The sequence below is a fragment of the Microbacterium sp. NPDC057658 genome (assembly GCF_042799975.1).
Classification (GTDB): Bacteria; Actinomycetota; Actinomycetes; order Actinomycetales; family Microbacteriaceae; genus Microbacterium.
On record NZ_JBHVHT010000001.1, the window covers coordinates 477,579 to 590,513 of the forward strand.

Consider the following 112,935-nt stretch of genomic DNA (forward strand, 5'->3'; position numbering starts at 1 on the left):
CGAGCATCCACGGCAGCACCGAACGCGCGGCGGAGCAGCGGCTGGAAGAGCTCGTCAGCCGGCTCGACGGTCCGGGACGCCGCGGTCCGGACCAGCTCGATGACGACCTCGTGCAGCTGCTCGGGCGGGACGGAGCGGTGCGCGCGGCGAGCGAGGAGGCCGCCGATGCGCTCGGCGCCACCCCGCTGCCCGTGGACGACGATCCGCAAGTCGTCCGGATCGACGGCGAGCCGATGGTCGTGGTGTCGGAAGACGTCGAGGGCGACCAGACCCTCGTCCTCGCGGTGCCGATGGACGAGGATGCGGAGACCCTGTCGACGGTGGCGACGCTGCTCGTGATCGCCGTCCCCGCGCTGCTGCTGCTCGTGGCCGTCACGACCTGGCTCGTCACGGGGCGCGCGCTGCGCCCTGTCACCCGCATCCGTCAGGAGGTCGAGGGCATCACCGCCGAGCGCCTCGATCACCGGGTGCCCGTTCCCGACACCGCGGACGAGATCCACTCCCTCGCCGTGACGATGAACGGGATGCTCGACCGGCTCGACGCGGCGGCGACCGCGCAGCGCCGCTTCGTGTCCGATGCTTCGCACGAGCTCCGCTCCCCCCTGGCGACGATCCGTCAGCACGCGGAGCTCGCCCAGGCGCACCCGGAGGTGACCAGCATCGACGAGCTCGCGGAGGTGGTGTCCGAGGAGGGGCTGCGGTTGCAGGGCATCGTGGAGTCGCTGCTGCTCCTCGCCCGCCTCGACGAGGGTGTCACCGGGAGCACCGAACCGGTGGACCTGGACGACCTGGCCCTCGCGGAGGTGCGTCGGCTGCGGGCCACCGGGCTCGACGTCGACGGCTCCGGCATCCGTGCGGCCCGCACCGTCGGCGACCCCCGGCTGCTCGGCCAGCTGCTGCGGAACCTCGCCGACAACGCCGCGCGGCACAGCAACGGCCGGGTGGCGATCGGGGTGGAACCGCAGCCGCAGCACGTCGTGATCACGGTCGAAGACGACGGCACCGGCATCCCGCCGGAGGAGCGGGACCGCATCTTCGAGCGCTTCGTCCGGCTCGATGAGGCCCGCAGTCGCGACGCGGGAGGCAGCGGGCTCGGTCTCGCGATCGCCCACGGCATCGCCACCGCCGCCCACGGCGCGATCACGGTGGACACGTCCCGGTGGGGCGGCGCCCGCTTCACCGTCACCCTCCCCTCGGCCGGCCCTCTCTCCTGACCGACCGCCCGGGCACAGCTTCGGAGATCCCCGACGACACCCCGGTCATGGCCGCGCGCAGGCGGCGTGTCGTTCCCGAGCTCCGAAGTCGGGCCCGAGATATCGGTTCCTGAACGGGGCTTCAGGAGGCTTCAGGGTGGCTTCAGCGGCGTCGGGAGACCATCGAAACATGAACGACAAGACTCCTGCTCCCGACCAGAACCCCACGCCGGACGAGAACGACACCGCGGGTCAGAACGCGGCACCCGCGGTCCCGAGCGCGGGCCAGGACCAGCACGCCGGACAGGACTCCCCCGCCGGCCCCGGCACCACCGCCGACGCCCCGACGGTCCCGGTCGCACCGACCCCCGGCCCGAACGCCGCCCCGGAGGCACCGGCCGCCGCAACCCCCGCCACGCCCGGACGCAAGCGCGCGCTCCTGATCGGCGGCGGGATCGCGGCCGCGGTGCTGCTCGCCGGCGGAGGCGTCGCGGTGGGTGCCGCGATCGGCGACGAGTTCGGCGACGACGACGACCGCCCCGCCATGGAGGGCCCCCGACACGAGGGCGACCACGGCCCGCGCGGTGACCACCGCGGCGATGAGGATGCCCGCCCGAGCGGAGACCGGGGCGACCGCGGCCCTGTCACCGGCATCGGCACCGACGACGTCGACGAGCTCCTCGCGATCGCCGCCGCCGCCCAGGACGCCGCCGAGGGCGAGGTCACCTCGATCGACGCGAAGCGCGACGGAACGTGGGAAGTGCAGCTGACCACGTCCGCCGGGGACGAGACCGAGGTGCGCGTGGACGACGACCTCACCGCGACCGTGGTGTCGACCGACGCCGCAGACGACGACGACAAGGGACCGACTCTCACGCTGGACGAGGAGACCATCCGCACTCTCGTCGACGCCGCCCTCGCCGAGGCCGAGGGGATGATCACCGACCTCGATGTGGAATCCGACGACGTGAGCCCCTACGACGCCTCCGTCCTCACGACGGACAACCGCTCGATCGACATCTCCTTCGACGCCTCGTTCGCGGTCGTCGGCACCGACGTCGACGAGTGACCGCGGCCCTGACGGCTAGCATGCAAGGATGACGAACTCCGATCCGATCGACGAGGTCTCCATCGGCGGCGAGGTCATCCGCCTCGGCCAGTTCCTCAAGTTCGCGGGACTGCTGGACTCGGGCGGCGACGCGAAAGAGGTCATCATCGACGGCTACGTCACCGTGAACGGCGAGGTGGACCGGCGCCGCGGGCGTCAGCTCCGCGACGGCGATGTGGTGACCTTCGAGGGCCGGGCGGTCCGCGTCCGGCCCTGACCCGGCATCGCGGAGCCTCCCTCCACCTCCGCGCCCCGGTTCCGCGCCTCGCTCACGAGCACCGCGGTCACCCCGGCGCCGCACAGCACGAACCCGCCGAGCGTGATCGCCGTGAGGGGTTCGCCGAGCAGCAGCGCCCCGCCGATCGCGGTCGCCGGGGCGACGAGGAAGAGCAGCGCCTGCAGTGCGGTGATGCCGACCCGGCGCAGTAGCCACCAGTAGAGGCCATAGGCGCCGAGCGTGGGGAAGACGGCGGTCAGGACCACGGCGATCCAGAACGACGGTCGCGCCGGCGGAACGAGTGCCCCGGCGAGCGCGGCGATGACGAGGAGCAGCACGGCGGTCACGCTCACGTGGATGGTCAGGGTCAGCAGCACCCCCGTACGCACGGCCGTCCGCCGCTGCACCAGGGTGCCGATCACGAGGCAGACCATCGCCGCCGCCGGAAGCAGATACGCGACGAGCGGCGCGGAGCCCGCGCCGAACTGGGACTGCACCACGAGCAGCACCCCCACCGCCCCGATCACCAGTCCCGCCACCTGGGCGCCGCGCACACGGAGGCCCAGCACCGGCCCGACCAGCACGGCGACGAGCAGCGGCTGGACCGCGTCGATCAGCGCGACGGTGCCGGTGGCGATCCCTGCGGCGACGGCTGCGTACACCGCAGCGCAGTACCCGAATTGGGCGAGCGCTCCGATGACCGCTTGGACACCGAGCTCCCGCGCGGTCATCCCCTTCGCCGCTCCGGACACCGCGACAAGGGTCACGAGCAGGACGGCGAGGGGCGTGAACCGCCAGACCAGGAGCGTCAGCGGGTCGACGTCCGCGGTGGCGACCGCGGGGATGAGGAATCCCGAGCTCCACGTGAGGACGAAGGCCACCGCCGCACCCGCGGTCACGACCCGGGAGAGTATACCGATCTGTTTACTCATCCCGTCACTATACAGGTTGGTATACTCGCTGCATGTCGACAACCGTGCCGGAGCTGCCGCCGCTGACGCCCGGGGCGCGCCGCGTGCTCGACGCCGCCTCCGACCTCTTCTACGAGCGCGGCATACACGCCGTCGGGGTCGACACCATCGCCGCTGCGGCCGGGGTGACGAAGAAGACCCTGTACGACCGCTTCGGATCGAAGGAAGCGCTCGTCGTGTCCTACCTGCAGCACCGGGACGCCCGCTGGCGGGATCACGTCGCCGCTCACCTCGCACGGGTCCCGGAGCCGGGGCACGCCCGCGTGCTCGCGATCTTCGATGCCGCCATCTCCTGGGTGCCGGACCACAGCACCAAGGGATGCAGCGCCATCAACGCGCGCGCCGAGATCGACGGCCCCGGGGACGCCCCGCTGGTGCTCGCCGAGGCTCGTCGCGAGAAGGAGTGGCTGCTCGCGGTCTTCGCTGAGCTCTGCGGTGAGGCCGGGTTCCACGACCCGGACCGGCTCGCCGAGACGCTCATGCTCCTCTACGAAGGCGCTATCGTCACCGTCGGCATGGGGACGTTCGCGGAGCCGTTCGCGACCGCTCGGGACAGCGCGCGCCGACTGCTGGAATCCGCTGCGTCCGACGCGTCCTAAACGTCGGTCGTCGAAGAGGACGCGCGCGGCGGAAGCGCCGCACGCACCGTGACCACGAGGAACGCCACGAGCAGCACCACCATCGTCACGTCCGCGACGATGTAGGCGTAGTGCGCGCCATCCGTTCCCGGAGCCTCCTGCCCTGCGATGACGAGGTCGCTGCGCCGATTGAGGATCGGGCGGATGACGATGACCTCGACGAGGAACACCAGCCACAGCCCGCCGAGCAGCAGAGCCGAGGAGCGCCCGGCACGGGCACGGACGCTGACCGCCGTCAACACGAGGAGCACCGCTCCCGCGAGGACGTTGAGGGCGGTGAACACGAGGCGACCGATGCCGAGACCCAGCGGGATCGTGATTCCGGGAGCCAGGAACTTCAGCGGTGCCTCCAGGAACGAGATCGCGATGATCGCCCCGAGCAGGAAAGCGGGCAGCAGCAGGCGCAGCGCCGTCATCGTGCGTCCACCCGTCATGGCCTCAGGCTAACCGGGCGATCCGCACCCCCGGCGGCGGGTGACCGTGGAAATCGGCCCCTCGCTCCACGCTCAGGGGATAATGGGTAACATGCCACGTCCTACCGACGCCTACCGCGGACTCATGCAGAGCAGCCGGCTGCGGGTTCTCGCCGCCTTGATGGACACTCCGGGAATCGGCCTCGCCGAGCTCTCCCTCCGCATGGGCCTCCACGTGAACACCCTGCGCGACCACCTCCGCGTGCTCGAGGGTGAGGGTCTCGCCCGGTCCGAGGTGGAGCACACGGGCCGCCGAGGAAGACCGCGCCTGCGCTTCTCCCCCGTGCTGCCGAGTGAGCCGAATGAGATCGAGGAACGGCGGGTCCAGGAGGCGATCCGCCACGGCGACCTCATGCGCGCGGTGCTCCCGGCGACGCGATCGGGCCTGCCCGAGGCCGCGACGCATCAGCTCGACGCACTGTTCCATCACCTCGACGACGTGGGCCTGCAGCCCGACATCGACGAGAAGGCGATGACCGTCGACCTCTCCCCCTGCCGCTTCCACACCCTGCTGACCGATGACCAGACCGTGGTCTGCCGGGTGCACGAGGAGCTCATGAAGTCGGTGCTGGCGAGAGCGGGCGGACCCGTGGAGATCGAACGCGTGATCCCGTTCACGAGCGCGCACTCGTGCCACGTCCGGCTCAGCCTCCGCGAGGAGTCGGCGTCCGACGCAGGAAGCTGACGCCGGGGGTCAGTTGAAGTCGCCGCCCGGCGCCATGTCGGCGAACCGGGAGTAGTGCCCCTGGAAGGCGACGGTGATGGTCGCGGTCGGACCGTTACGGTGCTTGGCCACGATGAGGTCGGCCTCGCCGGGACGGACGTCCTTGTCGTAGACCGAGTCGCGGTGCAGCAGGATGACCATGTCGGCGTCCTGCTCGATCGATCCGGACTCTCGCAGGTCGCTGATCGCGGGCTTCTTGTCCTGGCGCTGCTCGGGACCACGGTTCAGCTGCGACAGCGCGATGACCGGCACCTGCAGCTCCTTGGCGATGAGCTTGAGGCTTCGGGAGAACTCCGAGACCTCCTGCTGACGGGACTCGACGCGCTTACCCGACGTCATGAGCTGGAGGTAGTCGATGATGACCATGCGCAGACCGGCCCGCTGCTTCAGCCGTCGGCACTTCGCCCGGATCTCGACGAGCGTCATGTTCGGGCTGTCGTCGATGTAGAGCGGGGCGTCGTTGATGCGGCCGCGGGTGGCGGCGACCGTCGTCCAGTCCCGCGGGTCGAGCGTTCCCTTGCGCATGTTCTGCAGCGGGATCGCCCCCTCGGCGCTGAGCAGACGCATCGCGATCTCGCTCTTGCCCATCTCGAGGGAGAAGAAGATCGAGGGGAAGTCGTGCCCGATCGAGGCCGCACGGGCGAAGTCGAGGGCGAGCGTGGACTTTCCCATCGCGGGTCGCGCGGCGACGACGATCATCTGCCCGCCGTGCAGGCCGTTGGTGAGCTCGTCGAGCTCGCGGAAGCCGGTGGGGATGCCTGTCATGGAACCGTCGCGGCCGTTGGCTGCCTCGATCTCCTCGACCGCGGCGTCGACCGCGACCGTGAGCGGCACGTAGTCCTCCGCCGTCTCCGAGCCGGTCACCGAATAGATCTCGGCCTGCGCGTTGTTGACGATGTCGGTCGCGTCGCCCTGGCCGTCGTAGCCGAGCTGGACGATGCGCGTCCCGGCGTCGACGAGGCGGCGGAGGATCGCGCGCTCGGAGACGATGCCGGCGTAGTAGCCGGCGTTGGCCGCGGTCGGGACGATCGACGTGAGCGTGTGCAGGTAGTCGGCGCCGCCGGCCTTGTTCAGCTCACCGGTCTTGATCAGCTCGTCGGTGACCGCGACGACGTCGGTCGGCTCGCCGTGGGAGTAGAGCGAGAGGATCGCCTCGAAGATGAGCTCGTGCTTGGGAATGTAGAAGTCGGCGCCCTTGAGCGTCTCGATCACATCGGCGACGGCGTCCTTCGACAGGAGCATGCCCCCCAGGGCGCTCTGCTCGGCGAGGAGGTCGTGCGGAGGGGTGCGCTCGGGCGGACGCTGCCCTCCCAGGCGCTCCTCGGAGATGTCGGCGATCGACACTGTGTTCCCTTCGATGCGACGGTTCTGAGGCGGGCCCCGCGCGCGCATCCGCGGATGCCGGTGCGGGGGACCGCGGCCGCGCGGCGGCCATCCCCAGACAAGCAGGTGCCCCCGACATTCGGTCGCTCGACCACGCTATGAGCGGTCTCCACACGGTGCAACACGGCCTGTGGATAACCATGTGGACAGCGTGCGGACAATCTCGGAGTGTCTGTGCAGAACAGGTGTGGATAACCCGGTGGACGGTGTGAACACCGAACTTTTTTTACTGCCCTGACCGGGGTTTCATCGTTTCCCCACCCTGTGGATGAAAACGAGTTTAAATTGCGCATTGAAGGTTTCCCCTCCGGAGGGGGCATGTGTAGAACCTGGGGAAAGTCAAGCCGGAAATCCGCCGGGCGCGTCACGATCTGACACGAGAAGAATCGGATGTAAACGCCCCTGGACAGACAGGGGGTCCGCGAGTATTCTGCCTCCCATCGACACACCCGTGGACCTTCGGAGGGGGAGGACGACGTGGACGCTCGGACCACCCGACGCGGCGTACCCCACGCCGTCCTCTGGGGTGGAATCGGCGCGCTCGCCTGGGCAGCCCTGACCGTCCTCACCGGCGGCGGCTCCGCGCACGCGGACGAGCAGCCGAAGGGTCCGCTCGACAGCCTCACCTCGGTCGTATCCGAGACCGTCACCGCCGTGACGAAGCCGGTCGTGAACGACGTCGTGGCTCCGGTGGTGAACCAGGTGGCGACTCCGGTGGTCCAGGAGGTCGTCGCGCCCGTGGTGCACGAGGTCGTGGCTCCGGTCGTGACCCACACCGTCGCTCCCGTGCAGGAGGGCGCTCCCGCCGTCGTCGAGACGGTGACCGAGACGGTGACGCAGGTCCCGGTCGTCGGAGACACCGCGGCCCCGGTGCTCGAGGCGGTCGCCGAGACCACCGAGACGGTCGTCGAGCCCCTGACCGACGTGCTCGGCTCTGCACCGGTCTCACAGATCACGGCGCCCGTGCTCGACCTCGTCGGCGGCCTTCCGCTGGTCGGCGGCATCGTCGTCGACTCCGGCGCCATCGACCTGGTCGAGAACGTCGTCGGCGTCGTCGATGGCACGACCGGCCTGATCGGCGGCGTCGTCGATGAGACCGTTCCGCCGGTCGTCGAGGTGCTCACGCCACTCGAGCCGGCCGCACCGCAGACCCCGGAGGGCTCCGTCCCCGCGGGTGTGACAACGGCGCGCGACGAGATCGGCGCGCTTCCCGAGCCTGCGCCCGCACCGTCGGCCTCCCCGAGCACGGGCCAGCGCTCTGCGCTCCGTACCGTGGCTTCCTTTGCAGGCCCGGTCTCCGCGCCCCACTCCTCGGACGCCGGCGCCGGTGACACCGCTCCGGTGCCGCTCGGTGCTCCTCCGGCCGCTCCGGCCGCCCCCGCCTCTTCCTCCGCCACCTCGGCCGGAGGTTCCGCCAGCGCCCCCGCTCGCCTCAGCGAGATCGGGGCGACCCCGCTCCGTGCTGGGGAGCGGGCAGCCGGCGCACGGGACGACGTCCTTCCGGGCGCCCCCGTCGCCGACACCGACGTCTCTCCCGACTGACGGACTGTCGCGTCATCCCACCCGGATGACAGATGCCGTGCTGCGCGCGCACTTCCTCGCGTGCATCCCATCAGACAGACCAGTCACGTCAGGAGAACCATCATGCGTACCTATGCGAAGCGCGTCCTCTGGGGCACGCTCATCGCCGGCGGGATCACCCTGCTCGGCGCGACGGCCGCCAATGCGGCCGAGACATCCGGAGACGACGGCTTGCTCTCCGGCACCCAGGCCGTAGCACCCATCACCGCCCCGATCACGGTCGTCGACAACGCGATCTCCGTGCTCGGCGACGCGGCATCCACGGCCTCTGCCCCGGCCCCTGCTCCGGCACCGGCTCCCGCTCCCGCCCCGGCTCCCGCCCCCGCTCCGCAGACGAGCGGCGCGGAGGGCACGGCATCCGGCACCCAAGCCGTGGTGACCGTGAACCTTCCCGTCACGGTGACGGACAACGCCATCAGTCTCACCGAAGACTCCACGACCAGCACCCCGGCCGCCGCTCCTCCCCAGAGCGCGGCTCCCCAGGCCCCTGACGCGGCCGGGGTGCTTTCCCTCGACACGGACGGCCTGGATGGTGTGCTCTCGGGCACCCAGGCTCTCGTGGCGGTCAACGCCCCGGTGACCGTGTCCGACAACGCCATCTCGCTGCTCGGTGACTCCGAGTCGGCCGCCGAGGGAGAGAGCGCCGCAGCACCGGTGCCTGCCCCGGCGACCGGGTCGAGCACCTCGGGCGAGGACGGCACCGCGAGCGGCACCCAGGTCGTCGCCCCGGTGACGGCCCCGGTCACGGTGGGCGGCAACGCCATCTCGGTCCTCGGCGACAGCGAGGCCTCCGGCACCTCCGGCGGCACCGCGGCCCCGACCGCACCCGCGGCCGGCGGGAGCACCACCGGCGGTGAGGACAGCATCCTCGGAGGCACGCAGGCCGTGGCACCCGTGACGGCGCCTGTCACCGTCGGCGGCAACGCCATCTCACTCCTCGGCGACAGCGAGGCCACCGGCACCACCGGCGGCACTGCGACCCCGACCGCACCCGCGACCGGGTCGAGCACCTCGGGCGAGGACGGCACCGCGAGCGGCACCCAGGTCGTCGCCCCGGTGACGGCCCCGGTCACCGTCGACGGCAACGCCATCTCACTCCTCGGCGACAGCGAGGCCTCCGGCACCACCGGCGGCACCGCGACCCCGACCGCACCCGCGACCGGGTCAAGCACCTCGGGCGAGGACGGCACCGCGAGCGGCACCCAGGTCGTCGCCCCGGTGACGGCCCCGGTCAGCGTCGGCGGCAACGCCATCTCGCTCCTCGGCGACAGCGAGGCCTCCGGCACCTCCGGCACCACGTCCCCGACCGCACCCGCGACCGGCGGCAGCACCACCGGCGGCGACGACAGCACCCTCGGCGGCACCCAGGTGGTCGCACCCGTGACCGCCCCCATCGGCGTCACCGGCAACGCCATCTCCGTCACCGACGACGCCACGGTCACCGGCACCACCGGCGGCACCACGTCCCCGACCGCACCCGCGACCGGAGGCAGCACCACCGGCGGCGACGACAGCATCCTCGGCGGGACTCAGCTGGAGCTCCCCGTGACGCTTCCCATCACGATCGGCGGGAACGCGATCTCCGTCGTCGGCGAGAGCACGGTGACCGATCCCGGCTCGAACCCCGGAACGGGCCCGGGCACGGATCCGGGCACTGATCCCGGAACGGACCCGGGCACCGACCCCGGCACCGACCCCGGCACGGACCCGGGCACCGACCCCGGCACCGACCCCGGCACGGACCCCGGCACCAACCCCGGCACCGACCCCGGAGTGAACCCGGGAACGACGCCGAGCACCGGAGCCGGCATGACCAGCATGCCCTGGGCTGCGGGTGCCGCCGCGACGGGTGAGGCCACCGGCCTCGCGATGACCGGTGGCGCCTCGGCCGCGTGGCTGTGGGCCCTCGCCGCTCTCCTGCTGCTGGGAGGTGCGGGCCTGCTGCGCCGTCGCACGGCGTAGGCGCTGAGCCCCGGCGGCGGCGATGTCCTCGGGGGAGGAGACTCGCCCCCGCCGGTGCGCGGCAGCGTCCGCACGTGCGGTGCAGCCCTCGCTGCGCTTCCTCTGCCGAGCGTGACCGCCGCGCAATCGGCGGATGCCCCGTGGTCCCCCCACCGCGGGGCATCCGTGTGCCCGTTCTGCGGACGCACGGGACGCGATGCGGGGGCTTAGCCGAGCTCCTGGAGCTCCGCCGTCATGTCGCCGCCTGCGTCTCCGGTGTTGACCGTGCCCTTCGGCTCGAAGAGGATCGCGTGCACCTCTTCCTCGGCTTTCGGGCAGTGCTCGACGCCCCGGGGCACCACGAACACGTCGTTCGGGTTCAGGACGACGTCGCGGTCGCGGAGCTGGATCGTCAGGCGTCCGCTCACCACGAAGAACAGTTCGTCGGTCTCGGGATGCGTGTGCCAGACGAACTCGCCCTGCAGCTTCACGACCTTGACGTCGTAGTCGTTGACGCTCGTCAGCCGGTGCGGCTGCCAGTGCTCGTGGATGGTGGACAGGGCCTCGTGCACATTGCGAACGTCGTCCGTCATGGCCAGCAGCCTATCCTCACGGCAGGACGATCGACCCGTCGGCGTCGACGACGACAGCACTGCCCGGGAAGTCCCGCCGGCCGCGCTCGTCCATCAGGGCGCCGGCCCGACCGGTCGGATCGGGCTCCGGGGCGCCGCCGTCGGCCGCCAAGCGGATCGAGCGGACCTGTCCGCCGAGAAACGTTCCGTCGGCACGGAGACGGACCGACAGGTAGGCGCCGAAGCGCGTCTCCTCCTCGGCCCCGAAGACGCCCCCTCCCGCGAAGTTGCCCAGACTGTAGGCGATGAGGCGGCCGCGGTAGAACTCCGCACCCCGGACGACGTGCGGGCCGTGCCCGACCACCAGATCGGCCCCGGCGTCGACGGCCGCGTGCGCGAACGCCTGCGGATCGCCCCGGTTCTCCCCGAAGCTGAGCTCGGTCCCCCCGGTGACCGCGTCGGCCTCCGGTCCCTCGGCGCCCATGTGCGCGTGGACGACGACGAGATCGGCCTGCTCCGCCGCCGCGCGCACCACCTGACCGACGTGACGGAGGTCGGTGACCCTGTTGAATCCCCCATAGGGCGCGAAACCGACCAGGGCCACGGTGCTCTCCCCCACCCTCGTCACGACGACCTCGTTCCGATCCCCGACGGCGTCCATGCCCTCCGCGCGCAGGACAGCCCTCGTCTCGTCGACGCCCTTCCGGCCGAAGTCGTGACTGTGGTTGTTCGCCTGATTGAGCACGTCGAAGCCGCGCAGCGCCGCAGCGGCATCCGGCTCGCTGCGGAACGCGAGGCAGTGGTCGCTCCCGCCGCACTTGTCGACGCCGGTGTCCGCCGCGATCACCTGCTCCAGATTGCCGGTGACGAGGTCCTCGGTGAACCAGGGGCGTACCTCGTCGAAGGTCGATCGCCCGCGATCCGCCGGGATTCCGCGCGACGCGTCGTACAGCAGGATGTCGCCCACGGCGCCGATGCTGACTTCTCCCTCGCTGGTGGCGGCGCGGTCGATGATCGCGGAAGGCCGAGCGGGGATCGCCGCTGCCGCGGTGACGGCGAGGCCGACCCCCAGCAGTGCCAGCACCGCGACCGGGGTCCGCCAGGGGACTCTGCGTGGCGCGCCGTCGACCGCGGCCCGCCGACGAGGCAGATCCCACAGCCAGGCGAGTCCGTCGCGAGCGGTGAGCCGATCGAGGCCGATGCACGCGGCGACGAGACCCACCGTGAGCACGATCGGGAGCAGGAGGGCCGCGATCAGCTGCACCGCCTGCCCCGCGTCGGACAGCACTCCCACGAGCGCGGCGTCGGCGAGCGCGAGCAGCGGCATGTGCAGGAGGTAGATCGGCAGGGTGCGGACGCCGAGCGCCTGCAGACCCCGCCCGACCAGAGGGAGGCCCGCGAGGATCGGGGCGACCGCGATTCCCATCGCCACCCCGAGGACGGACACGGTCGGCCACACCCCGGGAACGGTCTCCGTGCCCGTCACGCGCATGACGGCGTAGGCGGCGAGGTACCCGAGGATCAGGGCCCCGGCGAGTGCGGGTCGCGGTCGAGCGGTGAAGCGACGGATGCGCGGCGCGAGGTATGCACCTCCGAGGAAGAAGAAGAGGTTGTAGAGGAGCGATCCGCGGTTGCTCACCACGTCGACCAGTCCGGCGGCCACCGCCACCGAGAGCATGCCGGCACCCACCAGCAGGACGCCGCGCGGCAGTCGGTGCAGGCCCTTCGCGACGACGAAGTACAGCGCGAGCGCGTAGAGGTACCAGGTGTTCGGCGGGCTGATCGTCACCCCCTCCACGAACGCGGAGACGCTCCGCGGCACGAACGTCGGGAAGTCCGGGAATGCCCACATCGCGGCGGCGTGGATGAGGCTCCACAGCAGATACAGGTAGAGGAAGCGGACGACGCGGGGACGGAACACGACGGCCCACGGTCGGGCCAGCGCCGCGGAGGCGAAGTACCCGGACAGGAACAGGAACAACGGCATGAGGAACGGCCAGATGAGGTCGCTCGCGAGACCCCAGGCTCCGGGGAGGGGGATGCCGAGCCGCCAGTCGACCTGCAGGTAGGTCTTCAGCACGACGTGCCAGAACACCACGAGGACGATCAGCAGCCCCTTCGCGGCATCGCCCCAGGGCGCTCTGGATGTCGGGAAGGGGGGTGGTGTCACCATGGAATCGAGCCAACAGCACAGCATGTTGCGTCGGCGTATGAGAAATGTCGCCTGATCCTCACCTCGTCCCGATGCAGAACGCCCCCTGTCCCGGAGGACAGGGGGCGTTCCGTTCGACAGGCGTGCGCCCGTCGGGTGCCTTACTTGGCGGCGACGACCTGCAGCGTGATGACGGCAGTGACGTCCTCGTGCAGACGCACGGTCGCCTCGTGCTCACCAGTCGCCTTGATGGGCGAGGGGATGTGCACCTTGCGCTTGTCGATCGAGCCGAGGCCCGCAGCCGTGACGGCCTCTGCGACGTCGGCGGTCTTCACCGAGCCGAACAGACGGCCTTCCTTGCCGGCCTTCACCGCGAGACGCACCTTGGTGCCCTCGAGGGTGTTCTTCAGGGCCACAGCCTCGTCGCGGTCGTGGATCGCGCGTGCCTGACGCGCGGCCTGGATCGACGCGACCTGCTTTTCGCCACCACGGGTCCACGCCGTAGCGAAGCCCTGGGGGATGAGGTAGTTGCGGGCGTACCCGTTCTTGACCTCGACCACGTCACCGGCGCTACCCAGCCCGGCGACCTCGTTCGTGAGAATCAGCTTTGCCATCTCAGTACCCCTTACCGGCCGGCGCCAGCGTAGGGCAGGAGCGCCATCTCGCGCGCGTTCTTGATCGCGGTGGCGATCAGACGCTGCTCCTGCACCGACACACCGGTGATGCGACGGGCGCGGATCTTGCCGCGCTCCGAGACGAACTTGCGGAGGGTGGCGACATCCTTGTAATCGATGACGCCGACCCGGATGGACTTCGCGGGAGCGGCGTTCTTCGCGCCCTTCCGCGGCTTGCGGCGGTCGCCGCTCGACTTTCCAGCCATTGCTTTTCCTTAGTGATGAGCGGGGTGCGGCCCTTCGACAAGCTCAGGGACCCACCCGTGAAGAAGTGTTTTCAGAAGGGGGTGTCGTCGCCGAAGCTGCCCGGAGTGCTCCAGGCATCGGCGCTGGTCGACGAGCCGGGCGTGGACCACGGCTCCTCCGACACCTGCTGCTGCTGCGCGGGACGGGACTGTCCCCCGCCGCCACCGCCCGAGGCCGCACGGGTGACCTGCGCGGTCGCGTACCGCAGCGAGGGGCCGATCTCGTCGACCTCCAGCTCGATCGCGGTGCGCTGGTTGCCCTCACGGTCCTGGTAGGAACGCTGGCGCAGACGACCCTGCGCGATCACGCGCATGCCCTTGGTGAGCGAGCCCGCCACGTGCTCGGCGAACTCACGCCACACCGAGGCGCGGAGGAACAGCGCTTCGCCGTCCTTCCACTCGTTCGCGGCACGGTCGAAGTTGCGAGGCGTCGATGCGATGGTGAAGTTCGCCACCGGCAGCCCGTTCTGCGTGTAGCGCAGCTCGGGGTCGGCGGTGAGGTTGCCCACCACGGTGATGACGGTTTCGCCGGCCATGAGACTTAGGCCTTCGCAGCCTTGGCGGCCTTGCGGGCAGCCTTCTCTTCGGAGCGCTTGGCCTCGGAAGCGATCATCGCCTGAGCCTCTTCGGCGCGGAGCACCTTGGTGCGCATGATCTGCTCGTTCAGCTTGAGCTGACGGTCGAGCTCCTGCGTGGCGGCGCTGGTCGCGGTGAAGTTGACGACGGCGTAGATGCCCTCGGTCTTCTTCTGGATCTCGTAGGCGAGACGGCGCTTGCCCCAGATGTCGACGTTCTCGATAGAGCCACCATCGTTGGTGATGACCTTCAGGAACTTGTCGAGCGTCGGGGCGACCTGGCGCTCGTCGATCTCGGGGGTCAGAATGACCATGAGTTCGTACTGGTGCGTCACTTACCCACCTCCTTCGGACTAGAACGGCTCTCGGGACTTTCCCGGGAGCAGGAGGGTGTGTGCACATGCCCGCCCCAGGAGACCGAATGGACGCCGGAAGGCAGACAACCTCGACAGTCTAGCGGAGTTTCCTCGGAGCTGCCTCCCGCACTTCCCGCGCGGCCTTGGCATGCTGGAGGGTGTGCCTGGTGACGGTCATCGGCACGGACCTGGAGGGGGGCGCCATGCGCGTCAACAAGTGGGGGGTCGGCGTCGTGCTGGCCGCCGCCGTCATGCTCACCGGATGCTCGGCGGGAGCGTCGGAGAAGCCGGCCGAGTCGAAGCCGAGCGGGGCCGCATCGCAGGAGGCCGAAGCGCCGTCCAGCGACTGCCCCGAACTCGCCGACGGTGCCACCGTCGACGGCTCGGCCCTCGGCGCCTGCATCGCCGAGGCCATGACCGACACCGCCGGCTACGCCGCCAAGACCGTCGTGATGGGCATGGAGTCCACCACGCGCTTCAACCCGTCCGAGAAGGCGCTGGAGTCGCTCTCGCCGATGGGCTCGATCGTCGCGATCGGCGACGACGTCTGGGTGAAGTCGCCCTCGAGCGACTGGCAGGCCGCCGACCCGTCGTCGAGCGACCCCATCATCGCCGGCCTCAGCACCACGGCGAAGGACGTCACCGCGATGGACCCGGCCGAGACGGCGAAGGCCATCACGGGCGACTTCACCGTGACCGGCACGGGCGAGCGCCTCGGCCAGAAGGTCTACCTCGTCAGCGGCACCGTCGAGCAGGCGGGCACGCCGGTCGAGGTCGTGTTCGAGGTCACCGAGGACTACGTCAACCTCGCCTCGACCAGCTCCGCGACCGTCCAGGGGCAGTCGGTCGACGTCGCCCTCGAGATCACCGAGTGGGACGTGAAGCAGGACATCGTCGCGCCGCTCTGATCGGACGAGACACACGGAAGGGCCGGAGCGCACGCTCCGGCCCTTCGCCGTATCCGGCGTCAATACGCGACGGGAGGAACCTCGGCCCAGACCGCGCGGTCGTCGGCGGAGGGGGCATCGGGGATGCGGCCCGTGCCGTCCGGCTCCGGGATCGCAGCGAGCAGCGCCTGCGTGTAGGGGTGCCGCGGCGCCGCCCAGAGCTCGTCGGTCGGCCCCGATTCGAGCACCCTCCCGCCGAACATGACGAACGTGCGGTCGGCGATGCGGCGCACGACGGCGAGGTCGTGGGAGATGAAGAGCATCCCCGCGCCGGACTCGGCCACGAGATCGCGCATCAGTCCCGCGACACTCGTCTGGGTGGACGCGTCGAGGGCGGAGATGGGCTCGTCGGCCACGAGCAGCGAGGGCCGCGCGGCGAGGGCCCGGGCGATCGCGATGCGCTGCTTCTGGCCGCCGGAGAACTGATGCGGGAAGCGGGTGCGCACCTCGGCGGGCAGTCCCACCCGCTCCAGCCACTCCTCCACGGTGGAGCCGGCGGCACCGCGCGCACGGGCGGTCGCGATGCCGTCGGAGATCTGGTCGCCGATCCGCCGGCGCGGGTTCAGCGAGGTCGCCGGGTCCTGGAAGACCATCTGGATGCCGGTGAGCGCCGTGTCACGACGGCGGATCCCCAGCGGCGCGACGGGGGCGCCGCGGAACGACACCGTCCCGGCGGCGGTCTTCTCGATGCCGACGACGGCGCGGGCCAGGCTCGACTTGCCGCTGCCGGACTCGCCCACGAGGGCGACCGTCTCCCCCGCCGCGACACTCAGCGAGACGCCGTTGACCGCGATCACGGGCGGGGTGCCCGGGTACCGCACCACCACGTCGCGGGCGTCGAGGACGCTGACCTCACTCATCCGCAGCCTCCTCGGGGCTCTCGTCGATGCGCGACCCCGGCAGTGCCGCGAGCAGCATGCGGGTGTACTCGTGCTGCGGGGCGCGGAAGAGCGTCTCCCGATCGGCGAGCTCGACGATGCGGCCGTCCTTCATGACGGCGACCGTGTCCGCGATCGCACTCATCACGCCCAGGTCGTGGGTCACGAGCAGAACGGCGAGATTCCGCTCGATCGCGAGGTCGCGCAGGAGCTTCAGGATGCCTGCCTGCACCGTCACGTCGAGGGCGGTCGTCGGCTCGTCCGCGAGCAGCACCTCCGGGTCGCACGCGAGGGCGCACGCGATCGCGATGCGCTGCCGCTGTCCGCCGGAGAACTGATGGGGATACCGCTTCAGGGCCTCGGCCGGGTTCGGCACCTGCACGGTCTGGAGCAGCTCCACCGCCCGCTCGCGCGCAGCGGCCCCCTTGAGTCCGAGGTGCACGCGCATGTGGTCGGTGAGCTGGCGGCCGACCGGCAGCTGCGGATGCAGCGAGGCCGACGGGTCCTGGAAGACCATCGCGATGCGCTTCCCGCGGACGCGGTTGAGCCCCCGGCGGTTGCGACCGACCAGCTCCTCCCCCGCGAGCAGGATCGAGCCGCCGGTCTTCGCCTGTCGCGGCAGGAGGCCGAGCACCGCCAGGGAGGTGAGCGTCTTACCGGAGCCCGACTCCCCCGCGAGGCCGTGGATGCGCCCGGGTTCGAGCTCCAGGGACACGCCCTTCACGAGCGGACGGCCGATGTCGATCGTGAGGTCGCGGATGCTCAGCGTCGCCGTGCTCTGCGCGGTCATGCGGGCACCCCCGTCGCGGAGGCGGTGTGCTCCGCCTGCTTCTCGTGTGTGATCTCGGCGGTCGGGTCGAGCACGTCGCGCATCGCGTCGCCGAGGAAGTTGAACGCGAGCACCACGGTGAGGATCGCGAGTCCCGGGAAGACTCCGAGCCACCAGGCGTCGAAGTTCTGCATCGCGCCGGAGATCATCGAGCCCCACTCCGCCGTCGGCGGCTGCGCACCGAGACCGAGGAAGGAGAGCCCCGAGAGGAGCAGGATGGCCGCGCCGATGTCGAGCGTCGCGAGCACGAGGACCGGGCCGGCGATGTTCGGCAGGATGTCGACGAAGAGCGTGCGCAGCGGCGAGTGGCCGAGTAGGCGGCCGGCGATCACATAGTTCTGCCCGCGGAGACCGAGCACGATGCTGCGGGTGACGCGGGCGTACTGCGGCCACGAGACCACGATCGCGGCGATGACGGCGTTGAACAGCGAGGGGCCGAGCGAGGCCGCGACCACCATGGCGAGGATCACGGTCGGGAAGGCCATGAAGAGGTCGGTGATGCGCATGAGCGTCTCGTCGACCGCGCGACCGAAGTACCCGGCGACCGCACCGACGAGGGTGCCGATGATGAGGGCGGCGATCACGAGCATGAGCGCGAGCGGCAGGCTCACCGTCGCGCCAGTCATCAGCCGGGAGAAGATGTCGCGGCCGTTGCCGTCGGTACCGAGGATCGTGTCGATGCCCGGCGGCTGCAGGCGCGGCAGCACCTGCGCGTTCGGCGGGTAGGGCACCCACCACTGCGCGGTGAAGGCGACGATGATCCAGGCACCGGCGATGACGGTGCCGATGATGCCGAGCGGAGTGCGCCAGGCACGCGGCCAGCGGAAGCGGAAGCGTCCGGCGGGGGTCGCTGCGGCGATGCGGCTCATGCGATCCTCACTCTCGGGTCGAGCACGCCGTAGAGCAGGTCCACGATGAAGTTGATGAGGAGGTAGATGACGCCGACCACGAGACCGACGCCCATGATGCCGGGCAGGTCGAGGTTGGCGGCGGAGTTGTAGGCGTACGTTCCCAGTCCCGGCCAGGCGAACACCGACTCGACGAGCACGGTTCCGGAGAGCAGGGCCCCGAACGCGACACCCACCACGGTGAGGATCGGCAGCGAGGCGCCCCGGAGCACATAGTCGAGGATGACGCGCATCGCCGGCAGGCCCTTGGCCCGGGCCGCGCGCACGTAGTCGCTGCCGAGGACCTCGAGCACCGACGTGCGGATGAAGCGGGTGAGCAGCCCGATGGTCACGAGCGAGAGCACCATGACCGGAAGCGCGAGGTGCGCGAGGGCGTCGAAGAAGCCCACCGCGTCGCCGTTGAGCAGGTAGTCGACCGTGTAGAGCCCGGTCACGCGCGGCGGCGGGGTGATCGACGGCGAGATGCGTCCGGAACCCGGGGCGATCCGCAGCTCCAGGAAGAACACGTAGAAGCTGACCAGAGCGAGCCAGAAGGTCGGGACGCTGAGCCCGACGAGCGTGACGACGCGGATCACCTGGTCGGTGACGAGGCCGCGGCGGTAGGCGGCCAGGGTACCGAGCACGATGCTGACCGCGAGGCTGACGATGATCGCGCCGATCGCGATCTCGATCGTCGCGGGCACCGCGGTGGCGAGGTCGCTGGTGACCGGGCGTCCGGTCACCAGCGACGTGCCGAGGTCCCCGCGGAGCAGGTTCCCCATATAGATGAAGTACTGCACGAACAGTGGCTGGTCGAGTCCGTTCGCCTTGATGAACGCCTCGCGCGTCGCGGGGTTCTGCGACGCGCCCTCACCGAGCGCGGCCGAGACCGGGTCTCCCGGCACCAGGTTGGTGAGCGCGAACGTGACGATCGTCACGCCCACCAACAGGAGCAGAGAGGTCCCGGCCCGCCGCAGCAGGTATCCGACGAGAGGCGAGCGGCGCCGCTGCGCCTGCCTCTGCACGACCACTGTCGTCATGGCGATCCGCTCAGCCGGCCGGCTGGATCTCGGCGATGTCCATCTCCCACACGGAGTTGTACACGGCACCGGACACGCTGGAGGCGGAGGAGATGTTGCGACCGGGGACGATCAGCGGCACGAACGGGCCCTCGGCCTGCATGGCCTCGGCGAACTCGGTGAAGGCCTCGGTGCGCTGCTCGGCGTCGGTCGCGGCGGCCGCACCGGCGGCAATGCCCGCGATCTCCGGGTTGGCCTCGGCCGCCCAGCCGGCGCGGAGACCGACCTTCAGTCCCGGGGCGAAGGGGAGGAAGTTCGCCGAGTCGGCGTAGTCCGGACCCCAGAACCACAGGCCGAAGCCCTCGGTGCCGTTGACGTACGCGTCGAGCTCGGTCGCGAACGGTGCCGGAGCCAGGTCGACGGCGATGCCGGCGTCCTCGAGCTGCGCCTGGATGCGCTCCGCGAGCGGGGTGAACTCCACGCCGCCGACCGGGTAGTCGTTCGGGAACTGGAGCGTGAGGGTCTGACCGGTGTACCCGGCCTCCTCCAGCGCGGCCTTCGCCTTGTCGAGGTCCTGCTTCACGCCGCTGTCGAGGGCACCCTCGAACCCGGGCGGGATGACGCCGGTCGCCTGGACCGCGCCGGCACCGGCGAGCTCGAGCAGCGCGTCGTAGTCGAGCGCGTAGCGGATGGCCTCCGCGATTTTCACATTCGCGAGGTCACCGCCGGCCTCGCCCTGGTTGAGCAGCAGGAAGATGGTCTGGCCGGACGGGACCGAGTCGACGCTGATGTCATCGCCGAGACCGGCGACCTGGTCGCCGTTGAGGTCCATCGCGACCATCGAGTCGCCGCCCTTGAGGTTGGCGAGCTGGGTCGCGCTCTCCGAGACGTTGCGCACGACGACGCGGCTGTAGGCCGACTCCTCGTCGCCGTTGTACTCGTCGTTGCGCGTGAGCACGACCTGCGAGCTGAGGTCGAGCGTGTCCAGCACGAACGGGCCGGATCCGGCGGACTCGCCGTCGAGGAAGCCCTGGGCGCTGTCGGAGCCGTCGGTGCTTCCGCCGTTCTCCATCACGACGTCGGCGTTGACGATGCCGAGCGCCGGGTTCGCGAGGATCGCGGGGAGCTGCAGGAGCGGGGTCTCCGAGGTGAACCGGATGGTCTTGTCGTCGACCTCCTCGATCGTGAGGCCGCCGAGCAGGAAGTTCGGCTTGGCGTCTTCCATGCCCTGGATGCGCTGCAGCGAGAACACGACGTCCTTCGCCTCGATGGGCGAGCCGTCGGAGAACACGCGGTCGCCCTCGAGCGTGAACGTGAACTCGGTCGCCTCGTCGTTCTGCTCCCACGACGCGAGGCCCGGGACCGGAGTGGAGACGTCGGAGCCCTCGAAGTCGACGAGGGTCTCGTACAGCGCCTTCGCGATCATGTTGCCGGTCGGGTCGTACGTGTGACCCGGGTCGGCCGTCTCAATCGAGAACGCGGTGTCGATGACGAGGGAGTCGGAGCCCTGGGACGACTCGGAGGTGTTCGCCGAGTTCCCTCCCGAGCAACCTGCGAGCGCCAGGAGCGCGACGGCTCCGAGCGCGATGACCGGCGTGATACGGCGTGACGACATCAGGGCCTCCAAGGGCGAGGAGTACATTCGGGTCCGGTCGCCACCGATGTGGACGACCGGGGATCAGATTCGCATCATATGCGACGATGTGTCCAGCAAGTGCGCGTCACACAGGCACGCATTGTCGAGAACCTCGGATGTGAGGAGCAATATGTCCAGCAAGGACGCGGATCCGTCGAAGCAATCTGGACGAAGTGCCGCCCCTTTGGATGAGACGGCGTACAGAATCCTCGATGTGCTGCGCGATAACGGTCGCGTCTCGATCGCCGCGCTGGCCGAGAAGGTGGGCATCTCGCGGGCCAGCGCGTACACGCGGGTCGAGTCGCTCGTGCACGACGGCGTCATCACCGGATTCAGCGCCCGCGTGGATCAGGCGAAGGCCGGGCTGTCGATCGGAGCCCTCGTCTTCGTGACCGTGATGCCGCAGGCCTGGGCCTCGTTCCGGGAGCGGATCATCGAGATGCCGGACGTGGAGTGGTGCGCGATCACGACCGGCGAGCACGATGCGATGCTGCTCATCCGCGCGGTCGACGTGAGCGGTGTGCACGAGTTCTCGACGGGGGTCATCGCGCAGCTCCCCGAGGTGCGGACGGTGGTCAGCGTCGTCGTGCTCGACGAGGTGATCCGGCGCCCCTACCTGCTTCCCGGAGACCTGCCCGAGCGGCAGACGGAGGTGCCGCTGGGGATGACCCGGTGGACGCCGGCCTCCCCCGGTCGGGACGCGCTGCCGCCACGCTGAGTCAGGTGGCCGGGATCTCCTCGACGACGCTGAGCTGCGGGAGGCCGTGCATCTCGTAGTGCTCCACCAGGCGGATGCGGCCGTCCTCGGTCAGCTCCAGCTCGCTCTCGCCGTCGCCGGTGACCACGGTGCCGTCGGCCTTGAGCACATGGACGAACGAGACCCAGATCGTGTCGCCGGTACGCGTGCCGACGAACTTCCCGAAGGTGACCGTGTCGCCCTCGTAGCCGCCCCAGATCGCGCCGTCGCGTTCGAAGTACTCGAAGACGCTGGGGGCGTCGGGGTCGACGGCGGAGGTCGTGGACGAGACCATGCGGAAGCGTCGGCCGTCGAGGGAGGGGAGAGTGGCGGTGGCAGTCACCCCTCGATTATGGGGGATCGACGGCCGCGGCTCGCGTCGTCGGACGCGGCCGGTACCGTGGTCGCATGGAGTGGATCGCAGACCCCGGCGTCGGCGCGTGGCTGCGGGAGACCCTCGACGACAGTCTGGGGAGCATGCACGCGGTCGTCCCCCGCGGCTTCCCCGCGTACGCCCGGATCTTCCATCCCGCCACGGTGCGGGAGAGTCCCACGGCGGCGGATTCCGACGTGCGCGTCAGCTGGGCGGACACCGCCGCCGCCTTCGGCACGACGATGCACGCAGAGGCGCAGTGGCACCGGATCGTGCGCACTCCCGTCGACGCCGACTGGCGGAGCCGCATCGCTCCGGACGGCCGCGAGTTCACGGCGCCGATGGAGGGCGCGCTCGACAGCGACCTCGTGACGGTCCTGGCCGGGCACCTCGCCGCCCACACCGCGACACCGGACGACGGGGTCGTCGCGCTCTGGGAGGGGTTCGGCGGTCTGGTCGGCTTCTTCGGGGACGGGTTGTCCCGTGTCTTCCTCACGTTCAGCGAAGACCCGCACCATCAGGCGATGCTCGACCGCAGCACGCACGACCCCTTCAACAACGTCTTCCGGAAGCCCACCTGGCAGGACGGCATCCTCTCGCGCGAGATCTCCGAAGGGCCCCGGCTGCAGCTCCCCGGGCGCGACTACGTGCTGTTCTCCGGGGGTGCCAGGGCCTTCGCGGATCCGGACTGGGTGCTCGGCGTGCCGTGGCGCGACCGGGTCGGCGAGGAGCACGGCTTCCCGCCCGCCGCCCAGAGCCCGAACATCCTCTGGCCCGCCGATCGCGCCTGGGTGATGGTCTCGGAGATCGACTACGACTCCACGATCGTGGCGGGCTCGCCCGAACTCATCCGCGCGATCTGCACGGACGCGCGGCTGGAGGCGAAGGCACTTCGCGAGGGCGCCGACCTCACGTGGGATGCCGACGAGGTCAACCGATGACGTCTCCGCAGGCGTCGGCGTCCTTCGATGCGCGCCCCCTCACCGATCCGGTCGAACCGGCCGCCGTCCGCGCCTTCACGGCGGAGCTCCGGTCCCGGCGGACGACCGGCATGGCGGTGTCGTCGATCATCGCCGTCGTGGCCGTCGCGATCGCCGGGGTCGTGATGCTTCCGATCCTCGCCTCCGTGGTGGTGGCGCTGGCAGCGGGCAGCGGCTCCCCCGCCGCGGCGGCGATCCCCCTCGTGCTCCTCCTGCTGGTGGCCGCGGGGGTGGGGGTGCTCATCTGGATGGGCGTCCGCAACGCGCGCACCGCCCGGTACCGCCTGCACCGGTTCGCCCAGGCCAACGGCATGACGTACGAGCCGCGCGTGGACGATCCGCCGCTCCCCGGAATGATCTTCCATCTCGGCCGCTCGCGCATGGCCACCGACCTGGTCCGCGGCACGAATCCGCGGTTCGTGGAGTTCGGCAACTACCAGTACACGGTGCAGTCCGGGAAGAACTCGACGACGTATCGCTGGGGCTATGTGGCCGTGAAGCTGGATGTGCCCCTGCCGAACATCGTGCTCGACGCGAAGGGCAACAACGGCTTCGGCTCCAACCTGCCGGCCTCGTTCCAGCGGGCACAGCGCCTGTCGCTCGAGGGCGACTTCGACCAGCACTTCACCCTGTACTGCCCGGACGGCTACGAGCAGGACGCGCTCTACCTCTTCACGCCCGACATCATGGCGCGCTTCATCGACAACGCCGCGCAGCTCGACGTCGAGATCGTCGACGACTGGCTGTTCCTCTACACGCCCCGCCGCGCGTCCACGCTCGACCCGGCGACCTGGGCGTGGCTGTTCGGGACGGTGGGGGCGCTCTTGACCAAGCTCGACCAGTGGGCGCGGTGGCGCGACGACCGCCTCGCCGCCGCGGCGACGCCCGGGGGCCACGCTCTCCCGTTCGCTGCGCCGGCCGGGATGATCACCCCACCGCCGGGGGTCGCGCCGCAGGGTCGGCGCCTCAAGCGCACAGGCACCTGGGTGCCGATCGTCGTGGTGATCGGATTCGCGGTCTTCTGGATGCTCAGCCGCTGGAACTGAGGCCGAACCCGATGTGGGGGTGGGTGCCGTTCTGGGGAACCGACGCCCACCCCATCCCCCCTCGGGATCGAAAGGAATTCGACGTTCCCTCCGCATTGACGGTTCGACCGTCCCGCCCGTGGTCAGCTGGGGACTGACGCTGCGTGGCGATACCGGGATGGTATACCGGCAGACGTTGCACCCGGTTGCGTTCATGCGCGGGAATGCACTTTCCCGCGCGGCGCTCAGCGGTGCATCGAGCTGTCGGCTGCGGCCCCGCTCGCGGTCTCCGCGGCCAGGACCGCGTCGAGCGTCTGCCAGGCGTCCGCAGCGCGCATCGCCTCTCCGACCTGCCGTGCGCGGTCGCGGAACGCCGGCTCGACGAGCACCCGGCGCACGGCCTCGGCGACCTGTCCCGGTTCCGGCGCGTTCGTCCGCAGGTTGATGCCCACGCCGGTCCACCCGACTCGGGCGGAGACCTCGACCTTGTCCTCCGTCTGCCCCGCGACCACCAGCGGGACGCCCTGGGCCAGGGCCTGCTGCACCCCGCCGAAGCCGCCGTTCGTGACGAACACGTCGACCTCCGGCAGCAGTCGGTCGTAGGGCAGGTACTCGGCGACGCGGACGTTGGCCGGCAGCTCCGCCGGGAGCGCGTCGACAGGACGGCCGCCGGTGGAGACGACCACGAGGGCGTCCGTCGCGGCAAGCCCGGCGATCGTGGGAAGCACGAGCTGGCCGAAGTCGGCGTTGGCGATCGTCCCCTGACTGACATGGATCACGGGCCGCCGTCCGTCCAGGTCGGACCACCACTCGGGCAGTGGCACGGTCGCCGCCGCCGCGGGCAGGGGGCCGGCGAAGTGCACGGACGCCGGGAGGTCGGAGCGCGGGTACTCGAACGCCGGCACCGAGAACTGCACGTACGCGTCGGCGCGGCCCGCCCAGTCGAGCACGAATCCGCCGAGATCGCGGCCGACCGCCTCGCGCGCCATGGCGTCGGCCTCCTTCTGCACGCCGCCGAAGATGACGCGCTCCGCCACGGTGCGGAGGAAGGCGTTGCGCACCCGACCGAACGGCCCGCGCATCGGCGTGACTCCGAGCCCGAACGGGGCCGTGTCGACACTGCGGGCGCCGAGCGGGAAGATGCCGAGGACCACGACCGGGGGCCGTTCGGCCTTCGGCAGCCGCTGCAGCAGCGCCGCACCGACGAACAGCGGCTCGGTGAGGACGGCGTCGATGCGGTTCCGCGCCAGCTCGACGCGCACGGCCTCGAGCTGAGCCCGGCCCGGGCGGATGAAGAGAGTGCTCATGTCGAAGCGGAGGGCGGCCACCCCGGTGAGACCTTCGCGCTCGGGGAACGCGCCGTTCGCATCGTCGAGATCGACGTCGGCCTCCGCCGGCAGCGGACGGAACCGCGCGCCCGCCGCGGTCACCTGCTCCTCGTACCGGGTGCTCGTGAGGAAGAGGACGTCGTGCCCGCCCGCGACCAGGTGCCTGGCGACCTGCAGCAGCGGGAGCACATGCCCGTGGGCGGGAGTGCAGGTGAGGAGGTAACGGGACATGGCGACTCTCTCGATAGGGTTGGTTGTACCGTTGAAGTATTCATCACCCCTTGAGGAAAGTCAATGACGTCGAATGCACGCCCTTACCGCTCCGCCCTGCGGACCCGACAGGCCGAGGAGACCCGTGCGCGCATCGTCGCGGCAGCTGCCCGCCTGTTCGCCGCGCAGGGATACCAGGCGACGACGATCTCTGCGATCGCCAAGGAGGCCGGGGTCTCCGCGGAGACGGTGAAGACCACGGCGGCGAAGGCGGAGTTGCTCATCGCCGCCTTCGAGGTCACCTTCTCCGGCTCGGAGGCCGCCGAGACCCTCGCCGACACCGAGGCCGGCTCCGGGTTGACGACTCTGCCCGACGACGTGTTCCTCGACGCGGTCATCGCGCAGATCGGCGCGGCGAACGAGCGGGGGCATGCGCTCTGGACGGTCCTCCTGGGCGCGGCGCTCTCCGACCCGGTCGTCGACGCCGCCCTCCAGCGCATCCTCGCGAACCGGGCGGCGGACTACCGGGGGTTCGCGGCGGAACTCCAGCGCCGAGGCATCGTCGACTCGGACCACGACGGCGACGCCCTCGCCGACGTGCTGTCGTTCCTGCTCTCGCCGGAGAGCCACCAGCAGCTCGTCGTGCAGTCCGGATGGTCGCCGGAGCGCTATCGCTCCTGGCTGCGGAGCGCTGTGCTCGCCGCGGCCTCTCCGTCGGTATGACGGCTCACCGCGCGGACCAGCCGCCGTCCATCGTGTAGCTCGCGCCGGTCACCATCCCGGCGGCGTCAGCGGCGAGCCAGACGGCAAGGCCGGCGACCTCCTCCGGCTCCACGAGGCGTTTGATCGCGGCTTCGGTGAGGAGCACCTTCTCCAGGACCTCGCTCTCCGGAATGCCGTGCACCCGCGCCTGGTCGGCGATCTGGCGCTCCACGAGAGGCGTGCGCACGTACCCGGGATTGATGCAGTTGCTCGTGACCCCGTGCGCGGCACCCTCCAGCGCCGTCACCTTCGACAGCCCTTCCAGGCCGTGCTTGGCCGCCACGTAGGCCGCCTTGAACGGTGAGGCGCGAAGACCGTGGACGCTCGACATGTTGATGATCCGCCCGAAGCCCCGCTCGTACATCCCCGGGAGTACGGCCCGGGTCAGCAGGAACGGCGCCTCGAGCATCAGCTGCAGGAGAAGCGAGAAGCGGGCGGGGTCGAACTCCTCGATCGGGCTGACGTGCTGCACGCCCGCGTTGTTGACGAGGATGTCGGTGTCGAGGCGGAGTGCGGCCAGTGCATCGCGGTCGGTGAGGTCGATCTGCCACGCCGCCCCGCCGATCTCGTCGGCGAGGGCTTCGGCCGCGTCGCCGTCGATGTCGGCGATCGTCACGCGGGCACCCGCCTGGGCAAAGGCTCTCGCGCCGGCGGCACCGATCCCGCTCGCTCCCCCGGTGACGAGAGCACGACGTCCGTGCAGATCCGTCATGCGGCACTCGCAGCCGCGGTGCGGGCGTTCGTGCGGGCGGCATCCGCGTCGTCGATGGCCTGCAGGGACACGCCCTTCGTCTCCCGCAGCGAGAGCACCGCGATCGCCGTGACGATGCAGGCGAACACGATGTAGAGCGCGATCGGCAGCCAGGAGCCGAAGTCCCGGAGCCACTGGATCGCCAGGATCGGCGCCAGCGATCCGGCGAGGATCGCCGTGACCTGCGACCCCAGCGAGACGCCGGAGTACCGCATCCGCGTCGGGAACAGTTCGGCCATGACCGCCGGCTGCGGCGCGTACATGAACGCGTGGAAGCAGAGGCCGATGGTGACCGCGAGGACGATGAGCACGGGGTTCAGGGTGTCGAACATCGGGAAGGCGAAGAAGGCCCAGGTGGCGCTGAGGATCGCGCCTGTGAGGTACACCGGCTTGCGGCCCCAGCGGTCGGCGAGCCGTCCCGCCTGCGGGATGATCGCGAAATGCACGACGTGCGCGATGAGCAGGGCGAGCAGCAGCTGACTGGTGTCGTACTCGTGCACGGTCTTGAGGTACACGATCGTGAAGCTGACGACGATGTAGTAGACGATGTTCTCGGCGAAACGGAGGCCCATCGCCTGCACGATCCCGATCGGATACCGGCGCAGCACCTCGACGACGCCGTAGGAGGTGGCCTTCTCCGCCTCGACCTGCGCCTTCGCCTCCAGGAAGATCGGAGCCTCCTCGACGTTGCGGCGGATGTAGTAGCCGACGAGCACGATCACCGCGGAGAGCCAGAACGCGATGCGCCAGCCCCACTCGAGGAACGCCGCCGAGCTCATCGCCCACGAGCTCACGAGGAGCACGAGCGTGGCGAGCAGGTTGCCGACGGGAACCGCGGCCTGGGGCCAGCTCGACCAGAACGCGCGCGACCGGTCGGGGCTCTGCTCCGCGACCAGGAGGACGGCCCCGCCCCACTCGCCGCCGACAGCGAAGCCCTGGATGAAGCGCAGCGCGACGAGCATCGCGGGCGCCCAGTAGCCGATGCTCTGGAAGCCGGGGAGGCACCCCATGAGGAAGGTCGCGGCGCCGACGATGATGATCGTGGCCTGCAGCGTGGGCTTGCGGCCGAAACGGTCGCCGATCTGACCGAAGACGATGCCGCCGAGCGGCCGCGCGATGAAGCCGACCGCATACGTCACGAAAGCGGCGATGATGCCGTCGAGCGGCGATCCGGTGGCCGGGAAGAAGTAGGTGCCGAAGACGAGGCTGGCGGCGGTCGCATAGAGGAAGAACTCGTACCACTCGACGACGGTGCCGGCCATGGAGGCGGCGACGACGCGCGTGAGCTTCGAGGAGGACGGGGCGGCGGCGGGGTGACCGGAGGCGCGGGTGGGGGCGGTCATTTCTCTCCTTCGGTGTCGACGGTGACACATCCGTTCCAGTGTCGGCACGGGCCGGATTTGCAGCAATGCCCAGTGGCGCGCAGCGGCTGTGCATAATTGCAGCATGGATGCGGCGAAGAGGCCTCGTGCCGACGATCTGCTCGTGCTGCTCGCGGTCGCCCGCACCGGCCGGTACACGAGCGCCGCCGCCCACCTCGGTCTCGATCACACGACGGTGGCGCGCCGCATCGCTGCCCTCGAGGACGCGCTCGGCGGACGGGTCGTCGCGCAATCCGCGTCCGGGTGGGAACTCACCGATCTCGGGCGCACCGCCGCCGAGACCGGTGGACGCATCGAGGCCGCGCTGTCCCAGCTCGACTCCGCCCCCGGCGAGACTCCTGATCCGATCGCCGGCGTCGTGCGCATGTCCGCCACGGACGGCTTCAGCGCCTACATCGCTGCCCCCGCGATCGCAGAGCTGCGCCGAGCACACCCACGGCTGACGGTCGAGATCGTCGCCGCCACGCGGAGGGCCGCCGAGCACCGCGCCGGGCTCGACCTGGAGGTGGTCGTGGGCGCGCCGCAGACCCGCCGCGCGCAGGCCGTGAAGCTCGGCACGTACACCCTCGGCATGTACGCCTCCCGGGACTACCTCGGCCGCACCGGCACCCCGGCATCGCGTGCCGAGGTGGAGCAGCATCGACTCGTGTACTTCGTCGACTCGATGCTCCAGGTGGACGCGCTCGACCTTCCGCGCCGCCTCGTTCCCGGCATGCAGGACGGACTCACCTCGACCAACGTCTTCGTGCACGTCGAGGCCACTCGCGCGGGAGCCGGGATCGGCCTGCTCCCCTGCTTCGCGGCCGACCGGCACCCGGATCTCGTGCGCCTGCTGCCCGAGGTCTTCGCCGAGAAGCTCCCGTACTACATGGTCGCGCGGCCCGAGTCGCTGCGGCTCCCCGCGGTCGCGGCGCTCGCCGAAGCCCTGCGCGCCCGCACGCGTGCTGCCAAGGCGATGCTCGACGGGGCCGGCTGAGCGCCGGTCAGAGCAACTCGGACACGAGGGTTTCGATGCGACCGCGGATGTCGTCGCGGATCGGCCGGACGGCGTCGATCCCCTGGCCGGCGGGGTCGTCGAGCACCCAGTCCTCGTAGCGCGTGCCGGGGAAGAACGGGCAGGCGTCACCGCAGCCCATCGTGATCACGACGTCCGACGCCTGCACGGCCTCGGTCGTGAGCACCTTCGGCTGCTCGGCCTTGATGTCGATGCCGACCTCCGCCATCGCCGCCACCGCGACGGGGTTGATCTCGGCAGCGGGCATCGACCCGGCGGAGCGCACCTCGATGCGGTCGCCGGCGAGGTGCCGGAGGAAGCCGGCGGCCATCTGCGAGCGCCCCGCGTTGTGGACGCAGACGAAGAGGACGGAGGGTCGGTACGGTGCGTTCACCGGGCAAGCGTATCCCGTTCGAATCGCCTGATTGGCTGCATCTCCGGCCGAAATGGGACCAATCAGGCGATTCGAAAGTCCTCAGACCAGGCCGAGGCTCGCCAGCTCCGCGGGGTCGAGCATCCGCGACCGGATGAGGAACCGCATCCCCGTCGGACCTTCGACGCTGAACCCGGCGCCGCGTCCCGGCACGACATCGATCGTCAGGTGCGTGAACTTCCAGTACTCGAACTGCGAGGCCGACATGAAGACCTCGACCGGATCGTCGAGCCCGACGTCGAGGGCGCCGAGGAGCACGTCGCCGGGGCCGGTGAGGAACATCCCCACCGGGTAGCACATGGGCGCGGAGCCGTCGCAGCAGCCGCCGGACTGGTGGAACATGAGCGGCCCGTGCTGCGCGGTGAGCTCGCGGACGAGCGCGGCGGCGGGGGCGGTCACCGCGACGCGGGCGGGCAGGGCGGCGTCGGCCATGGGGACTCCTTCCGGGATGCCGGGTGTCGGACCGGGCGGCGAGCGCCGTCCGACACCCGGGCGGGGGGATCAGAAGAAGCCCATCGGACCGTCCGCGTACGAGACGAGGAGGTTCTTCGTCTGCTGGTAGTGGTCGAGCATCATCTTGTGGTTCTCGCGGCCGACGCCCGACTGCTTGTACCCGCCGAACGCGGCATGGGCCGGGTACTGGTGGTAGGTGTTCGTCCACACACGGCCCGCCTCGATCGCCCGGCCTGCGCGGTACGCCGTGTCCCCGCTGCGACTCCACACCCCGGCGCCCAGGCCGTACAGGGTGTCGTTCGCGATCGAGATCGCGTCGTCGAAGTCGTCGAAGCTCGTGACCGAGAGCACCGGACCGAAGATCTCCTCCTGGAAGATCCGCATGTCGTTCGTCCCCTCGAACACGGTCGGCTGCACGTAGTAGCCCTCGCTGAGATCGCCGCCGAGGTCGGCGCGCTCGCCTCCCGTGAGCAGCCGGGCCCCGCCCTGCTTCCCGATGTCGATGTAGCTGAGGATCTTCTCCAGCTGATCGTTCGAGGCCTGCGCGCCGATCATGGTCGCGGGGTCGAGCGGATTGCCCTGCACGACCTTCTTCACACGCTCGAGGCCGTCGGCGAGGAACCCGTCGTAGATGGAGCGCTGGATGAGGGCGCGTGACGGGCAGGTGCAGACCTCGCCCTGGTTGAGCGCGAACATCGTGAAGCCCTCGAGCGCCTTGTCGTAGAACGGGTCGCTCGTGGATCGGGCCACGTCCTCGAAGAACACGTTCGGGCTCTTGCCCCCGAGTTCCAGGGTGACGGGGATGAGGTTCTGCGAGGCGTACTGCATGATGAGGCGCCCGGTCGTGGTCTCCCCGGTGAAGGCGACCTTGCGGATGCGCTTGTGCTGGGCGAGCGGGGCGCCGGCCTCGATGCCGAAACCGTTCACGATGTTGACGACTCCGGCCGGCAGCAGGTCGCCGATGATGTCGAACAGGAACAGGATCGATGCGGGCGTCTGCTCCGCGGGCTTGATGACGATGCAGTTGCCCGCGGCGAGCGCCGGCGCCAGCTTCCACACGGCCATGAGGATCGGGAAGTTCCAGGGGATGATCTGGCCGACGACGCCGAGCGGTTCGTGGAAGTGGTACGCGACGGTGTTCTCGTCGAGCTGGCTGATGCCGCCCTCCTGCGCGCGGAGCACGCCGGCGAAGTAGCGGAAGTGGTCGATGGCGAGCGGGATGTCGGCGGCGAGGGTCTCCCGCACGGGCTTGCCGTTCTCCCAGGTCTCGGCGACCGCGATCTCCTCCAGGTGCTGCTCCATCCGGTCGGCGATGCGGTTCAGGATCACGGAGCGCTCCGCGGGGCTGGTCTTGCCCCAGGCGGTGAAGGCCTTCCAGGCGACGTCGACGGCGCGGTCGATGTCCTCCACGGTGCCACGGCCGACCTCGGTGAAGGGCTTGCCGTTGACGGGACTGATGTTCTCGAAGTACTGGCCCTTGGCGGGTTCGACGAACTCGCCGCCGATGTAGTGGCCGTAGCGGGGCCGATAGCTCGCGACTGCTCCGGGCTGCCCGGGGGCCGCGTAGGCGAGGGACACGTCTTCTTCGACGATGGTCATGGGGGTCTCCTTCGACGGGGGCGCCGCGGCGTCGATGCCGCGGTGTTCCCTCGACGCTAGGCCGTCGCCCGTTGCACTCCCGGTGCGCAACGTTGCAGCCGGTTGCACCCCGTTTGAATCGCGCACTGTGCTGCATCCGCGGCCGAAATGGGGCCAATCGGGCGATTCGAATCAGGTGAGGCGCTCGATCCGGGTCACGAGACCGGCACGACGCGGCGAGCGCGCCGGCAGCATCTCCAACGCGAGCCGCAGCACCTCCGCGTCCTCGCTCCCCTCGGGGGTGTCCGCGTAGGCGAGCAGCACGTCGAGACTCGCCCCCGACAGCATCACCTCCCGCAGCGCCGCCCGGACCGAGTCACGGAACTCCTCCACGCCGGGTGAGGCCGACTCCGGCAGCACCGGCCCCCGATACGCCGTCAGAGCGACCCGGTGCGCCCCGCGATCCAGGAGGGACAGCACGTCGTGGGCGTCGGTCTCCAGCGGCACCGGAAGACGATACGGGCGGGACTCCGGCACGAGGTCCGGAGCCGCCCGCTCCAGGACCTTCCGCAGACGCACCATCTCCGGCCGCAGGGTGTCCGGCGAGACGCCGGAGCCGTAGACGAGCTCGGCGAGCCGGTCGGCGGAGAGTCCCTGACGGTGCACGGCCAGCATCAGGAGGATGGCGGCGTGCCGGGCGCTGAGCTCGGTGACCGCCTCCTCGTGCGCCGACACGGTCTCCAGCCGGGCGCGGTCGCGTCCGAGCACGTGCAGTCGCGCGCGGGCGAGGGGTTCCGGCGGCGTCCTGCCGGGCAGTCGTCGAGCCGGAGGCTCCGCCCGTCGCTGCAGCCGGGCCACGAGGAGCTCGGACTCGACCGCTCGCGCCGTCGCGTCGACGAGCAGTCGCGCCTGCGGGGTCACCACCTCCGGCCCCCCGGTGATGTCGATCACGCCCAGGACCCGCTGCGTCTCCGGGTCGCGCACGGGCGCCGCGGTGCACGACCACGGGTGCACCAGCCGGTTGTAGTGCTCGGCCCCGCGGATCTGCACCGACCGTTCCAGGGCGAGCGCGGTGCCGGGAGCGCTCGTGCCCACGGCGTCCTCCGCCCAGTTCGCGCCGGCGACGAACCCCATGCCCTCGGTCAGGGACCGCAGCTGCGCGTCCCCCTCGATCCACAGCAGGCGCCCGGCCTGGTCCCCCACGGCGATCACGACCCCCGAGTCCTCGGAGTCGCCGGGAAGCAGCAGCGCGCGGATCATCTCCATCGCCGAGGCGAGCGGATGAGCCAGACGATAGGCGTCGAGCTCGTCCTCATGCAGATCGAGCGGCGGCAGCCCCTCCGGACCGACGCGGCGGCGCCACGACCGCTCCCACGACTCGCGCACGAGCGGACGCACTTCGCGGAGGCGGTGATCGTCGAGGTTCCCGGCGATGAGCTCCTCGTGCGCACGCTCGACGAGGAGGCGAGACGCCGTCGGCGACGCCTCCCGCGGATCGTGCCACGTCGCAGACACGCGTTCTCCGTTCCTGGAGCCGGGAGCGTGCCCTCAGTGTACGAGCAGGATCGACCGGGCGGAACAGCAGCCGCGGCGGCGGTCAGGGCAGCAGCCCGGCCACGAGATCGTCGATCACGTCGTCGGTGGAGGTCTCCGGGTCGATCGGGGTGGTGAGCCGGTCGAGCAGCAGACCGTCGATCGCGTAGTGGAACAGGGCGATCTCCCGCCGGCCCCCGGGGAGACCCGCCCCGGTGTTGAAGGCGACGTCCGCGTCGAAGCCGGCCCGTTGCCAGGCGCCGAGCACGGCGGCGAGCTCGGGACGGCGCGCACTCTCGAGCCGCAGTTCGAAGAGGGCGAGGGTCACGTCGCGATCAGCGGTGAGGCGGCGCACGATGTCCCGGATGTAGTCGGCGAAGAGCTCCCGGCTCGGCGTGATCTCGGCCCTCCGCTCCAGGTCCTCGGGCGTCGGAGCCAGGCGTTCCCCGATGCGGTCGACGAGGCCCTCGATCAGCGCCTCCCTGCTGCGGAAGTAGTTCGACGTCGTGCCCGCGGGGACGTGCGCCTCGGCGTCGACCGCGCGGTGTGTGAGCCCCCGGGATCCTTCGCGAGCCAGCACCGCCAGCCCCGCATCCGCGATCTGCCGTCGTCGCGGCTCGTTCCTCGCCATGCCGCCACCCTAGCGCAATCACTACGACTGTCGTACTCTTAACCGCAACAGATGTAGTGATTGGAGAACGATGCGAGAGCTCGTGTACTACGCAGCGGTGACCCTGGACGGTTTCATCGCCGGGCCGGGCGGGGAGTTCGACGCCTTCCTCGTCGAGGGCGACCACATGGACGGCATCAACGCCCGCTTCGCCGACACCCTGCCGACCGTGGCCGCCGAAGCCCTCGGCATCCCGCAGCGCAACGACGTGTTCGACACCGTGTTGATGGGCAGGAACACGTACGAGGTGGGCGGGCTCGCAAGCCCGTACCGGCATCTGCGGCAGATCGTCTTCAGCCGCACCCGCACCGCCGCGGCCGAGAATCTCGAGGTGACGGCGGAGGACCCGGTGCACGTCGTGCGGCGCCTCAAGCGCGAGGAAGGCGGCGCAATCTGGCTGTGCGGCGGCGGGGCTCTCGCGGCGACGCTCGCCGACGAGATCGACCGGCTCATCCTGAAACGGCAGCCGCTGCTCTTCGGATCCGGCATCCCGCTCTTCGGCGACCGCCCCTACCGTCCCGAACGGTTCGAGGCCGTGGAGACGACCGCCTATGAATCGGGCGTCGTGGTGACGGAGTACGTGCGACAGCGCGGCGAGTGATCCCGTCGTCATCGGGTGCATAGCCGGTCGACGCCCGGTTGGCAATACCGTTCTCGGATCCGTTCCCGGTTCCTATCGTGGTCCCATCACGAGTCAGGAGGCGCCATGAACGTCCACACCCCCACCAGCACTGGCTCCTCGCAGCGCGCCGACGCGGCCCACCCCGCCGCGATCGAGCCGGCCTGCGAGCGGATCGACTTCGACCGGTACGTCGTCGCGCACGACGCCCCTGTCGGGTACATCGAGGTCGTGCCGCCGCTCTATGTCTGCTACCTCGGACACCCGTATCCTCGGGCTGTGGAGATCGCTCAGGTGTACGACTACGACCATGCCGTCAGCATCGTCAGTGCCATGGCCGCGGGTTCGCGCGACCACGCCCTCGCCGGATGAGCCGCGAGGTCTGGCCCGGGTCCGCCTACCCGCTGGGGGCCACCTTCGACGGGCAGGGCACCAACTTCGCCCTCTTCAGCGAGGGCGCGGAGCGCGTGGAGCTCTGCCTCTTCGACGCGGACGGCACGGAGACGCGCGTGCCCCTCACGGAGGTGGACGCCTTCGTCTGGCACGGCTACCTGCCCACGGTCCAGCCCGGGCAGCACTACGGCTATCGGGTGCATGGCCCGTACGACCCCGCGCAGGGGCAGCGGTTCAATCCGAACAAGCTGCTCCTCGACCCGTACGCGAAGGCCGTCGCCGGCGAGATCGACTGGGGTCAGTCCCTGTTCGGCTACGACTTCGGCGACCCTGACTCCCGCAACGACGACGATTCCGCGGGCGCGATGGCGAAGGGCGTCGTCGTCAGCCCGTTCTTCGAGTGGGGCGGCGACCGGCCGCTGAAGACGCCGTACGCCGAGACCGTCATCTACGAGGCCCATGTGAAGGGGCTCACCCAGCGGCACCCCGAGGTGCCGGAGGAGCTGCGCGGGACCTACGCCGGCATCGCGCATCCGGCGGTCGTCGAGCACCTCCAGCGCCTCGGCATCACCGCCCTGGAGCTGATGCCCGTGCACCAGTTCGTCAACGACTCGGTGCTGCAGGACAAGGGCCTGTCGAACTACTGGGGCTACAACACCCTCGGCTTCTTCGCCCCGCACAACGCCTATGCCGCCGGCGGTCAGGACGGTCAGCAGGTGCAGGAGTTCCGTGCCATGGTGCGCGCGCTCCACGAGGCCGGCATCGAGGTCATCCTCGACGTGGTCTACAACCACACGGCGGAGGGCAACCACCTCGGTCCGACGCTCTCGATGCGCGGGATCGACAACGAGGCGTACTACCGGCTCGAAGAGGACAAGCGGTACTACACGGACTACACCGGCACGGGCAACAGCCTGAACGCGGGCAACCCGCACGCCCTGCAACTTCTCATGGACTCGCTGCGGTACTGGGTGACCGAGATGCACGTCGACGGCTTCCGCTTCGACCTCGCGGCGACCCTCGCCCGCGAGTTCTACGACGTCGACCGCCTCGCGGCCTTCTTCGAGCTCGTGCAGCAGGATCCGATCGTCTCCCAGGTGAAGCTCATCGCCGAGCCGTGGGACATCGGACCCGGCGGCTATCAGGTGGGCAACTTCCCGCCGCAGTGGACGGAGTGGAACGGCAAGTACCGCGACACCGTGCGCGACTTCTGGCGCGGGGAGCCGCAGGCCCTCGGCGAGTTCGCCTCCCGCCTCACCGGGTCCGCCGACTTGTACGAGCACTCCGGCCGACGACCCGTCGCCTCCATCAACTTCGTCACCGCGCACGACGGCTTCACGCTGCGCGACCTCGTCTCCTACAACGAGAAGCACAACGAGGACAACGGCGAGGACAACAACGACGGCGAATCCCACAACCGCTCCGACAACATGGGCGCGGAGGGACCGACCGACGACATCGACATCAATCGCCGCCGAGCGCGTCAGCAGCGGAACTTCCTCGCGACGCTGCTGCTCTCGCAGGGCGTGCCGATGATCTCCCACGGCGACGAGCTCGGCCGCACGCAGCACGGCAACAACAACGGCTACGCGCAGGACAACGAGCTCACCTGGATCGACTGGGAGGCGGCCGACCTGCCGCTCGTGGAGTTCACGGCGGCGGTCGCCCGGCTCCGGCACGACCATCCGGCCTTCCGCCGCAGCCGCTTCTTCGACGGACGCCCGGTCGCGGACGAGGACGGCGAGCGCATCCCCGACGTCGTGTGGCTGCGACCGGACGGCGCCCGCATGACCCCGGAGGACTGGGACTCGGGCTTCGGACGCTCTGTCGGCATGTTCCTCAACGGCCGCGGGATCCGCGAGAACGACCGGCGAGGGCGACCCGTGGAGGACGTGAACTTCCTCGTCTACTTCAACAGCGGGGACGAGCCCGTCGACCTCGCCCTGCCGGACGATCGCCACGGTGCGGAATGGCTCGTCGCGGTGGACACCGCCGGCGAGCTGGGCGACCGGAACCTCCGCGCCCGCGACACCGTGCCGCTCGAGGGCAAGGCCATGCTCGTGCTGCAGGAGATCGACGGCGAGCCCGTCGACACCGATGACTCCGTCGACGCCTCGCTCCGCGCGCAGAGCGAGCAGGCCGCCTCATGACCGACAGGCCGCTGTCGACCTATCGCCTCCAGATCAGCGGCAGCTTCCCCCTCGAAGCGGCGGCCGATGTGGTCGGCTACCTCGCCGAGCTCGGCGCGTCCTGGGCGTATCTGTCGCCGCTGCTGGCGGCGACGCCGGGTTCGAACCATGGCTACGACGTCGTCGACCACGGGCGCGTCGACCCCGACCGCGGGGGCGAGGAAGGCCTCGTGCGCTTCGCCTCGGCGGCGCGCACGGCCGGGCTCGGGATCCTCGCCGACATCGTGCCCAACCACGTCGGGGTCGCCGTTCCGCGGCAGAACCCGTGGTGGTGGGAGGTGCTGCGGCTCGGACGGGAGACCCGCCGCGCCGCGGCGTTCGACATCGACTGGGCGGCGGGCGGCGGACGCCTCCTGCTCCCGCTGCTGGGCGCGACCCCGGAGGAGGTCGTCGCGAACGGCGAGCTCGACGTCGACACCACCCCGGCCGCCGATGCGCCGGACGGGGTGCTGCGCTACTTCGAGCACGAGCTGCCGCTCGCCCCCGGCACCGCGGCGCTGGCCGACGACCTCCCGGCACTCCTGGCGGCCCAGAACTACGAGCTGCGATTCTGGGAGGACCAGAACACCGATCTCACGTATCGCCGATTCTTCGCGGTCTCCGAGCTCGCCGGCATCCGGGTCGAGCGCCCCGACGTCTTCGCGAAGTCGCATCGGGAGATCCTGCGCTGGCTCCGGACCGGACTGGCGGACGGGCTGCGGGTGGATCATCCGGACGGCCTCGTCGACCCCGGTGCGTATCTGGAGCAGCTCGCCGACGCGACCGGACGCGCGTACACGCTCGTGGAGAAGATCCTGGAGCCCGGCGAGGCCCTGCCGGCCTGGTGGCGGACCGACGGGACGACCGGATACGACGCGCTGGCCGAGCTCGACCGTCTGTTCGTCGACGCGGAGGGGGTGGCCGCACTGGACCGCCTGGACGCCCGGCTCCGCGCGGAGACCGGCCTCCCGGACGCGCTCCCCTGGCACGACCTCATCCACGACACGAAGCGGATGATCGCCGACACGCTCCTGGCGGCGGAGGTGCGCCGCCTGGTCCGCACGCTCCCCCACGGGATCGTGCGCGCCGACGACGCCCTCGCCGAGCTCCTCGCCTGCTTCCCCGTGTACCGCTCCTATCTCCCCGAAGGTCGCGAGCACCTGTGCGCCGCCTTCGCGGAGGCCCGGCGTCGACGCCCCGACCTCTCCGCCGCCTTCGCGGCGCTCGAACCGCTCCTGGTCGACCCCTCGCTCGAGGTCGCGCAGCGGTTCCCGCAGGTGAGCGGCGCCGTGATGGCGAAGGGCGTGGAGGACACCGCGTTCTACCGGTTCACCCGCCTCGGGACGCTGACCGAGGTCGGCGCCGATCCGTCGATCCCCGCCCTGTCGGTCGAGGAGTTCCACGACGCGCAGCGGGCACGACTGGCCGCCTGGCCGCACTCGATGACGACGCTCTCCACGCACGACACGAAGCGCTCGGAGGACGTGCGGGCACGCCTGTCCGTGCTCTCGGAGATCCCGGAGCGGTGGGGCGAGGTGCTGGCGGAGCTGCGCGCCGTCGCGACCACCGGACACGGTCCCCTCGACGCGCTGATCTGGCAGGCCGCCGTCGGAGCCTGGCCGCTGCCCTCCGACCGGCTCCTCGCCTATGCCACCAAGGCCGCGCGCGAGGCCGCCGAGCGGACCACCTGGCAGCATCCGGACGCGGCCTTCGAGGAGGGTCTGGCCGCGATCGCGCGATCCGTGGAGGGCGACGCCGCGCCGATCCTCGACCGGTTCGTGGCGGAGATCGTCGATGCGGGCCGTTCGAACTCCCTCTCCGCCAAGCTGCTGCAGCTCACCGGCCCCGGCGTGCCCGACGTCTACCAGGGCACCGAACTGTGGGACCTCTCGCTCGTCGACCCCGACAACCGTCGACCCGTGGACTTCGCTCTGCGCGCCCGGATGCTGCGGGAGCTCGACGCGGACCACGCCCGCGGTGTGCTCCCGCCCATCGACGACTCCGGTGCCGCGAAGCTGCTGGTGACCTCGCGGGCCCTGCGACTGCGGCGGGACAACCCGGAGCTGTTCCGCTTCTACCGGCCGGCCGTCGTCGAGGGCGCGGCCGCCGACCACGCCGTCGCCGTGCACCGCGGCGGCGCGACCGCCGTGGCCACGCGGCTGCCGGTGACGCTGGCGCGCCGCGGCGGCTGGGGCGACACGGTCTTGATGCGGCCCGAGCTGCCGGGAACCGACCTCCTCACCGGTCGGCGGGTCCCGCCCGGGCCGGTGCGGCTGGCGGAGCTGCTCGACACGTATCCGGTCGCCCTGATCGAGCTGGCCCGATGATCTCGGTGTGGGCGCCGAAGGCGCGTCGTGTGCGGGTGCGACGCCTCGACGCCGCGGGAACGACCGTGGAGGAGCGGGAACTCACGGCGACCGCTGAGGGGCACTGGACCGCCGACCTCGTCCTCGCGGACGGGGAGCGCTACGGCTTCCTGCTCGACGACGGCGACGACCTGCGCCCGGACCCTCGGTCGCGGCGGCAACCGGACGGCGTGCACGGCGCCTCGGCGGCGTTCGACCCCGCGGCCTTCGCCTGGACCGACGCCTCCTGGACCGGACGGCAGCTCGCGGGCGGGCTGATCTACGAGCTGCACCTCGGCACCTTCACGCCGGAGGGCACGCTCGACGCGGCGATCGGCCGCCTGGCGCATCTCGTCGACCTCGGCGTCACCCACGTCGAGCTGCTGCCCGTCAACGCCTTCAACGGCGCCTGGAACTGGGGATACGACGGCGTGCTCTGGTACGCGGTGCAGGAGGAGTACGGCGGCCCTGCGGCGTATCAGCGCTTCGTCGACGCCGCCCACGCGCACGGGCTCGCCGTCGTGCAGGACGTGGTCTACAACCACCTCGGTCCGAGCGGGAACTACCTCCCCCTCTTCGGTCCGTACCTGCGCGAGGGCGAGAGCAATACGTGGGGCGACTCGGTGAACCTCGACGAGGACGCGGTGCGGGAGTACATCCTCGACAACGCCCTGATGTGGCTGCACGACTTCCACGTCGACGGCCTCCGCCTCGACGCCGTGCACGCCCTACACGACCGGCGGCCCGTGCACCTGCTGCGGGAGCTCTCCGAACGGGTGGACGCCCTCTCCGCGCAGCAGAATCGGCCGCTGACCCTCATCGCCGAGTCCGACCTCAACGACCCGACGCTCATCCTGCCGCGGGAAGCCGGGGGTTACGGACTCACGGCGCAGTGGTCGGACGACTGGCATCATGCCGTGCACGTCGCGCTCACCGGGGAGACCGCCGGGTACTACGCCGACTTCGCCGCGGCCGAGGCGGTGGCCAAGGTGACGGAGGGCGGGTTCTTCCACGACGGCACCTTCTCGTCCTTCCGCGACCGTCCGCACGGGTCCCCGATCCCGGCCGAGGTGCCGAGCTGGCGGCTGGTGACCTTCGCGCAGGACCACGACCAGATCGGGAACCGCGCGGCCGGGGACCGGCTCTCCGCCACCCTGCCCCCCGATCGACTCGCGGTGGCCGCCGTCCTCACGCTGACGGCCCCAGGCACCCCGATGCTCTTCATGGGCGAGGAGTGGGGCGCGACGACACCGTGGCAGTTCTTCACCGCCCACCCCGAGCCCGAACTCGGCCGCGCGGTCGCCGAGGGTCGCACGGCGGAGTTCGCCCGCATGGGCTGGGATCCGGATGCGGTCCCCGACCCGCAGGATCCCGACACCTTCCGTCGCTCACACCTCGACTGGGCGGAGGCCGAGGCGCCGGTGCACGCCCGGCTCCTGGCGCTGTACCGCGACCTCGCGCGACTGCGGCGAGCGCGACCGGAGCTCACCGACCCGGACTCCGCGCACACGACGGTCGAGGTCCGGGAGACGGACGGCCGCCCCGAGCACCGCGTCTACCGCATCGATCGCGGAGGAGTGTCGGTGCTCGTGAACCTCTCCCCCACCCCCGCAACGTTCGCGGTGCCCTCGACGGCCGAACTCCTCCTCACAACCGCCCCCGCGTCGAGCACCCCCACGCTCCTGACTCTCCCCCCGGACGCCGCCGCCATCATCAACTGAGGTCGACCCACCCCTCTGCGGTCGGCCCGGCCCTTTACGTGCGGGCGCAGGGGGCCGGGAGGCACGCAAGGGGGTGGGTCGGCAGAAGTCAGCCGCGCGAAGCCCACCACTCGCGGAGACGCTGCTCCGCGACGTCCTCACCCAGCACGCCCTCGTCGAGGCGCAGATCGAGGAGGAACCTGTACGCCGCGCCGACCTCCCGGCCCGGCGAGATGCCGAGGACCTCCTGGATGCGGTTGCCGTCGAGCTCCGGACGGATCGCGTCGAGCTCCTCCTGCTCGCGAAGAGCCGCGATCCGGGACTCGATGTCGTCGTAGGCGGCGGCGAGCCGCGCGGCCTTGCGCTTGTTCCGCGTGGTGACGTCGGCGCGCGTGAGGATGTGCAGCCGCTCCAGCAGGTCCCCGGCATCGCGGACGTAGCGGCGCACGGCGGCATCCGTCCACGCCCCCTCCGCATAGCCGAAGAACCGCAGATGCAGCTCGATCAGGGTCGCGACGGCATCCGTGGTCGCCGAGTCGAAGCGCAGGGCCTGCAGCCGCTTGCGGGCCATCCGGGCGCCGACGACGTCGTGGTGGTGGAAGGTCACCGCGCCACCCGGCTCGAGCTTGCGCGTGCGGGGCTTGCCGATGTCGTGGAGCAGAGCCGCGATCCGCAGCGGCACATCCGCCGGGGCCCCGGGGTTCCTGGCGTGCTCGAGCGCGATGGCCTGACGGAGCACCGTGAGCGAGTGCTCGTAGACGTCCTTGTGGTGGTGGTGCTCGTCGACCTCGAGCTTGAGGGCGCTGACCTCGGGGAGGAACTCCTCGATGAGTCCGGTCTCCACCAGCACCCGGATGCCGCGGACGGGGTCGTCGGTTTGCATGAGGCGCACGAGCTCGGACTGCACGCGCTCCGGGCTCACGATCGTCAGGGTCTCGCGGAGCTCGGTGATCGCCCGCTCCGTGTCCTCCTCCACCGTGAAGCCGAGCTGCGCGCTGAACCGGGCGGCGCGCAGCATCCGGAGCGGGTCGTCGCCGAACGACACCCGGGGATCCGTCGGTGTCCGCAGCACCCCCGCCACGAGGTCCTCGACCCCGCCGGTCGGGTCGACGAGCTTCACCGCGGGCACCTGGAGGGCCATCGCGTTGACCGTGAAGTCGCGGCGGACGAGGTCGCCGTCGATCGAGTCGCCGAACTCCACGGTGGGCTTGCGCGTCACGCCGTCGTAGCTGTCGGCGCGATAGGTGGTGATCTCGACCTGCTCGCCCCGCACCCGGGCGCCGATGGTCCCGAAGGCCCGACCGATGTCCCAGTGCGCGGAGGCGACCGGCTTCACGATCGCGAGGATCTCGTCCGGCGAGGCGCTCGTCGTGAAGTCGAGGTCGTGCGTCTCACGGCCGAGCAGCGCATCGCGCACCGGACCGCCGACGACGGCGAGCTCGAAACCGGCTTCGTCGAAGGCCTCCGCGAGGGTGCGGACGACGGGATTCTCGGCGAGCGCGCCGAGACGGGCGAGGCCGTCGGCCATGTTGAGCATGGGTTCCAGCGTACCGGCCCGCTTTCCACCCCTTCCGGACCGGGCACGACTTCGGAGCTTCCGGCCGACGCGCCGGCTCCGAGCCGGTACCCCCGGCGTGTCTCGGGCGATCTCCGAAGCTGTGCCCGCCCGCGCCGCGTTCACCTCCCCGTCGCCTCGATGTCAGACCGCGGTCATCCGGCTCCGCTGGGCTGGGGGCGCCCCGTGCGGCTGAGCACGGACACCCACCCACGAAGGACTGACATGACCTCCCCCACCCCTGCGGTGCGGTGGCGGCGTCGCGGACTGACGTCCGTCGCGCTGCTCGCCGTGCTCGGCGGCGCCGTCGTCGCCCCCGCGGCCCTCGCCGCGCCCGATCCCGAGGTGCCCACCGGATCGCTCGTCACCGGCGACACCCCCTGGCACTACCTCGACGACGGCTCCGACCCGTCCCCTGCCCCGGCCGCACTGCGCGATTGGACCCTGCCGGCCTACGACGACAGCGCGTGGAAGACCGCACCGGGCTCGTTCGGCGCCAAGGGCGGGAAGCTCGCCCCCGTCGGCCCGCAGACGCCGAAGACGCTCCTCAACCACTACCTCGACGGCGCCGCGGCCCCGACCGTGCCCACCTACTTCTTCCGGACCACGTTCGAACTCGAAGCCGGCGTCGCCGAGCAGGTCGCCGCTCTGCAGAGCACCATCACCTACGACGACGCCATCATCGTCTGGATCAACGGCGAGGAGGTCGCCCGCTACGTCGACGGCCGCATCACCGACACCACCAACGTCGAGTACGCCGGCGACTCCAACGGCGACCCGCTGACCAGCACGTTCAGCGCCGAGGGCGACCTGCTCCGTGACGGCACGAACACGATCGCCGTGTCGCTGTTCCAGGACCGCGCGTCCAGCTCCGACATCTACTTCGACATGTCATCGCTCACCCTCGTGAAGGCTTCCGACCCCGGCACGCCCGTGGTCGCCCCGCCGACCCGTGTCATCCTCACCCCCACCGAGAAGCCCGAGGTGTCGCAGTCGTTCTCCTGGCTCGCCGGCGACGCCTCGCACACGGTCGGCCAGGTCGAGATCGGCCTCGCGACCGGTGGTGCCACCCGCACGGTCGACGCGTACGACGCCGGTGTCGTGAACGGCAACCCTAACAAGCACTTCTCGGCCACGGTCACCGACCTCACCCCCGCCACGGCGTACCGCTACCGGGTGGGTCTCCCCGGGAGCTGGAGCGACTGGTACGAGTTCCGCACCGCCGACCCGAAGGCGAACGACTTCCAGTTCATCTACTACGGCGACGCCCAGATCGGTCTCGACACCACATGGCCGAGCGTCGTGAAGCAGGCCGAGGCACACGCTCCTCGCTCGATCGGCTCCGTGCACGCCGGCGATCTCATCAACACCTCCAGCAACGAGAACGAGTGGCTGAACTGGTTCCAGGGCATGAAGGACTCGGCGGTCCGCACCAACGTCATGGCCGCCCCCGGCAACCACGAGTACTCGGGCGACAAGCTGCTCACGGCGTGGAAGGCCGCGTTCGAGTACCCGCACAACAACCCGTCGACGAGCTCGATCGGCGAGCTGGCGGACCTCGCGAAGGGCGACTCCGAGGTCGCGCAGCAGTACCGCGCGTTCTTCGACCACTGGAGCTCGTTCGCCGCCGAGACCGCGTACTACACCGACTACCAGGGCGTCCGTTTCATCACCCTGAACGCGACCCGGGACACGACCTTCCTCACCCCGGCCGGGCTCCCGTCCTGCACGGGAGCGGAGTGCCCGTCGTCCCAGATCGGCACCCTGTGGACGCGCTTCCAGGCCGCCTGGCTCGACCTGCTGCTGCAGAACAGCCCGTCGAAGTGGAACGTCGTCACGTTCCACCAGCCGGTCTTCTCGGCCTCGGCCGGTCGTGACGAGCCGGTGCTCCGCGCCGAGTGGCTGCCCGTCTTCCAGCGCAACGACATCGATCTCGTGCTCATGGGCCACGACCACACGTACGCCCGCGGCTACGTGAACACGGATGCGACCGAGACTCCAGGCCTCACCACCGGCCCGGTCTACGTCGTGTCGAACTCCGGCGCGAAGCACTACGACCTGGAGACGCCGGAGAAGAACGTCTGGACCAACAACGGCGCCACGCAGGTGCTGCGCGGTCAGGGCGTGACGACGTACCAGGTGATCGACGTCTCGAAGAACCAGCTCGTCTATCGGTCGTACCTCGCCGAGAAGCAGCCGGACGCCACGACCGACCTCCCCGTCGGCGCCGTCTACGACACGTTCACGGTGACCAAGTCGGATGCTGGTGAGAAGTGGGTCACCGAGGCCGGTGTCACCCCGCCGGTCACGGAGGAGCCGGAGCCGGAGAAGCCCGCGACGGTCGAGCTGGGCGCGTCCTCGGTCGCGGCCGGCGGCGCGCTCGCGGTGTCCGGAAGCGGCTTCGCGGCCGGCGCGGAGCTCGCCCTCGAGCTGCGGTCCGACCCGGTCGCGCTCGGTACGGTCACGGTCGCGGCCGACGGCACGTTCTCGCGCACCATCACCATCCCCGCGGCAACCCCGGCGGGGACGCACACACTCGCCGTGATCCTCCCCGACGGCACCGAGGTGACGGCCTCCCTCACCGTGACCGCAGCGGCTGACGGCGACGGCGGCGCGATCGTCCCCGGTGAGAGCGACTCGGGCGGCGCGACCGACGGCGACCTCGCGACGACCGGTGCGGACAGCACGCCGTTCGTCATCGGCGCCATCGTGCTGTTCGCCGCCGGCCTCGGTCTGTTCGCGCTGCGTCGCCGTCGTGCGACCGCGGTCGTCGAGACGACGGACGCCGGGTAACCCGATCGTCTGTCCCTCCACGGGCGCCGCCGGTCCTCCGGCGGCGCCCGTGCCGTCTCCCCCGGCTCTCGCCTCGGACCATGCACCGGTCCCCTCCGGGTCTGGGATAACCTTCACGTGCCCGACCCGCGAAGGAGAACCCGTGCCCGCGAACGATGCCCTGGCCGATGAGACCGATCGGATCGTCGCGGCGGCCCTGCAGGTGAACGGCCGCGCGTCCTGGGGCGAGATCGCCCGCGTGGTCGACCTCCCGGAGCGGACGGTCGCCCGCCGCGGACAGCGTCTCCTGGACCGCGGCCTCGTGCGCGTCTCGACCTACGTCGACCCCGCCCGCGTGCTCCATGCCCGCGCCGTCCTTTTCCGGATCACGACCGAACCCCATGCGCTCTGGCACGTCGCCCGCACCCTGGCGCGTCGTGCCGACGCGTCGTCCGTGTCGGTCCTCGAGGGCAGCAGCGACATCGCCGGCATGCTCCTCCCCCACGACGACGCATCGATCCGCGAACTGCTCTTCACCGACTTCCCCGAGGTGGAGGGCATCGCGTCGATCAACGTCACCACGGTGCTGAAGTTCTTCCGCTCCGGACACGACTGGCGGGTGGGGGTGCTGTCCGACGAGCAGGTTCGGATGCTGGACGAGTCCTCCGGGTCCGAGGTCGACCCGTCGGACGCCTTGAGCGAGGACGAGGAGGCGCTGATCCGACTCCTGCTGAAGGACGGACGGATGCCCGTCGCACAGCTCGCCCGCGCGCTCGGACTGAACGTCACCACGACGCGCCGACGGATGGAATCGCTCAACCGCCGCGGTCTCATGCACCCCCGCACGGAGATCGTCCCGAGCCTCTTCGGCCTCGGGCTGGAGGCACTCGTGTGGCTGCGGGTGCCGATGGATCGGCTGGAGAAGGTGGGATCCGCCCTCGCCGCCGCCCCCGAGGTGAAGTTCATCGTCGCGACGACCGGCACGTCGCAGCTCCTCATGAACGTGCTCGTGCGCGACGCGGACGAGTTCTACGACTTCCTCACCGGTCCCGCGGTGGCGGGCCACGACGGGCTGGAGGTCGTCGAGTCGCTCGTCGTCATCACGCCGGTGCTCCGCGGGTCGCTGATCGTGGACGAGGCGCCGGCGGCGCTGGCGCAGGACATGCCGACGGGAGCCATCCGGTTGTAGGCCGATTCTGTTACGGACGTGTAAAGAAATGGCGGAATCGTTCGCATTGCCTTGACGCAATGGCGAAATAGAGCGAGTATCCCTTCCAGGGCCTTCACCCCTGGAGAGGACGACCGTGTTCACGGCAACTGGAGACGACTGGGCGGACCGCGCGGCGGCGCTGTCGCTGCACACCCGCATGTTCATCGACGGCTCCTGGGAGGACGGGGCCGCCGAGCCCCTCGCACCGATCAGCCCCCGCGACGGCCGGGCACTGCCTCCGATCGCGGCCGCCTCCGCCGCCGACATCGACCGCGCGGTCCGCTCCGCCCGTGCCGCGTTCGACGCGGGCGTCTGGTCGCGCATCGCCCCCCGGGAGCGCGGCCAGCTGCTGATCGCCTTCGCGCAGAAGATCCACGACAACGCCGAAGAACTCGCCCTCACCATCTCCCTCGAGATGGGCAAGCCCGTGCGCGAGGCGCTGCAGACCGAACTCCGCGCGGTCGTGAACTGCTTCCGCTGGTACGGCGAGGCCGCAGACAAGGTGCTCGACGAGCTCCCCGTCACCGCCCCGAACAGCCTCGCGCTCGTCACCCGCGAACCGGCCGGCGTCGTCGCCGCGGTCGTGCCGTGGAACTTCCCGCTCACGATGACGGCCTGGAAGCTCGCCCCCGCTCTCGCCGTCGGCAACAGCGTCGTCCTCAAGCCCGCCGAGCAGACCACCTTCTCGGCCCTGCGCCTGGCCGAGCTCGCCCACGAGGCCGGCCTCCCGGCCGGCGTGCTGAACGTCACCCCCGGCGCCGGCCACGTCGCCGGCCGCGCACTCGGCGAGCACCCCGATGTCGACGTCGTCACGTTCACGGGCTCGCCCGAGGTCGGCCGCCGGTTCCTCGGATACGCCGCGGCGTCGAACGGCAAGCGCGTGTGGCCGGAGCTCGGCGGCAAGACGGCGAGCCTCGTGCTCCCGGACGCCGATCTGGAGCGGGCGGTCCGGGCCACGGCCGACGGCTGCTTCTACAACCAGGGGCAGATGTGCACGGCCTCGTCCCGGCTGCTCGTCCCCCGCGCGCACTACGACAGGGCCCTGGAGATCGCCGCCGAGGTCGCCCGCACGAGCCTTCCCGCAGACCCGTTCGACGTGTCCACGTCGATGGGGGCGATCGTCAGCGAGAAGCAGCTCGCCGGGATCGCCGGGTTCGTCGAGCGCGCGGAGGCCGACGGCGCCGAGCTCGCGGCCGGCAGCACCGAACGGTTCTCCGCCGTCGACGGCGGCAGCTACTTCGCCCCCGTCGTGCTCGGCGTGACCCCCGCGCACGAGGTGGCGCAGCGCGAGGTCTTCGGCCCCGTGCTGTCGGTCATCGCGTACGACGACGTCGAGGACGCCCTCGCCATCGCCAACGGCACCGAGTACGGCCTCGCCGCCGCGCTGTGGAGCACCGACCTCAACGCCGTGCACACCCTCTCCCGCCGGCTGCGGGCGGGTGTCGTCTGGGTCAACTGCTTCGAGGAGGGCGACATGACCATCCCCTTCGGCGGGGTCAAGGGCTCCGGCTTCGGGCGCGACAAGAGTCTGCACGCGATGGAGAAGTTCACCGACCTGAAGACCACGTGGATCGAGCTGTCGTGACCCGCCCGCTCATCGGCATCACCACCTGGCGCCGCGCCATCGACACCGACCTCGGCACGGGCCGCCCCGCGCACAGCCTCGGCACCGAGTACGCCACGCCGATCGAGGCCGCCGGCGGCGCCGTCGTGCTGCTGCCGCCGACCGCCGGTGTCGACGAGGTCCTCGATCGGCTCGACGGGCTGGTGCTCTCCGGCGGGGAGGATCTGCACCCCTCGCACTACGGCGCCGAGCCCCAGGACGGGAAGTCCTACGACTCGGCCCGCGACGGCTACGAGATCGCGCTCGCCCTCGGCGCCCGGGAACGCGGCCTGCCGGTGCTGGCGATCTGCCGCGGGCTCCAGGTCTGCACCGTCGCGTTCGGCGGCTCGCTCATCGTCGACATCCCCGCCACGGCCGACCATCACCCGGTGCGAGGAGCAGACGAGCAGCTCTCCGCCCGGCACGCCGTCGCGTTCGCGGAGGACAGCAGGCTCGCCGCGCTCTACGGGACGACGACGAGGACCGTCAACACCATCCATCACCAGTCCGTCGACACCCCGGCCCCCGGGCTGCACCCCGTCGCCTGGGCACCCGACGGCATCGTCGAGGCCGTCGAGTCGGACGACGACTGGGCCATCTGGGCGGTGCAGTGGCACCCCGAGAAGATGACAGCCCCCGAAGAGGCCGCCGAGGAGCGCCCGCTGTTCGCGGCGTTCGTCGCGGCCGCCCGTGAACGCGCAGCGGAACCGTCCGCTGGCCAGAAAGGAACACGATGACCAAGCAGGTCTTCCTCGAGTACGAGAACGGCGTCCGCGCCGTCGCCACCCTGTTCGAGGACCTCGCCCCTCGCACGTGCGAGGCGATGTGGGGCGCGCTGGAAAAGCCGGTCACCATGCAGGCGATGCACGCGATGTACGCCGGACCCGAGGTCATGGTCGGTCTTCCCGAGGAGGCCCAGAACTTCGACCCCGAGGCCGTGCCCGCGGAGAACCAGCAGGTCGTGCCCGCACCGGGTGACCTGCAGTGGTACTGGCAGCGCCCCATGCAGATGGGCGGACTGCCGTTCGAGTGGTACGAGATCGGAGTCTTCTACGATCGTGGTGCCCGTATTCTCGGCCCCCTCGGATGGACACCCGTCAACATCTGGGCCGGCATCACCGAAGGACTCGCGGAGTTCGCTCAGGAGAGCGCCGCGATCCGCATCGACGGAGCGAAGCAGCTCACCATCGGACGCCTGGTCTAGGCGTCCACCCCCCGTGCTGGACCCATCCCGAAGGAGCAGTGCATGAACACCCGCAGAATCCTCACCGCCGGCGCGCTCGTCGCCACCGGTGCCCTCGTCCTCGCCGGCTGCGCGTCCGGCGACGGCGAGTCCTCGTCCGGTGGTGACAAGGAGTTCGCCGGCGAGACCCTGGTCGTCACGTCGTTCGGCGGAGACTGGGAGAAGGCCTTCATCGAGGCCGTCGTCGACCCGTTCGAGGAGGAGACCGGAGCGAAGGTCGAGCTGATCACCCTGTACAGCGCCGACGCCCTCGCCCAGGTCACCGCCCAGAAGGCGAGCCCGCAGATCGATGTCGTGCACTTCTCCGGCGGACAGGAGTTCACCGCAGCGGAGCAGGGCCTCATCGCCCCGATCGCCGCCGACGACCTGTCCGCGTCGGGGGACCTCATCGACATCGCGACCGCCGGCCTCGAGCGCGGCGAGGGTCCGGTCATCCAACTCGCGCCCATCGGGCTCGTCTACAACACCGAGGCCGACGCCCCGGCGCCGACGTCCTGGGAAGACCTCTTCGACGACGCCTACGCCGGTCACGTCGCCCTGACGGACTTCTCGAACACCTACGGGGTGCTGTCGATGCTCCGCGTGGCCGATGCGCTCGGGGGTGGCATCGAGGACCCGTCCGCGGCCATCGCCGACCTCGGGGCGCTGGCGTCCTCGGGCGACGCGATCGTCGTCCCCACCTCGCCGGACCTGCAGACCGCCTTCGCCCAGCGCGGCACCTGGCTGGCCCCGTACGCGATGGACTACGCGGGCACCCTGCAGGACGCGGGTCTCCCCGTCGAGTTCATCGTCCCGGAGGAGGGCGCCACCGCGTCGCTCATCACGGCGAACGTCGTCGAGGGTCGGGACAACCCCGAGCTGGCGACGCTCTTCATCGACTACGAGCTGCGCCCCGAAGCGCAGGCCGTCTTCGCGGAGAACATGCGCTACTCCCCCGTCAACACGAAGGCCGAGCTGTCGGACGAGGCGGCCGAGGCCGTGCTCACCGGCGACGAGCTCGACGACGTCGTGGTCTACGCCCCGGGCGACATCGCCGCGTCGCGTCAGGCGTGGACCGACGAGTGGAATGCGCTGATCACCAAATGAGCGTCCGAACCCGTAAGGAGCCCTGGCTCCTGCTCCTGCCGGCGATCGTGCTGCTCGCGCTCGCCTTCGTCACCCCGGTGGCCGGCATGCTGCTCATGAGCGTGCAATCGCCGGCAGGCGGGTTCACCCTCGACAACTTCACCCGCTTGTTCGCGAGCGAGTATCACCTCCAGGCGGCGCTGCGATCGCTCCGCCTGGGGGTGATCCAGACGGTGATCACCCTCGTCATCGCCGTCCCGCTGTCGTACATCATGGCGCGCGCCGGCTCGAAGGTGCGCTCCTTCCTCCTCATCGTGGTGATCCTGCCGCTGATGACGAGCGTCGTCGTCCGCACTTTCGGCTGGGTGGTGCTCATGGGGCCGTCCGGCCTGATGATGCAGATCCCCGGCGCGGAGTTCCTCGTCGGCGGCACGCAGGGATTCCTCGGTACCGAGACCGGCGTCGTGATCGCGATGGTGCAGGTGCTGCTGCCGTTCGCCGTGCTCAGCATCCTCGGCGTCATCTCCGGCATCCGTCCGCAGCTGGAGGAGGCTTCCCGCACCCTCGGCGCCGGATTCTGGCGCACGCTGCGGCACGTCGTGCTGCCGCTGTCGGTGCCCGGCATCGTCGCCGGCGCCTCCCTGGTGTTCGTGCTCTCGGTGAGCTCCTTCATCACCCCCCGCTTCATCGGCGGCTCGCAGATCCCCGTGTTCGCACAGACGATCTACGTCGACGCGACCACCAACCTCGACTGGGCGTTCGCGGCGGCGCAGGCCGTGCTGCTGTTCGCGGGCGTGATGCTCGTGCTCGCGGCCACCTCCCGGCTCGGGAAGCAGAAGGCGTGACCATGGTCCGTTCCGTCCCGATCCTCGGCCGTATCCTCGCGATCCTCCTCGGCGTCATCGTGACGCTGTACATGCTCGTCCCGCTGCTCGTCGTCGCCGGGGCCTCGGTGGGAGAGAACCGCTTCCTCACGTTCCCCGGCCAGGGCTTCACGCTCGACTGGTACGTGGAGGCCCTCACCTCCGACACCTACCTGGAACCGTTCCGCCTGAGCCTCGTGGTGGGTGTGTCGGTCGCGATCCTCGCCGCCGCCATCGGCACCGCGGCCGCCCTCGCGCTGACGCGGTTCCGCGTTCCGGGAGGCGCGGCGATCCAGGCGCTGCTGATGTCGCCGCTGACGATCCCCACGATCATCCTCGCGATCGGCGCCCTCTCCATCGCCTCGCTCACGATCGGGTCCCCGAACGTGGGCGTGCTCATCGCGATCCATGTGGTCATCGCGATCCCCTACGTCATGCGCACCGTGACCGGCGTGATGACCCGTGCCGACCACTTCACGGAGGAGGCCGCGCGCACCCTCGGCGCCGGCACCTGGAACCGCTACCGGCTCGTGGTGCTGCCCATTGCGCGTCCGGGCATCGCGGCCGGAGCGTTCTTCGCCTTCAACATCTCGTTCGACGATGCGGTCATCGCCCTCTTCCTGCGCACCCCGCAGCTGGAGACCCTGCCCATCGCCATCTACGGCCAGCTGGAGTTCAGCACGTCGCCCACCGTGGCGGCCGTCTCGACCCTGATGGTCCTGCTCACCGTCGTCCTCATGATCGTCCTCGAACGCATCATCGGCCTGGGAAGGTTGTTCGTCTGATGACAACGCTCACCATCACTGCACTCACCAAGGACTTCAAGGGGACGAAGGTGCTCAAGGGCATCGACCTCTCGATGCGGTCCGGCGAGTTCGTCTCGCTCCTGGGCCCGTCGGGCTGCGGGAAGACGACGCTCCTCCGCTGCATCGCCGGGCTCGAGTCGCCCACGAGCGGCACGATCGAGATCGCCGGGCAGGACGTCACGAAGCTGCCGCCCGAGAAGCGTCACCTCGGCATGATGTTCCAGAGCTATGCGCTCTTCCCGCACATGAGCGTCGCCGAGAACGTGCGCTTCGGGCTGCGGATGTCGGGCGAGAAGTCGAAGACGGAGCAGAAGGAGCTCGCCGTCCGGGCGCTGGAGCGTGTGCAGATGGGCCACCTCGCCGATCGCATGCCCGCGCAGCTCTCCGGCGGACAACAGCAGCGCGTGGCCCTGGCCCGCGCCATCGCGTTCGAGCCGCGCGTGCTCCTCCTCGACGAGCCGCTGTCGAACCTCGATGCGCGTCTGCGCGAGGACATGCAGGTCGAGCTCAAGGAACTGCACCGCACGCTCGGTCTCACGACCGTGTTCGTCACGCACGACCAGGAGGAGGCGATGAGCCTCTCCGACCGGATCGTGCTCATGAACGGCGGGATCATCGAACAGGAGGGCGCGCCGGCGGAGCTGTACAGCGCCCCGCTCACGCCCTTCGCCGCCGACTTCATCGGTGCCGCGAACCTCCTTCCCGCCACGCGCTCCGGCGCGATCGCGACCCTCGACGGCACCTCCGTGCAGGTCCCGCTCACGGGCGCCGGACCGGACGGCTCCGGCGAGGTCGTGCTCCGGCAGGAGGATCTGCATCTGTCGCCCGCGGCGGGTCCGGGTGCCCCCGTCCCGGTCGAGGTCATCGCGCACGTCTACCGCGGCGCCGACGTCGTCTACATCGTCGAGCTCGCGGGGCGCCGCCTCCGTGTGGTCCGTCCCCGGCACGAGGACCCGCTCCCCGAGGGCGCGGCCGGTCTCGGCTGGCGTGACGGCGCCGTCCTCTGGATCCCCGCCGCCTGAGCCACCCCGCGCACAGCTTCGGAGATCAGCCCCGACGCGCCGGACGGCCACCCCGCACGGCGGCGTGTCGGCCGCGATCTCCGAAGCTGTGCCCGTCCGACCGGGCAGCTCAGACCCGGCGGGTCAGCACGAGACGGAGGGTCACGGCGAGGATCGTCGACACCACGATCCAGCCGAAGGCCGGGCCCAGCGCCATGAAGAACGAGGCCTGGTCTGTGGCGCCGGCCACGTTCCCGTGGTTGATCGCGCCGTGGGCCCCGATCGCCACGAGGAGTCCGGCGAGCGCGAGGAGCGGGCGCGACCAGGCGCGTCGGGCGTCGAGAGCGAGACCGAGCGCCGCGCCGGTCCAGATGGTGAGCGCGGCATGGGTGGGGAAGGTCAGGGTACGGACGATCCAGGTCGCGATGCCGGAGCCGAGATCGTTCGCCGCGATGTCCGCCGCGATCGCGGAGGCACCTCCACCGCTGCGAAACCGACGCCGACCAGGGCCCCGACCATCGCGCCGAAGAGCACGCCACGCAGCCCGATCCGCCGTGCGAGCAGAAGGATGAGCAGCACCCCGAGGCCCTTCCCCACCTCCTCCACGACGGGCGTCAGCACCCACATCGTGGGCATCGCCTCCCGGAGGATGCCCTGATCGTCCACGTACATCGCCTGCTCGGCAGACCACGCGCCGATCCCGGTGGCGAGGAGCACGGCCGCGCCGGCGCCCCAGGCCACGGCGAGCAGCGAGGACGTCCACGACCGCGCACCCCGCGGAGCGATCCAGCGGGCGACGAACGTCGGAGGGACGACCGCGGAATGCACTCCCCGATCCTTCCAGACCCGTTCCGCGACATTCCTGGGACACCGGAATGCTGCACGGGCTCGCACGGTCATAGGATCGCGGCATGGTCGACGACGACAAACCCTCCGGCGCCTCTCCCCGCGACCCCTCCCGGCGCGGATTCCTCACCGTGGGCGGTGCCGCCCTGGCCGGAGCGGTGATCGGGGGCGCGGGAGGAGCGGCGATCGGGGCCTCCGTTGCCGGGGCCGGAGGCCGGGACGGCTTCGCCGACGATCCGGATCCGTTCGCCGCACTCGCGCCCCGCTCGGAGCCCGGCTTCGATCACGTGGTCGTGGTGATGGGCGAGAACCGCTCCTTCGACAACCTCCTCGGCTACCTCTACACGGCCGAGACGCTGCCGGCGGGCGAGACCTTCGAAGGTCTCGCGTTCGGCACCCACAGCAACACCGCCCCGGACGGCACGGTGGTGGAGGCGCACGTCTACCGGGGGGACACGGATCGCATCATGAGCCTCCCCGATCCGGACCCGGGTGAGGAGTACCCGCACGTCAACACGCAGATCTTCGGCACCGTCGATCCGAAGACCAACGCCGACCTGTTCGTCGACGAGATGACCACGCCCTTCAACGCCCCCACCCACGGGGAGAAGGCGACGATGTCCGGGTTCCTCGAGGACTACATCATCAACTTCCGCCGACTGCGCGACGGGAAGGAGCCGAGCCTGGACGAAGCGCGGCACATCATGGGCTCGTTCTCGCCGGAGATGCTCCCGGTGCTCTCCACCCTCGCCGCCGAGTTCGCCGTGTTCGACCACTGGTACGCCGGAGTGCCCTCCCAGACCTTCTGCAACCGCTCCTTCTTCCACGCCTCGACCTCGCACGGCTTCGTGACGAATCAGGGTGGCGGCGGCTACCGGAAGTGGCTCGACGCCCCGGCCGCACCGACGGTGTTCAACCGCCTGGAAGACCGCAAGGTGAGCTGGCGGATCTACATCGACAAGCTCCAGCTGGTCTCCTTCACGGGGATGCTGCATGCGGCGGTGCTCGAGAAGTACTGGCGCACGGACCATTTCGGCACGATGGAGGACTTCTACGCCGACGCGAAGAACGGCACCCTCCCGGCCTACGCGTTCATCGAACCCCGGATGGTCTACGACCACAACGACTTCCATCCGCCGTTCGGGAAGCCGCGGGAGAGCGTGGTCGACGGCGAGCCCGTGTTCGACAGCGCCATCTCCGATGTGCGGGCGGGCGATCGGCTCATCCACGACATCTACGAGGCCGTGCGCACGAGCGCGACGCCCGGCGGCTCGAACGCCGTGAACACCCTGCTGCTCATCACCTTCGACGAGCACGGCGGCTGTTACGACCATGTGCCGCCGCCCGCGGCCACGAAACCCACGAAGGACGCCGGCGCCGGGGAGATGGGTTTCACGTTCGACCGGCTCGGCTGTCGTGTCCCGGCGATCGCGGTGTCGGCGTACACGCGGCGCGGCACGATCATCCACGACGAGATGCACCACGGATCGGTCACGGCCACGCTGTCGCGCCTGCACGGCCTGGAGCCGCTGAACGACCGGGACCAATCGGCCAACACGCTGCTCAACGTCGTGAACCTCGACAAGCCGCGGCGCCCGGCCGACTGGCCCGTCACCACACCCGCGTACACCCCGCCGAACCCCGAAGACGGCACCCCGCAGCCGAACGAGGCCGATCACCTCAAGCCGCTCACGCCTCCCGCCCGCGGCCTGCTCGGGCTCCTCCTCGCCCGCTACGGCGCGCCGGGCGAGAAGGAACCGGAGACCTTCGCCGACGCGTTCCGGCTCCTCCACGAGCACGGCGAGGAGCTGTTCGGCCCTCCGCTCTGACGCCGCACTTCCGCACGAGGTCGCAGAGCTTCCGGGAATCCCCCGCGACCCCGGTGCGATTCCGCGACCGTGTGCCGGCGCCTCAGCCCTCGCGGGAGAACGTGATGTGGGTCACTCCGGACTCCGCGACCTCGGACGTCACGCGATAGCCGGCCTCGAGGCCGCGCAGGTCATCCCAGAGTCGGATGCCGCTGCCGGTGAGGATGGGGGTGATGCCCACGTGCAGGTCGTCGACGAGCCCCGCGCGCAGGAACTCCCGGACCGTGGTCGCCCCGCCGCCGACGCGCACGTCACGTCCTCCGGCCACCGCCACGGCTTCCCGCAGCGCCTCCTCCGGGGTCGCGGAGAGGAAGCGGAAGCTCGTGCCGTTCGCGAACTCGATCGATGGGCGCGGAGTATGCGTGAGGACGAACACCGGCACCTCGAACGGCGGCTCCTCGCCCCACCAGCCGCGCCACTCCGGGTCGTCCGGGTTCGCGTGGAGCCCGAACATCCCGGCGCCCATGATCTCGGCGCCGATGCCCTGGAAGTACTGCGCCGCGTACTTCTCGTCCACCCCGGTGGTGCCCGCGCCGCTCGTGTCGTGGAAGACGCGCTCCTTGAAGGTGCGGGTCGCCGTGTAGGCCGCGGTGAGTCGTCCCCAGTCCTCGCCGAAGGGGTTCTCCGGGGTCTGATCGGTCGTCGTGGCGAAGCCGTCGAGGGTGATGTTGAGGTCGACGCGCACGCGGGTCATGGTGCCTCCGAAGCGGTGGGGACGGGCGCCGGTCGGCGCGCCGTCCCCAGCGTCGGGCGTCCCGCGGCCCCTGTCAAGAGCGGACCGCCGTGCCGGATCAGGCCACGGGGTCGCCCTGGACCGGTCCCTCCGTGTTGGGCTTCCACCCGAGGGCCGGCGCCACGTGCTCCGCGAACGCCTCGAGCACATGCAGGTTGTACTCCGGCCCGAGCTGGTTCGGGATGGTCAGCATGAGGGTGTCCGCGGCCATGACGGCCTCGTCCTGCCGGAGCTGCTCGATGAGCACATCGGGCTCCGCGGCGTAGGTCTTGCCGAACGTGGAGCGGAACCCGTCGATGATGCCGATCTGGTCGGCGTTCTCCTCGCTGCGCAGCCCGAAGTAGGCGCGGTCCATATCCGACACGAGCGGGAACACGCTGCGGCTGACCGAGACGCGCGGCGACCCGGTGTGGCCGGCCTCGCGGTAGGCGGAGCGGAAGAGCTCGATCTGCTCGCGCTGCAGCTCGTGGAACGGCTGACCCGTGGCCTCCGTGACGAGCGTCGAGCTCATCATGTTGAGTCCCTGGCGTCCGGTCTCCTCGGCCGTGGCGCGCGAACCCGAGCCCCACCAGATGTGGTCGCGCAGCGTGGGCGACTGCGGCTCGATCGCGAGGTACTGTCCCGCGCCCACCATGCGGGGGTCGCCGGGGGCGAGTCGCTCGCCGTCGATGGCCCGCAGGAAGATCTCGAACTTCTCCCGTGCGAGCACGCTGCCACGCTCCGGGTCCTCGTCGTCGCGGAAGCCGAAGGTCTCGTAGCCGCGCAGCGCCGTCTCGGGTGACCCACGGCTCACGCCGAGCGCGATCCGGCCGTCCGCGATGAGGTCGAGTGCGGCCGCCTCCTCCGCGAACTGGAACGGGTTCTCGTAGCGCATGTCGATCACGCCGGTGCCGACCTCGATCCGCTCGGTGCGCGCGGCCATGGCCGTCAGCAACGGCATCGGGGACGCCGCCTGGCGGGCCCAATGGTGCACGCGGACATAGGCGCCGTTGACGCCGAGCTCGTCCGCGCCCTCCGCGATCTCGATGGTCTGCTTCAGCATGTCGCCCGCGGTGCGGGTCGCCGAGCCGGGCACGTCGGCGTAGTGACCGAACGAGAGGAATCCGAAAGCCTTCATGGTGTATTCGAACGCATGGAAGCCGGGACTATTCCCCCGGGAGGAGGAAGCCGTCGAGCACGAGTCCCCGGATGCGCGGCTCGAGCTCCGCCCACAGCTGCGGGAAGGGCACCTCGAAGAGGTCGGCAAGGGCGGGGGCGATCTGCAGCACCTGGAGCTCCCCGTCGCAGGCGCCGACGAACCCGGCCAGCGCCGGGTCCACCGCGACCGTTCGCGCGAATCCGCCGCCCTGACGCAGCTCGATCACGCTCGGGTCGTCGTTGCCGGGAAGCAGGTGTCGCGCCTCCGTGACGTCAGGGGCCACGACGAGGGTGTCGGGCAGTCCCCCGGCAAGCGCATCGTGGGCCGCCAGGCCGAGAGCGAGCGCCGCCCCCACGTTCGCCACGGGCTGCGAGACACGCTCCGACCGCCGCAGCGGCTCGCCCTGCCCCCGGCGGAGCAGCACGTAGCCGAAGCCGATCGCGGTCACGCCCCGCGCCGCGAAGTCGTCGAGCCACGCGGTGAGCAGCGGAGTGAACGCGGCGTCGCGCGGCGTGATGCCGCCGTCCCTGATCCAGAGCTCGGCGTACGCGAGGGGCGACAGCTCCTCCCGCTCCACCACCCACAAGTCGAGGTCGGCGGGCACCCACGCGTCCAGCCGGGCAAGGCCCGTGATCCCCGTGCGGGACTCCCAGTTGCCCAGCAGCTGGGCGATGCCGCCCGGGGTGAGATGCGCCGGTGCCGTGCGCACGAACTGCTCGACGAGCGCGTCGCCGACGAGACCGCCGTCGCGGTACTCGTAGGCGGGCACCCCCTCGGTTCGGGGGGTGATCACGAACGGAGGGTTCGAGACGATGAGGTCGAACGCCTCCCCGGCGACCGGCTCGAACATGCTGCCGTGGCGGAACTCGATGTTCGTGACCCCGTTGAGCTGCGCGTTCAGCGCGGCGTAGGCGAGTGCTCGGCGGGAGACATCGGTGGCGACGACCCGGCCGGCTCGCCGCGCCACGAGGAGCGCCTGGATGCCGCAGCCCGTGCCGAGGTCGAGGGCACGATCCACCGCGAGCGGCACGACCGTCTCGGCGAGCGTGCGCGAGGCCCCGCCCACGCCGAGCACGTGATCGGCGGGCAGCGGACCGTCGAGGGCGACCTCGTCCAGATCGCTCGCGATCCACCACTCCCCGACACCGTCCTCGTCGACGAACGACTGCGGGCGCAGCAGCGCGACCGGGATCACGGAGTCGGCGTCGACCGTCGCCAGCCCCAGGGCCTCCAGACCGTCCACGCCGAGGGTGGGCAGGGCGCGCTCCACCGCCGCGCGGGGCTGCGGAAGCCCGAGCACCAGGAGACGTCCGAGGGTCGCGAGCACGCCCTCGTCCCCGGCGATCGCCCGCAGGATGGGTTCGCGCAGGCCGCGGGCGAGGGCATCGTCCGCCTCCTCTCCCCAGAGGCGACGCAGGGGCTCGGATCGGAGGTCGGCGGCGTCGAGATCCGCGGCGAACGCGGCACTGCGGAGCGGGTCGGGATGGGGGGCGGGGGTGTCGGACACGGCCGTCACTCTACGCGTCTTCAGGGTTCTCCTCCCTCCGGCCTCCTAGAATCGCAGGGTCAGTACTCACGATCCGCCTCCTCCCGGCGTTCGAGGAAGACCTTCATGACCGCGATCACTCCCGAGACGGGCCTCCGCGCGCGCGTGCGCCGGCTCGCGGCGTTCGTGGTCGCCGCCGGCGTCTGCGTCCTGGGGGTCGGCGGACCGGCGATGGCGGCCGACCAGCCCCCCGCGGACGACGACCAGCGGGTGGAGCTGCATGTCACGGCGGGCCTGCGCGGCACCGTCGCGCCGGGCACGTCGACCTCGGCGGTGATCACGATCGACAACGAGACCGCGTCGGAGCTCTCCACGGGCCGGGTCGAGGTCGAGCTCGGCAGCACGCCGCTCGGCGACGATGCCGCCGTCACGAACTGGCTGGACGAGGGGCGTGCTGCCGGTTCGTTCCTCCCGCTCGGCGACGAGACCACGAAGACGGCCGAGGCCGGAGGATCCGCGACCACGACGGTGTTCGTGCCGCAGGAGACGCTCGAGCCCCTCGCGCCCGGCGTGTACCCGCTGCGGGCCGTCCTGAGCGATGCCCGCACGAAGGACACCGCGGGGCAGCGCACCACCACCTGGGATGCGACCGCGACGAGCGTCCTCGTCGTCACCTCCGCGCCGACCAGTCCGATCGGGGTGCTCGTCCCGATCACCGCGACCCCGGCCGGCGGAGCCCTGCTGAGCGCCGAGGAGCTCACCGACCTCACCGCCCCCGACGGCGACCTCACCGCACAGCTCGACGGCGTGGCGGGGACGACGGCCGTGCTCGCACTCGATCCCGCCATCCCCGCCGCCATCCGCGCCCTCGGCACGGCCGCCCCCTCGACGGCCACGGACTGGCTGGAGAGGCTCGAGGAGCTCCCCAACACCCGCTTCGCCCTGCAGTTCGGCGACGCCGACCTCACCGTGCAGGCCCAGGCCGGTCTCCCGGATGCCCTGGCGCCACTCCCCCTGACCTCCCTGCTCGACCCCGCCGCCTTCCCGCAGCAGCGCGCCGTCACGCCGACGAGCACGCCCGGGACCGCGGCGGTACCGTCTCCCACGCCGACCGACGGCCCCGCGCTGCCCACCGATGAGGAGCTGGCGGAGATCGACGGGGCCATCCCGGGGATCGTCTGGCCCGAGAGCGACCTGGCGCAGGGCGACCTCGCCGCCTTCTCCGGGTACCTGGACCGGAAGACGACGACGGTGGTGTCGTCGACGACGGTCGGTGGGCAGAGTTCCGCCCACGCGACGTCGGCCGGCCAGGACCTGCTCGTCATCGACGCCGCCACGTCCGCCGCGCTGTCGGCCGCCGCGGCCGAATCCTCCTCCGCCCCGCGTCAGGCGCACCTGGCCGAGGCCGCGGCGCGGCTGTTCCTCGCGGGTGCCCGCGCCCCCGGTGCCCCGCTCCTCGTGGGGCTGGATCGCGACGAGAACCGCTCGGCCGACGCGCTCCGCGACGCGATCTCGGCGGCGGACTCCGTCGGATTCGAGCTCTCCGCGGTGCGCGCGGCCCCTGCCGCCTCCGTCACCGTCCCGGATGCCGCTGCGGCCACCAGGGCCCCTGACCTCGCGAACCTGCTCACGGACGAGGGCGCCCTCACCGCGTTCGCCACCGTCCTCGACGACCCCCTCGTACTGCTGAGCCCGGAGCGCATCCGGATCCTGCGCACGATCGCGGTCGGCTCGTCCGATGAGGCCTTCGCAGAGAAGGTCGCGGCCCATCGAGCCCGCACCACCGAGACGCTCGGCGCGGTCAGCATCCCCGACTCCAGCACCATCCAGCTGCTCACGGCCAACGCCGACCTGCCGATCGCGGTGCGCAACGACCTCCCCTGGCCTGTGACCGTGCGGCTGTTCGCGGCCCCCAGCGATCCGCGCCTCGAGGTGAAGCCCGTGATCGACGTCGAGGTGCAGGCGAACTCGACGACCAGGGCGAAGGTGCCTGTCTCCGCCCGGGTGGGCAGCGGCGAGCTCGATCTGCGTCTCGCGCTGACCAGCCCGACGGGAGTGCCGATCCAGTCGGAGCAGACCGTCCGCGTGGCGGTGCGGGCGGAGTGGGAGACCATCGGGCTCGTCATCTTCGGCGGCCTGGCCGTGCTGCTCATCGCTCTCGGCGTCGTCCGCACGGTGCGTCGGAAGCGCCGGGAGGCGATCGAGGAGCAGGCGGTCGAGGCAGCCGTCGAGGAACTGATCGAGGAGAAGGAGGCGGAGGCCGCGGTGCAGGAGGGTCTCGACGGCCCTGATGCCCCTTCCGCGAAGGAGTCGCGTGACTAGTCTCGGGCGCGCCAGCGCCATCATCGGCGCGGGCACCCTGGTCTCCCGCGTGACCGGGCTGCTGCGCAGCATCATCCTCGTGGCGGTGATCGGCTCGTTCGGGTCGGGTCCTGCCGACGCGTTCGCCGCGGCCAACACCCTGCCGAACAGCGTCTTCTCCCTCATCTCCGTCGGGATCCTCACCGCGGTCATCGTGCCGCAGATCGTCAAGGCCACGGCTGACGCCGACGGGGGAAACACCTTCATCTCGAAGCTCTTCACCCTCGGCACCGTCGTCCTGGTCGCCGTCACGGCGGTGGCCACGATCGCAGCACCCTGGCTCGTGCAGATCGTGGCCGGCGGGTTCTCGCCCGCGACCCAAGCGCTCGCGACCGCCCTCGCCTACTGGTGCCTGCCGCAGATCCTGTTCTACGGCCTCTACGCGCTGCTGGGCGAGGCTCTGAACGCGCGGCGTATCTTCGGGCCGTTCACCTGGGCCCCCGTCGTCAACAACATCGTCTCCATCATCGGGTTCCTCATCCTCGGGTGGGTCTTCGCACCGGTCTCCCGGAACTCCGCCGAGTGGACCCCGGAGATGATCGCCACTCTCGGCGGCACGGCGACCCTCGGCATCGCCGTGCAGGCGCTCATCCTGCTCCTGTTCTGGAGGCGGACGGGCCTCTCCCTCCGTCCGGACTTCCAGTGGCGAGGGGTCGGCCTCGGCAACGTGGGGAAGCTCGCCGGATGGACGTTCCTGATGGCATTCGCCTCCCTGGCTGCGGGCGTGCTCCAGGGCAACATCGTCAGCAACGCGTCCGGCACCGGGGCATCCCTCGCCGTGACCACCAACGCGTGGCTCATCTTCATGCTGCCGTATTCCGTCATCGTCCTGTCGATCGGAACCCCGTACTTCACGCAGATCAGCGAGCACGCCGCCGCAGGTCGCGATGACGAGGTCCGGGGGGACATCTCGCGAAGCATCCGCACTCTGCTCTTCTTCATCGTCGCCGCCGTCGCCGCCGTCGCCGCCGCCGCCATCCCCGCCTCCCGTGTCTTCACCGAGAGCCCCTCGGATGCCGAGGGCGCCGCCATCGTCCTCCTCTGCTATCTGATCAGCCTCATCCCGCTCACGATCCTGTTCATCGTCCAGCGCACCTTCTACGCCTACGACGACACGCGCACGCCCTTCTGGTTCACGATCTTCCAGTGCACGTTGATCGTCGTGACCGCGCTGGGCGCCGCCGCGCTCCTGTCCGCAGAGGTCATCGCCCTGACCCAGCTGGCTGCCGCCGTGGCTCTCGGCCAGTCCATCGCCAGCACGCTGCAGACGATCGTGGCGACCTGGCTGCTGCATCGCAAGATCGGCGGGCTGGGCGTCCTCTCGTGGATGCGTGCCCTGGCGCTCTTCGCGATCGCCGCGATCCCGGCCGGTCTCGCCGGCTGGGGCACCTTCCTCCTCCTCGGCGGGACGACGGGATGGGCGACGTCCGGAGTCATTCCCGGCACCCTGGCGACGGCCGTCATCGGCCTCGTCGTCGTACTCGTCTACGTCGCGATCCTCGCGGTCTTCCGCGCCCCGGAGCTGAAGGCCGCCGGCGGCCTCGTCCGCCGCTTCCTTCCCGGCCGCTGACGCGGGAATGCCCCGCGGTTACCATGGGTTGAAGCAGTCGGACGTCTTTCGACGGCACCGCCTTTCTAACGGAGATCACATGCGTCAGGTCATCATCATCGGCTCCGGCCCCGCCGGATTCACGGCTGCCATCTATGCGGCGCGCGCGAACCTGGAGCCGCTCCTCATCGCGAGCTCCGTCGAGGTCGGCGGAGAGCTCATGAACACGACCGAGGTGGAGAACTACCCCGGCTTCCCGGAGGGCATCCAGGGCCCCGAGCTCATGGCCAAGTTCCAGGAGCAGGCCGAGAAGTTCGGCACCGAGGTGCTCTACGACGACGTCACCGAGCTCGACGTCGCCGGTCCCGTCAAGAAGGTCACCCTCGGTTCGGGCGCCACCCACGAGGCGAAGACCATCATCTACGCGACGGGTTCCGCTTACCGCAAGCTCGGCATCGAGGGCGAGGAGCGCCTCTCCGGCTTCGGCGTCTCCTGGTGCGCCACCTGCGACGGCTTCTTCTTCCGTCAGAAGACGATCGCCGTCGTCGGCGGCGGTGACTCGGCGATGGAGGAGGCCACCTTCCTCACGCGCTTCGCGGACAAGGTGTACGTCATCCACCGCAAGGACACCCTGCGGGCCTCGAAGATCATGCAGGAGCGCGCCTTCGCGAACGAGAAGATCGAGTTCGTGTGGAACAGCGAGGTCGTGGAGATCCTCGGCGACAACGCCGTCTCGGGCGTGCAGCTGCGTTCCACGGAGGACGGCTCGCTGCGCGACCTGCCCCTCGACGGCCTCTTCATCGCCATCGGCAACGACCCGCGCACCCACCTCGTCCACGAGAAGCTCGAGCTCACGCCCGAGGGGACGATCTGGGTCGACGGTCGCTCCTCGCGCACGTCGGTTCCCGGAGTCTTCGCCGCCGGCGACGTGATCGACCCCACCTACCGCCAGGCCATCACCGCCGCCGGAACGGGCACGATCGCGGCCCTCGACGCCGAGCACTTCCTCGCCGACCTTGAGGACTCCTCCGTCGAGGTCCCCGCGGCCGAGGCCGCCGAGGTCATCACGGCCTGACCACGGCCGGGAACACTTTCCCCCCGCCCGTTGTTGCAACAGGCGAACCTCGAACAAGGAGAACTCTGATGAGTGCAAAGGCAACGAGCCAGGCGACCTGGGAGCAGGACGTGCTGCAGGCCGATGGTCCCGTGCTGGTGGACTTCTGGGCCGAGTGGTGCGGTCCGTGTCGTATGGTCGCGCCGGTGCTGGACGAGATCCAGTCCGACAACCCCGACAAGATCACCATCCTCAAGCTCAACGTGGACGAGAACCCGGAGCTGGCCATGAAGTACCAGATCACGTCGATCCCGGCGATGAAGGTCTTCCAGGGCGGAGAGGTCAAGACGACGATCATCGGTGCCAAGCCGAAGTTCGCCCTCGAGCAGGATCTCGCCGCTTTCCTCGGCTGATCCCCCACGACCACGAGAAGGGCCGCACCTCCGGGTGCGGCCCTTTTCGCATTCTCCGCGCCGCCCGTACGGGTCCGCCACGGATCAGGAGAGAACGATGAGCATCGGCGTCAGGAGGCGTCGGCGATGCGCGGGTCCCAGCGACGGTGGCGCTGCTTCTCGTCCAGAAGCCCCCAGACGGCCGGGGTGAGCTCCGGGTACTCCAGGGCGATCTGTCGCAGCACGCGGTAGTGTCGCGCGGCGTTGGGTCGGACACCGTCGTTGGCAGCGATGTTGTCCGCACGGAGCAGGTACACGACGAGTTCGTCGACGCTGGGCAGCTCCTCCATGAACTCCCAGGGGTCCTCACCGCCCAGAAGGCGCTCCTGGACGAGGACGGCGAGTTCGTCCGACGCCTCGGCGCGCAGCACTTCCAGGCTGGCGCGACGGGGGACGGCTTCGGTCATCCCTCCAGCCTACGCGCGTGCGCGACGGGGTCGGCGCTCCACCTTCGCATCCTCGCTCATGTCCTCGAGCTCGCGGCCCTTGGTCTCCGGCACCTTGAAGAACACGAAGAAGAACGACAGCAGCGCGAAGAACGCGTAGAAGCCGTACGCGAAGGTGAGGCCGATCTCGGCGAACGCCGGGAACGTCGTCGAGATGAAGAAGTTGGCCACCCACTGCGCCGCCGCGGCGACGGCGAGAGCGCCGGCACGGATCGAATTCGGGAAGATCTCGCCCAGGAGCACCCACACGAGCGGGCCCCAGCTCGCACCGAAGAACACGACGAAGCCGTTGGCGCAGATGAGGGCGACGGTGGCCCAGGGATCGGGCAGGGTCGCGGTTCCGGAGGCGTCGAGCGTGCCGAACGAGAAGGCGAGCGCCATGAGTCCGAGGGTCACCGTCATGCCGACCGAGCCGACGAGGAGCATGATCCGACGACCGACCCGGTCGACGAGAAGGATCGCGACGATCGTGACGACGATGTTCGTGACGGAGGTGATGACGGACGTGAGGAGGGCACTGGATTCGTCGAAGCCCACCGACTGCCACAGCGTGGTGGAGTAGTAGAAGATGACGTTGATGCCGACGAACTGCTGGAACACCGACAGCAGGATGCCGACCCAGACGATCGGCTTGAGCCCCAGTCGGCTCCCCCGCAGATCCCGCAGCGACTCGGAGCGCTCCGTGTCGATCGTGCCCGTGATCTCCTTGATCTTCGCTTCGGTGTCGATCGTCCCTGTGACGGTCTGGAGCACTTCCGCGGCGCGCTTCACCTCGCCCTTGCGGACCAGGTAGCGCGGCGACTCCGGCAGCCGCAACGACACAAGTCCGTAGACGAGCGCGGGGATGGCCGCGACCATGAACATCCACCGCCACGCGGTCAGGCCCCACAGCGGCTGGTCGGCCTCCCCCGCGATGCCCGCCAGCAGGGCGTCGGACAGGAGGGCGGCGAAGATGCCGAGGACGATGGCGAGCTGCTGCAGCGATCCGAGCCGACCGCGGATCGCTGCCGGCGAGACCTCCGCGATGTACGCGGGTGCGATCACCGACGCCGCACCGACGCCGAGACCGCCGATCACACGCCAGACGATGAGGTCGACGACACTGAAGGCGAGGCCGGAGCCGATCGCCGAGACGAAGAACATGGCCGCGGCGACCACCATCACGGGGATGCGTCCGAACTTGTTCGAGACGGGCCCGGCGAACCAGGCCCCCACGGCGCAGCCGATCAGGGCGGACGACACGGCGAAGCCCTTGAGGCCCGTGCCCAGATCGAAACCGGAGACGTCTCCGGCCAGAGCGTCGACGGCGCCGTTGATCACCGCGGTGTCGAATCCGAAGAGGAATCCGCCCAGAGCCGCCGCGATACTGACGGCGATCACGCGACGCTTGATACTCGCTGGATCAGCTGATCTGGACATGACATCCCCCTCGCATCGTCAAGATGACGCGAGTCTATGTCACCCCCGACCGGGGGCGCGGTCACCGCGCGGAGCCGTACCCTTCTTCGCCCAGCTCCTCGAGAATGCGGTTCAGATCCTGGATCGATGCGAAATCAATCGTGACCTGGCCTTTTCGTGCACCCAGGGAGATCCGGACGCGCGTGTTGAGCCGGTCTCCGAGCTTGCCGGCGACCTCGTCCAGGTAGGCTCGCCGTGCACCCGGGGTGGGCTTGGGAGTCTTCCCTGCGGACGGCTGCGACTTGGCGGCTTCCTCCGTCGCGCGAACGGACAGGTCTTCGTTGACGACCTTGTCCGCCAGACGCTGCATCGCTTCCGGAGAGTCCACGCTGAGGATCGCGCGGGCATGTCCGGCGGTCAGTACGCCGGCGGCCACCCGCTGCTGCACCGGCACCGGCAGCTTGAGCAAGCGGATGGTGTTGCTGATCTGCGGACGGGAGCGGCCGATGCGCGTGGCCAGCTCCTCCTGGGTGATCCCGAAGTCGTCGAGGAGCTGCTGGTAGGCCGAAGCCTCTTCGAGAGGATTCAGCTCCGAGCGGTGCAGGTTCTCCAGCAGCGCGTCACGCAGGAGGTCCTCGTCGGCCGTGTCGCGGACGATGGCGGGGATGGCCTCGAGTCCGGCCTCGCGGGCGGCCCGCGTGCGCCGCTCCCCCATGATGAGCTCGTACTCGCCGTCGCTGTTCTTCCGGACGACCACCGGCTGCAGTACGCCGAACTCACGGACGCTGTGCACGAGTTCCGCGAGGTCCTCGGGGTTGAAGTGCGTGCGGGGCTGCCGCGGGTTCGGCACGATCGCCTGCGGGTCGACCTGGATCAGGTGGATCCCCGGCACCGCCTCGAGTTCGGTCTCGGGCGCGGCGTTGGCGCTCGTGGAGGGAGCCTCGGGGGTCGGAGCGATCTTCGCACCGGGGAAGAACACGTCGACGGGACGCTCGGTCTGGTCCGCCGTCGGGATGAGGGCGCCGATGCCGCGGCCGAGTCCAGTGCGCTTCGCCATTATTTCTCCTTGCTCTGCGTCTGTCGCGACGCGATTTCGACGGCGGCCTCGCGGTACGCGATCGCCCCGGCGGACTGACCGTCGTAGGCGATGACCGTCTGGCCGAAACTGGGGGCTTCCGACACACGGACGGAGCGCGGAATCACGGTGTCCAGCACCTGCGAGGGGAAGTGGGACCGCACTTCCTCCGCCACCTGCTGGGCCAGCCGCGTCCGTCCGTCGAACATCGTGAGGAGGATGGTCGACAGATGCAGCCCCGGGTTGAGGTGCTTCTGGATCATCTGGATGCTGCCGAGCAGCTGGCTCAGACCCTCCAGGGCGTAGTACTCGCACTGGATCGGGATGAAGACCTCGTTCGCGGCAGTGAAAGCGTTGATCGTGAGCAGCCCGAGGGAAGGAGGGCAGTCGATGATCACGAAGTCCACCGGATGCTCCGCGAGGTAGTCCTCCAGAGCCCGGCGGAGGCGGTGCTCTCGCGCCACCTGCGCGACGAGTTCGATCTCAGCACCCGCAAGGTGGATCGTGCTCGGCGCGCAGAAGAGGTTCGGGCTCTCGGGGCTGGGCTGAACGATCTCCGCAAGGGGGAACTCGTCGATGAGGACATCGTAGACACTCGGGGTGTCGGCGTTGTGCGGCACCCCAAGAGCAGTGGAAGCGTTCCCCTGCGGATCGAGGTCGATGACGAGCACCTTCGCGCCCAGTCCCGCCAGCGCGGATGCGATGTTCACGGCGCTGGTGGTCTTACCCACACCGCCCTTCTGATTCGACACCGTCAGGATGCGGGTGTCGCCACTGAACTCGACGGAGACCCCTTCCAGCGCGCGGCGCCGGGCGGAGAGATCCGCGATTTCTCGCGCGAGGGGTGTATCCATCCCGAACGACTCGTTCGACGATGCCTTCTCGGACTGTTTCACGTGAAACATCCACTCCTTTCGGGGCCGCGTTCCACTCTAATCGCAGGTACGGACCTCGCATCACAGGCGCGACCAGGCAGCAGGGTGCGTGCCTCGCGCGCCGTGTCCGCCGAATGGACCGCATGGCGCTGGACACGGACGTTTCACGTGAAACGCCTGGCCGCCCTCCCGTCCTGGAGATCGGCCTAGGTGCCACACCTTTTTGGCCTGTGATCCGGCGTGACGGGCGGAACTGGCTTCGCCATCATCCGCGTCCCCCGGGTCACGTCGGGTCGGGAGCATGCTTCCGTCAGGTCCGCGAATCATCTCCTCCTTCTTCACCGGATCCGTCACGCTACGAGGCCCTGGCACGCTCTCCTCGGCCCCCGCAGATGCTCGTCCCCCGCCCCGTCTGTGTTTCCATGCAGTCCCGCGGTCCAAGATCCGTAAGGGCCCCGACCCCCGGGGCTCGCGCCTGGACATGGGCAATACGGCACACGCAGGCCCCACCTCTACGGGTCCCAATCGGAGACCGAGACAGCCACCACGGAGCCAGGCCGCCAGGCGGGAACGCCCACCCCTGCCGGCTTCCTTGTCCGTGTCTGAGCCCCCTGCACCCGCCTAGCTCGCCCGCACCGCGCCAACGTCGTTTGAACCTCCACATCGAGCCTTGTCTACCCCAGGAACTCGGCGTAGTCCGCGTACGCCTGGTGTTCCGACCGCGCCTGCCTCCACCCGTCGCTGCCGCACGGGCCATAGTGGCGCATGCCCCTCCCCCGGCACGCGATCCACGCGTCCGGTGAACGTACTGCTCCTCATGCGCGGGGACAGGCGATGAGCCCACACATTCGGTGCCGTTTCACGTGAAATGCCCAGGGGCGCCCCCTGTGGGCGAGCGCTCACTCCGTGTCGCTGAGTACCGCAGGTAATCCACTAGGCCGGCGTGATGCGACACCTTTCGAAGACCGCGAGCGCTGACGCCCGCTGGAGTGCGCCCTCCACGCCGCCGCGCATTCGAGTAGCTCGGCACCAGTGCTCGCCACGGTATGCCCCCGCGATTTCCCCAAGCCGGCACGCGAGGTCCCGTGCGGACCCCGTCGACATCACAGCCATCCGTCGGCGCTCGGTCACGCACATGAAACCCACGCAGTCGCCGGCCCAGAGACGACAACTCATTCGTCTGCACCCGCCGGGTGCTCACTGCCGCCTAATCAGAGGATTAGACAGCCCCCGCCGAACCCCTCACCAGTGGAGCACCCGCGCTCACCAACGACCGCTCACCAGCCGTGTCAAACACCGCGGGCACCACCGTGAGCGTGAGGCAACCCACGACCGACCCCCCACGACTAACGCCTCACGACGAACTGACTCTCAGCGTGCCGGGCTTCGTCAGATGACACAACCGCCCCGACCCCCGCCGCACCCGAGAGGGTGTTCCCGTGAACCAGCGGCACGGCGCCCGGACCTCGGCTCTGCGCGCTGCGATCCTTAGCCGGGGACGCCGCGCAGCATTAGATGCTGGGCTTGGATAGCGAAACGCCTGGTCACCTCCCGGCCCGCCGTCCGTCCCCACCTGCTGCCGGCAGCGTTTCACGTGAAACCGCCGAATGACGCCCGACGCTAGCCTCTACGTGCTGCCACCCGTGGCCCATGCCGCCTCGCAGCATGAGGCAGTCCGTTTGGGTACTGTCCCGGCCGTCCCGCACACCCACAGCCCTCGGCCGTCAACCGCTGTCAGTCATGGTTTCACGTGAAACAGCCCTACCTCCCCGACGCTCGGCAATGCGCGCTGCACTCCTTGCCAACTCCCGCCGCGCGGGGGGTCAGGCACGGCTCTTGGATCGCAAGGCGATTGCTCTGCTTACTGAGAACCCTGCACCCCCGCAGTTGTCGCCAGCGTTTCACGTGAAACGGCCGCACCGCTCCCGACCCTTGTCCCTGCGCTCTACGCTCCTCAACCTACGTCGCCGCGCAGCGGTACGTACTGGCTCTGGCAGCGAGGCAACATCTTGCCTCGATACCGGGGCTTGGCCACCAGCTGCATTCAACTGCCGTTTCAAGTGAAACGTCGGCCCGGGACTCAGCCCTCAGCGCACCGACAGGGTCGGACGCCAGACGCTGCGACTGCCTACAATGCGCCTGCGTACGCTATCGAGCTGCCCGGACCCTGGTGAGCCGCAGTCCGGATACCTCGTCGCCCTTGTTCCATATGAAACGGACCAGGGCCGACAGGGCGCCGGCAAAACAACGCACACACCTCTCGTCAATGCGTCCGGGGTGGCTGAGCCAGCCAGTCCTCCGCCCGCCGTCGCGAGGACGTGCCGAGCGGAGCAGAACTTGCATTGCCACCCGATCTCGCATCTGAGCGCCGCTTTTAGGATTGCGGGCCCCACGACACATCGTGCCGGGCGTTCGTGACGAGTGGTTCTGCACGGTACGTGGCGTGGGCACCTATTGGGGCGCCCGGGCCCTGCTCGTGCGGACACGGAAGTCCTGCCTTGGCAGCTCCGGGAAGACAAGGTGTGGCGACAACAGTCACGGCGCGGACGCCGCCCCACCCCAACGGTCGACGCGCACGGCGCACCCTCAACCGACGTCCCGCCCGCCTTAATGACACCTCCCCCTCACCATCGCGCCACGGCCCATCCGCGTTCAGGTACCCACTGATGAGGCCAGGGAACGACACCTGTCGACGCATCGGTGCTCGCCAGTGTGACGGTTACCTACTCCCCTGCATCGCTTTCCTATCCGCCCCGGCCAAGGGTGCAGACATGAGGCTGTTTCACGTGAAACAACTCAAGTCCGCCGCAAGGAGAGATCTGCCGTAGACCACCCGAACTGCAGCGTTCACACGCGCCATGCAGACGTCCGGACCCGTCAAGTTCGCCGCAGCCAGTCGGATTCACGCCCATTGCGCGGCGCACCGACTCAGCGCTTCCCAGCCCTGGCGCATCGATCCGCGCAGCGGCTCAATCGATGCGACGACAGGACGAACCTTCGCGGGGCGCGGTGAACGACGACTGCTCCGACTTCGATCTGGACGAACACAGCCGCAACCGCAGCGGAGCGGCCTACGGACGTGATCGCACGACATCGCCCCATGGAGAGTGATCTCCCGGCGACGTATCGACGGCGCCGGAAACATGGGGGCACGGTAGGACCCCGGGTCAGCCCCGTGTCCCGGGAGACGGCGACGTCTTCAGCGCACGGAGGCGCGGACGACTCGAGTGGTCTCCGGGAGCAACCCCTCGCCCAGCACCTCGACCCGAACATCCGCGAGCTTGAACTTGGCGATCTGCTTCCGTGCCGCCTCGATCTCGTTCGCGGCGTTCATCCCCTTCAACAGGGCCAGTTCCCCACCATCGCGCACCAGCGGAGCGGTCAGAGGAATCAGGGTACGCAATGCGCTCACCGCACGAGCCGTGACGACATCGAAGGCGCCCTTCGCACGCACGTCCTCGGCACGCGCGCGGAGAATGGTGACATTCGTGAGTTCCAGGTCGTTCACTTGCTCAGTCAACCAATTGATCCGACGCTCCATCGGCTCCACGAGGGTCCACGACACGTCGGGCCGCGCGATCGCGAGCACCAGACCGGGCAGTCCGGCCCCGGATCCGATATCCGCGACGGAGCCGTGGAAGAGGGGCGCGGCGATCGCGCTGTTCAGGATGTGGCGCGTCCACAAGCGCGGCAGTTCCAGCGGCCCGATCAGGCCCCGCTCCTCCCCCTCACGCGCAAGGGAGTCCGTGAACCGTCGAGCGAGTTGCAGGCGCTCCCCGAAGATCCGGGCAGCGACGGCCGGCTCCTGCTCGACGGTCTTCTCGCCGAAGTCCTGCGTCTCGGACACGTGCCAGCGCTCGCCTTCCGCGCGTCAGTGCCGACGCAGGACCGTGTGGCGGTCCGCGCCCTCGCCGTACGACTCGGAGACGAGTCCACGCTCGGCGGCGATATCGTGGACCAGCTTGCGCTCATAACTCGACATCGCCGGCAGCGAGGCCTGCGACGAGCCCTCATCGAGCTTCGCGGCCGCCGCCTCGACCAGAGTCACGAGCTGACGGCGCCGCGCGTCGCGGGATCCGCCGATGTCGAGGATGAGGCGCGAGAACGAGCCGGTCTTGTTCTGGACGGCGAGACGCGTGAGCTCCTGCAACGCCTGCACCGTATCGGGAGCGGAGAGCAGCGCGAGCCCGTCACCCTCGGCCTCGACGGAGACGTAAGCACGACCCTGACGGACGTCGAGGTTCAGATCACCGTCGATGTCTGCGATGTCGAGCAGCTCCTCGAGGTAGTCCGCCGCGACATCCCCCTCGTTCTCGAGCTGCGCCACAGTGGGCTCTGTGCTCCCGGTCACGACCTCGCTCATGACGCGTTCCCCTTCTTCTTCGCACGCTTCTTGCCGACCGGCTGCTGCCGCTTCGGCGCCGCCGCCTTCGCCTTCTCAGCCTCCTCGAGCAGACGCTGCTGCTCGGCCTCGTAGGCAGCCATCGGGACGACCTTGCCGGAGGAGTCGATCGCCTTGCCCTTGCGGGCGAGCCGCTCTTCGCGGGCCTTGGCGGCTTCGGAACCGGGAGTCGGCATCTCACGGATGACGAGGAACTGCTGCCCCATGGTCCAGAGGTTCGAGATGAACCAGTACACGACCACGCCGAGCGGGAAGAAGACACCGGAGAAGATGAAGCCCAGCGGCAGAACGTAGAGCATGATCTTCTGCATCTGGTACGCCTGGCCGGTCTTGGCCTCCGGCGAGAGGTTCTTCGAGATGATCTGCAGCTGCGTGAAGAACTGCGACGCGATCATCAGGACGACCAGGGTGATCAGGATGATGATCGCCGTGACGTTCTGGGCCTCGATCGCGTTGCCGAGGTTCTCGTGCAGGGACGCGACCCCGAAGAGCTTGGCGTCGTAGAACTCCTGCGTGAGTTCCGCGCTCAGCAGCCCGACACCGCCGACGCCCTGCGTCGCGTGCTTGCTGACGTCGCTCAGCACGCTGTAGAGCGAGAAGAAGATCGGCATCTGCACGAGCAGGGGCAGACAGCTCGACATCGGCGTCGTGCCGTGCTTCTTGTACAGCGCCATCGTCTCGCGACTCATCGCCTCGCGAGAGAGCTGGTCCTTCTTGCCGCGGTACTTCTCCTGGACTTTGCGCAGTTCAGGAGCGATTTCCATCATCTTCCGCTGGCTCTTGATCTGCTTCACGAACAGCGGGATGAGCGCTGCACGGACCACGATCACGAGGCCGACGATCGAGAGGACCCAGGTGATGCCGGACGCCGCAGGGAGACCGACGGCCGTCAGCAGCCAGTGCCAGGCGACGAGGATGAGCTCGACGACCCACTTCAGCGGCCACAGGATCGTGCCGAGCAGATCGAATCCGCCGGATGCCGGTTCCGGGCTGGGGGTGGCACTGGCGAACAGAAGGTCAAGACCCACCGATCAGTCCTTTCGGGAGGGGACGACGAAACCGTGTGCGGTCAGGTCGTAGCGGAAGTGTCGATGCGGTGTGACGTCGTCGACGCCTCCGCGAGACCAGGGGTTGCAGCGGAGGATGCGCCACGCCGAGAGCAGAGCCCCCCGCACGGCGCCGTGCTGCTGCACCGCACCTACAGCGTAGGCGGAACAGGAGGGGTAGTACGCACACACGTCCCCGTACATCGGCGAGACCACCTTGCGGTACCCCGCGAGAAGAGCCAGCACGGCGTTGCGCGGAAGGAGCGGAATGCTCCGGAGCACGTCCCGTCCGTGCATCTCTCCCGTGCCCACCGACGACGCCGGCAAGGCGGTCATGATGTGGCCTCGACGGGCGCGAGCCGCGCGAGACAGCGGTGCACGTCACTGCGGAGTTCCGCATACGACGCCGTCGCCGACGCAGGAAGGGCACGGATGACGACATCCGTGCCCTGAGGAACACGTGGGAGCGCCTCCGCACAGACGGCTTTGAGTCGCCGGCGCACGGTGTTGCGCACCACAGCGGTGCCCACCTGCTTGCTGATGATGAAACCGAAACGCGCTGCTCTGCTCTCACCGGTCGCCAGCATGGAGGTGAGGACGCGGGCCCCGCCACAACGCGATCCGCGTCGAACGACCAGTCGGTAGTCGCTCCCGCGGGTCAAACGGAACGGGCGGGCGAGCACAGCTGCTTACGCGGAGAGCTCGGTACGGCCCTTCGCGCGGCGTGCCGAGAGGATGGCACGGCCGGCGCGGGTGCGCATGCGGGCACGGAAGCCGTGCTTCTTGGCGCGACGACGGTTGTTGGGCTGGAAGGTGCGCTTGCTCATGAGATCACTCCGGGAATGCTGCCACCGGATTCACTTCGACCGGAGACATAGGGAACTGCCGTACAGGCATAAGTCAACCGATTAAGGGTACGTCTTGGCGGCGCACAGGGCAAATCTGCCTGTCACGGCCTAGGCGGCCCCGCGCGCGAGGGTGCGATCCACCTCCGGCGGCGCCCACTGCCGAAGGCGCACCGTCACCAGTCCGGTCGCCGAGCCGTCACCGACCCCGTAAGCGAGGACCACACGGTCCGGGTTCACCCTTCCACCATCCGGGGTGATGGTCATCGCGACAGGCCGAAGCGCCCGCAGGAACTCCTCCTCCGAGCTGTCCCTCCCCCATCGCGCACCCTCCCACGCCTGGAAGAGCTGCGCCGCGGCGGAGTCCTCCCGGCGCAGCGCGGACGCGATGGTGTCCCGGGCGAGGCCATCGGCCACCTGGGGGTGATCGAGCATCACATCGATGTCGTCGACGGCCGCCTGCGTCAGCCGGTCGGGATAGTCGATCTCCAGTCGCGCGCGGATCTGCTCTCCCGCGAAGTCGATCGTCTCCTCCATGGCGCCGCCGCCGGCGCCGCCGTCGAGAAGGATGGGTCCGAGATGCCGACTCTCCATGGCCGTCACACCCCGAGATCCGCGCTCAGGCGCTCATCGGCCAGCAGCGTCCGCACCGTCTGCTCCGCGTTCGCATCGGTCTGGAAGTAGTCCGCCACCGTCGCGTCGAACAGGTCGTGGCCGCGGGAGTACTCGGCGATCGTCAGGTCAAGGCAGCGCACGACGAGGGCATGCAGGGCGGTCGCCTCTGCGTGCGTTCCGTTCGAGGACCAGCCGATCCCCGCGCTTCGCGGCGTGGGCGCACTGGCCGGCGCGCTGCCGAGCGCCGATCGGGCACCGGACAGCGTCTCCTCGATCCGCCCCATGTTGCGTGACACGATGTTCGCGTCCGTCTTGTCGATCCGCATCGCCCCGTCGCGGACCGGATACTCGCCCAGGGTGGACGCGTCGAGGTTGTAGCTCACGAGATCACCGCGGATCGTCGCTTCGGCGGACGTCAGCATCGTGGCCAGCGCCTTCTCCTGGGCGGTGATCGTCTCGTCCAGCTTCTCCAGCGCGTCGGTCAGGGACTTCAGGATCGTGTCGTAGGAGCTCCCCGAGATCGCGGCATTGGCGGTGATACCGGCGAGGGCCGTGTTCGCCGCGAAGGCCACACCGCCCAGACCGGCGACGGCAGCGACGGTTCCCGCGCCCGCCGTGACGATCGATCCCACTGCACCGGCGACCGCGGCGAGCACCGTCAACTGGAACGTCGCGGTCGCCGCCGACGAGTTCTTCGCCTGGGTCTCCCAGGCCACCCGGGCGCTGTCGCAGATCGTCGCGACGTCGTCACCCACCGCCGGCCACATCGCCCCGCACGCGGCGTAGTTCGCCTGGAGGATCTTCGCGGCCTGCCCGATGCCCGGGTGCACCGCCGAGAACTGGGTGTAGTACTTGTCGACGAAGGGATCCCGGAAGCTCCCGTCCATCCGGTTCAGGACCACCTCGGCGACGGTCCCGTTGGATGTGGCGATATCGCTCCCGCCCATGGCGTTCGGATCCGTCCCCGAGGCGCCGAGCTGAGCTGCCGCCGCGTTGGCGGCACTCTGCGGGGTGGCACACGCGGAACCGTCCGGGAGATTCCGCCACCGCTCGACGAGGCCGTCGATCGTGGAACGGATGGCGTCGAACTGGGCGACGCAGGACACACCGTCCCCGTACCCCACGCTCTCACCGCCGCCGGAGCCGTCGGCTTCGGGCCGGAAGTACTGATACGGGGCCCAGCCCCACTTCGCGTAGGTGCCCTCGTTCCCCCACACGGGGTCGAAGCCCTGGTCCGCCATCCAACAGTCGATGGCGGCTCGTTTCATCTTTCCGATGATCTCGTCCAGCTCGGCGTATCCGGCCACTTCTCATCCCCCCGTCTCGTCGAATGAGGGCGGCATCGATCCGGTCGACCATGCGAACCGGAGGACGTCCGTATCCCCCCGGGTATGCTATTCGAACCGTCGATGAGCGGGAAGTGCTGTCCCAGCGAGAGGCCGCGATGACCCACCAGCAGACCCATTCCGACTCCGGTTCCGAGACCACCCGCGACGGCAGGCGGACTCGGACGCTCCCCACCGCGGCGATCGCCACGGGAGTCGTCTCTCTCATCCTCCTGGTCGCCCTCGCCGTTCCGTACTACGCGCTCCAGAATCCCTGGCTGATCCCCGTCTTCGTCCTCGGCGCCGCAGCCGCGATCGGCGGAATCGTCCTTGCCCGCCGCGCGCGCCGCGCTCCTTCGGACGAGCGCCGCACGGCGGGTCTCGGGCTGGCAGCCGCCCTCGCCGCCCTCCTCCTCGCGCTCATCCTGCTGATCGTCTTCCTGAGCGGACTCTGGTCACCCCCGCTGAACAAGGTGTTCCTCGAAGGAACGGGACCGCAGTCCGGGGTGACAGCCACCTTCAGCAGCGACACCGAGACCAGGACCCTCCCCTGGCCGGCGGTCGGGAACGCGCAGTACACCACGTCGGAGTCGTCGGCCTGGATCACGATCACGGCACCCACCGACAGCGACGATCAGAGGGTGGGATGCAAGATCTACTGGAACGACGAGCTGGTCGTCGAGGAGACGTCGGATTCCGGCACGGTCAGCTGCGAGTACGACGCCGACTGAGAGCACTCGCCTCCGCTCCACACAGGAGCTATCCACAACCCCGGCCACGCGACCGAGCCGCCACGGGGCTTGATTCTCCGCGGCAGGTTGCCGTTCCCGACGACGATGACTAGCGTGGGCATCCGTAGTTATCCACAGGGCAGCCTCTCCCGCGCTCCCTTCCCGAACATCGTCCGGAGCACCATGTCCTCATCAGCCCAGCCCGAAGTCCCGATCTGGACCACGGTGCAGGAGCTGCTGGAAGCCGACGACCGGGTCACCCCCCAGCTCCAGGGGTTCCTGAGTCTCGCGGTACCGGCCGGCGTGATGTCGGCGACGCTCTACCTCGAGGTGCCGAACGACCTCACCGCGGCCCAGATCAACAAGCGCCTCCGGCTGCCCATCATGGAAGCCCTCGCGCACATCGGCGAGGAGGTCACCTCGTACCGGGTCGTCGTGAACCACGAACTGGCCGAGCAGCCCACCGCCCCCATCGCCGTGGCGGACTTCGGTCGGCAGGAACCGGTGCGCGCCGAGTCCCCGATGGAGCAGCCCGCGGCCGTGCGTCACGAGTCGCGCCTCAACCCGAAGTACACCTTCGACAACTTCGTGATCGGCCAGTCCAACCGGTTCGCCCATGCCGCGGCGGTCGCGGTGGCCGAAGCGCCGGCCAAGGCCTACAACCCGCTCTTCATCTACGGCGACTCCGGACTGGGCAAGACCCACCTCCTCCACGCCATCGGCGACTACGCGCAGTCCCTCTATGCGGGGGTCAAGGTGCGGTACGTGTCGAGTGAGGAGTTCACGAACGACTTCATCAACTCGATCGCCAACAACCGCGGTGCCGCGTTCCAGGCGCGCTACCGCGACGTGGACATCCTCCTCATCGACGACATCCAGTTCCTCCAGGGGCGCGCGGAGACGCAGGAGGCGTTCTTCCACACCTTCAACACCCTGCATGATCACAACAAGCAGGTCGTCATCACGAGCGATGTCGCGCCGAAGCACCTGACCGGCTTCGAGGACCGCATGCGCAGCCGCTTCGAGTGGGGCCTCATCACCGACGTGCAGGCACCCGACCTCGAGACCCGCATCGCGATCCTGCGCAAGAAGGCGCAGAGCGAAGCCCTCCACATCCCCGACGAGGTGCTCGAGTACATCGCCACGGTCGTGTCCTCGAACATCCGCGAACTCGAGGGCGCACTCATCCGCGTCTCGGCGTTCGCGAGCCTGAACCGCTCGGCCCTCGACATCTCCCTCGCCCAGACCGTGCTGCGGGACATCATCGACACGGCCGAGGACAACATCATCTCGCCGACCGACATCATCACGGCGACCGCACAGTACTTCAAGCTCACCGTCGACGATCTCTACGGCTCCAGCCGCTCGCAGCAGATCGCCACCGCACGGCAGATCGCCATGTACCTCTGCCGTGAGCGCACCAGCCTCTCCCTCCCGAAGATCGGGCAGCTCTTCGGCAACCGGGACCACACGACGGTCATGTACGCCTACAAGAAGATCAGCGAGCTCATGAAGGAGCGCCGCTCGATCTACAACCAGGTGACCGAGATCACCACGCAGCTCGGTCGTCGCTGACGCCTGAGCGCACGAGAGGGACGCCATCCGACACCGGAGGGCGTCCCTTCGGCGTTTGACAGGTCCCTGACCGCCGGATAAATACGTCTATGCACATGTGGATAACTTGTGGATGACCGTGGAACGCGCCGACGCAGATGTGTGTCGATCGGGGAAACCTGTGGATAACCGCGGGACGGTCTGATCGCGACGGACCCTCGTCCACCCGCGGATTCCTCAGGGTCTCCACAAGTGACAAGTGTGTAGTTCCCTACTCGCGCTTGCTTTCCACCGACTTATCCACAGTATCCACAGGTGTTAACACCGTTAAGGAGTTAAGTCATTCAGGGTGCGATCCGATCACCAGACGGTGGGGAGAACCGGTCCGGGGCATGACAAGTCCTCCGGCGTAGGGAAGCGCAGGACTGTGGGGCTAGCATGGGATTCCCTGCACAGGCAGGGCCCGACGACGACCCGTCATGTTCGACGACAAGGGAGCACCCGTGAGGTTTCAGGTCAACCGCGATGTCTTCAGCGAGGCTGTGTCCTTTGTCGTCAAGCTGCTCCCCCAGCGCAATCCGCAGCCGATCCTCGCCGGAGTGCTGATCGAGGCCGACGGTTCGGGACTCACGCTCTCGGCCTTCGACTACGAGGCCTCCGCACGGACCACCATCGAGGCGACGGTCGAGACCCCGGGCACGATCCTCGTCCACGGCCGCCTGCTCTCGGACATCGCGAGCCGCCTCCCGAACGCCCCCATCGAGATCGCCGTGGAGGATGACGGCGGGATCGCGGTGACCTGCGGCTCGGCGCGCTTCACCCTCGCGGCCATGCCGGTCGAGGAATACCCGTCGATTCCCGAGGTCTCCGGATCCTCCGGCGTCGTCCCGGCCGACGAATTCGGCACCGCGATCGCCCAGGTCGGCTTCGCCGCATCCCGTGACGACGTGACTCCGGTGCTGACGGGTGTCCAGCTCGAGGTCACCGGACACACGCTCAGCCTCGTCGCCACCGACCGCTACCGGGTCTCGCTCCGCGACGTGCCGTGGGATGGGGAAGCCGTCGAGGCGACCGCGCTGGTCCCCGCTCGTACGCTCGTCGAGGTCGGCAAGACCTTCGGGCACGCCGGCACGATCCAGATCGCTTTCTCGGGGGCCGGAGACCGCGAGATCATCGCGTTCACCGCCGGCAACAAGACCGTGACCTCGCTGCTCATCAAGGGCAACTTCCCCCCGGTCCGGCGCCTCTTCCCCGAGCAGACCGACCACTACGCTGTCGTCAACACCGCCGACCTCATCGAGGCCGTCCGCCGCGTGTCCCTCGTGCTCGACCGCGCCGCGCCGCTGCGCTTCACGTTCTCGACCGACAGCGTCACGATGGACGCCTCCGGCAGCGAGCACGCCCGCGCCTCCGAGTCGGTCGACGCCATCCTCTCCGGCGGCGACGAGGTGACCCTGGGGCTCAACCCGCAGTACCTCATCGAGGCGCTCGGCGCGGTCAAGAGCGAGTTCGTGCGAGTGACCTTCACCTCCAGCGACAACGCCAACAAGCTCAGCCCCGTCCTCATCACCAGCCAGACCTCGGTCGACCAGGCGGGCCTGGACTCGTTCAAGTACCTGCTGCAGCCCAACCTCCTCCTGCGCTGAGCGCGAGCTCTCGCCCCGAGGGAGTGTCCGACCCGGAAGGTAGGCTGGCTCCGTGATTGTGGAGCACCTCAGCCTGGTCGATTTCCGCAATTACGCGACCGCGGAACTCGCCCTGCACCGAGGGCCGAACGTCCTCGTCGGGCGGAACGGCCAGGGCAAGACGAACCTCGCCGAGGCCGTGGTCTTCCTCGCGACGCTCGGGTCGCATCGGGTGTCGTCCGACGCTCCGATGGTGCGGGACGGCCAGGACTACGCGGTCATCCGTGCGCGGCTCTCCCACGGTGAGCGGCGTGTGCTCGTCGAGGTGCAGCTCAATCGGCAGGGGTCGAACAAGGCGCGCATCAACGGCTCGCCGTCGAAGACCAACGAGCTCCCCCGCTACGCGCACGTCGTCCTCTTCGCGCCGGAAGACCTCCAGATCGTCCGTGGAGACCCGTCGGCTCGGCGCCGGTTCGCCGATCAGCTCCTCATCCAGCGCACCCCGCGCCTCGCCGCGGTACTGGCCGACTACGATCGCGTGCTCAAGCAGCGCAACGCCCTTCTCAAGTCGGCGCGGGCGCGCGGCATCCGCGGTGAGGCCTTGAGCACCCTGGACGTCTGGGACGACAAGCTCGTCTCGCTGGGATCGGAGATCATCACGGCGCGACAGCGGTTGGCCGCCGACCTGCAGCAGCCGGTGGCCGATGCTTATGCGGCGATCGCGGGCGCCGATCACCGACCGCAACTGGACTGGGCCCTGTCCGTCGCCGGCAGCGATCCGGAGGACGACGACGATCGGGACGCCGCCGACGGCTCCACTCCCGTGGATGACGTGCGCGGAGACTCCCGCCGGATCGCCGAGATGTTCCGCGCGTCGCTGGCGGCGAAACGATCGAACGAGCTCGACCGCGGCCTCACCCTCACCGGACCCCACCGCGACGATCTCGTGCTGCGCGTCCGCGACCTCCCCGTGAAGGGCTACGCCTCGCATGGCGAGTCCTGGTCTGTCGCACTCGCTCTGCGGCTGGCCTCCGCGGAGCTCCTGCGCAGCGAGTCCCCCGCCGGCGACCCCGTGCTCATCCTCGACGACGTCTTCGCCGAGCTGGACGCGGATCGGCGCCAGCGGCTCGCCACCCTCACCGCGGGCTACGAGCAGGTGGTGGTCACCGCGGCGGTGGAGGAGGATATCCCCGACGTGCTCCATGCCCACGTGGTCCGCATCGCGGCGGGCACCATCACCGACGAGCGCGACCGGTCGCAGGAAGAGGAGGGTGCGCAGGATGACTGACGTCGTCACGGACAGCGCAGCTCCGGCGGAGGCGCCGGAGACCGTCGCCACCTATCTGCGGCTGCGCGGGCTCAAGCCGAGCGCCAAGAACTGGAAGCGCAAGCGACGGATCTCGGTCGACGACGACAACGCGCCGTTCACTCCCGGACGCGATCCGGGAACCCTCGGTGCGGTCCTCGACACCCTCACCCGTGAATCCGGCTGGGAGACGACGCTCGCGCGGGAGGACCTCGTCCGGCAGTGGGCCGACCTCGCCGGAGCGGACACCGCGAAGCACTCGGAGCCGGTGTCGCTCGAGCGGGGACTGCTCACCGTGAAGTGCGATTCGACGGCGTGGGCGAAGAACCTGCAGTTCATGCGTGCGACCATCCTCACCGAGATCGGACGACGGTATCCGGAGGCGGGGGTGGAGAACCTCCGCTTCATCGGACCGGACGTCCCCTCGTGGAAATGGGGTCCCAGAGCCGTTCCAGGGCGGGGCCCGCGCGATACCTACGGGTAGGGCACCATGCAAGGGGTCCGAAACGCTCAGAGGGCCACACGCGGCCGTTGAGCGGCATTTCGACTCGAAACCCGGCTAGAATGGGAGTTCGAGATATCGATCTGGAGAATGCCCTCTGATGACGCCTGAATCCCCTGCTGACGAGACGGAACCGAACAACGACGCTTCGTCGGGCTCACAGGCCGGAGAATCGGCGGCACCCGCACCGAAGAAGCAGCAGCCCGGTGAGTACGGCGCCGACTCGATCCAGATCCTCGAAGGACTCGAGGCCGTGCGCAAGCGCCCCGGCATGTACATCGGCTCGACCGGACCCCGCGGACTGCACCACCTCGTCTACGAGATCGTCGACAACTCCGTCGATGAGGCGCTGGCCGGCTACGCCGACACGATCCTCGTCACCCTTCTCGCCGACGGCGGCGTGCGCGTGGTCGACAACGGCCGCGGCATCCCCGTCGACCCGCACTCCTCCGACCCGTCGAAGTCCACGGTCGAGGTCGTGCTCACGATCCTGCACGCGGGCGGCAAGTTCGGCGGCGGGGCCTACGCCGTCTCCGGCGGTCTGCACGGCGTCGGATCCTCGGTCGTGAACGCGCTGTCGACCCGCTTCGACGTGGAGGTCAAGCAGAAGGGCTTCGTCTGGCGGCACAGCTTCGCCGAGGGCGGCGTCCCGCAGCAGAAGCTCGAGAAGGGCGAGGCCACCGAGGAGACCGGGACGAGCATCACGTTCTGGCCGGACGCGGAGATCTTCCAGGAGACGGTCGAGTTCGACTACGACACGCTCCGCACCCGGTTCCAGCAGATGGCGTTCCTCAACAAGGGACTGCGCATCGAGCTGTCCGACGAGCGGCCGGAGTCGGCGTACGAGACGGAGGAGGACGGCCAGGCGGTCACGAAGCAGCCGAGCGACGTCTTCTTCTACGAGCGCGGTCTGGTCGACTACGTCGAATACCTGAACAAAGTGCGTCACGCCGAGGTCGTCAACGAGGAGATCATCGCCTTCGAGTCGGAGGACACGGCGCGCAAGATCTCCCTCGAGGTCGCGATGCAGTGGACCACGTCCTACACCGAGAACGTGTTCACCTACGCCAACACGATCAACACGCACGAGGGCGGCACGCACGAGGAGGGCTTCCGGGCGGCGCTCACCACGCTCGTCAACCGCTACGCCCGTGCGAACAACCTCCTCAAGGAGAAGGACGACAACCTCTCCGGCGACGACGTGCGTGAGGGGCTGACCGCCGTCATCTCGATCAAGCTCGGCGAGCCCCAGTTCGAGGGTCAGACCAAGACCAAGCTCGGCAACACCGAGGCGAAGGCCTTCGTGCAGAAGGTCGTCGGCGATCAGCTCGGCGACTGGTTCGACCGCAACCCGACCCAGGCGAAGAACGTGATCCGCAAGGCGATCGACGCGGCGACGGCACGCCTCGCCGCCCGCAAGGCGCGCGAGACGGCTCGCCGCAAGAGCGTCTTCGAGTCGGCGGCGATGCCCGACAAGCTCAAGGACTGCACGAGCAAGGACCCGTCGATCAGCGAGATCTTCCTCGTGGAGGGCGACTCGGCCGGTGGTTCGGCGGTGCAGGGTCGCGACCCGCACACGCAGGCGATCCTCGCGCTGCGGGGCAAGATCCTCAACGTCGAGCGCGCGCGTCTCGACAAGGCGCTCGGCAACAAGGAAGTCCAGGCGATGATCCAGGCCTTCGGCACGGGCATCGGCGAGGAGTTCGACATCGAGAAGGCGCGCTATCACAAGATCGTGCTGATGGCCGATGCCGACGTCGACGGCCAGCACATCACCACCCTGCTGCTCACGCTGCTGTTCCGCTACATGCGCGGACTCATCGAGGCCGGCTTCGTGTACCTCGCGATGCCGCCGCTCTACCGCCTCAAGTGGTCGAACGCGGCGCACGAGTACGTGTTCAGCGACGCCGAGCGCGACGCGCTGCTGGCCTACGGGCTGGAGAACGGCAAGCGCATCCCGAAGGACGCCGGCATCCAGCGCTACAAGGGTCTCGGCGAGATGAACGCCAAGGAGCTGTGGGAGACCACGATGGACCACACCACCCGGACGCTCCGCCAGGTGACCATCGAGGACGCCGCCGCCGCGGACGAGATCTTCAGCGTGCTGATGGGCGAGGACGTGGAATCGCGTCGGAGCTTCATCCAGCGCAACGCCAAAGACGTCCGGTTCCTCGACATCTGATCACCGCGGGGTCCCTGAGCGTGTGCCAGGGGATCCGACGCCTCGAAAAGCTCAGCCAACCAGGAAAGACACATGACTGACGAAGAACGCCCCGACATCACCGAGGGCCACGAGCACGGCAAGATCGACCAGGTCGATCTGCAGTCGGAGATGCAGCGCAGCTATCTCGACTACGCCATGGCGGTCATCGTCGGCCGTGCTCTCCCCGATGTGCGCGACGGTCTCAAGCCGGTGCACCGCCGAGTGATCTACGGCATGTACGACGGCGGATTCCGCCCCGACAAGTCGTTCTCCAAGTGCGCCCGCGTCGTCGGCGAGGTCATGGGTCAGTACCACCCGCACGGCGACTCGGCGATCTACGACGCGCTCGTCCGTCTCGTGCAGCCGTGGTCGCTCCGGTACCCGCTCGCTCTCGGCCAGGGCAACTTCGGCTCGCCCGGCAACATGGGCGCGGCGGCACCGCGGTACACCGAGACGAAGATGGCCCCGCTCGCGCTCGAGATGGTGCGCGACATCGAAGAGGACACCGTCGACTTCGCCGACAACTACGACGGCCAGACCCAGGAGCCGACGGTTCTGCCGTCCCGGTTCCCGAACCTCCTCGTCAACGGCTCGGTCGGCATCGCGGTCGGCATGGCCACCAACATCCCGCCGCACAACCTCCGCGAGGTGTCCGATGCCGCGCTCTGGGCGCTGGACAACCCGGACCTCCCCCGGGAGCAGCTGCTCGACGGGCTGATCCAGCGCATCCCCGGACCGGACTTCCCGACCGGCGCGCAGATCCTCGGCACGAAGGGCATCCACGAGGCGTACCGCACCGGCCGCGGCTCGATCACGATGCGCGCGGTCGTCAATGTCGAGGAGATCCAGGGGCGGACCTGCCTGGTCATCACCGAGCTGCCGTACCAGGTGAACCCCGACAACGTGGCCGTCAAGATCGGCGACCTCGCGCGCGACGGCAAGATCACCGGCATCGCGGACATCCGCGACGAGTCCTCGGACCGCACGGGTCAGCGCCTCGTCGTCGTGCTCAAGCGCGACGCCGTGGCGAAGGTGGTGCTGAACAACCTCTACAAGCACACGCAGCTGCAGGAGAACTTCGGCGCGAACATGCTCGCGATCGTCGACGGCGTCCCGCGGACGCTCGCGATCGACGGCTTCATCTCGAACTGGATCGCCCACCAGATCGACGTCATCGTGCGACGGACGCAGTTCCGGCTGAACGAGGCCGAGAAGCGCATGCACATCCTGCGCGGCTATCTGAAGGCGCTTGACGCGCTCGACGAGGTGATCGCGCTCATCCGCCGTTCCCAGACGACGCAGGATGCGAACGAGGGTCTGCAGAAGCTCCTCGACATCGACGAGATCCAGGCCGATGCCATCCTGCAGATGCAGCTCCGTCGCCTCGCCGCGCTGGAGCGTCAGAAGATCATCGACCAGGCGAACGAGCTCGAGGCGCTCATCGCGGACTACAAGGCGATCCTCGCCGATGAGGGCCGGCAGCGGACGATCATCCGCGAGGAGCTCACCGCGATCGTCGACCGGTTCGGGGACGAGCGGCGCACGCACATCCTGCACGGCTTCGACGGCGACGTGTCGATGGAAGACCTCATCGCGGAAGAGGAGATGGTCGTCACCGTCACGCGCGAGGGCTACATCAAGCGCACGCGCAGCGACAACTACCGCTCCCAGCACCGCGGCGGCAAGGGCGTCAAGGGCGCCCAGCTGCGCGCCGACGACATCGTCGAGCACTTCTTCGTCACGACGACCCACCACTGGCTGCTGTTCTTCACCGACAAGGGCCGGGTCTACCGCGCGAAGACGTACGAGGTGCCGGAGGCCGGGCGTGATGCGAAGGGCACGCACGTCGCGAACCTCCTCGCGCTGCAGCCGGACGAGAGCATCGCGCAGGTCCTCGACATCCGCGACTACGCCGTTGCCGACTACCTCGTCCTCGCCACGCGCGACGGCCTGGTCAAGAAGACCCGTCTCGACAACTACGACACCAACCGTCAGGGCGGCGTGATCGCGATCCGGCTGAACGACGAGGACGAACTGGTCAGCGCCCTCCTCGTCAACGCCGAGGACGACATCCTCCTCATCAGCCGCAAGGGCATGTCGGTGCGGTTCCAGGCGACCGACGAGGCCCTGCGCCCGATGGGTCGCGCCACCGCCGGTGTGAAGGGCATGAAGTTCCGCGAGGGCGACAGCCTGCTGTCCGCTTCCGTCGCTGCACCCGGGAAGTATGTGTTCGTCGTCACCGACGGCGGCTATGCCAAGCGCACCGCCGTCGAGGAATACCGGGTCCAGGGGCGCGGCGGATACGGCATCAAGGTCGCCAAGTTGAACGACGATCGGGGCACTCTCGCGGGTGGTCTGATCGTGTCCGAGGACGACGAGGTCTTGGTGGTTCTGTCCAGCGGCAAGGTGGTACGCTCTGCCGTGGCCGAGGTCCCCGCCAAGGGTCGCGACACCATGGGAGTGGTGTTCGCCCGCACGACGGAGGCCGACCGCATCCTCGCCATCGCCCGGAACGGCGAGCGTGGTCTCACCGAAGAGGAGACCGAGCCGGATGCCGATGCCGAGGCCCCCCAGACGACTGAGACACCCGAGGATACAGACGCATGAGCACAGTGGCCGACAAGCTGGCGAAGAAGTCGACACGGAAGACCGGCGGTAAGCAGGTCCGTCTGCGCCTCGTCTACGTCGACTTCTGGTCCGCCGTGAAGCTCTCCTTCCTGGGAGCGGTCGCACTGGCCGTCGTCACGATGGTGTCGTTCTTCCTGATCTTCCTCGTGCTCCAGGCCACCGGCATCATGTCCACGGCCGACGAGTTCGTGCGCAGCTTCACCGACGGCGCCATCCCGCTGTCGGAGCTCGTGGGTCTGCCGCAGGTCATGGCGTTCGCCGCCGTCGTCGCGATCCTCAACCTCATCGTGTTCACGGTGCTCGGTGCGGTCGTCGCGGGTATCTACAACCTGGCCGTGAAGGTCACCGGAGGGCTGCTCGTCGGCTTCATGTCGAACTGAGCCTCCGAGACCCCGTCTTTCCGCCGAAACCCCGGCCTGCGCACCGACGCAGGCCGGGGTTTCGGCGATAGAGCGGGGTTTCGGCGGGGTAGGGAAAACCCGAACGGGAGTGTCCGGCTGACTCGGTGGGCGAGGTCGTGCGGCGGCCCTACCGTGGAAGCATGACCACACAGACTGCGACTCCCGAGGCCGCTGCGACCGGGAAGCCGCCGCTGCGCATCCCGCTCACGATCCTGCACCTCGCCGGAGTCGGGGTGATCGGGGGCGGCATCTTCGGGATGCTCGGCGGCCTCCTCGGCACCGGGCTCGGACTCCTCTTCGTCTTCGGCGTCGGCATCGTCGTGCTCGTGGGCCTCGTCTATGCGCTCTTCGGCGTGGGCTGGTTCGAGATCGCCCGCGTCGCCGGCCTGTACCGCGTGCCGAACGCCCCGCTCCGGCTCCAGCCGCGGGACCGTCCCGGCTTCGGCGGCTGGCTCCGCTCACTCGGGCGGCAGGCCATCGACGGACGGATGTGGCGCGCGGTCGCGAACTTCGCGATCACCGCGGTCCTCGGCTTCGTGGTGCTGCGGCTCTTCTGGGCCCTCCTCTGGTCGATCATCATCGCCTTCGCGCCGCTGACCTCGGCCGAGACGATCATCGGTCCCTTCGGCGGCGGGCAGATCCCGGTGTCCTGGGCGCCCCTGATCGGCATCCTCGGTGCGCTCGCCTCGGCCGCCGGCATCATCGGCCTCGCCCTCCTGGCTCGCACGCTGGCTTTGGCGATCGTCGCCCGGGCGCGGGAGGTCGAGCTCACCGAGCGCGTGCGGGCATCCACCGCCCAGCGGGAGGGAGCGGTCCGCGCGGCCGACCTGGAACGGACGCGGATCGAACGCGACCTCCACGACGGCGTCCAGCCGCGGCTCGTGTCCGTCGGGATGACCCTCGGGCTCGCGCAGCAGAAGATCGACACCGATCCCGACGCCGCGAAGGAGCTCATCTCCGAGGCGCACACGTCGACCAAGGCGGCGATCACCGAGCTGCGGCAGCTCGCGCGGGGCATCCACGCGTCAGTGCTCGACGACCGCGGCCTGGACGCCGCACTGTCGGCGCTCGCCAGCCGCTCCCCCATCCCCGTGCAGTTGGACGTGCGGATGGACCCTTCGACAGGCTCAGGGACCCAGGGGTACGGCTCAGGGACCCAGGGTGGCGGCGCAGGGACCCAGGGGTACGGCTCCGGGGCTCCGCGGCCGGGGCGCGATGCGGAGGCGGCGGTGTACTTCTCCATCGCCGAGTCGCTGACCAATGCGGCGAAGCACTCCCGGGCCAGCGAGGCGCGGGTCACGGTCCGGCTCCGCGAGGGGAACACCCTCTGGGCGCGGGTCGAGGACAACGGCATGGGCGGAGCCCAGGTCATCCCGGGCGGAGGCCTCGACGGCATCGCGAACCGGATCCTCGCCGCGGGCGGGACGTTCCGACTCGACAGCCCGCAGGGCGGTCCGACCAGCCTGGAGGTGAACGTGCCATGCGCATCCTGATCTGCGAGGACTCCGTCCTCCTGCGCGAGGGGCTCGTGCGTCTGCTCGAGGACGCCGGCCACGAGGTGGTCGCCGCCCTCACCGACACCACCGACCTCCGTGCCACTGTGGCATCCACCTCCCCGGACCTCTGCATCCTCGATGTGCGGCTCCCGCCCACGTTCACGGACGAGGGCATCCGCGCGGCGCTGGACCTCCGTGCCGTGCACCCGGCGCTCGCCATCCTCGTGCTGTCGCAGTACGTGGAGGAGCGCTACGCGTCGGATCTCATCGCCGCGCAGGGCGGTCCGCTCGGCTACCTCCTGAAGGACCGGGTGGCGGATGTCGCCGAGTTCATCGATTCGGTGCAGCGGATCGCCGACGGGGCCACGGTGCTCGACCCGGAAGTGGTGGCTCAGCTCCTCACCCGGCGGAACCGCGACGACCGCATGATGCGGCTCACCGAGCGGGAGCGCACCGTGCTGGCCCTGCTCGCCGAGGGCAAGTCGAACCAGGCGATCGCCGGCCTCCTCTTCCTCTCGGCGGCGAGCGTCGAGAAGCACATCACCTCCATCTTCCAGAAGCTGGGCTTCGAACAGGACGAGTCGGGCAACCGCCGCGTGCTCGCCGCCCTCGCCCACCTCGAGAACACGGGCGGCACGACGCCGCCGAACGGCCAGACAGGAGTCACACGATGACCACCGAGAACACCGGAGCACAGGGCGGCCACACCCCGATCACTCCTCCCCCGCCGCCGTCCGCGGCTTCCCCCACGCCGGCGCCCGGCGCGCCCGGACCCCGGCGCTCGTCCGGAGCGACCGCCGTCATGATCGTCACCGCGGTGGTCGGTGGGATCGCGCTGCTCGGAGCCGGAGGCACGGCGGCCGTCGCGGCGACCGGCACCCTCCTCTCCTCCAGCCGACCGGATTCGGTGCAGACGGTGGACGTCGACGGCGTCACCGCGATCGATCTCGACGCCGACGCGAGCATGGTCCGCATCGACTTCGGCGATGTCGACGCGGCGGAGCTCTCCGTGACCAACGGCCGCGGTGCGTGGACGTTCGAGCGCGAGGCGGACGAGCTCGTCGTCCGGAGTCCTCGACCGGCCTTCGGCTGGTGGTTCGGCAACTGGTTCGGCGACGACGAGCGCGCAGTCCTCACGCTGCCGGAGGAGCTCAGCGGCTCCGACCTCGACGCGAGTCTCACTCTCGATGCCGGCGCTCTCGACGTCTCCGGTGAGTTCGGCTCCCTGGAAGTCCAGATCAACGCCGGATCCCTCGACGTCTCCGGTGCGGCCTCGGCCTTCGATGTGCAGATGAACGCGGGACGCGCGGACGTCCTCCTCGACGGCGTCGACCAGGCGGATCTCGGCATCGCTGCGGGCGATCTGACGGTGGAGCTGACCGGCGATGCGCCGACGACGACCACGATCGACGTGAGCGCCGGATCGCTGAATCTGACCCTTCCCGACGTGGAGTATCGGATCAGTCAGGACGTCAACGCGGGCTCGTTCGATGCCCGGGTCGACGAGTCCCCGAGCGCTCGCCGCACGATCGACGTGTCCGTGTCGGCCGGCAGCGTGGACGTCAGTCCGGGACGGTGACCGGCCGAGGGCGAGGATCCCGGAGGGGGTCCTCGCCCTCGATTCGGATTTTCGGCGAAACTCCGGTAAAGTTCTGGAGGTTGACGGGGCTATAGCTCAGGCGGTTAGAGCGCTTCACTGATAATGAAGAGGTCCCAGGTTCAAGTCCTGGTAGCCCCACCCTTTCAATTCAAGAATTCCCTCACGGGGCCTTAGCTCAGTTGGTAGAGCGCCTGCTTTGCAAGCAGGATGTCAGGAGTTCGAATCTCCTAGGCTCCACCATCCTCCCCCTCACCGGTCGGTCGCCGTGAGTTCATGCGGCGCCGTGTTCAGGCGCTCGGCCCCGTCCGCCGTCACGACCACGATGTCCTCGATGCGGGCGCCCCATTCGCCGGCGAAATAGATGCCGGGCTCGATGCTGAAGGCCATGCCCTCTCGCAGCACGAGGTCGTTGCCGGGGGCGATGTAGGGCTCCTCATGCACCGAGACGCCGATCCCGTGACCCGTGCGGTGCAGGAACGCCTCGCCGAGCCCCGCCTCCGTGAGAACCGAGCGGGCGGCCGCGTCGACCTCCGCCGCCGTGACCCCGGGGCGCACCGCGTCCACGGCCGCCTGCTGGGCGCGGACGAGGGTGGCGATGCGATCGGCTGCCACCGGATCGGGAGTTCCGACGACGTAGGTCCTCGTGCTGTCCGAGTTGTAGCCGCTCGGCACCGCGCCGCCGATGTCGACGACCACCACGTCGTCCTGCTCGATGACCCGGTCGGAGACCTCGTGGTGCGGGTCGGCGCCGTTGGGCCCGGAGCCGACGATGACGAACTCGACGGTCCGATGCCCCTCCTCCACGATCGCCGCGGCGATGTCGGCGGCGACCTCCCGCTCGGTGCGGCCGGCGCGCAGCCATCCGGGCACGCGGCGGTGCACGGCATCGATCGCCGTGCCGGCTCGGCGCAGCTCGGCGATCTCCTCGTCGTCCTTGGTCATCCGGCCCTCGCGGAGGACGGGTGTCGCGAGCTCGAGCCGGGCCTGCAGCCGTTCCCCGATCGGGACGATGTGCAGCGCGGGAAGCGCATCCGACACCCCGACGCGGGAGACGGGACCTGTCGCCGCGGCGACGAGGGCGTACGGATCGTCGCCGTCGACCCAGTCGGCGACGGTCAGTCCGAGTTCTCCGACGGCCGTGCTGCGCACCTTGGCGAGCTCCATCCGCGGGACGATGACCGTCGCCGCGCCCTGCGGCGGCAGGACGAGGGCGGTCAGCCGCTCGATGGTGTCACCCTCGACGCCGAGGAGGTACTGCAGGTCGGGGCCGGGGCCGACGATGATCGCGTCGAGGCCAGCCTCCTGGGCGCGCTCCTGCGCGCGTGCCAGACGGCGGGAGTAGACGGCGGCCGAGAAGGGAAGGGTGCTCACAGGCACCACGCTAACGCGAGGGGCCCCGCTGCGTCAGACCCACTTCGGGATCAGCTGATCGCCTGGCGGATGCGTCCGGCGAGGAACTCGAGGTCCTTCTCCGTGAGCGCGGTCACCGCGTACGCGGTCGGCCAGACGGTGCCGTCATCGAGGTTGGAGATCGGCTCGAACCCGAAGGTGCCGTAGCGGACCTTGAACTTGCTGGCCGGCTGGAAGAAGCACAGCACCTTCCCGTCGCGCCCCCACGCCGGCATGCCGTAGTACGTCCGGGGCACGAGTTCCGGCGCCACCTCCGAGACCAGCGCGTGCAGCTTCTCGGCGAGCAGCCTGTCCTCGTCGGTGAGCTTCGCGACGGCCTCCTTGAGATCGGCCTCTCCGGCGGCCCGCAGCTCCTCGGGCGACTTCTTGGCCCGGGAGCGTCGGGTGCGGGCCTCCTTGGCAGCGGCCTGCATGGCCTCGCGCTCCTCGGCGGTGAAGTTCTTCTCGGTGTCAGCCATGATGTTCCTCTCGTGGGCCGGATGATGCTCCCAGCGTAGGGACGGCGCGTGATGTCGGGCTTCTCGATTCGTGATCGATCACCCCGATCGTCACGCGGCGGGGGACGGCCCGAGACCCGGATAAGGTGTGACGCATGGACCTGCGCGTCGCCGCATACGGGGTCGTCACCGATGAGGGTGGGCGCCTCCTGCTGGCGCGGTGGACCGAGGGTCGACGCGTGGCGTGGACGCTCCCGGGCGGCGGCCTGGAACCGGGCGAGGCGCCGGAGGACGCGGTGCGGCGGGAGCTCCGCGAGGAGACCGGGTACACCGTCCGGGTCGGACAGCTCCTCGGCATCCACTCCCGTGTCATCCCGGCCGGACGGCGCGTGCAGAAGTCGTCCGACCCCCTGCATACCCTGCGCATCGTCTATCGGGCCGAGGTCACCGGGGGGAAGCTGCGCTGGGAGACGGAGGGATCCACCGATCGCGCCGAGTGGTTCGCGCTCTCCGCCGTCGCCGGACTGCAGCGTGTACGGCTGGTGGACATCGCCCTGCGGATGGCCGGCCTGCTCTGAGGCTCCGGCGACGGTCAGCGCTCTTCGGGCACCGAGATGTCGGCGACGGTCGCGCCGTACGCCGCGATGAGGTCGTCGGCGTCGACGAACAGGCTGTAGCCGTGCGCACCGGCACCCATCGCGATCCGCTCGCCGACGATGGACTCATCGGCGTAGACCGGCCAGTCGGTGGTGCTGCCGATCGGGACGATGGTTCCGCGCTCGTAACCGGTCGCTGCGAGAGCGAGCTCGGGTTCGGGCAGACGGAGCTTGTTCACTCCGACGACGGCGCGCAGCTTCGGCCACGAGATGGACCGCCCACCCGGGACCAGCGCGAACAGATAGGTGTCATCCGAGCGCTTCACCACGAGGGTCTTCACGATCCCGGACGGCGGGATGCCGAGGATCTCGGCGGCTTCGACGAGGCTACGCGCCTGCGGCCGCTCGCGGATCTCGATGTCGAGTCCGCGGGCGGCCGCAGCATCCCTCACCCGCGCGTGCGGGTCGGGAGTGGTCACGCGTCGGGAGCCGACAGCGGGTCGTCGGCGACCCAGAGCTCGTCGTCGGCCCGCAGCGCCTGCCAGGCGGCGTAGAGCACGCCGACCGCGGCGGCGGCGCCCAGGACGATGGCGATGACGGATCCGAGGCCCGGACCCTTCTTCTGCGAGACGGCCTTGCGGGCCTTGTACTCGACGCCGTGGCGCTTCGCGTTCGCGACGTCCCAGGCGGTCAGCGCCGTACCCACGACCCCGCCGACGATGGGGACGACCTTGTCGTCCACGACATGCTTACCGGCCTTCACCGAGCGGTCGACGACCGGGGCGACGCGGCGGTTGTAGGTGTCCTGGACCACGGGGACGATCTGCTCGCGATTGAAGTTGCCGAGCTGGCGACCCGCCTCACGAGCGACGTCGGCGGCGTGGCCGACGAGCACCTGCTGGTCTTCCCACAGCTGGTTCGCGTCCTTCTGAAGACGACGAAGCTGCTTCTTCCGCTTGCGGCTGAGGCTCACGATGCTCTCCTGTCCATTGGAGTACGGGTTCCCCATCTTGCCACGAGAGGCTGGATGCGGCGAGGGAATCGCCCGCCCCTTGCATCATCGGCTCCCGCGTTGTACACGGCCGGCCCGCTCACCGGAAGCTCTGCGAGAATGAACGCATGGTTCACGCTTCCCACGTCGCAACTCTGCACACCAACCACGGTGACATCGTCATCAACCTCTTCGGCGACCACGCCCCGAAGACGGTCAAGAACTTCGTCGGTCTCGCCGACGGCTCCCAGGAGTGGACGCACCCCGCCACCGGCAAGCCGGGCGAGGGTCCCCTCTACAAGGACGTCATCTTCCACCGCATCATCCCGAACTTCATGATCCAGGGCGGCGACCCGCTCGGCCAGGGCGTCGGCGGTCCGGGGTACAACTTCGACGACGAGATTAACAACGAGCTCAACTTCAACGAGCCCTACATCCTCGCGATGGCCAACGCGGGCCTCCGCCGCAACGCCATCACCGGCAAGGTCGAGGGCACCAACGGCTCGCAGTTCTTCATCACCACCGACCCGACCCCGTGGCTGCAGGGCAAGCACACGATCTTCGGCGAGGTCGCCGACGACGCATCGCGCAAGGTCGTCGACGCGATCTCCGCGGTCCCGACGGCGGCGGGCGACCGCCCGATCGAGCCCGTGGTGCTGCAGTCGATCGACATCGTCGCCGCCTGACGACTGCGACGGCCGATCCGGATGACGACGCCCGAGTTCACGAACAACCGTGAGAACTTCTGCTACCGGCATCCGGATCGGCAGTCCTTCGTGCTCTGCCAGCGGTGCCTCCGCACCATCTGCCCCGAGTGCCAGACGCCCGCCCCGGTCGGCGTGATCTGCCCCGAGTGCATGGATGCCGAGCGCAAGAACCGCACCCCCGCTCAGAAGAAGGCCGCGCGACGCTGGCGCGGCGGCGGCGCCACGACCATGGGGGCCGTGCGCAGCGGCAAGCCCGTCGTCACGTACGTCCTGCTGGCGGTGACGTCGTTCATCGGCCTCGTGCAGCTCATCCCCGGGCTCAACGCCCCGATCATCCAGGCTCTCGGCTTCTACGCGCCGTTCCTCTACCCGAACCTCTCCCTCCTGCCGTTCGAGCCGTGGCGACTGCTGACCGTGCTGTTCGTGCATGGGGGCTTCGTGCATCTCGCCCTGAACATGCTCGCCCTGTGGATGCTCGGGCAGAACCTCGAACCGATGCTCGGTCGTGTCCGCTATCTCGCGCTGTACCTCATCAGCGGTCTCGGCGGATCCGTCGCGGTGGCCGTCCTCGCGCCGGAGACGTGGACGGTCGGCGCCTCCGGGGCGATCTTCGGGCTCCTGGCGTCGCTCCTGATCATCGGGCGCCACATCGGGGCCAACGTCACGGGCATCCTCGTGATCCTCGGCATCAACTTCGCCTTCGGGTTCTTCGCCGGTGGCATCTCCTGGCAGGCGCACCTCGGCGGGGCGATCACGGGCGCGCTCGTGGCCCTCATCTATGTCCGCACGAAGCGCCGCGACCAGCGGACCTGGCAGATCGTGTCGCTCGCCGCCCTGGTGGTGCTGTTGATCGTCGTGGTCGCCGTGGTGCCGCCCCTCATCCTTTTGGCCTGATCCCGAGTTGTTAACAGGGTTGTTAACGCCTGTGAATAACATCGGTGTAATTCTCCCCAGTGTGGGGATAACCTGTGGATAACGTCCGCCTCTCGGACAGACGAAAGAACCCCTCGCCGCGGTGGCGAGGGGTTCTTGTCGTTGCGGCCGGTCAGCGCCAGCGTGTGGTCATGAGGAATCCGATGAGGGCGATGCCCAGACCGATGGCCAGATTCCAGTTGTCGAGGCCGGGGATGGGGAACTGCATGCCCGAGATGTAGAAGACGAGGATCCAGGCGAGGCCGAGGAGCATGAAGCCGATCATCACCGGCTTGAACCAGACGGCGTTGGGAGCGGCGTCGCCCTCGGCGCGCTCGACGGCGGGTTCTTCGGTCTTGCGGTCACGTGCCATGCCGTCATTGTACCCGGGAGACCTCGGCGCCGACGAGACGTGAGGACGCGGATCGGCGGTGCCCCGACTCCTGCTGCACAGGTGGGGCGGATATGATCACGCCCATGACTGCATCTGTCGTGCCTGGGGGGCGGCGCGGACGGCGGCAGCGACCCCGGTCGCGCGCCACGTTCGCGAGTGTGCTCGGCGAACTCCTCCTGACCGCCGGCGTCATCGTGCTCCTCTTCGTCGCCTGGCAGATGTGGATCGGCGACATCATCATCGCCGCCCAGAAGAACGAGGAGGGCGCCGCGATCTCGCAGCAGCTCGCCGCGGGCGAAGCCCCCGAGCTCCCGCCTCTCATCGAGACGGACGATGGCGAGACGGTCTATCAGGCGCCGATCCCGGCGGCACCGGCCGACGGCGAGTGGTTCGGGCAGATGCACATCCCCCGGTTCGGGGCCGACTACAACTTCGGGATCTACGGGGGGACCAGCCGGGCGCGCACCCTCGATCAGAAGGGCATCGGGGTCTACACGCAGTCGAAGATGCCCGGAGAGGTCGGCAACTTCTCGCTCGCCGGCCACCGCACGACCTGGGGCAAGCCGTTCAACCAGCTCGACAAGCTGCACGTGGGCGACGCGATCGTGGTGGAGACGCCGGACGGGTGGTACACCTACCGGTTCCGCACCCTGGAGTACGTGAAGCCGACGCAGACCGACGTGCTCGCCGACGTGCCGCAGATGCCGGAGCAGCAGACGGGGGAGCAGTACATCACGTTGACGGCATGCTCGCCGCTGTACTCGCTCGCCGAGCGCATCGTCGCGTACGGGGTGTTCGAGAGCTTCCAACCGCGAGCCGAGGGACCCCCGCCGGCCCTGACCGATCCGCCACCGCCGCCGGCCGCGCCGTCCGTGTGACCCCCCAGGAGAGAGAAGACCCATGTACGCCGCACTCTGGCGCCTGCTGCCCGGCCCGTGGTGGCTGCGCGTCCTCATCCTGCTCGTGGTGATCGCCGCGGTGCTCTACGCGCTGTTCTGGTACGTGTTCCCCTGGGTCAGCCCCCTCATCTCCCCCGGCGAGGTCGACGTCGAATGACGCGCGTCCTGGTGGTCGACAACCACGACAGCTTCGTGCACACCCTCGTCGGCTATCTCCGGGAGCTCGGGGCGGACACCACCCTCGTCGAGTCGGACGCGACGGACGCCGCGGCGGTGGAACGGATGCTGGACTCCCACGACGCCCTCCTCCTCTCTCCCGGGCCCGGGGCCCCCGTCGACGCCGGGGTCTCTGTCGAGGCCGCCCGGATCGCGATGCGGCGCGGCGTGCCCACGCTCGGCGTGTGTCTGGGACATCAGGTCATCGGAGCCGCGCTCGGGGCGCCCGTCCGGTCGGCACCTGCGGTGATGCACGGCATGGTCTCGGCGGTCCGTCACGACGGCTCCGCGCTGTTCGCGGGGCTCCCGTCGCCGTTCGACGTCGGGCGCTACCACTCGCTCGCTCTCGCGGCGGGCGACCTGCCCGCCGACCTCACCGTGACCGCCACCGCGCCCGACGGCACCGTGATGGCCCTCGCGCACCGGACATTGCCGCTGCACGGGGTGCAGTTCCACCCGGAGAGCGTGCTCACCCGCGGTGGCTATCGACTGCTCGCGAACTGGCTCGGGCTGTGCGGCGACGAGGAGGCCGTCTCCCGATCCGCGCGCCTCGATCCGCTGGCGCGCTGAGCCGGCGGGTCCGGGTCAGGATCCGGTGCAGTAGCGGAGCTCGACCGACGACCCGACGGGCACGTCGCCCGGCGCGACGGACATCGAGTGCACGGTCGCCGGATCCGACGCCGGGCACTCCGGGGCCTCGGTCGGCACCGGGGTGAGCCCGATACTCTCGAGCTCCTCCGTGGCCGAATCCATGGACCAGCCGACGATGTTCTTCAGCGTCACCTTGCCGCTGGCGACCTCGAGGTTCACCACCGTGCCCGGGGCCACCTCGGCATCCTCTTCTTCACTGGCCGTCATGACGGTGTTCGCGGCAAGACCCTTGTCGTTGCGCTGGGTCACGGTGCCGAGCTCGAGTCCCGCGTCCTGGAGCGCCTTCGTGGCGGCATCGAGGGACATGCCCTCCAGCTTCGGCACGACGACCGTCTCCTCGCCCGAGGAAACGTAGAGCGTGACGGTCGAGCCCTGCTCCACCGACACCCCGCCCTCCGGATCCGTGCGGATGACGTTGCCCTCCGCGATCGAGGGACTCGACTCGATGACGATCTTGGAAGAGAGGTCGAGTTCCGCGAGGTCGTCCTGCGCACGTTCCGAGGCGACGTTCGTCAGATCCGGGACGACGCGCGAGGTGCTGGGCACGTCGGCGGGCCGCATGCTGATGGTCCAGACCCAGAACAGCACGGAGGCCAGGAGCACCGCGAGCAGGGCGACGCCGGCCCAGATCCACGCGACGGGCGGCCCCGACTGCGTGCGGGCCATGGTGGTGTCGGTGCTGAGTTGACGGAGCGATCGCGCCGTCTCCTGCGCCTGCCGCGGATTGGGTCCGTAGAGCTCGCTGGTCAGCGCGCCGATCTGCTTGCGCGTCGGTGCCGCACCCGTCACCGCCGCGTCGAGGGCGGCGCGGAAGTGGGCGGCGTCCGGATACCGCTGGTACGGGTCCTTCGCGAGGGCACGGAGCACGATCGGATCGAGGGCGGCGGGAGACTCCTCGTTGACCTCGGAGGGCGGCACCGGCGTCTCGCTGACGTGCTGGTAGGCCACGGCCACCGGGGACTCCCCGCGGAACGGCTGGCGTCCGGTCAGCAGTTCGTACAGCACGACCCCGGTGGAGTAGAGGTCCGCACGCGCGTCGACGGGCTCGCCCTTGGCCTGCTCGGGGGAGAAGTACGCGGCGGTGCCGATGATCTGCGTCGTCTCGGCGACGGTGGAGGAGGAGTCGGACACCGCGCGCGCGATGCCGAAGTCCATCACCTTCACCTGACCCTTGTCGGTGACCATGACGTTGCCGGGCTTGATGTCGCGGTGCACGACGCCGGCGCGGTGCGAGTAGTCGAGCGCTTCGAGGATGCCGTCGACGTAACGCACCGCGTCCTCGACGGGCACCGGACCGTCGGCGATGATCTTCTTGAGGAGCGTGCCCTTGACGAGCTCCATGACGATGTACGGCGGCTCGTCGGAGGAGCTGTCGACCGTCGAGGGGTCGCCCGCGTCGTACACGCGGACGATCGATGGGTGCGACATGCGGGACGCCGACTGCGCCTCGAGACGGAACCGCGTCCGGAAGCTGGTGTCGCGGGCGAGCTCGGGATCGAGGATCTTGATCGCGATCTCGCGGCCCAGGGTCAGGTCGTACCCGCGGTACACCTTCGCCATCCCGCCATGCCCGATGAGCTCGTCGACGCGGTACCGGCCCGCGATGACTCGTGGCTCTGTGGACACGGATGAACCCCCTGGAATCGACTGCGGCTGGACTGGCTATTCAGGCTACCCTTCGGTGCTCTCCCCGCTGTCACCCTCGCCGTCCTCCGGAGCGACGATGGTGACGGACAGCGGCGGCGAGGCGTTCGACGTCCGCTGGTCCCCACCCGAGCACAGGCCCTGGTAGGTGGCGATGAGCTGCTGGCCCACGGCGTCGCCGACCGTCACCTGCGCGTTGCGCTGGGTCGGCTGGAAGTTCGGGCCGCCCGCGGCGAAGGTGCCGTTCTGCAGCGAGACGACGTAGCCGGACAGGGTGGTGCCGCTGGGGCACGTGAAACCGGTGCCCCAGGAGATGGTGACGGTGCTGCCCGCGACCGGGTCCCCGGTGATCGTCGGCTTGTCCGTCGGCGTCGGGAGAGGCGTGCGGCCGGCGTAGACGGTCAATGCGATCGGGGTGGTCGTCGCGACGTTGCCCGAGGGCTGCACGCGGTAGACCTTGCCCACCTCGCCGTCGCTCGGCGCGGGGTCGCCGTCGGCGCACGTGATGTCGCTGAAGCCGGCCTCCTTGAGCGTCGCCGTCGCCGTGGCGCAGTCCATGTCGGTGAGGTTCAGCGCCGTCACGTCGACGCGCGTCTCCTGAGGAGTGGGCGGCGCCGAGGGCGTCTCGGACTCGACCTGGGTGGGGGTGCGGCTCGAGCTCCCGGTGGGCTTGGGATCCGCGTCGTCGGTCTGGGGTCCGAACAGCGCCCACAGCGTGCCGCCGGCCACGATGAGCAGCAGCACGAGCAGCGCGATGAGCGGCCACGTCCAGGCGCTCTTCTTCTTCTTTTTCTTCTCCTGCTCCTCCGCGGCGGCCTCGTCGGTGGGAAGCTGCGCGGTGGTGGGGAGGATGCGTGTCGTGCCGTCGTCACCGGTCGCGGTGAGCATGCGCGTGGCGTCGTCGTCGCCGGCGATGCCGCCCGTCGCGATGGCGGGCACGGCGATGGCCGCGGAGTTCAGGTCGCCGCGACGCAGGGCCTGGGCCGCGCGGGCGACCGTGGCCGAGGAGGAGGGGCGATCCGCCGGCTTCTTGGCGATCATCGCCATGACCAGGTTCTGCACGGGGATCGGGACCGTCGGCGGCAGCGGCGGCGGCTGCTCGTTGATCTGCGCCATGGCGATCGCGACCTGCGACTCGCCGGTGAAGGGGCGCTTGCCGGCGAGGCACTCGTACGCGACGATGCCCAGCGAGTAGGTGTCGGTCGCGGGGGAGGCCGGGTGACCCGACGCCTGCTCCGGCGACAGGTACTGCACCGTGCCCATGACCTGGCCGGTCGCGGTGAGCGGGACCTGATCGGCGATGCGGGCGATGCCGAAGTCGGTGATCTTCACACGGCCGTCGGGCGTGATCAGGAGGTTCCCCGGCTTGATGTCGCGGTGCACGAGACCCGCGGCGTGCGCGGCCTGGAGGGCCGAGGCGGTCTGCGCGACGATGTCGAGCGTCTTGTCCGCGCTCAGCGAGCCGTCCCGCTCGAGGATCGTCGACAGGGCCTCACCCGGCACGAGCTCCATGACGAGGTAGGCGCTGCCGTTCTCCTCGCCGTAGTCGAACACGCTGGCGATGCCCTCGTGGTTGACGAGCGCGGCGTGACGCGCCTCCGCGCGGAACCGCTCGAGGAACCCGGGGTCCCCCATGTACTCGTCCTTGAGGATCTTGATGGCGACGGTGCGACCGATGACGTGATCCGTCGCCTCCCACACCTCGCCCATGCCGCCGATCGCAATACGCGACTGCAGCTCGTAGCGACCACCGAACGACACACCCTGCGTCGGCCTCATCTGCCCAGCACCGCCTCTATGACCTTCTTCGCAATCGGAGCGGCGATGGTGTCCCCGCTTCCTGATTGACCCTGTCCGCCGCCGTTCTCGACGACGACCGCTACCGCGACCGCGGGGTCGTCCGCGGGGGCGAACCCCGTGAACCACAGCGTGTGCGGCCTGTTTCCGTTCTCCGCCGTTCCCGTCTTACCGGCTACGTCGACCCCGTCTATTCTTGCACCCTGCGCCGCACCGTTTGAGACGCTCGCGACCATGGCGGAGGTGACGTCGTCGGCGACGTCGGCGTCCATCGCGCGCCCGAACTCGGTGCTCTCGAACGACCGGATCACCGAGAGGTCGTTGCCGATCACGGCGTCCACCATCTGCGGGTTCATGACCACGCCGTCGTTCGCGATGCCCGCCGAGACCATGGCGATCTGCAGCGGCGTCGCGGTGACCTGTCCCTGCCCGAACCCGGTGAGCGCGGTCTGCGCGTCGTCCAGGCCCTGGGGGTAGCTGGAGGGCGTCGAGGTGAGGGGCGTGTCGAAGCTGCGGTTGAAGCCGAACTTCTCGGCCATCTCCCGGATCGTGTCGTCGCCGAGCTCGACCGCGAGCTCGGCCATGGGGATGTTGCAGCTGAGGCGGATCGCCTCGGCGATCGTGACGGTCTCCCCGGGACCGCAGGCGCCTCCCCAGGCGTTGGAGACGCGATTGTTCGAGCCGGGGAGCGTGTACGACGTCGGGTTGGGCAGCGTCGACTCCGGCGTCCAGTCTCCGCTCGCGTAGGCGGCGGCCGCCACGACGATCTTGAAGGTCGAGCCCGGGGGGTTGAGGTCACCCGCGATCGCCCGGTTGGAGAGCGGCTTGCCCGGATCGGCCACCAGCTCGTCGTACGTGGCGTTGGCCGCGTTCGCGTCGTGCGTCGCCATGCGGTTCGTGTCGAAGCCCGGGGTGGAGGCCATCGCGAGGATGCGTCCGGTCTTCGGGTCCATCGCGACGACCGCTCCCTGCAGGCCGTCCAGGGCCTCGACGGCGGCGCGCTGTGCGGCGGTGTCGAGGGAGAGTTCGACGCTGAAGCCGCGCTGAGGCTGGCCGGAGAGGATGCGCTCGATCTCGGCGAAGAAGGCGTTCGAGCCGGTCCCGGAGAGATCGGCGTTCATCGCCTCCTCGATGCCGGTGGCCGAACCCAGGGCGGGGTTGAAGTACCCGGTGACGGGTTCCCACAGGCCCGGGTCGGTGTACACGCGCTGGAACCGGTACTGGTCGTCGCTCGGGACCGAGTTGGCGATGGCGGTGCCGTCGACGATGATCGCGCCACGCTGGATCTCGTAGCTGTCCAGCCGCGTCCGCTTGTTGTGCGGGTTCTGCGACAGGACATCGGTCTCGACGACCTGGATCCAGCTCGTCGCGGCGAACAGCGCGACGAACATGAACAGCATGACGATGCTGAGTCTGCGGAGCTCTTTGGTCATGTCAGCCGATCACCACCCTGGGCTGACGGCGGACGCCGTCGGAGATGCGGAGCAGGAGCGCCACGATGAGCCAGTTCGCGACGAGGGAGGAGCCGCCGGCGGCGAGGAACGGCGTGGTCAGACCCGTCAGCGGGATGACCCGCGTCACGCCGCCCACCATGATGAAGACCTGGAGGGCGATCGTGAACGACAGTCCCGTGGCGAGCAGCTTCCCGAAGTCGTCCTGACCCGCGAGCCCGATGCGGACGCCGCGGCTGACGAACACCATGTAGAGGCAGAGGATCGCGAAGAGGCCGATGAGGCCGAGCTCCTCGCCGAGGCTCGTGATGATGTAGTCGCTGTGCGCCAGCGGGGTGATCTCCGGGCGGCCCTGGCCCCAGCCGGTGCCGATGAGGCCGCCGCGGGCGAGACCGAACAGTCCCTGCATGGGCTGGTAGCCGGCGACGTCGGGGTCGACCTTGGAGGAGTCGAACAGGAACAGCCAGTTGATGAAACGACCCTGCACGTAGCTGAGGATCTGCGAGGCGGCGGCGACGCCGGCCACCACGAGGCCGAGACCGATCAGCACCCAGCTCGTCTTGCCCGTCGCGACATAGAGCATCGCCACGAACATGCCGAAGATGAGCGTTCCGGTGCCGAGGTCGCGCTGGAAGACGATGATGCCGAGCGAGACGAGCCAGACGACGAGGACCGGACCGAGTTCGCGCATGCGCGGCCAGGTGATGCCGAGCACCCGCTTGCCGACCGAGGTCAGGCTCTCCCGCGTGCGCACGAGGTAACCGGCGAAGAAGATCGCCAGGCAGATCTTGGCGAGCTCGCCGGGCTGGAAGGCGAACATGCCGCCCAGCGACACCCAGACCTGGGCGTTCGCGTCGGGGATCCGCAGACCGGGCACGAACGGCAGGAGCAGCAGGAGGATGCCGGCGAGGCCGAAGATGTAGGTGTACCGGAAGAGGATCCGGTAGTTGCGCAGCAGGATGACCACCGCGATCGCGCCGGCGAGGGAGATGGCCGTCCAGGCGAGCTGCTTGGTGGAGTAGGCGTTCCACCCGGTGTTCCCGAACGCGATGTCGATCCGGTAGATCATCGCGACGCCGAGGCCGGTGAGCAGCGTCGCGATCGGGACCACGAACGGGTCGGCGTCGGCGGCGACGAAGCGGAGCACGACGTGCAGCGCGAAGGCGAGGGCGGCGAGTCCGCCGCCGATCGCCAGGATCATCGGGTCGATCGTGCCGAGAGCGCCGAGCTGGACGAGCGTGAGGGCGGCGCCGCTGATCGCGCAGGCGAAGAGGAGCAGCCAGAACTCGCGGTTGCGCTGCGTCTGAGGCATGCGCAGTCGGCGCAGGGCCTTGATGACGGTGGTGTCGGCCTGGACGTCGGTGCTCATCCCGCACCTCCCGACGGCGTCTCGGTCGGCGAGGGGAGCGGGGTGGGCAGCGGCGTCTGCTCGATGATGTTGGCCTCGGCGCCGGAGCGGAGCCGGTCGACGATGGCCATCGCGTCCGAGAGCGAGCGGGCGCTGATGGTGCGCTCGACCGAGGCCCGCTGATACGGCGGCAGATCGGCGAGGAGGATCTCGGTGTCATCGACCGGGGTCGACAGGGTGATCGGACCGATGTTCTGCTGAACGCCCTGGAAGATCACCACGCTGTCCTCGTCGGCGCCGATGAAGTAGCGCGTCTGCGTCCAGCTGTATGCCGCGAACGCGGCGAAGCCGAGCATCGCGAGGACGACGACCGCGCCGGCGATCCAGCCCAGTCGGCGGCGCTTGGCGCGACGGCGATCCTCCTCGATCAGCTCCTCGAGGTACTCGGGCGCCGGCTCGAAGTGGCTCGGCTCGTTCGCGGCCTGCCGCACCGGGTGCAGCCAGTTGCTCCGCGGCGCGCGGACCGGCGGCACGTAGACCCCGGACGGGTTCGACGCCGCGCCGACGATCGTGGCGGTGCCGGAGTGGACGGGGTGCTGTCCGCCGACGTCGACGATCACGATCGTGACGTTGTCCGGGGCGCCGCCGTCGAGGGCCTGCTTGAGGAGGTTGTCGGCCGTGCGCCCCGGGGCGAGCCCGAGCTGCATGGCCTTGAGGATGCGCGCCTCGTCCACCACGCCCGAGAGGCCGTCGGAGCACAGCAGCCAGCGGTCGCCGGGCTGCGCGTGCATGACGAACATGTCGAGCTCGGGGTCGGCGTCCATGTCGCTGAGCACCCGCATGAGCACCGAACGACGCGGGTGGTATCTGGCCTCTTCCGGGGTGATCCGGCCGGAGTCGACCAGTCGCTGCACGAAGGTGTGGTCCGCGGTGATCTGCGTGAGCGCGTCGTCGCGGTAGAGGTAGATGCGCGAGTCGCCGATGTGGCCGATGACGGCGTACTCGTCGACCATGATGATCGCGCTGAGCGTGGTGCCGAGCCCGGCGAGCTCGGGACGATCCTTCGCGGCGCGGATGAGATCGCCCGCGGCTGTCGTGGCGGCGGCCTGGAGGGCGGCCTGCGCGTCCTCCGTGGAGGAGTACGGCTGATCCAGCGGCTCCATGCGCTGGATCGCGATGCTGGAGGCGACGTCGCCGCCCGCGTGTCCGCCCATGCCGTCGGCGACGACGAACAGGTTCGCCCCGGAGTATCCGGAGTCCTGGTTGTTGGAGCGGACCTTCCCGGTGTGGGAGATCGCGGCGCTCGAGCCTTCGAAGACCATGCCGGCGTCAGGCCCTCAGCTCGAACGTCGTCGCGCCGACCTTGACCGGGGTGCCGAGGCTGAGGGAGACCGGGCCGCCCGTCACCCGCTGGCCGGCCACGAAGGTGCCGTTCGTCGAGTCGAGGTCCTGGATCGCCCACGTGTCGCCGCGGAGCAGGAGCCGGGCGTGATGGCTGGACGTGTAGTCGTCGCGGATCACCAGAGCGGATTCGCTGGAGCGGCCGATCGTCATCGCGTCGGAGCCCAGGGGCAGTTCGAGACCCGCCTTCGGTCCGGACGTGATCACGAGGCGCTTCGCCGTGGCCACGGTCGCGGGCCCGGTCGACGGTCGCGCCGACGAGGGACGGGGCGGGGCAGCCGGTGCCGCGGCCGGAGCGGCGGCGGGTGCTCCCGCTGTCGCCTCCGCGGGGAGCTTCCGAGCGCGCACCCCGAACAGGTCGGCGCGCAGGGAGTAGACGACCCCGAACACGAAGAACCACATCAGCACGAGGAAGCCGATGCGGAGCAGGAGCAGGACCAGTTCACTCATCCGAGGGCTCCGAACACGCGGGTCGCGTCGTCGTCGGGGCGCGACGACCGCGACGGGGTGGCGACGGGGACGATGCGGAACACGAGGTCGGTACGACCGATCGTGATCGTGGTGTCGGAGGGGAGCGCGGCCTCGCGGAGCTTCTGCCCGTCGACCTTCGTGCCGTTGGTGGATCCCATGTCGCGGAGCATCGCGCGCTCGCCGTCCCAGAGGATCTCGGCGTGACGACGGCTGGATCCCGCGTCGGCGATGGTGATGTCGGCGTCGGAGCCACGGCCGATCACGGTGCGGGCACGGGTGAGGGTGTGCCGGCGTCCGTCGACGTCGACCACGGCCTGCCAGCTCACGCGTCCTTCGACGGTGCCCGAGGTGACGCGCACGGTGCCGGTGGCGACCTTGTCGTCCGCCTCGAGTGTGAGGGACAGGGGGCCGGCGAAGCTGTAGCCCTGCGACTTCGCGTGCTTCGTGAGGAGTGCGTGCAGCTCGTCCGTCAGCGCGCCGCCGAGCCCGCGCATGCGCTCCGCGTCGTCGGGGCTCAGGCGCACGACGTAGTTGTTGGGCGCGATGATGCGGTCACGGCTCACCACGGCCGCAGTGGTATCCGCCTCGCGTCGCAGCGCCGAAGCGATCTCCACGGGCTGGATGCCGCTGCGGAAGGTCTTCGCGAACGCGCTGTTCACTGCGCGCTCGAGACCCTTCTCAAAGCTGTCAAGTAGTCCCACTGGGCTCCTCTGGCATGCCGACCGGTAGGGACATCGTAGCCAGGTGACCTGGGGGAACGCCGCCGACGCCCCTGCCGGGGTGTGCAACGCGGGCGAAAACGCGTGATATCCTCGGAAAGTTGAGTTCTTCGGAGCGAGACGCTCGCGCGAGTGGCGGAATGGTAGACGCGCTGGCTTCAGGTGCCAGTGTCCGTATGGACGTGGGGGTTCAAGTCCCCCCTCGCGCACAGCGAGACATTCATGAAAGAGTCGGTCAGAGTCTGACCGGCTCTTTCTGTTTCCCCGCGAACGCTTATCGAACGGTCTGCAGCATGAGCCCCTGGATGCACACCGTCGGACTCGTCCTCGTCCGCATCGTCTACCCCGGTGCCCTGGCTCTGACCGCGTTGCTGCTCCTCTGGTATGGCTTCGGCGTTCTGGACGAGACGCCCGGGTTCGCCTGGGTGATGATCGCGACGGGGGGAGCAGGGTTCCTTCTCTCCCTCTTCCTCCTCTGGCGTCTCAACAATGCCCGCGGTCGCGAGGATTTCCGGTGGTACGTCGTGCCGGAGGACGGGGCGGAGGAGTCCGTCCCGCCGGAGCCGATCTCGGCCGAGGAGAGGGAGCGCCTCACCCTCGAGCTGGACGAGGTGAACCGTCGGTGGCGGGAGGCGCTGGAGGCCGGTTTCCTCTCCGGTGGCTCGCTCGCCGCCCACGAGATCCGCGCGGAACTCGAGGAGCGCGCCGATGCTCTGCGTCGTCGACTCGAGGCGCCTTCCACCCCCGATCGCTGACCTGAGTCCTCATCCTGGGGGGACGAAAGTCGCCCTGGAGTTCCCTGATCGCTCGCCTTACCCTCGGCGGTATCCCAGCTCGGGGAGCGGGTGAGCCGGGATCTGGACAGGGGAGTGTTCATGCGGGGTTCTCTGCGCACGCGGTCTGGTCGAGAAGAGAAGATGGATCGGAGAGCGCGACGACGGCCACGGTCATCACCGCGGACGTCGTGGGCGGTGGCGACCATGCTCGCCCTCGTGCTGGGATCGCTCGTCGCGCCCGTGGTGCCCGCGACAGCAGCCCCGGGCGACCCGGCTCAGCTGTACCTCGGCGTGTCGTATGAAGGACCCGTCGTCGGGTCGGACAAGGATCTGACCGCCCCCACCGAGTGCCCGGCGAACTCCGTCCTCACGGCCGTGCGGACGGAGAACCGCACCGCGGACGCGCCAGGCTCCTCGGCGAACTCGATCCTTACGCGCTTCAGCCTCCAGTGCTCGTCGATCACCGTGAGCAATGCGGGGGTCATCACCTCCACGGTGAACCCCACGTGGATCGAGGGGCCGGTCTACGACCAGGGTCGCGGGAACGTGCAGACGGCGACGTGTCCGGCGAACACCTTCGTGCATCGCATCACCGGCACCACCTTCGTCGGCGACAACGGCGCGCGGTGGCCCTCGTCCGTGCAGATCACGTGCCGTCCGATGACTTTCACCACCGCGGGGGAGCTGCGGATCGACCTCGCGGCCTCCGCCACCGTCCTCACCGCCGGGCAGAACTTCAACACGAACGGCGGCCTCAACACGCCGACCCCCCGATGCGGCCCCGCCGGGACGACCGGGACGAGCGACATCGTCGTGCGCGGCTACCGCGCGCAGAGCGGTGGCGAGGGCATCGACGGGTTCAACCCTTCCTGTACGACCATCCCCGACGACTTCGGCGATGCGCCGGCCAGTTACGGCTCGGCCTCCCAGGAGCTGAATGCGGCGACGTATCTCGGGTGGTCGGCCGATGCCGAGACGGCGATGCAGTACAGCGCGAACGCGACGGGCGACAACGTCGTCGGCGGCACGGCCCCGAACCAGACCATCAACGACGAGACGGGGCTGGCGTCGTTCGGGCCGATCATGGCGAGCGTGACGAACACCTATTCGGTGTCGGTGCTGGCGTCGAACAAGGTGCCGGGTGTGCCGGCGACCCTGGTCGGCTGGATCGATTTCAACCGCAACGGCGTGTTCGATGCGAACGAGGGCGCCACCGCGACGGTCCCCGCGGGCACGGCGGACGGCTCATCCGTGACACTGAACTGGTCCGGCATCGCCTCGCAGACGGTGGGCGGGCAGACGTTCGCCCGATTCCGCATCCAGAGCGGGACGGGGTTGACGACGGCGACGCCGACGGGGACGGGCGGTCCGGGTGAGGTGGAGGACTACGCCGTCACGATCACGGCTCCGGCGCCCTCTCTGGCGTTGACGAAGACGGTCACGCCGACCACCGCCAGCGCGGCGGGGGACACGGTGACCTATTCGTTCGCGGTCACGAACACCGGCAACGTCGCCGTCTCGGGGCTCGGCATCCGCGAGTCCGCGTTCAGCGGTACGGGGACGCTCGGGGCGGTGAACTGTGCGGCGACGACGCTCGCCGTGGGGCAGAACACCACCTGTACGGCGGCGTACACGCTGACCCAGGCGGACATCGACGCGGGCACGGTGACGAATACCGCGCTCGCCACCGGAACCTCCGAGGCCAACACCGGCGTGGAGAGCAACCCGAGCACCGCGACGGTCACGACGACCCGTACCCCGGCGCTCACGGTCGTGAAGTCGGCGACCCCGTCCGGACCGGACGACTTCACGGTCGGACAGGTGATCGACTACTCGTTCATCGTCACCAACACGGGCAACGTGACCGTCTCGAACATCGCGGTGAACGAGACGGCGTTCACGGGCTCCGGGACGCTCTCGGCGGCCGTATGCCCGACGGCACCGCTCGCCCCGGGCGCGCAGGCGACCTGTACCGCGAGCTACACCCTGACCCAGGCCGACGTGAACGGGGGATCGGTCAGCAACACGGCGACCGCCACCGGTGTGCCTCCCGGGTCGCTGACGCCTCCGGTGTCTCCGCCGTCGACCGTGCGCGTGCCGGTGGACCCGGCTCCGGCGATCTCGCTGGAGAAGAGCTCCGAGACGACCGCGATCACCGGCGCCGGGCAGACCATCGACTACTCCTTCCTCGTCACGAACACCGGGAACGTGACCCTGACGAACGTCGGCATCGACGAGGAGTCCTTCTCCGGCACCGGAGCCCTCGACGTGACCTGCCCCGCCGGCGCCGGATCCCTCGTTCCGGGAGCGCAGGTGACCTGCACCGCGAGCTACACCGTGACGGCCGCGGACTACAACACCTCGGCGCTCACGAACACGGCCAGCGCGACGGGAACGCCGCCGACGGGCGCGGCACCCGTGTCGTCGCCGTCCACGGTCGAGATCCCCGTCACCGCCGCCCCGGCGCTCACGGTGGCGAAGTCGGCGGACCGCACGGAGATCACCGCGGCCGGACAGACGATCACCTACTCGTTCCTCATCAGCAACACGGGGAACGTGACCATCGACGACGTCGGGGTGACGGAGACGTCGTTCACCGGCACCGGTACCGCTCCGGTCGTCACCTGCCCCGCGGCGGCCGCCTCCCTGGCCCCCGGCGCCCAGGTGACGTGTACCGCGCCCTACGTGGTGACGCAGGCGGACATCGACGCGGGCGGGGTGACCAACACCGCGACCGTGACGGGGGAGCCGCCCACGGGGGAGCCGCCGGTGTCACCGCCCTCGACCGTGGTGGTCCCCGCGGACGAGACGCCCGCGATCACCCTCGTCAAGACGGCCGATCCGACGTCGATCACCGCCGCCGGGGCGACCGTCGACTACGCCTTCCTCGTGACGAACACGGGCAACGTGACCCTCACCGACATCACCGTGACCGAGACCGCGTTCTCCGGCACGGGCACGGCGCCGGAGATCACCTGCCCCGCCGCCGCGGCGGCACTCGCTCCGGGCGCCCAGGTGACCTGCACCGCGTCCTACGAGGCGTCGCAGGCGGACGTCGACGCGGGTCAGGTGACCAACACCGCCACCGCGACGGGCACGCCGCCCCGCGACCTCGAACCGCCGGTGTCGGCGCCCTCCACGGCGATCGTCACGGTGCCCGGCGCGCCCACCCTCACGGTCGCGAAGACGGCCGACCGGACGGAGATCACCGCCGCGGGGGACGTCATCACCTACTCGTTCCTCGTGACGAACACGGGCAACGTGACCATCGCGGACGTGACCGTCGACGAGGTGTCGTTCTCGGGTACCGGTGCGACTCCCGTCGTCACCTGCCCCGCAGCGGCCGCGTCCCTCGAACCCGGAGCTGAGGTGACGTGCACGGCGACCTACGAGGTGACGCAGGCCGACATCGATGCAGGCGGCGTGACGAACACCGCCACCGTGACGGGCGACCCGCCCGGAACCCTCGAGCCGCCGGTGTCGCCGCCGTCGGAGGTCGAGGTGCCGTCGATCCAGACGCCCGGCATCACGGTCGTGAAGTCGGCCGATCCCTCCACCGCCGCCGGCTACACGGTGGGGACGGAGATCACCTACACCTTCGTGGTGACGAACACGGGCAACGTGACCCTCACCGACGTGACGGTGGACGAGACGGCGTTCACGGGCTCGGGAGAGGTGTCGGCGATCACGTGTCCCGCGGGGGCCGCATCGCTCGCGCCGGGGGCGCAGGTCGAGTGCACCGCCACGTACACGCTGACGCAGGCCGACATCGACGCCGGGCAGCTGTCGAACACGGCGACGGCGACGGGCACGCCGCCGTCGGGGACGCCACCGGTGTCGCCGCCGACGACGGTGGAGATCCCCGGCGACCCGGCCCCGGCGCTGACCGTGACGAAGACCGCTGACCGGACGGAGATCACGGCAGCGGGGCAGACGATCACCTACTCCTTCCTCGTGACGAACACCGGGAACGTCACGGTGCGCGACGTCACGGTGGAGGAGGGCACCTTCACCGGTACGGGTCCTGCCCCGGTGGTGACCTGTCCGGCGGGTGCCGCCACGATGGTTCCCGGCGCGCAGGTCACGTGCACCGCCGAGTACGTCGTCACCCAGGCCGACATCGACGCGGGTGGGGTGACCAACACCGCCACGGTGACGGGCACGCCGCCGTCGGGGGAGCCGCCGGTGTCGCCGCCGTCCGAGGTCGAGGTGCCGTCGGAGCCGTCGCCGGGGCTGACGGTGTCGAAGACGGCGGACCGGACCGAGATCACGGCCGCGGGCCAGACGATCACCTACACGTTCGTCGTCGCGAACACCGGCAACGTCACTCTGACGGACATCGAGGTGACGGAGGCCTCCTTCACCGGTACGGGGACTCCGCCGGTGATCGAGTGCCCGCCTGCGGTGTCCTCGCTCGCACCGGGGCTCGACGTCACCTGCACCGCGGAGTACGTCGTCACCCAGGCCGACATCGACGCGGGCGGAGTGACCAACACGGCGACCGCCACGGGCACGCCGCCGTCGGGGGAGCCGCCGGTGTCACCGCCGTCTGAGGTCGAGGTGCCGTCGGAGCCGTCGGCGGGCCTGTCGGTGGTGAAGTCGTCCGACCGGTCGACGATCACCGCGGCCGGCCAGACGATCACCTACTCCTTCCTGGCCACCAACACGGGCAACGTGACGATCGCCGACGTGACGGTGGAGGAGACGGGCTTCACCGGCACCGGCACGGCTCCGGTCGTGACGTGTCCGGCGGGCGCCGCGTCGCTCGCGCCGGGAGCCCAGGTCACCTGCACCGCGCCGTACGTGGTCACGCAGGCCGACCTCGACGGCGGCGGGGTGACGAACACCGCGACCGTGACCGGCACGCCGCCCTCGGGTGAGCCCCCGGTGTCGCCGCCGTCGACCGTCCTGGTCCCCGGTGACCCGGCTCCCGCGCTGACCGTGGCGAAGACGGCCGACCGCACCGAGATCACCGCGGCGGGCCAGACGATCACGTACTCGTTCC

At 69.8% G+C, this 112,935-nt stretch carries 104 protein-coding genes, 3 tRNA genes and 1 pseudogene (2 of these 108 running past the window's edge); 54 read left to right on the plus strand and 54 right to left on the minus strand.

Features of this window, described 5'->3' with window-relative positions; translation table 11 throughout:
- The 3 genes from ACFU8V_RS02275 to ACFU8V_RS02285 all read left to right on the plus strand — a co-directional run.
- Positions 1-1,214, plus strand: partial view of a sensor histidine kinase gene (locus tag ACFU8V_RS02275; protein WP_378868687.1) — the 3' portion only. The gene continues 112 nt to the left of window position 1, outside the view; only the last 1,214 of its 1,326 coding nucleotides appear in the window; the start codon falls outside the window, past its left edge; it ends in the stop codon at positions 1,212-1,214.
- 169 nt (positions 1,215-1,383) lie between these two features.
- A complete protein-coding gene (locus tag ACFU8V_RS02280) occupies positions 1,384-2,262 on the plus strand; it encodes a hypothetical protein (RefSeq protein ID WP_378868690.1) in 879 nt (292 codons plus the stop codon).
- Between the two features lie 28 nt (positions 2,263-2,290).
- Positions 2,291-2,518 (plus strand): RNA-binding S4 domain-containing protein, encoded by a 228-nt coding sequence (locus tag ACFU8V_RS02285; RefSeq protein WP_025102805.1) that lies wholly within the window; start codon positions 2,291-2,293, stop codon positions 2,516-2,518.
- Here the strand turns inward: ACFU8V_RS02285 and ACFU8V_RS02290 are convergent.
- Complete coding sequence (locus ACFU8V_RS02290; protein WP_240183547.1) at positions 2,458-3,450, minus strand: DMT family transporter; 993 nt, start codon at positions 3,448-3,450, stop codon at positions 2,458-2,460. The genes ACFU8V_RS02285 and ACFU8V_RS02290 overlap by 61 nt on opposite strands.
- A 32-nt stretch (positions 3,451-3,482) precedes the next feature.
- Between ACFU8V_RS02290 and ACFU8V_RS02295 the strand changes: the two genes are divergently transcribed.
- Positions 3,483-4,088 (plus strand): TetR/AcrR family transcriptional regulator, encoded by a 606-nt coding sequence (locus tag ACFU8V_RS02295; RefSeq protein ID WP_378868694.1) that lies wholly within the window; start codon positions 3,483-3,485, stop codon positions 4,086-4,088.
- On the opposite strand, the gene ACFU8V_RS02300 is transcribed toward ACFU8V_RS02295, so the two are convergent.
- Entirely contained in the window at positions 4,085-4,561 is a 477-nt protein-coding gene (locus tag ACFU8V_RS02300; RefSeq protein WP_253247393.1) for a hypothetical protein, read from the minus strand. The two genes, ACFU8V_RS02295 and ACFU8V_RS02300, sit on opposite strands and share 4 nt — an antisense overlap.
- A 91-nt stretch (positions 4,562-4,652) precedes the next feature.
- Between ACFU8V_RS02300 and ACFU8V_RS02305 the strand changes: the two genes are divergently transcribed.
- On the plus strand, positions 4,653-5,285 hold the full coding sequence (locus ACFU8V_RS02305) for a winged helix-turn-helix transcriptional regulator (RefSeq protein WP_085605250.1): 633 nt from the start codon (positions 4,653-4,655) through the stop codon (positions 5,283-5,285).
- A gap of 9 nt (positions 5,286-5,294) precedes the next feature.
- Here ACFU8V_RS02305 and dnaB read toward each other — a convergent pair whose 3' ends face one another.
- A complete protein-coding gene (dnaB, locus tag ACFU8V_RS02310) occupies positions 5,295-6,668 on the minus strand; it encodes a replicative DNA helicase (RefSeq protein ID WP_025102810.1) in 1,374 nt (457 codons plus the stop codon).
- 516 nt (positions 6,669-7,184) lie between these two features.
- On the opposite strand from dnaB, the gene ACFU8V_RS02315 reads away from it, so the two are divergent.
- Together ACFU8V_RS02315 and ACFU8V_RS02320 are read left to right on the plus strand one after the other, a co-directional pair.
- Positions 7,185-8,249: a hypothetical protein gene (locus ACFU8V_RS02315; RefSeq protein ID WP_378868699.1), complete on the plus strand. Its 1,065-nt coding sequence runs from the start codon at positions 7,185-7,187 to the stop codon at positions 8,247-8,249.
- A 102-nt stretch (positions 8,250-8,351) separates the two neighbouring features.
- The gene (locus tag ACFU8V_RS02320; protein ID WP_378868702.1) at positions 8,352-10,250 is read left to right on the plus strand and encodes a beta strand repeat-containing protein; all 1,899 of its coding nucleotides are present in this window, start codon (positions 8,352-8,354) and stop codon (positions 10,248-10,250) included.
- Between the two features lie 206 nt (positions 10,251-10,456).
- Here ACFU8V_RS02320 and ACFU8V_RS02325 read toward each other — a convergent pair whose 3' ends face one another.
- The 6 genes from ACFU8V_RS02325 to rpsF form a co-directional block, all read right to left on the minus strand.
- Complete coding sequence (locus tag ACFU8V_RS02325) at positions 10,457-10,822, minus strand: cupin domain-containing protein (RefSeq protein WP_071329808.1); 366 nt, start codon at positions 10,820-10,822, stop codon at positions 10,457-10,459.
- Between the two features lie 16 nt (positions 10,823-10,838).
- Positions 10,839-12,974 carry a CapA family protein gene (locus ACFU8V_RS02330; protein ID WP_378868705.1) on the minus strand — a complete coding sequence of 712 codons (2,136 nt, stop codon included), beginning with the start codon at positions 12,972-12,974 and terminating at the stop codon, positions 10,839-10,841.
- A 140-nt stretch (positions 12,975-13,114) separates the two neighbouring features.
- Entirely contained in the window at positions 13,115-13,567 is a 453-nt protein-coding gene (gene rplI / locus ACFU8V_RS02335; protein ID WP_025102814.1) for a 50S ribosomal protein L9, read from the minus strand.
- Positions 13,568-13,578: 11 nt separating this feature from the next.
- Complete coding sequence (gene rpsR, locus ACFU8V_RS02340) at positions 13,579-13,833, minus strand: 30S ribosomal protein S18 (protein ID WP_017203799.1); 255 nt, start codon at positions 13,831-13,833, stop codon at positions 13,579-13,581.
- A gap of 71 nt (positions 13,834-13,904) precedes the next feature.
- Positions 13,905-14,408: a single-stranded DNA-binding protein gene (locus tag ACFU8V_RS02345; protein ID WP_025102815.1), complete on the minus strand. Its 504-nt coding sequence runs from the start codon at positions 14,406-14,408 to the stop codon at positions 13,905-13,907.
- A 5-nt stretch (positions 14,409-14,413) separates the two neighbouring features.
- Positions 14,414-14,782 carry a 30S ribosomal protein S6 gene (gene rpsF, locus ACFU8V_RS02350; RefSeq protein WP_021201450.1) on the minus strand — a complete coding sequence of 123 codons (369 nt, stop codon included), beginning with the start codon at positions 14,780-14,782 and terminating at the stop codon, positions 14,414-14,416.
- A gap of 224 nt (positions 14,783-15,006) precedes the next feature.
- Between rpsF and ACFU8V_RS02355 the strand changes: the two genes are divergently transcribed.
- Complete coding sequence (locus tag ACFU8V_RS02355) at positions 15,007-15,711, plus strand: hypothetical protein (RefSeq protein WP_051582178.1); 705 nt, start codon at positions 15,007-15,009, stop codon at positions 15,709-15,711.
- 59 nt (positions 15,712-15,770) lie between these two features.
- Here ACFU8V_RS02355 and ACFU8V_RS02360 read toward each other — a convergent pair whose 3' ends face one another.
- The 5 genes from ACFU8V_RS02360 to ACFU8V_RS02380 are packed head-to-tail and all read right to left on the minus strand — an operon-like array spanning position 15,771 to position 20,978.
- Entirely contained in the window at positions 15,771-16,610 is an 840-nt protein-coding gene (locus ACFU8V_RS02360; RefSeq protein ID WP_136051264.1) for an ABC transporter ATP-binding protein, read from the minus strand.
- Complete coding sequence (locus ACFU8V_RS02365) at positions 16,603-17,418, minus strand: ABC transporter ATP-binding protein (protein WP_062765819.1); 816 nt, start codon at positions 17,416-17,418, stop codon at positions 16,603-16,605. The genes ACFU8V_RS02360 and ACFU8V_RS02365 overlap by 8 nt, the downstream gene beginning before the upstream one ends.
- Entirely contained in the window at positions 17,415-18,326 is a 912-nt protein-coding gene (locus ACFU8V_RS02370) for an ABC transporter permease (RefSeq protein WP_025102819.1), read from the minus strand. The genes ACFU8V_RS02365 and ACFU8V_RS02370 overlap by 4 nt, the downstream gene beginning before the upstream one ends.
- A complete protein-coding gene (locus ACFU8V_RS02375; protein ID WP_378868712.1) occupies positions 18,323-19,384 on the minus strand; it encodes an ABC transporter permease in 1,062 nt (353 codons plus the stop codon). The genes ACFU8V_RS02370 and ACFU8V_RS02375 overlap by 4 nt, the downstream gene beginning before the upstream one ends.
- Before the next feature lie 10 nt (positions 19,385-19,394).
- Positions 19,395-20,978 carry an ABC transporter substrate-binding protein gene (locus ACFU8V_RS02380; protein WP_062637783.1) on the minus strand — a complete coding sequence of 528 codons (1,584 nt, stop codon included), beginning with the start codon at positions 20,976-20,978 and terminating at the stop codon, positions 19,395-19,397.
- Between the two features lie 151 nt (positions 20,979-21,129).
- Between ACFU8V_RS02380 and ACFU8V_RS02385 the strand changes: the two genes are divergently transcribed.
- Positions 21,130-21,717: an Lrp/AsnC family transcriptional regulator gene (locus ACFU8V_RS02385; protein WP_234024180.1), complete on the plus strand. Its 588-nt coding sequence runs from the start codon at positions 21,130-21,132 to the stop codon at positions 21,715-21,717.
- Between the two features lies 1 nt (position 21,718).
- On the opposite strand, the gene ACFU8V_RS02390 is transcribed toward ACFU8V_RS02385, so the two are convergent.
- Entirely contained in the window at positions 21,719-22,078 is a 360-nt protein-coding gene (locus ACFU8V_RS02390) for a hypothetical protein (protein ID WP_378868717.1), read from the minus strand.
- 65 nt (positions 22,079-22,143) lie between these two features.
- Here ACFU8V_RS02390 and ACFU8V_RS02395 point away from each other — a divergent pair, with 65 nt between their 5' ends.
- Together ACFU8V_RS02395 and ACFU8V_RS02400 are read left to right on the plus strand one after the other, a co-directional pair.
- On the plus strand, positions 22,144-23,049 hold the full coding sequence (locus ACFU8V_RS02395; protein ID WP_378868719.1) for a hypothetical protein: 906 nt from the start codon (positions 22,144-22,146) through the stop codon (positions 23,047-23,049).
- Positions 23,046-24,134, plus strand: a complete 1,089-nt coding sequence (locus tag ACFU8V_RS02400; protein WP_378868722.1) for a hypothetical protein — start codon at positions 23,046-23,048, stop codon at positions 24,132-24,134. Before ACFU8V_RS02395 ends, ACFU8V_RS02400 begins: the two co-directional genes overlap by 4 nt.
- A gap of 224 nt (positions 24,135-24,358) precedes the next feature.
- On the opposite strand, the gene ACFU8V_RS02405 is transcribed toward ACFU8V_RS02400, so the two are convergent.
- Entirely contained in the window at positions 24,359-25,672 is a 1,314-nt protein-coding gene (locus ACFU8V_RS02405; RefSeq protein WP_378868725.1) for a glycosyltransferase, read from the minus strand.
- Positions 25,673-25,735: 63 nt separating this feature from the next.
- Between ACFU8V_RS02405 and ACFU8V_RS02410 the strand changes: the two genes are divergently transcribed.
- Positions 25,736-26,374, plus strand: coding sequence for a TetR/AcrR family transcriptional regulator (locus ACFU8V_RS02410; RefSeq protein WP_378868728.1), 639 nt, complete (start codon positions 25,736-25,738; stop codon positions 26,372-26,374).
- Between the two features lie 4 nt (positions 26,375-26,378).
- Here the strand turns inward: ACFU8V_RS02410 and ACFU8V_RS02415 are convergent, their stop codons facing one another.
- Together ACFU8V_RS02415 and ACFU8V_RS02420 are read right to left on the minus strand one after the other, a co-directional pair.
- Entirely contained in the window at positions 26,379-27,125 is a 747-nt protein-coding gene (locus ACFU8V_RS02415; protein ID WP_378868731.1) for a 3-hydroxybutyrate dehydrogenase, read from the minus strand.
- On the minus strand, positions 27,122-28,507 hold the full coding sequence (locus ACFU8V_RS02420) for an MFS transporter (RefSeq protein WP_378868734.1): 1,386 nt from the start codon (positions 28,505-28,507) through the stop codon (positions 27,122-27,124). Before ACFU8V_RS02420 ends, ACFU8V_RS02415 begins: the two co-directional genes overlap by 4 nt.
- Before the next feature lie 103 nt (positions 28,508-28,610).
- Between ACFU8V_RS02420 and ACFU8V_RS02425 the strand changes: the two genes are divergently transcribed.
- Positions 28,611-29,522: a LysR family transcriptional regulator gene (locus ACFU8V_RS02425; protein WP_062765846.1), complete on the plus strand. Its 912-nt coding sequence runs from the start codon at positions 28,611-28,613 to the stop codon at positions 29,520-29,522.
- 7 nt (positions 29,523-29,529) lie between these two features.
- Here ACFU8V_RS02425 and ACFU8V_RS02430 read toward each other — a convergent pair whose 3' ends face one another.
- From ACFU8V_RS02430 to ACFU8V_RS02450, 5 genes are all read right to left on the minus strand, one after another.
- Entirely contained in the window at positions 29,530-29,934 is a 405-nt protein-coding gene (locus tag ACFU8V_RS02430; RefSeq protein WP_062765849.1) for an arsenate reductase ArsC, read from the minus strand.
- An 81-nt stretch (positions 29,935-30,015) separates the two neighbouring features.
- Positions 30,016-30,405, minus strand: coding sequence for a DUF779 domain-containing protein (locus tag ACFU8V_RS02435; protein WP_085605273.1), 390 nt, complete (start codon positions 30,403-30,405; stop codon positions 30,016-30,018).
- A gap of 69 nt (positions 30,406-30,474) precedes the next feature.
- Positions 30,475-32,025, minus strand: coding sequence for an aldehyde dehydrogenase family protein (locus ACFU8V_RS02440; RefSeq protein WP_249521436.1), 1,551 nt, complete (start codon positions 32,023-32,025; stop codon positions 30,475-30,477).
- Between the two features lie 171 nt (positions 32,026-32,196).
- Complete coding sequence (locus ACFU8V_RS02445; protein WP_378868740.1) at positions 32,197-33,519, minus strand: GAF domain-containing protein; 1,323 nt, start codon at positions 33,517-33,519, stop codon at positions 32,197-32,199.
- A gap of 82 nt (positions 33,520-33,601) precedes the next feature.
- Positions 33,602-34,168: a TetR/AcrR family transcriptional regulator gene (locus ACFU8V_RS02450; protein ID WP_126893774.1), complete on the minus strand. Its 567-nt coding sequence runs from the start codon at positions 34,166-34,168 to the stop codon at positions 33,602-33,604.
- A 70-nt stretch (positions 34,169-34,238) separates the two neighbouring features.
- Between ACFU8V_RS02450 and ACFU8V_RS02455 the strand changes: the two genes are divergently transcribed.
- From ACFU8V_RS02455 to treZ, 5 genes are all read left to right on the plus strand, one after another.
- Entirely contained in the window at positions 34,239-34,808 is a 570-nt protein-coding gene (locus ACFU8V_RS02455) for a dihydrofolate reductase family protein (RefSeq protein WP_378868743.1), read from the plus strand.
- 105 nt (positions 34,809-34,913) lie between these two features.
- A complete protein-coding gene (locus ACFU8V_RS02460) occupies positions 34,914-35,198 on the plus strand; it encodes a hypothetical protein (protein WP_025102837.1) in 285 nt (94 codons plus the stop codon).
- Positions 35,195-37,369 carry a glycogen debranching protein GlgX gene (glgX, locus tag ACFU8V_RS02465; protein WP_378868746.1) on the plus strand — a complete coding sequence of 725 codons (2,175 nt, stop codon included), beginning with the start codon at positions 35,195-35,197 and terminating at the stop codon, positions 37,367-37,369. The genes ACFU8V_RS02460 and glgX overlap by 4 nt, the downstream gene beginning before the upstream one ends.
- Complete coding sequence (gene treY / locus ACFU8V_RS02470) at positions 37,366-39,714, plus strand: malto-oligosyltrehalose synthase (RefSeq protein ID WP_378868749.1); 2,349 nt, start codon at positions 37,366-37,368, stop codon at positions 39,712-39,714. Before glgX ends, treY begins: the two co-directional genes overlap by 4 nt.
- Complete coding sequence (gene treZ / locus ACFU8V_RS02475) at positions 39,711-41,453, plus strand: malto-oligosyltrehalose trehalohydrolase (protein WP_378868752.1); 1,743 nt, start codon at positions 39,711-39,713, stop codon at positions 41,451-41,453. The genes treY and treZ overlap by 4 nt, the downstream gene beginning before the upstream one ends.
- A gap of 88 nt (positions 41,454-41,541) precedes the next feature.
- Here the strand turns inward: treZ and ACFU8V_RS02480 are convergent, their stop codons facing one another.
- A complete protein-coding gene (locus tag ACFU8V_RS02480; RefSeq protein ID WP_378868755.1) occupies positions 41,542-42,969 on the minus strand; it encodes a CCA tRNA nucleotidyltransferase in 1,428 nt (475 codons plus the stop codon).
- Positions 42,970-43,212: 243 nt separating this feature from the next.
- On the opposite strand from ACFU8V_RS02480, the gene ACFU8V_RS02485 reads away from it, so the two are divergent.
- The 9 genes from ACFU8V_RS02485 to ACFU8V_RS02525 all read left to right on the plus strand — a co-directional run bounded on the left by ACFU8V_RS02485 (position 43,213) and on the right by ACFU8V_RS02525 (position 53,571).
- Entirely contained in the window at positions 43,213-45,780 is a 2,568-nt protein-coding gene (locus tag ACFU8V_RS02485) for a fibronectin type III domain-containing protein (protein ID WP_378868758.1), read from the plus strand.
- A 142-nt stretch (positions 45,781-45,922) separates the two neighbouring features.
- Positions 45,923-46,948, plus strand: coding sequence for an Lrp/AsnC family transcriptional regulator (locus tag ACFU8V_RS02490; RefSeq protein ID WP_378868761.1), 1,026 nt, complete (start codon positions 45,923-45,925; stop codon positions 46,946-46,948).
- Positions 46,949-47,063: 115 nt separating this feature from the next.
- Positions 47,064-48,554 carry an aldehyde dehydrogenase family protein gene (locus tag ACFU8V_RS02495; protein ID WP_378868764.1) on the plus strand — a complete coding sequence of 497 codons (1,491 nt, stop codon included), beginning with the start codon at positions 47,064-47,066 and terminating at the stop codon, positions 48,552-48,554.
- On the plus strand, positions 48,551-49,309 hold the full coding sequence (locus ACFU8V_RS02500) for a gamma-glutamyl-gamma-aminobutyrate hydrolase family protein (protein WP_378868766.1): 759 nt from the start codon (positions 48,551-48,553) through the stop codon (positions 49,307-49,309). Before ACFU8V_RS02495 ends, ACFU8V_RS02500 begins: the two co-directional genes overlap by 4 nt.
- On the plus strand, positions 49,306-49,776 hold the full coding sequence (locus ACFU8V_RS02505; RefSeq protein WP_025102846.1) for a DUF3830 family protein: 471 nt from the start codon (positions 49,306-49,308) through the stop codon (positions 49,774-49,776). The genes ACFU8V_RS02500 and ACFU8V_RS02505 overlap by 4 nt, the downstream gene beginning before the upstream one ends.
- A gap of 42 nt (positions 49,777-49,818) precedes the next feature.
- A complete protein-coding gene (locus tag ACFU8V_RS02510) occupies positions 49,819-50,901 on the plus strand; it encodes an ABC transporter substrate-binding protein (protein WP_105950701.1) in 1,083 nt (360 codons plus the stop codon).
- Positions 50,898-51,725 (plus strand): ABC transporter permease, encoded by an 828-nt coding sequence (locus tag ACFU8V_RS02515; protein ID WP_378868771.1) that lies wholly within the window; start codon positions 50,898-50,900, stop codon positions 51,723-51,725. Before ACFU8V_RS02510 ends, ACFU8V_RS02515 begins: the two co-directional genes overlap by 4 nt.
- Before the next feature lie 2 nt (positions 51,726-51,727).
- Positions 51,728-52,528 (plus strand): ABC transporter permease, encoded by an 801-nt coding sequence (locus ACFU8V_RS02520; RefSeq protein ID WP_378868773.1) that lies wholly within the window; start codon positions 51,728-51,730, stop codon positions 52,526-52,528.
- Complete coding sequence (locus tag ACFU8V_RS02525; RefSeq protein ID WP_126893785.1) at positions 52,528-53,571, plus strand: ABC transporter ATP-binding protein; 1,044 nt, start codon at positions 52,528-52,530, stop codon at positions 53,569-53,571. Before ACFU8V_RS02520 ends, ACFU8V_RS02525 begins: the two co-directional genes overlap by 1 nt.
- Before the next feature lie 109 nt (positions 53,572-53,680).
- Here the strand turns inward: ACFU8V_RS02525 and ACFU8V_RS02530 are convergent, their stop codons facing one another.
- The 3 genes and pseudogenes from ACFU8V_RS02530 to ACFU8V_RS02540 form a co-directional block, all read right to left on the minus strand.
- Complete coding sequence (locus tag ACFU8V_RS02530) at positions 53,681-53,839, minus strand: hypothetical protein (RefSeq protein ID WP_378871888.1); 159 nt, start codon at positions 53,837-53,839, stop codon at positions 53,681-53,683.
- Between the two features lie 6 nt (positions 53,840-53,845).
- Positions 53,846-54,016 (minus strand): annotated as a pseudogene (locus ACFU8V_RS02535) (PrsW family glutamic-type intramembrane protease); the annotation flags it as partial.
- Entirely contained in the window at positions 53,950-54,378 is a 429-nt protein-coding gene (locus tag ACFU8V_RS02540) for a PrsW family glutamic-type intramembrane protease (RefSeq protein WP_378868777.1), read from the minus strand. The gene ACFU8V_RS02540 and the pseudogene ACFU8V_RS02535, both read right to left, overlap by 67 nt.
- An 83-nt stretch (positions 54,379-54,461) precedes the next feature.
- Between ACFU8V_RS02540 and ACFU8V_RS02545 the strand changes: the two genes are divergently transcribed.
- Positions 54,462-56,225 (plus strand): alkaline phosphatase family protein, encoded by a 1,764-nt coding sequence (locus ACFU8V_RS02545; RefSeq protein WP_378868780.1) that lies wholly within the window; start codon positions 54,462-54,464, stop codon positions 56,223-56,225.
- An 82-nt stretch (positions 56,226-56,307) separates the two neighbouring features.
- Here ACFU8V_RS02545 and ACFU8V_RS02550 read toward each other — a convergent pair whose 3' ends face one another.
- From ACFU8V_RS02550 to ACFU8V_RS02560, 3 genes are all read right to left on the minus strand, one after another.
- Positions 56,308-56,958, minus strand: a complete 651-nt coding sequence (locus tag ACFU8V_RS02550; protein ID WP_378868783.1) for a dihydrofolate reductase family protein — start codon at positions 56,956-56,958, stop codon at positions 56,308-56,310.
- 97 nt (positions 56,959-57,055) lie between these two features.
- A complete protein-coding gene (locus tag ACFU8V_RS02555) occupies positions 57,056-58,114 on the minus strand; it encodes an LLM class flavin-dependent oxidoreductase (RefSeq protein ID WP_378868786.1) in 1,059 nt (352 codons plus the stop codon).
- Between the two features lie 28 nt (positions 58,115-58,142).
- The gene (locus ACFU8V_RS02560; RefSeq protein ID WP_378868789.1) at positions 58,143-59,651 is read right to left on the minus strand and encodes a class I SAM-dependent methyltransferase; all 1,509 of its coding nucleotides are present in this window, start codon (positions 59,649-59,651) and stop codon (positions 58,143-58,145) included.
- 96 nt (positions 59,652-59,747) lie between these two features.
- Between ACFU8V_RS02560 and ACFU8V_RS02565 the strand changes: the two genes are divergently transcribed.
- The 4 genes from ACFU8V_RS02565 to trxA all read left to right on the plus strand — a co-directional run bounded on the left by ACFU8V_RS02565 (position 59,748) and on the right by trxA (position 64,998).
- Positions 59,748-61,943 carry a DUF6049 family protein gene (locus ACFU8V_RS02565; protein WP_378868792.1) on the plus strand — a complete coding sequence of 732 codons (2,196 nt, stop codon included), beginning with the start codon at positions 59,748-59,750 and terminating at the stop codon, positions 61,941-61,943.
- Positions 61,936-63,552, plus strand: a complete 1,617-nt coding sequence (murJ, locus tag ACFU8V_RS02570; RefSeq protein WP_062765876.1) for a murein biosynthesis integral membrane protein MurJ — start codon at positions 61,936-61,938, stop codon at positions 63,550-63,552. The genes ACFU8V_RS02565 and murJ overlap by 8 nt, the downstream gene beginning before the upstream one ends.
- 79 nt (positions 63,553-63,631) lie before the next feature.
- On the plus strand, positions 63,632-64,606 hold the full coding sequence (gene trxB / locus ACFU8V_RS02575; protein WP_025102858.1) for a thioredoxin-disulfide reductase: 975 nt from the start codon (positions 63,632-63,634) through the stop codon (positions 64,604-64,606).
- 68 nt (positions 64,607-64,674) lie between these two features.
- Positions 64,675-64,998: a thioredoxin gene (trxA, locus tag ACFU8V_RS02580; protein WP_025102859.1), complete on the plus strand. Its 324-nt coding sequence runs from the start codon at positions 64,675-64,677 to the stop codon at positions 64,996-64,998.
- Between the two features lie 110 nt (positions 64,999-65,108).
- Here trxA and ACFU8V_RS02585 read toward each other — a convergent pair whose 3' ends face one another.
- From ACFU8V_RS02585 to ACFU8V_RS02640, 12 genes are all read right to left on the minus strand, one after another.
- On the minus strand, positions 65,109-65,444 hold the full coding sequence (locus ACFU8V_RS02585) for a hypothetical protein (protein ID WP_062765879.1): 336 nt from the start codon (positions 65,442-65,444) through the stop codon (positions 65,109-65,111).
- A gap of 9 nt (positions 65,445-65,453) precedes the next feature.
- Positions 65,454-66,902: a sugar porter family MFS transporter gene (locus ACFU8V_RS02590; protein WP_197426474.1), complete on the minus strand. Its 1,449-nt coding sequence runs from the start codon at positions 66,900-66,902 to the stop codon at positions 65,454-65,456.
- A gap of 61 nt (positions 66,903-66,963) precedes the next feature.
- Positions 66,964-67,938: a ParB/RepB/Spo0J family partition protein gene (locus tag ACFU8V_RS02595; protein WP_025102862.1), complete on the minus strand. Its 975-nt coding sequence runs from the start codon at positions 67,936-67,938 to the stop codon at positions 66,964-66,966.
- On the minus strand, positions 67,938-68,861 hold the full coding sequence (locus ACFU8V_RS02600) for a ParA family protein (RefSeq protein WP_025102863.1): 924 nt from the start codon (positions 68,859-68,861) through the stop codon (positions 67,938-67,940). Before ACFU8V_RS02600 ends, ACFU8V_RS02595 begins: the two co-directional genes overlap by 1 nt.
- A gap of 3,169 nt (positions 68,862-72,030) precedes the next feature.
- On the minus strand, positions 72,031-72,678 hold the full coding sequence (gene rsmG / locus ACFU8V_RS02605) for a 16S rRNA (guanine(527)-N(7))-methyltransferase RsmG (RefSeq protein ID WP_062765888.1): 648 nt from the start codon (positions 72,676-72,678) through the stop codon (positions 72,031-72,033).
- Between the two features lie 24 nt (positions 72,679-72,702).
- Positions 72,703-73,194: a R3H domain-containing nucleic acid-binding protein gene (locus tag ACFU8V_RS02610; RefSeq protein WP_025102865.1), complete on the minus strand. Its 492-nt coding sequence runs from the start codon at positions 73,192-73,194 to the stop codon at positions 72,703-72,705.
- Complete coding sequence (gene yidC, locus ACFU8V_RS02615; protein ID WP_060921330.1) at positions 73,191-74,261, minus strand: membrane protein insertase YidC; 1,071 nt, start codon at positions 74,259-74,261, stop codon at positions 73,191-73,193. Before yidC ends, ACFU8V_RS02610 begins: the two co-directional genes overlap by 4 nt.
- A gap of 3 nt (positions 74,262-74,264) precedes the next feature.
- Positions 74,265-74,615: a membrane protein insertion efficiency factor YidD gene (gene yidD / locus ACFU8V_RS02620; RefSeq protein WP_025102867.1), complete on the minus strand. Its 351-nt coding sequence runs from the start codon at positions 74,613-74,615 to the stop codon at positions 74,265-74,267.
- Entirely contained in the window at positions 74,612-74,962 is a 351-nt protein-coding gene (rnpA, locus tag ACFU8V_RS02625; RefSeq protein ID WP_081811539.1) for a ribonuclease P protein component, read from the minus strand. The genes yidD and rnpA overlap by 4 nt, the downstream gene beginning before the upstream one ends.
- Positions 74,963-74,968: 6 nt before the next feature.
- Positions 74,969-75,106: a 50S ribosomal protein L34 gene (gene rpmH, locus ACFU8V_RS02630; protein ID WP_022879826.1), complete on the minus strand. Its 138-nt coding sequence runs from the start codon at positions 75,104-75,106 to the stop codon at positions 74,969-74,971.
- 129 nt (positions 75,107-75,235) lie between these two features.
- Entirely contained in the window at positions 75,236-75,727 is a 492-nt protein-coding gene (locus ACFU8V_RS02635; RefSeq protein WP_029989164.1) for a hypothetical protein, read from the minus strand.
- Positions 75,724-77,007, minus strand: a complete 1,284-nt coding sequence (locus tag ACFU8V_RS02640; protein WP_249521418.1) for a hypothetical protein — start codon at positions 77,005-77,007, stop codon at positions 75,724-75,726. Before ACFU8V_RS02640 ends, ACFU8V_RS02635 begins: the two co-directional genes overlap by 4 nt.
- A 152-nt stretch (positions 77,008-77,159) precedes the next feature.
- On the opposite strand from ACFU8V_RS02640, the gene ACFU8V_RS02645 reads away from it, so the two are divergent.
- The 13 genes from ACFU8V_RS02645 to ACFU8V_RS02705 all read left to right on the plus strand — a co-directional run bounded on the left by ACFU8V_RS02645 (position 77,160) and on the right by ACFU8V_RS02705 (position 91,350).
- A complete protein-coding gene (locus ACFU8V_RS02645; RefSeq protein ID WP_378868805.1) occupies positions 77,160-77,795 on the plus strand; it encodes a hypothetical protein in 636 nt (211 codons plus the stop codon).
- 183 nt (positions 77,796-77,978) lie between these two features.
- Positions 77,979-79,370 (plus strand): chromosomal replication initiator protein DnaA, encoded by a 1,392-nt coding sequence (gene dnaA / locus ACFU8V_RS02650; protein WP_062765903.1) that lies wholly within the window; start codon positions 77,979-77,981, stop codon positions 79,368-79,370.
- A 482-nt stretch (positions 79,371-79,852) separates the two neighbouring features.
- On the plus strand, positions 79,853-80,995 hold the full coding sequence (gene dnaN / locus ACFU8V_RS02655) for a DNA polymerase III subunit beta (RefSeq protein ID WP_025102872.1): 1,143 nt from the start codon (positions 79,853-79,855) through the stop codon (positions 80,993-80,995).
- A 52-nt stretch (positions 80,996-81,047) separates the two neighbouring features.
- Positions 81,048-82,262, plus strand: a complete 1,215-nt coding sequence (recF, locus tag ACFU8V_RS02660; RefSeq protein ID WP_217316536.1) for a DNA replication/repair protein RecF — start codon at positions 81,048-81,050, stop codon at positions 82,260-82,262.
- The gene (locus ACFU8V_RS02665; RefSeq protein WP_025102874.1) at positions 82,255-82,764 is read left to right on the plus strand and encodes a DUF721 domain-containing protein; all 510 of its coding nucleotides are present in this window, start codon (positions 82,255-82,257) and stop codon (positions 82,762-82,764) included. Before recF ends, ACFU8V_RS02665 begins: the two co-directional genes overlap by 8 nt.
- A 118-nt stretch (positions 82,765-82,882) precedes the next feature.
- Entirely contained in the window at positions 82,883-84,964 is a 2,082-nt protein-coding gene (gene gyrB / locus ACFU8V_RS02670; RefSeq protein ID WP_025102875.1) for a DNA topoisomerase (ATP-hydrolyzing) subunit B, read from the plus strand.
- Between the two features lie 72 nt (positions 84,965-85,036).
- Positions 85,037-87,592 (plus strand): DNA gyrase subunit A, encoded by a 2,556-nt coding sequence (gyrA, locus tag ACFU8V_RS02675; protein ID WP_025102876.1) that lies wholly within the window; start codon positions 85,037-85,039, stop codon positions 87,590-87,592.
- Positions 87,589-87,993: a DUF3566 domain-containing protein gene (locus ACFU8V_RS02680; RefSeq protein ID WP_025102877.1), complete on the plus strand. Its 405-nt coding sequence runs from the start codon at positions 87,589-87,591 to the stop codon at positions 87,991-87,993. Before gyrA ends, ACFU8V_RS02680 begins: the two co-directional genes overlap by 4 nt.
- Before the next feature lie 161 nt (positions 87,994-88,154).
- Positions 88,155-89,507, plus strand: a complete 1,353-nt coding sequence (locus tag ACFU8V_RS02685) for a histidine kinase (protein ID WP_378868812.1) — start codon at positions 88,155-88,157, stop codon at positions 89,505-89,507.
- Positions 89,495-90,184: a response regulator transcription factor gene (locus tag ACFU8V_RS02690; RefSeq protein WP_025102879.1), complete on the plus strand. Its 690-nt coding sequence runs from the start codon at positions 89,495-89,497 to the stop codon at positions 90,182-90,184. Before ACFU8V_RS02685 ends, ACFU8V_RS02690 begins: the two co-directional genes overlap by 13 nt.
- Complete coding sequence (locus ACFU8V_RS02695; RefSeq protein WP_249521413.1) at positions 90,181-91,089, plus strand: DUF4097 family beta strand repeat-containing protein; 909 nt, start codon at positions 90,181-90,183, stop codon at positions 91,087-91,089. The genes ACFU8V_RS02690 and ACFU8V_RS02695 overlap by 4 nt, the downstream gene beginning before the upstream one ends.
- 85 nt (positions 91,090-91,174) lie before the next feature.
- A tRNA-Ile gene (locus tag ACFU8V_RS02700) sits at positions 91,175-91,248 on the plus strand.
- 26 nt (positions 91,249-91,274) lie between these two features.
- Positions 91,275-91,350 (plus strand) — tRNA-Ala (locus ACFU8V_RS02705).
- A 9-nt stretch (positions 91,351-91,359) separates the two neighbouring features.
- Here the strand turns inward: ACFU8V_RS02705 and ACFU8V_RS02710 are convergent.
- Positions 91,360-92,481: a M24 family metallopeptidase gene (locus ACFU8V_RS02710; RefSeq protein WP_378868816.1), complete on the minus strand. Its 1,122-nt coding sequence runs from the start codon at positions 92,479-92,481 to the stop codon at positions 91,360-91,362.
- A gap of 50 nt (positions 92,482-92,531) precedes the next feature.
- On the minus strand, positions 92,532-92,978 hold the full coding sequence (locus ACFU8V_RS02715; RefSeq protein WP_338567039.1) for a hypothetical protein: 447 nt from the start codon (positions 92,976-92,978) through the stop codon (positions 92,532-92,534).
- Between the two features lie 134 nt (positions 92,979-93,112).
- Between ACFU8V_RS02715 and ACFU8V_RS02720 the strand changes: the two genes are divergently transcribed.
- Positions 93,113-93,535, plus strand: a complete 423-nt coding sequence (locus tag ACFU8V_RS02720; protein ID WP_025102883.1) for an NUDIX hydrolase — start codon at positions 93,113-93,115, stop codon at positions 93,533-93,535.
- Between the two features lie 14 nt (positions 93,536-93,549).
- Here the strand turns inward: ACFU8V_RS02720 and ACFU8V_RS02725 are convergent, their stop codons facing one another.
- On the minus strand, positions 93,550-94,032 hold the full coding sequence (locus ACFU8V_RS02725; protein WP_366215803.1) for a YbaK/EbsC family protein: 483 nt from the start codon (positions 94,030-94,032) through the stop codon (positions 93,550-93,552).
- Positions 94,029-94,526: a hypothetical protein gene (locus ACFU8V_RS02730; RefSeq protein WP_025102885.1), complete on the minus strand. Its 498-nt coding sequence runs from the start codon at positions 94,524-94,526 to the stop codon at positions 94,029-94,031. Before ACFU8V_RS02730 ends, ACFU8V_RS02725 begins: the two co-directional genes overlap by 4 nt.
- 146 nt (positions 94,527-94,672) lie before the next feature.
- On the opposite strand from ACFU8V_RS02730, the gene ACFU8V_RS02735 reads away from it, so the two are divergent.
- Both ACFU8V_RS02735 and ACFU8V_RS02740 read left to right on the plus strand, forming a co-directional pair.
- Positions 94,673-95,230 (plus strand): peptidylprolyl isomerase, encoded by a 558-nt coding sequence (locus ACFU8V_RS02735; protein WP_025102886.1) that lies wholly within the window; start codon positions 94,673-94,675, stop codon positions 95,228-95,230.
- 21 nt (positions 95,231-95,251) lie between these two features.
- A complete protein-coding gene (locus tag ACFU8V_RS02740) occupies positions 95,252-96,145 on the plus strand; it encodes a rhomboid family intramembrane serine protease (protein WP_025102887.1) in 894 nt (297 codons plus the stop codon).
- Between the two features lie 151 nt (positions 96,146-96,296).
- On the opposite strand, the gene ACFU8V_RS02745 is transcribed toward ACFU8V_RS02740, so the two are convergent.
- Complete coding sequence (locus ACFU8V_RS02745; protein WP_025102888.1) at positions 96,297-96,536, minus strand: cell division protein CrgA; 240 nt, start codon at positions 96,534-96,536, stop codon at positions 96,297-96,299.
- 104 nt (positions 96,537-96,640) lie between these two features.
- Here ACFU8V_RS02745 and ACFU8V_RS02750 point away from each other — a divergent pair, with 104 nt between their 5' ends.
- From ACFU8V_RS02750 to ACFU8V_RS02760, 3 genes are read left to right on the plus strand one after another with little or no spacing between them, the layout of a single operon-like run.
- Positions 96,641-97,435 carry a class E sortase gene (locus tag ACFU8V_RS02750; RefSeq protein WP_378868825.1) on the plus strand — a complete coding sequence of 265 codons (795 nt, stop codon included), beginning with the start codon at positions 96,641-96,643 and terminating at the stop codon, positions 97,433-97,435.
- A gap of 22 nt (positions 97,436-97,457) precedes the next feature.
- A complete protein-coding gene (locus ACFU8V_RS02755) occupies positions 97,458-97,613 on the plus strand; it encodes a membrane protein (protein ID WP_036292274.1) in 156 nt (51 codons plus the stop codon).
- Positions 97,610-98,242, plus strand: coding sequence for an aminodeoxychorismate/anthranilate synthase component II (locus tag ACFU8V_RS02760; protein WP_025102890.1), 633 nt, complete (start codon positions 97,610-97,612; stop codon positions 98,240-98,242). The genes ACFU8V_RS02755 and ACFU8V_RS02760 overlap by 4 nt, the downstream gene beginning before the upstream one ends.
- 15 nt (positions 98,243-98,257) lie before the next feature.
- Here ACFU8V_RS02760 and pknB read toward each other — a convergent pair whose 3' ends face one another.
- The 7 genes from pknB to ACFU8V_RS02795 are packed head-to-tail and all read right to left on the minus strand — an operon-like array spanning position 98,258 to position 107,136.
- Positions 98,258-99,949: a Stk1 family PASTA domain-containing Ser/Thr kinase gene (gene pknB, locus ACFU8V_RS02765; RefSeq protein WP_303709542.1), complete on the minus strand. Its 1,692-nt coding sequence runs from the start codon at positions 99,947-99,949 to the stop codon at positions 98,258-98,260.
- Positions 99,950-99,994: 45 nt separating this feature from the next.
- A complete protein-coding gene (locus ACFU8V_RS02770; RefSeq protein WP_240183548.1) occupies positions 99,995-101,746 on the minus strand; it encodes a serine/threonine-protein kinase in 1,752 nt (583 codons plus the stop codon).
- On the minus strand, positions 101,743-103,197 hold the full coding sequence (locus ACFU8V_RS02775; protein ID WP_025102893.1) for a penicillin-binding protein 2: 1,455 nt from the start codon (positions 103,195-103,197) through the stop codon (positions 101,743-101,745). The genes ACFU8V_RS02770 and ACFU8V_RS02775 overlap by 4 nt, the downstream gene beginning before the upstream one ends.
- 1 nt (position 103,198) lies before the next feature.
- A complete protein-coding gene (locus tag ACFU8V_RS02780; protein WP_025102894.1) occupies positions 103,199-104,584 on the minus strand; it encodes an FtsW/RodA/SpoVE family cell cycle protein in 1,386 nt (461 codons plus the stop codon).
- A complete protein-coding gene (locus ACFU8V_RS02785; protein WP_378868832.1) occupies positions 104,581-105,885 on the minus strand; it encodes a PP2C family protein-serine/threonine phosphatase in 1,305 nt (434 codons plus the stop codon). The genes ACFU8V_RS02780 and ACFU8V_RS02785 overlap by 4 nt, the downstream gene beginning before the upstream one ends.
- A gap of 7 nt (positions 105,886-105,892) precedes the next feature.
- Positions 105,893-106,414 carry an FHA domain-containing protein gene (locus ACFU8V_RS02790; RefSeq protein WP_025102896.1) on the minus strand — a complete coding sequence of 174 codons (522 nt, stop codon included), beginning with the start codon at positions 106,412-106,414 and terminating at the stop codon, positions 105,893-105,895.
- Positions 106,411-107,136, minus strand: a complete 726-nt coding sequence (locus ACFU8V_RS02795; RefSeq protein WP_025102897.1) for a DUF3662 and FHA domain-containing protein — start codon at positions 107,134-107,136, stop codon at positions 106,411-106,413. The genes ACFU8V_RS02790 and ACFU8V_RS02795 overlap by 4 nt, the downstream gene beginning before the upstream one ends.
- A 144-nt stretch (positions 107,137-107,280) precedes the next feature.
- Between ACFU8V_RS02795 and ACFU8V_RS02800 the strand changes: the two genes are divergently transcribed.
- The 3 genes from ACFU8V_RS02800 to ACFU8V_RS02810 form a co-directional block, all read left to right on the plus strand.
- Positions 107,281-107,363 (plus strand) — tRNA-Leu (locus ACFU8V_RS02800).
- A gap of 84 nt (positions 107,364-107,447) precedes the next feature.
- Positions 107,448-107,909, plus strand: a complete 462-nt coding sequence (locus ACFU8V_RS02805; protein WP_378868835.1) for a hypothetical protein — start codon at positions 107,448-107,450, stop codon at positions 107,907-107,909.
- 225 nt (positions 107,910-108,134) lie between these two features.
- Positions 108,135-112,935, plus strand: partial view of a GEVED domain-containing protein gene (locus ACFU8V_RS02810; RefSeq protein ID WP_378871773.1) — the 5' portion only. It continues 863 nt past the right edge of the window; the window shows 4,801 of its 5,664 coding nt (coding positions 1-4,801); its start codon is at positions 108,135-108,137; its stop codon lies off the right edge, out of view.

Excerpts from the sequence above, each read along its gene's own strand:
- ACFU8V_RS02280 (WP_378868690.1), top strand. The coding sequence starts at position 1,384 with ATGAACGACAAGACTCCTGCTCCCGACCAGAACCCCACGCCGGACGAG.
- ACFU8V_RS02285 (WP_025102805.1), top strand. The coding sequence starts at position 2,291 with ATGACGAACTCCGATCCGATCGACGAGGTCTCCATCGGCGGCGAGGTC.
- ACFU8V_RS02290 (WP_240183547.1), bottom strand. The coding sequence starts at position 3,450 with ATGAGTAAACAGATCGGTATACTCTCCCGGGTCGTGACCGCGGGTGCG.
- ACFU8V_RS02295 (WP_378868694.1), top strand. The coding sequence starts at position 3,483 with ATGTCGACAACCGTGCCGGAGCTGCCGCCGCTGACGCCCGGGGCGCGC.
- ACFU8V_RS02300 (WP_253247393.1), bottom strand. The coding sequence starts at position 4,561 with ATGACGGGTGGACGCACGATGACGGCGCTGCGCCTGCTGCTGCCCGCT.
- ACFU8V_RS02305 (WP_085605250.1), top strand. The coding sequence starts at position 4,653 with ATGCCACGTCCTACCGACGCCTACCGCGGACTCATGCAGAGCAGCCGG.
- ACFU8V_RS02320 (WP_378868702.1), top strand. The coding sequence starts at position 8,352 with ATGCGTACCTATGCGAAGCGCGTCCTCTGGGGCACGCTCATCGCCGGC.
- ACFU8V_RS02325 (WP_071329808.1), bottom strand. The coding sequence starts at position 10,822 with ATGACGGACGACGTTCGCAATGTGCACGAGGCCCTGTCCACCATCCAC.
- ACFU8V_RS02330 (WP_378868705.1), bottom strand. The coding sequence starts at position 12,974 with ATGGTGACACCACCCCCCTTCCCGACATCCAGAGCGCCCTGGGGCGAT.
- rplI (WP_025102814.1), bottom strand. The coding sequence starts at position 13,567 with ATGGCAAAGCTGATTCTCACGAACGAGGTCGCCGGGCTGGGTAGCGCC.
- rpsR (WP_017203799.1), bottom strand. The coding sequence starts at position 13,833 with ATGGCTGGAAAGTCGAGCGGCGACCGCCGCAAGCCGCGGAAGGGCGCG.
- ACFU8V_RS02345 (WP_025102815.1), bottom strand. The coding sequence starts at position 14,408 with ATGGCCGGCGAAACCGTCATCACCGTGGTGGGCAACCTCACCGCCGAC.
- ACFU8V_RS02355 (WP_051582178.1), top strand. The coding sequence starts at position 15,007 with ATGCGCGTCAACAAGTGGGGGGTCGGCGTCGTGCTGGCCGCCGCCGTC.
- ACFU8V_RS02360 (WP_136051264.1), bottom strand. The coding sequence starts at position 16,610 with ATGAGTGAGGTCAGCGTCCTCGACGCCCGCGACGTGGTGGTGCGGTAC.
- ACFU8V_RS02365 (WP_062765819.1), bottom strand. The coding sequence starts at position 17,418 with ATGACCGCGCAGAGCACGGCGACGCTGAGCATCCGCGACCTCACGATC.
- ACFU8V_RS02370 (WP_025102819.1), bottom strand. The coding sequence starts at position 18,326 with ATGAGCCGCATCGCCGCAGCGACCCCCGCCGGACGCTTCCGCTTCCGC.
- ACFU8V_RS02375 (WP_378868712.1), bottom strand. The coding sequence starts at position 19,384 with ATGACGACAGTGGTCGTGCAGAGGCAGGCGCAGCGGCGCCGCTCGCCT.
- ACFU8V_RS02380 (WP_062637783.1), bottom strand. The coding sequence starts at position 20,978 with ATGTCGTCACGCCGTATCACGCCGGTCATCGCGCTCGGAGCCGTCGCG.
- ACFU8V_RS02385 (WP_234024180.1), top strand. The coding sequence starts at position 21,130 with ATGTCCAGCAAGGACGCGGATCCGTCGAAGCAATCTGGACGAAGTGCC.
- ACFU8V_RS02395 (WP_378868719.1), top strand. The coding sequence starts at position 22,144 with ATGGAGTGGATCGCAGACCCCGGCGTCGGCGCGTGGCTGCGGGAGACC.
- ACFU8V_RS02400 (WP_378868722.1), top strand. The coding sequence starts at position 23,046 with ATGACGTCTCCGCAGGCGTCGGCGTCCTTCGATGCGCGCCCCCTCACC.
- ACFU8V_RS02405 (WP_378868725.1), bottom strand. The coding sequence starts at position 25,672 with ATGTCCCGTTACCTCCTCACCTGCACTCCCGCCCACGGGCATGTGCTC.
- ACFU8V_RS02410 (WP_378868728.1), top strand. The coding sequence starts at position 25,736 with ATGACGTCGAATGCACGCCCTTACCGCTCCGCCCTGCGGACCCGACAG.
- ACFU8V_RS02415 (WP_378868731.1), bottom strand. The coding sequence starts at position 27,125 with ATGACGGATCTGCACGGACGTCGTGCTCTCGTCACCGGGGGAGCGAGC.
- ACFU8V_RS02420 (WP_378868734.1), bottom strand. The coding sequence starts at position 28,507 with ATGACCGCCCCCACCCGCGCCTCCGGTCACCCCGCCGCCGCCCCGTCC.
- ACFU8V_RS02425 (WP_062765846.1), top strand. The coding sequence starts at position 28,611 with ATGGATGCGGCGAAGAGGCCTCGTGCCGACGATCTGCTCGTGCTGCTC.
- ACFU8V_RS02435 (WP_085605273.1), bottom strand. The coding sequence starts at position 30,405 with ATGGCCGACGCCGCCCTGCCCGCCCGCGTCGCGGTGACCGCCCCCGCC.
- ACFU8V_RS02440 (WP_249521436.1), bottom strand. The coding sequence starts at position 32,025 with ATGACCATCGTCGAAGAAGACGTGTCCCTCGCCTACGCGGCCCCCGGG.
- ACFU8V_RS02450 (WP_126893774.1), bottom strand. The coding sequence starts at position 34,168 with ATGGCGAGGAACGAGCCGCGACGACGGCAGATCGCGGATGCGGGGCTG.
- ACFU8V_RS02455 (WP_378868743.1), top strand. The coding sequence starts at position 34,239 with ATGCGAGAGCTCGTGTACTACGCAGCGGTGACCCTGGACGGTTTCATC.
- ACFU8V_RS02460 (WP_025102837.1), top strand. The coding sequence starts at position 34,914 with ATGAACGTCCACACCCCCACCAGCACTGGCTCCTCGCAGCGCGCCGAC.
- glgX (WP_378868746.1), top strand. The coding sequence starts at position 35,195 with ATGAGCCGCGAGGTCTGGCCCGGGTCCGCCTACCCGCTGGGGGCCACC.
- treY (WP_378868749.1), top strand. The coding sequence starts at position 37,366 with ATGACCGACAGGCCGCTGTCGACCTATCGCCTCCAGATCAGCGGCAGC.
- treZ (WP_378868752.1), top strand. The coding sequence starts at position 39,711 with ATGATCTCGGTGTGGGCGCCGAAGGCGCGTCGTGTGCGGGTGCGACGC.
- ACFU8V_RS02480 (WP_378868755.1), bottom strand. The coding sequence starts at position 42,969 with ATGCTCAACATGGCCGACGGCCTCGCCCGTCTCGGCGCGCTCGCCGAG.
- ACFU8V_RS02485 (WP_378868758.1), top strand. The coding sequence starts at position 43,213 with ATGACCTCCCCCACCCCTGCGGTGCGGTGGCGGCGTCGCGGACTGACG.
- ACFU8V_RS02505 (WP_025102846.1), top strand. The coding sequence starts at position 49,306 with ATGACCAAGCAGGTCTTCCTCGAGTACGAGAACGGCGTCCGCGCCGTC.
- ACFU8V_RS02510 (WP_105950701.1), top strand. The coding sequence starts at position 49,819 with ATGAACACCCGCAGAATCCTCACCGCCGGCGCGCTCGTCGCCACCGGT.
- ACFU8V_RS02515 (WP_378868771.1), top strand. The coding sequence starts at position 50,898 with ATGAGCGTCCGAACCCGTAAGGAGCCCTGGCTCCTGCTCCTGCCGGCG.
- ACFU8V_RS02520 (WP_378868773.1), top strand. The coding sequence starts at position 51,728 with ATGGTCCGTTCCGTCCCGATCCTCGGCCGTATCCTCGCGATCCTCCTC.
- ACFU8V_RS02525 (WP_126893785.1), top strand. The coding sequence starts at position 52,528 with ATGACAACGCTCACCATCACTGCACTCACCAAGGACTTCAAGGGGACG.
- ACFU8V_RS02545 (WP_378868780.1), top strand. The coding sequence starts at position 54,462 with ATGGTCGACGACGACAAACCCTCCGGCGCCTCTCCCCGCGACCCCTCC.
- ACFU8V_RS02550 (WP_378868783.1), bottom strand. The coding sequence starts at position 56,958 with ATGACCCGCGTGCGCGTCGACCTCAACATCACCCTCGACGGCTTCGCC.
- ACFU8V_RS02555 (WP_378868786.1), bottom strand. The coding sequence starts at position 58,114 with ATGAAGGCTTTCGGATTCCTCTCGTTCGGTCACTACGCCGACGTGCCC.
- ACFU8V_RS02565 (WP_378868792.1), top strand. The coding sequence starts at position 59,748 with ATGACCGCGATCACTCCCGAGACGGGCCTCCGCGCGCGCGTGCGCCGG.
- trxB (WP_025102858.1), top strand. The coding sequence starts at position 63,632 with ATGCGTCAGGTCATCATCATCGGCTCCGGCCCCGCCGGATTCACGGCT.
- trxA (WP_025102859.1), top strand. The coding sequence starts at position 64,675 with ATGAGTGCAAAGGCAACGAGCCAGGCGACCTGGGAGCAGGACGTGCTG.
- ACFU8V_RS02585 (WP_062765879.1), bottom strand. The coding sequence starts at position 65,444 with ATGACCGAAGCCGTCCCCCGTCGCGCCAGCCTGGAAGTGCTGCGCGCC.
- ACFU8V_RS02590 (WP_197426474.1), bottom strand. The coding sequence starts at position 66,902 with ATGTCCAGATCAGCTGATCCAGCGAGTATCAAGCGTCGCGTGATCGCC.
- ACFU8V_RS02595 (WP_025102862.1), bottom strand. The coding sequence starts at position 67,938 with ATGGCGAAGCGCACTGGACTCGGCCGCGGCATCGGCGCCCTCATCCCG.
- ACFU8V_RS02600 (WP_025102863.1), bottom strand. The coding sequence starts at position 68,861 with ATGTTTCACGTGAAACAGTCCGAGAAGGCATCGTCGAACGAGTCGTTC.
- ACFU8V_RS02610 (WP_025102865.1), bottom strand. The coding sequence starts at position 73,194 with ATGAGCGAGGTCGTGACCGGGAGCACAGAGCCCACTGTGGCGCAGCTC.
- yidD (WP_025102867.1), bottom strand. The coding sequence starts at position 74,615 with ATGACCGCCTTGCCGGCGTCGTCGGTGGGCACGGGAGAGATGCACGGA.
- rpmH (WP_022879826.1), bottom strand. The coding sequence starts at position 75,106 with ATGAGCAAGCGCACCTTCCAGCCCAACAACCGTCGTCGCGCCAAGAAG.
- ACFU8V_RS02640 (WP_249521418.1), bottom strand. The coding sequence starts at position 77,007 with ATGAAACGAGCCGCCATCGACTGTTGGATGGCGGACCAGGGCTTCGAC.
- dnaA (WP_062765903.1), top strand. The coding sequence starts at position 77,979 with ATGTCCTCATCAGCCCAGCCCGAAGTCCCGATCTGGACCACGGTGCAG.
- ACFU8V_RS02665 (WP_025102874.1), top strand. The coding sequence starts at position 82,255 with ATGACTGACGTCGTCACGGACAGCGCAGCTCCGGCGGAGGCGCCGGAG.
- gyrB (WP_025102875.1), top strand. The coding sequence starts at position 82,883 with ATGACGCCTGAATCCCCTGCTGACGAGACGGAACCGAACAACGACGCT.
- gyrA (WP_025102876.1), top strand. The coding sequence starts at position 85,037 with ATGACTGACGAAGAACGCCCCGACATCACCGAGGGCCACGAGCACGGC.
- ACFU8V_RS02680 (WP_025102877.1), top strand. The coding sequence starts at position 87,589 with ATGAGCACAGTGGCCGACAAGCTGGCGAAGAAGTCGACACGGAAGACC.
- ACFU8V_RS02685 (WP_378868812.1), top strand. The coding sequence starts at position 88,155 with ATGACCACACAGACTGCGACTCCCGAGGCCGCTGCGACCGGGAAGCCG.
- ACFU8V_RS02690 (WP_025102879.1), top strand. The coding sequence starts at position 89,495 with ATGCGCATCCTGATCTGCGAGGACTCCGTCCTCCTGCGCGAGGGGCTC.
- ACFU8V_RS02695 (WP_249521413.1), top strand. The coding sequence starts at position 90,181 with ATGACCACCGAGAACACCGGAGCACAGGGCGGCCACACCCCGATCACT.
- ACFU8V_RS02715 (WP_338567039.1), bottom strand. The coding sequence starts at position 92,978 with ATGGCTGACACCGAGAAGAACTTCACCGCCGAGGAGCGCGAGGCCATG.
- ACFU8V_RS02720 (WP_025102883.1), top strand. The coding sequence starts at position 93,113 with ATGGACCTGCGCGTCGCCGCATACGGGGTCGTCACCGATGAGGGTGGG.
- ACFU8V_RS02735 (WP_025102886.1), top strand. The coding sequence starts at position 94,673 with ATGGTTCACGCTTCCCACGTCGCAACTCTGCACACCAACCACGGTGAC.
- ACFU8V_RS02740 (WP_025102887.1), top strand. The coding sequence starts at position 95,252 with ATGACGACGCCCGAGTTCACGAACAACCGTGAGAACTTCTGCTACCGG.
- ACFU8V_RS02745 (WP_025102888.1), bottom strand. The coding sequence starts at position 96,536 with ATGGCACGTGACCGCAAGACCGAAGAACCCGCCGTCGAGCGCGCCGAG.
- ACFU8V_RS02750 (WP_378868825.1), top strand. The coding sequence starts at position 96,641 with ATGACTGCATCTGTCGTGCCTGGGGGGCGGCGCGGACGGCGGCAGCGA.
- ACFU8V_RS02755 (WP_036292274.1), top strand. The coding sequence starts at position 97,458 with ATGTACGCCGCACTCTGGCGCCTGCTGCCCGGCCCGTGGTGGCTGCGC.
- ACFU8V_RS02760 (WP_025102890.1), top strand. The coding sequence starts at position 97,610 with ATGACGCGCGTCCTGGTGGTCGACAACCACGACAGCTTCGTGCACACC.
- ACFU8V_RS02770 (WP_240183548.1), bottom strand. The coding sequence starts at position 101,746 with ATGAGGCCGACGCAGGGTGTGTCGTTCGGTGGTCGCTACGAGCTGCAG.
- ACFU8V_RS02775 (WP_025102893.1), bottom strand. The coding sequence starts at position 103,197 with ATGACCAAAGAGCTCCGCAGACTCAGCATCGTCATGCTGTTCATGTTC.
- ACFU8V_RS02780 (WP_025102894.1), bottom strand. The coding sequence starts at position 104,584 with ATGAGCACCGACGTCCAGGCCGACACCACCGTCATCAAGGCCCTGCGC.
- ACFU8V_RS02785 (WP_378868832.1), bottom strand. The coding sequence starts at position 105,885 with ATGGTCTTCGAAGGCTCGAGCGCCGCGATCTCCCACACCGGGAAGGTC.
- ACFU8V_RS02790 (WP_025102896.1), bottom strand. The coding sequence starts at position 106,414 with ATGAGTGAACTGGTCCTGCTCCTGCTCCGCATCGGCTTCCTCGTGCTG.
- ACFU8V_RS02805 (WP_378868835.1), top strand. The coding sequence starts at position 107,448 with ATGAGCCCCTGGATGCACACCGTCGGACTCGTCCTCGTCCGCATCGTC.